Source organism: Hyalangium gracile (assembly GCF_020103725.1).
In the GTDB taxonomy this organism is placed as follows: domain Bacteria; phylum Myxococcota; class Myxococcia; order Myxococcales; family Myxococcaceae; genus Hyalangium; species Hyalangium gracile.
Window position 1 is genome coordinate 55,370 of record NZ_JAHXBG010000022.1, and the last position, 115,343, is coordinate 170,712.

Here is a 115,343-nt window from a genome sequence, read left to right on the forward strand (position 1 = left end):
GCTACCCGGACGAGCCTCGCGAGGGCTGAAGGCCTTCACGACCCAGGGGGACGCTCGGCCGCCCGGATGCTCTTCAGCCACGGGAGCCGGGCGTCCTGCATCCTGCTCGTGGAATGCCGACTCTGGCGGGTAACGCTCGCGAGGGAGGCAAGACGTGGACGTCAAGCTGCTGGGCATCTACCTGAATGATCATCTGTCTGGCGCACGCGCGGGCATCGACCTCGCCCGCCGGGCCGCGCGGGAGAACCAGGGCAACCCGCTGGGCGACTTCCTCGCCACGCTGAGCGCCGAGCTGGAGCAGGATCGCGCGCTCGTCGAGCAGGTGCTGCGCACGCTGAAGGTGCCGCGCGACACGCTCAAGCAGAGCGTGGCCTGGGTGGGGGAGAAGGTGGCGCGGCTGAAGCTCAACGGCCGTCTGGTGCGCTACTCCCCGCTGAGCCGCTTCGAGGAGTTGGAGGCGCTGTTCCTGGGCACCCAGGGCCGGCGCGCGATGTGGCGCATGCTCAGGCGGCTGGCGCGCACGGAGCGGCAGCTGGCGGGCTTCGACTTCGAGGTCCTCGTCGCCCGCACGGAGATGCAGCTGAGGAACCTGGAGCGCTGGCGCCTGCAGGCGGCGGACACCGCCTTCACCCACGCTCCGTTCATCTCCACCTCGCTGTTCCCCGCGGAGAACGCAGGGCAGTGAAAAGACAGAGCTGTCTTTCACTTATGAACGTTCATAAGTAAAAGACAGCGTCATCTTTCAGCAGCCCTGGAAGAGAGCCTCAGTGGCTCTCGGGCTCTCAGGTTCCGGTCGGCGGAGGGGTGGTGCGCGGGGCTCCCGCGTCATGCGGGGCCACCAGGCGCAGCTGGCCGTGGCTGGCCGCGGCGAACTTCGCGTCCACGTCCCGCTCCAGGTACGTGTAGCCGCCCAGGCCCTCCTCGTACATCCGCAGCAGCGAGCGTGACTCGTCCAGGGTGATGCGCCCCTGCCGCAGCGCCACCTCGGTGAACTTGCGCAGCCGCGCCACCAGATCGTCCTTGTTGTAGCTCACGTAGTGGAGCACCTCATTGACGGTGTCTCCCTCCACCACGTGATCGATCAGGTAGCCCCCGTTGGGCGCCAGCGACACCTGCACCGCGTGCGTGTCCCCGAACAGGTTGTGCAAGTCTCCCAGGATCTCCTGGTACGCGCCGACCAGGAAGATGCCCAGGTAGTAGTCGTCATCGTTGAGCGAGTGCAGCTCCAGCGAGTCCTTCACCTCGCGCTTGTCGATGAAGTGCTCGATCTTCCCGTCCGAGTCGCAGGTGATGTCGGCCAGCACCGCCTTGCGCGTGGGCTTCTCGTTGAGCCGGTGGATGGGCATCACCGGGAAGAGCTGGTCGATGGCCCACGAGTCCGGCAGCGACTGGAACACCGAGAAGTTGCAGAAGTAGGTGTCCGACAGCTGCTTCTCCAGCGTGTCCAGCTCCTCGGGGATCTCTCCCTGCTCCCGGGCAATGCGCATGATCTTGTGGCAGATGGCCCAGTAGACGTTCTCCGCGGCCACGCGCTGCTCCAGCGAGAGGTGGCCCAGCGAGAAGAGGGTGAGGCTCTCCTCCTTGGCGTCCTGCGCGTCGTGCCAGGACTCCAGCAGGTTCTTGTTCGTCACGTCCTTGAAGGTGCTCACCAGGTTGCGCACCACCGCCTGCGCTTTGTCGTCCACCTTCTCCGGCACCTGCGCCGGGTCGAACTCGCTGGTGCCCAGCACGTCCACTACCAGCACCGCGTGGTGCGCCACCACCGCTCGGCCGGACTCGGACACCAGCGTCGGGTGCGGCACCCCGGCCCGGTCGCACGCCTCCATCACCCCGAACACCACGTCGTTGGAGTACTCCTCCGTGGTGTAGTTCATGGACGAGGTGAAGTTCGTCTGCGAGCCGTCGTAGTCCACGCCCAGGCCGCCGCCCACGTCCAGGTACTGCAGCGGCGCGCCCTGGCGGGCCACCTCCACGTAGAAGCAGCCCACCTCGCGCAGCGCGTTCTTCACGTTGCGGATGTTGGAGATCTGGCTGCCCAGGTGGAAGTGCAAGAGCTCGAAGTGCTGCAGCAGGCCCGTCTCGCGCATGAAGGCGATGGAGCTCATCAGCTCCGAGGAGGTGAGGCCGAACTTGGAGCGGTCTCCGCCCGAGGCCTCCCACTTGCCCGCGCCGCGCGTGGACAGGCGCACGCGTACGCCCAGCCGCGGGGCGATGCCCGTGCGCCGGGCCACCTCGGCGATCAGCGGCAGCTCGCTGGGCTTCTCCACCACCAGGATGACCTTGCGGCCCAGGCGGGAGAAGAAGAGCGCCGTCTCCACGTACTCCTCGTCCTTGTAGCCGTTGCAGATGACCAGCCCGTCATCGTTGTCCAGCAGGGCCATCACCGCCAGCAGCTCCGGCTTGCTGCCCGCCTCGAGCCCGTAGCCGTACTGCTTGCCCTGCTCGACGATGGTCTCCACCACGTACCGGTGCTGGTTCACCTTGATGGGGTAGACGCCCTTGTACTGGCCCTTGTAGTTGTGCTCGGCGATGGCCTTGCGGAACGCCTCGTTGAGGTGGCGGACCCGGTGGCGCAGCACGTCCGTGAAGCGGATCAGCAGCGGCAGGCCGATGCCCCGGCGGCGCACTTCGTCCACCAGCTCCTTGAGGTCCATGCTGGCCGCTTGCGGCCCGTCCGGGTGGACGCACACGTGGCCCTTGTCGTTGATGCCAAAGTAGGGGTTGCCCCAGTTGCGGATTCCGTACGTCTCCAGGGCGTCGGCAAGGGTCCAACGGTGCTGCGGGGGCGAGGTGATGGCCATTGCGTCTCAGGGCCTCCGGGGAGGGGTGGGTGGCTGGAGTGCCAACAACCCGTGGAACGCGCGCAACTATAGGGAAAGCGTCCCGGCTTCAATAGCCGACTGATCGGAGAGCAGCCGAGCAGGCGGCGCTACAGGCCCGTGGGGCCGTTCAGGTGGGCCTGCTCGCGTTTCATTCCTACCCTTCTGTCGAACGCTGGGAGGACGCGTGGACCGAAGGGGAGGGTACATGGAGTCGTCCGTACGCAGGGAAGAAGAGCCGGTCCTCACACCCCGGCAGATCTTCGAGCGGTTGGATCGCTACGTGATCGGCCAGGAAGAGGCCAAGCGCGCGGTGGCCATCGCCGCGCACAACCACCTCAAGCGCATCCAGGCGCGCAGGATGCGCCGGGGGTCGCTGATCAAGAAGTCCAACATCCTGCTGATCGGGCCTACGGGGAGCGGCAAGACGCACATCGCCCGCAACCTGGCGGAGATCCTCTCCGTCCCGTTCACCACCGTGGACGCCACCGAGTACACGGAGGCCGGCTACTACGGCAAGGACGTGGAGGTGATGATCTCGGATCTGCTCTTCAAGGCGAACCACTCCGTCGAGGACACGCAGCGGGGCATCATCTTCGTGGACGAGGTGGACAAGATCGCCCGGCGCACCCAGGGGGCGCGCAATGGCGCGGGCAGCCGGGACATCGGCGGCGAGGGCGTGCAGCAGGCGCTGCTCAAGCTGCTCGAGGGGCGCGAGGTGTTCGTCCCCATGAACGTCACCCAGGCGTGGAACAAGAGCGACTTCGTCCAGATCGACACCAAGGACATCCTCTTCATCTGCGCCGGCACGTTCTCGGATCTCCACGACTACGGGGACGGGGGCTCGCGCCCGCTGGGCTTCGGGGCCGAGGAGGCCGTGCGGCGGGTGCAGAAGCGCATCAGCGTCAAGCAGCTCGTGGACTTCGGGATGCTCGCGGAGTTCCTGGGCCGCCTGCCGGTGATGGTGCAGCTCCACGCGCTGGGCGAGCAGGATCTGCTGCGCGTGCTCACCGAGCCGCCGGACTCCGTGCTGCGCGAGCTGCGGGAGCTGCTCTCGTATGACGAGATCGAGCTGGACTTCACCGAGGAGGCCCTGCGCGCGGTGGTGCGCTTCTCCGCGGAGAAGGGGCTGGGGGCGCGTGGCCTGCGCTCCATCCTGGAGCACGTCATGGCGGACGTGATGTTCGACGCGCCCGAGCTGCGGCGCCGCCGGCTGACGGTGGACGCGGACTTCGTGCGCGGTCGCCTGGCCGGCCTGGACACGGCCCAGCTCAGCGTCTGAGCCCTCGCCAGTCCTGCGAGAGGACTGGACCTGGAGGGGTGGGCTTCTGTAAGACCTCCGAACCTGGGAAGATCGCTTCCCAGCGTGGGCCTGCGGTGGGGCGGCTCGCGAGCGGAGGCGTTGTCATGAGCGGCCCGGAGCAAGAGCCCAAGGCGGGCCCACCCCCCATTCCTTCGCCGGAGTCCTCCGAGCCCGCCGCATTGCAGGCGGTGACGGTGCGGCGCGCCAGTGACTCTTCGGGGGAGTGGGAATCGCCCACCGTGGTGCGCCCGGGGCCTCCGGTGCCGAACGAGGCCGAGCAGGAGGCTCGGTTCGCGGAGGGCTCGGAGCTGGGAGACGTGCCCGGCTCGCTCATTCCCGGGCACACCCTGGCGGGCCGGTACACCGTGCTGGACAAGCTGGGGCAGGGGGGCATGGGCGTGGTGGTCGCCGCCTATGACTCGCGGCTGGACCGGCGCGTGGCGCTCAAGCTGCTGCGCCGCAGCCTGAAGGCGGAGGGCACCGAGGGCGAGGAGACGCGGCTGGTGCGCGAGGCCCAGGCCATGGCGCGCCTGAGCCACCCCCACGTGGTGGCCGTCTACGACGCGGGAGCGCTGGAGGACAGCTCGCTCTTCATCGCCATGGAGTACATCCAGGGGCAGACGCTGCGCCGCTGGAAGAACCAGGCGCCGCGTACCTGGCGCGAGGTGCTGGGGGCCTACATTGCCGCCGGGCGCGGGCTGGCGGCGGCGCACGCGGCGGGCCTCATCCACCGCGACTTCAAGGCCGACAACGTGCTGGTGGGCGAGGACGGGCGTGCGCGGGTGACGGACTTCGGCCTGGCGCGAGCCCAGAGCGCGCTGGACTCCTCGGACAAGGGCCCCGCCCCGGTGCAGCAGGAGCCCGTGAATGTGCCGGAGGCGGCGCTGCCCACGGACCTGACGGTGACGGCGCGTCCCTCGGGCTCGTGGTCCAGCGTGCTGACGCTTCCGGGCATGTTCATGGGCACGCCGGCCTACATGGCGCCGGAGCTCTTCCGGGGCCGTCCGGCGGACGTGCGCAGCGATCTGTTCGCCTTCTGCGCGTCGCTGTACGAGGCGCTCTTCGGGCAGCTGCCCTTCCGGGGCTCCTCGCCGACCGAGCTCACCCGCGCCCAGCTCGAGGGCAAGGTGGTGACGCCGCCGGACTCCTCCGAGGTGCCGGCGTGGGTGACACGCACGGTGCTGTGGGGGCTGCAGCCGGATCCCCAGAAGCGCCCTGCCTCCATGGAGCCGCTGCTGGCGGCGCTGGCGGATGACCCGGAGCTGCGGCGCAGGGCGCTGCTTCGCCGTGGAGGCGTGGCGGTGGCCATGGCGGGGCTGGCGGCGCTGGCGGTCTGGGGGTGGGTACGCCAGGAAGGGCCGGCGGGAGGGTGTACGCAGGTGGGGCGACAGCTCTCGGGCATCTGGGACGCGGACGTGCAGGCCCAGGTGCGTCAGGCGATGCTCGGTACGGAGCTGCCCTACGCGGCGGACACCTTCACGCGCGTGTCCTCGGTGCTGGAGGGCTACGCGGGGGCCTGGGTGAAGCAGCGCGCGGAGGTGTGCGAGCTCGTCCTGCAGGAGGGTGCCCAGCCCCGGAGCCTGGCGGTGCGTCGGGAGTACTGCCTGGAGCGGCGGCGCAGTCAGCTCCGCGCCCTCACGGGGCTGTTCGCGCGAGGGCCGGACAGGGAGCTGCTCCCCCGGGCCGTGCAGGTGGCGCAGTCGCTGCCGCCGCTGGAGTACTGCGCGGATGCCAAGGCGCTGTCGGCGGCGGTGCCTCCTCCGGAGGACCCCGCGCTCCGGGCGAAGGCGGATGCGCTTCAGCAGCAGCTCGACACGGTGGAGACGCTGCTGGATACGGGCAAGTACAAGGAGGGGATGACGCGCGCGGATGAGCTGCTGCGGCAGGCCGAGCAGGTGGGCCACCCGCCGCTCCACGCGCGAGCCCTGTTCCTGGGGGCGCTCTCGCGGGATGGCACCGGGGACTACAAGGCGGCTGGAGAGATGGCGCGCCAGGCCATCGCCCAGGCGGCTCGTGGCAAGGATCTGACGATCGGAGCTCGGGCGTCGGGCCTGCTGTACTTCCTCGTGGGGTATCGCGAGGCCCGACACCAGGATGCGGCGCTCCTGCAGCTGGGCATGGAGACGGCGGTGGAGCTGGCCGATGACGATCTCCTCCGAGCCAACGCCTGCAACAGCCAGGGGGTCATCCTCACGGACCTGGGGCGCTACGAGGAGGCCCGGCAGAAGTACGAGTGCGCGCTGTCGCAGCGGGAGAAGGTGTTCGGGCCCGAGCACCCGATGATGACGCCGCCACTCAACAACCTGGGCGGCGTGCTCGAGGAGCTGGGGCGCTACGAGGAGGCGGTGCGAATGCACGAGCGCGTCCTGGCCATTCGGGAGAAGGCGCTTGGCCCGCGGCACCCGGACCTGGCCAGCGCGCTCGGCAACCTGGGCAACGCGCTCACCTCGCTGGGGCGCTACGAGGAGGCGCTGAAGCGGCATGAGCGAGCGCTGGCCGTGCGTGAGCAGGCCCTGGGCCCCGAGCATCCCCTCGTCGCCAACTCGCTCATCAACCTGGGCAATACCTTGAGGACGCTGGGACGCCATGAGGAGGCGCTGAAGCAGGGCGAGCGCGCGCTGGCGCTCCAGATGAAGACCCTTGGCCCCGAGCATCCCCGGCAGGCCTCGACCCTCGCCAGCCTGGGCGTCATCCTCGAGGACCTGGGCCGGTACGACGAGGCCCGGCAGCGCTACGAGCGCGCGCTGGCGCTGGAGGAGAAGGCGCTGGGCAAGGAGCACTCCGATCTGGCGGACCCGATCAGCGGTCTTGGGCGGGTGGCCGAGGCCCTGGGGCGCTACGACGAGGCTCGGCGGCACCACGAGCGCGCGCTGGCCTTGCGAGAGAAGGCGCTGGGGGCGGACCATGCCATCGTCGCCACCTCGCTCCATGAGCTGGGCTCGGCGCTGACGGCCCTGGGGCGGTACGACGAGGCGGAGCGGCTGCTGGAGCGCGCTCGGAAGATCCAGGAGAAGGCGCTCGGTCCGCAGAACCCCGAGATCGCGGAGACGCTGCTGGTCTCGGGCAATCTCCTGTTGGCGCGGGGGCGGACCGTCGGGGCGGTTCCGTTGCTGGAGCAGGCCCTGAAGCTGGGGCAGCCCCGGCTGCGCGCCCGCATCCAGTTCCTGTTGGCCCGGGTGCTCTGGGAAGGTGGCCAGGAGCGTCCCCGCGCGGTGGAACTGGCCAACGCCGCCCGGGCCCAATGGGAAGGCATGCACCACCCGAGGCTGACCGAGGCATCGAAGTGGCTCGCCGCTCACAGCTCACCCTGAGCCCACCTGCGCTTGAGCCCCTGGCTTCCGGGAGAGAGGCGGACAAACCTGTCTGACAACCCTACCGGTTCGCCAGGACTGCGCCCCAAGCAGGTCCAAAAAGTCTTTCCGACTCCTGTCAGAGGCTGCTCCCCCTGAAATGGGCACACGGCCCGAGTCCGCCCCCGCATCCGGTCCGCCCTCGTGCCGGGCGCATCCGGTTCGAACTGGTCTGCTTGTCATACCAGTTCGGTGCCGGTTCGCAGACAGGGTGGTTCCATGGCTGGGCAGTCGCGTTGGCACAAGAGCCGCTCTCAGGGGGCAAGAATTTCTTCCGGTCTCCTTGGGGGTGAGCCAGGAGGAAACCTGGGCACGCTGGAGGCCGTGGTCCGAGGGAGAGCGGGACGCCGGGGCGGGCGGACCCGTTAGCGACGGGGGGACCCGCCCCGCAGCGAGGGACCCGCGACCTGTGTCCCTGGGATGTGGGCCCGTGCCCAGGCCGTGCCTTCAAGGACCTGCCTGAGGGGATTAACGCTCGGCCGCCTTCGACGCGGCGCCCAGCCGGGCCGCGAACTCCGGATCCTGGATGAGCTGGAGGATCAGGTTGTTGCTCAGCAGGGCCCGGGTGTCGCCCTCCTGGAGCGAGCGGCGCAGGGACTCGTCCTTGAGCGCCCGCTGGAAGCGCGGGTCCTGCCGCAGCGCCTTGTAGGCCGGGTCATTCGCCAGCTTCGCGGCCTGCTCCGGGTTCGTGCTGGCCTGCGCCACCTGGACGAAGTCCTTGAGCGACGAGAACTGCGTCATCTCGAAGAGGTTGTGGTTCCGCGCGAGGGAGAAGAAGCGCGAGTCCTTCGGCGACAGCCCCAGCTTCTTCCCCGCCACCGCCACGTGCTGGTCCACGAAGGTCAGCGCGCTGAGCAGCACGTACGAGATGACGGCCACCTTCGCCCCGCCGAGCACGAAGCCGATGACCCGGTCCGGTCCGCGGTTGTTGGGATCCTTGCCCGTCATCACCCGCTGGAGCAGCGCGCCCAGCGCGTAGCGCACCGACACCAGCACGACGAGGAAGATCAGCACCGTGCCCACCAGCACGCCCACGAGCTCGGACGCGCCGAGCGAGCCCGCCAGCTTCGGGCCCACCACCGTCCCGAGCTTCCGGGACACGTAGTAGGCCAGCGCCAGCCCCACCATGTGGGCGATCTGCTTCGCCGCACCGGTGAAGGCTCCGATGATCGCGAAGAACAGCACCAGGCCGAGGATGATCAGGTCGATGGTCATCGCGGATCCGCGCTACGGCCGGCTGCGCCTCACTTGATCTTGAAGGCCTCGCCCTTGGACTTGGACTCTTCGTTGATCTTCTTCTGCGCCTCGGCGAGCTTCTCCTTGTAGCGGGCGTTGGAGGGCTCGTAGGTGAGCGCCATCTTGAGGTTGCGCTCGGCGGAGGACCAACGGCCCGCCTCCAGGTCGGCCGCGCCGAGCTGGTAGAACTGGCGGCCCTTGGGGTGGGTGCCGATCTGCTCCTCCTGCTCCTTCTTCACCGCCGCCTTCGTCTCTGCCTCGGAGGCCTCCGTGAAGCGCAGCTTCTGGGCGCGCTCGGGGCCCGTCACGTCCGCCAGGTACTTGCGGCGCTTCGTGTCGTCCCGCAGCACGTAGTAGGCCTCGGTGACGCGCTTGTAGAGCTCGTTGACCTGGTCCTTCAGCGCCTTGGAGTCCAGCTGGTAGAAGCGATCCGGGTGGTAGGTGCGGCTCTCGCGGTAGAAGGCCTTCTTGATGTCCGCGGGAGTGGCCTCCCGGGGGATCTGCAGGACTTCGAAGTAGTCGAGCTGATCGAGCTGGGCGCAGCGAGCCTCGAGCTCGGCCATCAGCTTCGGATCCAACCCACCCGTAGCCGAGGCGGCCGCCGGCGGCGGAGGCGGAGTGGAGGGCCCGGGCGCTCGAGCCGCGGCCGGCGGAGGGGGCGGAGCCATCGGTGCCGCGCCCACCGTGGGTGGACGAGGCGCTGCCGGCGCCATAGGGGGCGCCACGGGAGGCACCGGCCGCGCAGCCGCACCTCCCGGCTGGACGGTGGGGATGCCCGAGCGGGACGGAGGCCGCTGGCCCGCGGCAGGAGGCTGCGCGGCTGCCGGCTGGACGGTGGGGATGCCCGAGCGGGACGGAGGCCGCTGGCCCGCGGCAGGAGGCTGCGCGGCTGCCGGCTGGACGGTGGGGATGCCCGAGCGGGACGGAGGCCGCTGCCCCGCGGCTGCTGGAGGCGCGGGAGGCGCAGGCGGCGCGGGAGGCACTCCAGGCCCGACGGGACGAGGCGCCGCGGCGGTGATGACCGGAATGCGAGGCGCGCCCCCGGACGAAGCGAGTGCCGGGAGCGACATGGTGGGCTTGTTGCCGGGCCGTACCGGCGGAGCCGTAGCCGCCGGGGGAGGCGGAGGAGGCTGGCCCGGGGCAATCACCGGAGGCGTGCGCGGAGCTCCCGCGGCGGCGGGAGGCGGCGGGGGCTGTGCCGGCCCGGGAGGACGCGGCGGCGTGCCCGGGCCCGCGGGTGCCGGCGTGGGCCTGGCCGCCTGCGGAATCGGCGCCGGAGTGGCGGGCGTCCGGGGGACGGAGATGGGAACGATGCCCGGGACGGTGGGCCGGTGGGCCGGAGCCGCGGGGGAGTGCGGCGTGGGCTCGTTGAGCGAGACGCCCGGGCTCGGCTGCGGGGTGACGGAGATGGGGGTGATGCCCTGGACCGTCGGACGGCTGGCCGCGGCCGGAGGAGGCCTCGGAGCCGCCACACCCGGCGAACCCGAGGCGGGCGCCGCGACACCCGGAGAGCCCGGAGGCGGAGCCGTCCCGGCCGGATACGCCGCCGGGGGTATGGGAGGCATGCCCGGCACGGTGGGACGATCACCCGGATTCACCGCGGCGACGGCCGGCACGGTGGGCCGGGTACCGACAGGCAGCGTCGCGGGGTTCACGGCCGCGGGAGGCGGCGGAGGACGAGTCCCTTGAGGAACGGGTGCTCCAGCAGCAGGCGCGCGGGGTGCGGCGACACCGGGCCCGGGCTGCGCGGGCGGGTTGGCCCCCGAGGACACGGTGCGCGGAGGCCCGCTCACCGCGGGGATGGGCTGCGCGACGGGGACAGGACCGCCGGGACGCGGAGCAGCCCCCGCGGGCGAGGCCGGAACAGCGCCCGAGGACATGGTGCGCGGAGGCGCGGCGGCGGGGCCCGCGGCGGGCGCACCCGGAGCGGGAGGCCGGGGCGCCGCCTGCGCGGGAGGCCGAGGCGCGGCGGGCGCGGCGGGCCGCGCGGGAGCGGTGCCTGCGGGAGGGCCGGGTGGCTTGCCGGCGTTGGAGTCGGGGGGCTGGGACATCGGCGGTTTCTGCCAGGCCTATCAGGCCACGGAGGGGAGGTCTGCGTTGTGGCCAGCGAGCTGGATCTGGCGAGTGGCTTCCATGGACCGCTGGATGTCGGCCTCGGTCATGCCCGAGGAGAGGGTGAGGGTGGTCGTCGTCTTCTGGCCCGTCTCCGTGTCGCACGCCGACACGTTCACCATGCCGTTGGTGTCGATCTCGAACGTCACCTCGATCTTCACCTCGCCGCGGTAGCCGATGCGGAAGCCGGAGAACTCGAACTCGCCCAGCAGCTCGCACTCGTCGGCCCGGTTGGACTCGCCCTGGTACACCCGGATCTTCACCTTCTCCTGCCCGTCTCGGCTGGTGGTGAACGTCTTCGAGCGGTCGATCGGCACCGGCGTGTTCTTGTCGATGATCTTCTCGGTGTAGCCGCCCACCGTGCCGATGCGCAGCGTCAGCGGCGTCACGTCCACCAGGAAGGTGGAGCCGCCGGCCTCCAGCAGCGCGCTCGCCTGCAGCGAGGCACCCATGGCCACCACCTGATCCGGGTTGATGCCCTCCATCGGCTCCTTCTGGAAGTAGTGCTTCACCGAGTTGCGGATGATGGGCAGCCGCGTGGGGCCACCCACCAGGATCACCGCGTCGATGTCCGACGCCGTCAGCCGCGCGCTCTGCAGCGCCTCGTCGCATACCTTGAACGTGCGCTGCACCAGGTCCATCACCATCCGGTTGAACTGGTCCTGGTTCAGCGTCTGCTTCAGGTCCATCACGTTGCCGTTGGCGTCCTGGCAGATGCCCTGGCAGAGGATGTCCGCCGTGCCGTACTGGCCCACGTCGATCTTCGCCCGCTCGGCCGCGTCCTTCAGCATCTGCAGGCAGTACTTGTTCTGCCGCAGATCCAGCCGCGTCTTGGCCAGGAAGTCCTCCGCCAGCCACGTCATGATGCGGTCGTCGAAGTCATCGCCGCCCAGGTACGTGTCACCCGCGGTGGACAGCACCTCGAACACGTCCTTGCCGATCTCCAGGATCGACACGTCGAAAGTACCGCCGCCCAGGTCGTACACGACGATGCGCTGGTTGACGTCCCGGCCGAACCCGTAGGCGAGCGCCGCCGCGGTGGGCTCGTTGAGGATGCGCAGCACCTCCAGCCCGGCGATGCGCCCCGCGTCCTTGGTGGCCTGGCGCTGGTTGTCGTTGAAGTACGCGGGCACGGTGATGACGGCCTTGTTCACGTCCCGGCCCAGGTACGTCTCGGCCACCGCCTTCATCTCCTTGAGCACCAGCGCGGAGATCTCCGGCAGCGAGTACGTGTGGCCGCGCGCCTCGATGCGCACCGAGTTGTTCTCGCCCTCCACGATGCGGTACGGCATCACCGCCTGGGCCTTCTTCACCTCGTCGGAGAAGAAGTACCGACCGATGAGGCGCTTGGCGGAGTACACCGTCGCCTCGGGTGCGGCGATGATGTTCTTCTTCGCCGCATTGCCCACCAGCACCGAGCCATCTTCCAGGAACGACACGCACGAGGCGTGGGTCGACTCACCCCACTCGTTGGGGATGACCACCGGCTGCCCGTCCTGGACCACTGAGACGCACGAGTACGACGTGCCCAGGTCGATGCCGATCGCGATCTCGTCCGACATTCCGTCTCCGGTGAAGTCCTGCACGAATGCGCAGGTCCTCTTCAATTCGCGTAAAGCGCGGGGATGTTAGGCACCGCGCAGCGGGCCTGTCAAACGTTCAGTCTGACTAAATCCGAGCCATTTCAAGGGCTTAGGCAACGCCGAGGGGCCTGGGAAGCGTGGGTTGAGGGGGGGGAGTGGCATCATTATCTATTCCTTGGACCACGGACTTCGTCGGGGGGTTTCGTTCCATGTCGGCGGTGCTGGCGGTGCTCACATCGGATCCAAACCTGCTGCGGTGCCAGCTGCACCGGCTGGAGGGGCAGGTGGCCATCCAGGCCGAGCCTCGCGCCAACACGGTGGGTGTGGGTGCCTACGCTGACGGCGAAGTCCTGCTGCGGCGGCTCTCCAGCGATGTGGGATTGACGATGGCGGCCCTGGCTCCGCCCCAAGAGTCCGGCGCCCTCCTCTTCCATGAGGGCAAGCTGCCGGTGGGGCAGTCGCTGGAGGAGAACACGCAGCCGTTCCGTTCTCGCAGCTGGCTGTTCGCCCACCAGGGCGTGCTGCAGGGGTTCGAGCGGCTGAGGGCCTTGCTGCTGGAGGAGCTGCCGGAGTTCCTGCGCTGGTCGGTGAAGGGCTCCACGGACAGCGAGGTGGCGTTCGCGCACTTCCTGAAGCGCCTGCGGGACAAGGGGCGCATCGAGGATCCGCGGCTGGAGCCGGAGCTCGCGGGCGCGCTGCTGGCGGAGACGTCGCGGGAGCTGGATCGGACGGCGGCGCAGGCCGGGGCGGCGCGCACCTCCACGCTGAACTTCGTGGCGACCAACGGCCGCATCCTCGTGGCCACGCGCTGGGGCGAGGCCCCGCTCTACTACACGCGGCTGGAGGGCTCGGACCGCTGCGAGGTGTGCGGCATCACCCCGACGACGCCGGAGACGCAGCCGGCGGTGATGGCGCACCGGCGCCAGCGCGCGGTGGTGGTGGCCAGCCACCTGAAGCGCACGCAGGGCTGGGTGGAGCTGGCGCAGGGCACGACGCTGGCGGTGAGCGAGGACCTGCAGGTCCGCCACCTCCCGGCGGCCTGAGCCTGGGCGCTACAGGTCCTCATCCAGCACGGACAGGCTCGCGGCCACCGTGCGCACCTCGTTCTTCAGCGCCACGATGATGGCGTCCAGCTCCGCGTGCAGCTCGCGGATGAGGCCCTGGGTCCGCTCCGGCTCCGGCGCCTGCTCCGCCACGAGCTCCCGGGCCCGCTGGATCACCGCCCACAGCGCGCGGGCCTGCATCAGATCCAGGGTCATCTTCATGCGGTGGACGTGGAACTCGAACTCCTCCGGATCGCCGTGCTCGAGCGCCTGCTGGAAGTCCAGCTTGCAGCGCTCGGCGTTGTGAATGGCCAGGGTGCTCAGCTCCAGCAGCGCGTGCGGATCTCCCTCGGCCATGGCCCGGAACTTCTCCAGGCTGAAGCGCGGTGGCGCCTCGGGCTCCTCCGGCGGAGCCGGCACCGGCGCCACGTGGATGGGCGGGGGGGCCTTGGGCGCGGCCGGCTGGGAGCGACCGCTGTACAGGGCGATCTTCGCGAAGAGATCCTCCGGCCGGAACGGCTTGCCAACGAAGTCCGTGAAGCCGGAGAAGTCGAGCCGCTCCTCGACACCCACCCGGGTGGAAGCCGTCAGGGCCAGGATGGGCAGCCGCCGGAAGCGCTCGTCGGGCAGGGCGCGGATCGCGCTCGTGGCCTCATAGCCATTCATCTCCGGCATCTGCAGATCCATCAGCACCAGCTCGTAGTGCTTCGCCTGGAGCTTCTCGAGCGCCAGCCGCCCGTTCTCCACCACCTCGAACTGCACGCCCCACTTGCGCAGGAACTGGGAGAGCACGAAGACGTTGACGGACTGATCCTCGGCCACCAGGAGCTTGACGCCCTGGAGCCGCTGCGCGTCGGGGCGGCTCGCCTCCACGCCCACGGCCGCTCCCTCGGGCTGGCCCAGCTTCAGCCGCAGGGGGAAGGAGAAGCAGGTGCCCTGGCCGAGCACGCTCTCCACCGTGAGCTTGCTGCCGTAGAACTCCAGCAGCCGCTGGCAGATGGTGAGCCCCAGGCCGGTGCCGCCATACTTCAGGTTGATGTCGTAGCTGGCCTGGGTGAACTCCTCGAACACCTTGCTCAGCCGATCCGGCGCGATGCCGATGCCCGTGTCTCGGACCTGGAGCTCCAGCGTGACGGCGTCCGCGTGCCGCTGCCGCGTCTTCACCTCCACGGTGACGGAGCCCTGCTCGGTGAACTTGATGGCGTTGCTCACCAGGTTGGTGAGCACCTGCCCGATCTTCACGGTGTCGCCCAGCAGCCACACCGGCACCCGCTCGTCCAGCTTCACCCGAAGCTCCAGCCCCTTCTCCTGGGCCTTGGCCTGGTGGGTGTGGAACAGGCCCTCGATCATCCGCAGCAGGTGGAAATTGCGCTCCTCGAGCGACACCTTGCCCGCCTCCAGCTTGCTGAAGTCCAGGATGTCGTTGAGCAGGTTCAGCAGGTTCTCGGAGGAGGCGTGGAGGATCTCCGCGTACTTCTCCTGCTGGGCCGAGAGCCGCGTCTGCCGCAGCAGGTGCGACAGGCCGATGATGGCGTTCATCGGCGTGCGGATCTCATGGCTCATCATGGACAGGAAGTCCGCCTTCGCCTTCGTGGCCTGCTCCGCCTTCTGGCGCGCGAGCAGCAGCTCCCGCTCGTAGTTCTTGCGGTCGGAGATGTTGAAGATCGTCGTGCGGTGGAAGATGAGCCTGCCGGATGCGTCCTTCTTCTGGACGGTGTTCACCAGCACCGGCAGCGTCCGGCCGCCCTTGCACACCAGATCGAAGTTGATCTCGTTGATGAACCCCTGCATTCGCAGCAGCGGGGCGTAGTGCGTCTCGTGGAAGATCTTCCCGCCGATGGCCAGCAGATCCTGGAAGCGCTTGCCGCTCAGCAGCTCCTCGCGGGAGTAGTCCGTCCAGCTCAGGAACGTGCCGTTGACCTTGGCGATGGTGCCGTCCGGCAGCGTGGAGATGTACCCGCAGGGAGCGTTCTCGTAGAGATCCTCGGCGCTCTCTTCGATCGCTCCCATCGCGTCACCGGGGGGCAGGGGGACGGTTCGGGTGGACACGACGGGCCTACCAGTCAGCACAGGTAACCGCGCATGGCGGAGATGGTCTCTTCCGGAGCACTCAGGTGCGGGCAGTGTCCGGTGGCGTTCAGCTTGTGCAGCTGACTGCCCGGCAGGTTCCGGTGCAGGTACTCGCCCACCACCTCCGGGGCAATGAGATCCTCCGAGCACTGGAGCAGCAGCGATGGCGTCTTCACCTTCGGCAGATCGGCCCGGTTGTCGGACAGGAAGGTGACGCGCGCGAAGTGCTTGGCGATCTCCGGGTTGGTGCGGCAGAAGCTGTTGGTGAGCTCCTGGCCCAGCTCCGGCCGGTCCGGGTTGCCCATGATGACGGGGGCCATGGTGCTGGACCAGCCCAGGTAGTTGCTGTCGAGCGACTCGAGCAGCCCGTCGATGTCTGCCCGGTGGAAGCCTCCCACGTAGTCGCCGTCGTTCACGTAGCAGGGCGAGGGGCCGATGAGGATGAGCTTGTCGAAGCGCTCCGGCTCGGCGATGGCCGCCAGCACGCCGATCATCGCGCTCACCGAGTGCCCGACGAAGATGGCGCGCGTCAGGGACAGCTCGCGGCAGATCTCCAGCACGTCGCTGGCATAGCCATGCAGCGAGCCGTACTTGCCTCGGTTGTACGCGGAGGCGTCCGACTGCCCGGCGCCCACGTGATCGAACAGGACGATGCGGTACTGGTCCTGGAAGGCGGGGGTGATGAACCGCCACATGTTCTGATCACACCCGTAGCCGTGGGCGAAGATCATGGCCTGGGGGCCGGTCCCCAGGACCCGGACGTTGTTTCTCTTGAGCGCGACCGCAGGCACGATGAATGACTCCCGATGATGTTTCACGCGGGTCGTCACATCGCCGCGAGTCACCGGAGCCTAGGCCTAAAAATCCGGATTTCAAGGGTTTGTTCACGGGGTGTGAACAAGGGGCTCCTCCTTGAGGACTCGCAGTGTCGGAAAGCGGATGCCGCTCAATGTTTGTCCAACATGAGGGTCCAGCATGAAACATCCCGCCTGAGACAGGGCCCGGGGCTCACCGGCTCACCGCTGGCGGTGGGCGGGCCCTGGCTCGGCGCGGATCACGGCTGCTGGATGAGCGAGGGCGGCTCGCCCTTGAGCACGCAGAGGTTGGTCGTCTCGTCGCAGGTGGTGGGGAAGGCCGGGTCGATGGAGAGGCCGGGCTGCGGCTGCTGGCAGATGGTGGGATCTCGCACCGGCTGGCCGTTCACGTTGCGCGTGCACTGGAGGGCCGGGAACATGCCGACGGCCACGTAGGTGGCCGTGCAGTCGTTCTCCGTGAAGGTGAGGTCCGCGATCCACTGGGTGCCGGGGATGGCGGCCGAGCCCTGCACGCGCACGTTGCTGAACTGGTAGCGCAGATCCCTCGTCGAGCCGTCCGCCTGGGCGATGCGCTGGCGGGCCTCGGACATGGAGGGCACCACGCAGAGCTCCTCCTCCTCGCTGGGGTACTCGGTGGTGAAGTCCCCCGAGGTGGTGGCGGAGTTGGCGGTGTCCTTGCCCTGGTTGGCGGCCAGCGGCGCCGGCTTGAAGGTCAGCGTGGGAGGCTGGCCCGAGCCCGGCGTGCGGAAGATCTGCGCGCCCACGCGCTCGGCCGTCTTGTTGGCGCACGGGCCGTTGCCGCTGACGAGCACGTAGCGCACGGCGTGCTCGCCGCGGCCGATGGTGCACTGGGGCAGGGGCTCGCTGGTGTCGCACGCGCTCAGCAGCGCCGCGCACCCCAGCGGGAGGATCCAGGTGAAGGCGGAAAGGGTCTTCATGAGAGGGGCTCCGCTTAGAACGCGAGGCGAGCGCCGAACCGGATGCTGCGAGGCGTCTGGTAGGCGGTGGGCTTGCCGAAGTTGGGGTTGACGATGACGTCGCGGGTGGTGCCGCGGACCTTCAGGTTGGCCAGATCCTCCCGCGTGCCGCCGACGAGGGCGTCCACCGTCTCGGCGGTGTAGCGCTGGTCCACGGCGGTGTACTGCTGGAAGTTGAAGAGGTTGAACACGTCCACGCTCAGGCTGGCCACCATGTCGCGGCTGAGCCGGTAGCTGGCCGTCAGGCGCGTGTCGAAGTTGTGCACGAAGGGCAGCCGGCCCCCCGCGCCGCGCGGGAGGATGAAGGTGAAGTCCGGACCATAGATGTAGTGGGCGCCCGTCACGTTGATGGGCGCGCCGGAGGTGCCCCGGTAGGACATGCCCAGGTTGAGGCTGAGCTGGCCGTTGATGGGGAACTCCTTGGCGCCGTACAGCTTCACCGAGTGGGTGCGGTCCAGCAGCAGCAGGCCCGTCTTGTTCTCCGTCAGCGAGATGAGATCGAAGTCGGAGGTGACGTTGGGCGCCAGCTGCAGGTTCTCCGGGCGGAAGAGGCCCGAGTAGTTGCCCCACAGGCGCGACCAGGTGTAGCTGGCCTGCACCAGCCAGAGGTCCGAGAAGGCCTTGTTGAGCTGCAGGGTGACGGCGTCGTAGTTGCGCACCGGCTTGGGGAACTCGGAGGCGATGCCGCGGCCCGGGTTGCCGATGAAGTAGTTGGTGGCCTCGTTGCGCGACATGTCCTCGATGACGGCGTTCATGTCGCGGTGGGTGTACTGGAGGCCCAGCGTGGCGCGGGCGAAGAGCTCGTAGTCGGCGCCCACCACGAACTCATCCGAGGACTGCGGCTCCAGGTCCGGATCCACCGGGCTGTTGATGGCGAACGTCTGGCTGTACTTGGGGCTGAGCAGGTTGGCGTTGCTGCTGGGCACCACGTTGGCGTCGCTGGCGCACTCGGAGTAGGGCGCCGCCTGGACGAGCGGATCGCACCCGGGCCCATCTCCCTGGGCCGCGCGGCGGCGCGTGGCCTGGATGCGGGTGATGTTGGAGAACTGCGAGTTCACCATGGCCAGCACCGCGTTCTGGTAGTAGCGCGCGAAGCTGGCGTAGAGCTTGGACCGGCCCTGATGGGTGGGATCGTAGATGACGCCGATGCGCGGCGACAGCTGGTTGCCCAGCCGGAAGGCCACGTCGCCGCCGGTGCCGTAGACGGTCTGCGTGTCGTAGCGCACGCCCGCGTTGAGCGTCACCTTGTCCATCACGCTCCACGAGTCCTGCAGGAAGCCGCCGATGGCCAGCGCGCGGGTGGACGGGTTGACGGAGGGCTGGATCACCACCTCGTCCGGCCCGGTGAGGTAGCCGAAGGCGCGGAAGTCCGAGAACGTCTGTCCGTTGACGGCCTCGCGGTAGAAGACCTTGCCCGAGTAGCCGCGCACGTCCTCGTTGGTCATCAGCTCCGTGTCGAAGCCGGCCTTGATGACGTGGTGGCCCAGGGCGGTGAGCAGCGCGGTGCCCACCACGTTGCCCTGGTAGCGGTGCACGGTGCGGTCCTGCAGGAAGCCGGGGCCGCCCAGGAAGTAGCCGTTCACCGGGCAGCGCACGGCGTTCACCGTGCCGGCCGGATCACACACGGAGGGGTCCGGCAGCTGCTCGAAGTCGTTGATGGAGTAGAAGTGCGGCAGGCTGCCGGAGGGGTTGTCCGGGTTGGGCCGCGAGGAGCGCAGCATCTCGAACTGGGGCACGCCGGCCAGGCCCTCCGTGCTGCCGATGCCGCTGCCGTCCGAGGGCAGGGTGGCGTCGCGCTGGTAGTGCCAGCCCACGGTGGCGTCCAGCAGCAGCTTCTTGTCCAGGAAGGAGGAGGCCAGCTTGAGGGAGAGGTCCCGCGAGTTCGTCTCCACCCGGTGCGCGAGCGCCGAGTAGCTGCCGGCCAGGTTGTCCACCTCGACGGCGTTGTCGTCCACGCGGAAGGCGTAGCGGCCGTTGCCGCCCGAGCCGCTGGGAGCGCCGTAGACGGACAGGGTGAGGGTGTGGTCCGCGGCGGCCTGCCAGGTGAGCTTGCCGATGTACTGCACCTGGCGCTGGTCCACGAAGGCGTTGGTGGTGGTGCCGGGGATGGGCTCGGTGCGCGTCAGGCCGTTCTCGTTCAAGACGGGCCGGTTGTTCTCGTCCAGCACGAAGGTGTTCAGGTTGCGCTGGAGCTGGCGCCGGGTGAAGGAGGGCGCCACGCCCACGTAGAACCAGAGCTTGTCCTTGAGGATGGGGCCGCCCAGGTCACCGCCGAAGTCACCCAGGTTCCACAGCTTCTGGGTGGTGGTGATGGTGCTGCCGGCGCGGATGACGGGGCGGGGCGTGCCCTCGAAGGCGCCGGGGGACAGGTTGCTGAAGAGCGTCCCGTGGAACTCGTTGGAGCCGGACTTGGTGACGGCCGTCACCACGCCGCCGGTGGAGCGGCCGAACTCGGGCATGAAGCCGCCGGTGATGACGTTCACCTCCTGGATGAACTCCACGGAGATGGGCGAGCCGAGCGTGCCGGTGGAGGGGTTGCCCGTGGACAGGCCGTCCACCAGGAAGCCGTTCTCCGGGGACGTGGTGCCGTTGAGCGAGATGCCGTACGCGTCCGCGTTGGCGCCGGGGGCCAGATCCGCCAGGCTCTCGAAGGAGCGCGCCGCGCTGCCCTTGGAGCCGGGGCGGGCCACGGCGATGTTGCGCACCACGTCCGTGTCCACGCTCAGGCCGGTGCGCGTGGAGCCCACGTCGATGGCCGGCGGCGTGCCGAGGAGCTCGATCGTCGTCTCGAACTGATCCGGGAGGAGCTGCGCGTTGAGGCGGATGGTGCGGTTGAGCCGCAGGGTGATCTCCGTGCGCGAGTAGGGCTGGTAGCTCTCCTTCTCGAAGCGCAGCGTGTAGACGCCGGGCGGCAGCTGCGGGATGCGGTAGGTGCCGCTGGCGTCCGTGACGGCGATCTCCTCGCCCTGCAGCGCGGTGGAGGTGGCGGTGACGACCACGTCGGCCACGGGCTTCTGGTCGCTCGCGTCCACCACGGTGCCGGTGATGACGGAGGCGCTCTGCTGGGCCAGGACGGTGGGGGCCCAGAGGGCCGTGCACACCGCGAGCGCCAAGGCCAGGGCCTGACTTCTCTGAAGACGATTCACTGGGAATGCCCTCTCGGATGGGTGCTCTTCCGCGCGTGTGCGGAGGCACCAGGGTCTCCCAGCTATACCCCAATTCCTTGAATACTTGTGAACACTTGATCGAATGTGATTGGACAGGGAGGCGGAGCGGAGAAGACCCGTCAGGTCGGCTCGAGCGTGCGAACTCCGTGGAGCAGCAACGAGCTGAGGGCTTCAGGCGCCGCCGAAGAAGGAGACCTCGAGGAAGCGCACGAAGAGGTTGCACGCGGCGTGGAAGAGGGCCGCGCCGACGACGGTGCCGGTGCGCTCGCGCATCCAGCCGAACAGCAGCGCGGGGAAGAAGACGGACAGGCGCCAGGCCTGGAAGATGGCCAGGTGGCCCAGGGCGAAGAGCACCTGCGTGAGCCAGAAGGCGGGCCCCAGCCGCACGCCGAACACCTTGCGTCCGTGCGGCCATGCGTCGCGCAGCCGCGTCTGCATGTAGCCCCGGTAGAAGAACTCCTCGGGCAGCGCCACGACGAAGAGCTGGTCGATGACCCACTCGGGGAAGCGCGGCGGGAGCCGGGGCGTGAAGTGCGCCACGCCGACGTGCGGCGACAGGAGCCGCGCCAGCCCCGAGGGCAGGTGGGGCAGCACCTCCACCCAGAGGTAGAAGCCGGCGAAGAACAGCGGACCGACGATGAGACTGAACGTGAGGAACAGCCGCACGTCCTGGCGCCAGGCACGCAGCGTCAGCCCGTAGTCGCGGTAGTCCTCGTCCCGCCAGCGCATGGGGATGAGCGGCAGGTAGAGGAAGCCCACCGTGGCCACCAGCTTGGGGATGCTGCTGCCGCCGAAGAGCACGAACGAGACGATGATGCCCAGGAAGCCCACGGCCCACAGGACGACCACCTCCTGCACCGCGGACAGGCGCGTGGGCGGGGCGAGGGCGGAGCTCATGGGCTCCCCGCCGCGGAGGCGAGCTGGAGCTTCACGGCGGACAGCGGCAGGGCCCGGCACCCGGTGGCCCGGCGCTGGACGACGACGGCCACCAGCCGGCCCTGCGTGTCGAACAGCGGGCTGCCCGGGGGAAACGGGAGATCCAGATCGACGAAGGGCTCCTCCTTCGCGCCCTTGGCCACGGCGGTGAACGGCTGCGCCGGCCGCTTGCCCTTGCCGCGCACCACGCCGATGAGCCACTGGCCGGCGAGCCCCTCGGCCTGCACCTTCACCGGCACGGAGGGGTAGGTGCCGCTGGGCGCGGCGATGACGGCCACCTTCAGGTACGCGTTGGCGAGCACCACCGAGGCCGGCAGCCGCTTCCCGCCGAACTCCACCTCGGTGGTCTCCAGGCTGACATGGTCCACGGCGGTGAGCACCTGGCCCCCGGAGCCGACGATGACGCCCGGGCCGGAGCGGCGCGGGGCGACCACGCGCACCACGGAGCGCTCATGCAGCTCGAGCGCCTTCTGCAGGTCCGCGCGCGTGGGCCGGTCGGGGCCGGAGGCGTGGGCCGCAAGTCCGACACAGAGGAGCAGGAGGGCAGGGAGGCGAGGCGTCAACGCGGCCGGCAGGTTACACCGAGCCGCGCGCGGCGTGGGGGCCTTCCGAGCGGCGAGCAGGCATCCGACTCGCACCTGGGGTGCGGGGGCCTCTCTGGACATCCCCAGGGCGTCCGTTGAGGATAGAGGGCAATGAGCGGGAAGCTTCCTGGAAGGTGGTGGGCCCTGGCGTCCCTGGCCCTGGTCGGGCTGGGCGCGTCGCCCGTGGGAGGCGCCGAGGCTCCCTCTGGCGCTCAGGCGGATGGGCTGGTGGGTGTGGTGGTGGCGACCCGCACGTTGGATTTGGGGCCCAAGGTGGCGGGCCGCCTGGAGGACCTGAAGGTCCGCCTGGGTGAGCGCGTGGCCGCCGGGCAGGTGGTGGCTCAGCTGGAGACGCAGACGCTCCAGCACGAGCACGCCGCGCGGCAGGCGGGCGTGAAGGCCGCCGAGGCGGACGTCAACCGCAACATCATCCTGCTCACCCAGGCCCAGCAGCGGCTGGAGCGCGAGAAGCGCATCAAGGACTACTCCGCCGCGGAGGCGGTGGAGACGGCCGAGAACCAGGTGGCGCTGGCCACCGCCGATGTGGAGCTCGCCAAGGCGCGCGCCTCCGAGGCCCAGGCCCGGGCGTCCGAGGCGGCCATCAGCCTGGAGAACGCGCGGGTCCGCGCGCCCTTCGCGGGGCTCGTCTCGGAGATCTACCTGTACCCGGGCACGCAGGTGACGCAGACGACGCCCGTCATCCGGCTGGTGAGCGAGGAGCTGCGGCTGCGCTTCGCCGTGCCCATCGCCCAGGCGGGGCTGCTCCGGGTGGGCTCGACGGTGTCGGCCCGGGTGGAGACGCTGGGCATCGTCCTCACGGGCGTGGTGGACAGCGTCTCTCCCGAGGTGGATCAGGCCTCGCGGCTGCTCAAGGCCGAGGCGCGCCTGGACATTCCGGCCTCGCACCGGGGCAAGGTGCCCAGCGGGCTGCTGGCCCTCGTGCAGCTGGGCGCCGCGCCCGCCACCGCGCAGAACAGCGGGCCCTGAGTCTCAGGGCGCGAGCACTCGCGCCAGCTCCACCCGTCCGCGCTCCATCCGGGCCACGTCTCCCGGGTTCCAGTCCAGCACCTGCGTCTTCAGGCCCCGGCGCCCGAGCTCCTCGCGCATGAGGGCGTTGCGGCTGGCCTCGGACGGCTCGCCCAGCCCCCAGCCGATGTCGGTAATGGGCTTGCCCACGCCCTCGAAGCCGTTGGCGTAGGGCAGGAAGAAGCGGGCCTGGCTGGCGGCACACAGCTCCACCGCCCCCGCGACTCCGGCGGTGGTGCACCGCAGCCGCTGGTGCTCGTAGTCCTCGTAGAGCGAGCGCAGGTGCTCCCAGGGCAGCGCCGCCCAGTAGTGGTGCAGCCCGCCGAAGAAGGGCGAGAGGAACTCACGCTGGCAGCACAGCAGCAGGTCCACCGGGCCCCGCCGCCGGCAGGACTCGGCCATCACCTCGAGCATGTTGCCCGCCGGATCCTCTCCCGTGTCCACCAGCAGCGCGCACGAGAAGTCCTCGGTGGTGAAGCGGTAGCAGTTGCCCCAGCTGCGCAGCCCCTCGCGCAGCGCCCGGCCCTCGCGGGTGGGCTGCTCGCCATAGAAGGGGAGGATGTCCACCTCGATGTCGCCGATGCGCAGCGTCTCGCCCCAGGCCGGGGCGCGGGCCGCCTGGCCACAGGTGCGCAGCTCCGCCTCGAAGTCCTGGAAGGTCAGCAGGTTGGGGCGCGTCACGCGCGGGACGATGACGGGCACGTCCGCCCGCGCCAGGTGGGCCATCAGCGACGGCATGTGCCAGTGGTCCACGTGGCTGTGGGTGATGGCGACGGCGTCCACCGCGTCCGGCCGCAGGTTGCCGGGGACCTGGCCGATGCTCTGCATCCGCCGCTGCAGGGTGATGGGATCCACCAGGATGCCCGCCGTCCGCGAGCGGATGAGCAGGCTGGCGTGCTCACGCCGGTAGAGGCCGGGGCCGCTCGGCTCGGGCCAGAGCAGCTCGGGCGGAGGAGCGCTCACCAGCCGCCGCACCCAGGCGTCCTCGTCGAAGGGCCAGGCCTCGCGCACCTGCTCGGGGTCCGTCGCGTGGGTGGCCGTGCGCAGGAAGTCCGCCACCACGGACACGGCGTCCACGTCCAGCGTGGAGGACAGCCGCTCCTCGGCGTCCTGGAAGAGGATCCACCAGTGGGAGGCCTTGGGAAAGAGCACGTCCTCGTGGACGAGGTAGCCGCCGTCGGCGACGCCCTCGGGGCGCAGCAGCGGCTCCTTCATCTTCCCGTTGAAGTGCTCCAGCAGCCGGCGGGACGCCCGAGGCTCGAAGCGCGCCTCGATGAGGCCCTTGATGAGGTCCGGGAAGGGCACATCGCTGCGCTCCGGGAGGGACGTCAGATCGATGATGACCTCGGGAGCGATACGCATATCTCACCCTGCCTTGCTGATGCGCTCTGGCGAGGAGCGCTCCTGCGCCGCGACGAGCTCGGCGTAGTGGCCGCCCAGGGCCATCAACTCCTCGTGGCGGCCCTTCTCCACCAGCTTGCCCTGGTTCATGACGAGGATGACGTCCGCCTCGCGGATGGTGCTCAGGCGGTGGGCAATCACCACGCGCGTGCACTTGAGCTTCGCCAGCGCGTCCTGCACCGCGCGCTCCGTCTTGGCGTCCAGCGCGTTGGTGGCCTCGTCGAGCAGGAGGATCGCCGGCTCGTGCACCAGCGCGCGGGCGATGGCCAGGCGCTGCCGCTGCCCGCCCGAGAGCGAGGCGCCCATCTCGCTGAGCACCGTCTCGTAGTTCATGGGCATGGCCATGATGTCCTCGTGCACCTGGGCGCGGGCGGCGGCCTCGGCCACCTTCTCCAGGGGCAGCGTCGGATCGGCGAAGGCGATGTTGCGGCGGATGTCCCCGCGGAACAGCGAGGGGCTCTGCAGCACCACGCCCATCTGCTGCCGCAGCTCCTGAAGATCCATGTCCTGCAGCGGCATGCCGTCGTAGCGGATGACGCCGCCGGTGGGCAGGTACAGGCCCAGCATCAGGTGCGCCAGGCTGGACTTGCCCGCGCCCGAGCGGCCGACGACGGCCACGAACTGGCCCGGCTCGATGCGCAGCGACACGTCCTGCACCACCATGGGCGAGTTGGCGCCGTAGCGGAAGGAGACGTTCTCCAGCTGGACGCTGCCCAGGAGCTTGGGGGTGTGGCGCCTGGCGGAGGGCTGCTGCTCGCGCGGGGCGCGCATCACGTCGTCCACGCGCTCCAGGTAGCTGCCCACCACCTGGAGCTGCAGGCCGATGCTCACCAGGTTGGAGATGGGGGTGAGGAAGCCCACCGCCAGGGCGTTGAGGGCCAGCATCTGGCCCAGGCTCATCTCCCCGTCGAGCACCTGCATGGCGCCCACGGTGAGGATGGCCAGCGGCGAGGCCATGCGCAGGGTGCTGGTGATGGAGTCGGTGATGGCCTGCAGGCGGCCTCGCTCCAGGGTGACGTTGAGCACGTCCACGTAGAGGTTGGACCAGTGCTGCACCGCCCGGTTCTCCAGGCCCATGGCCTTGAGCGTCTGGATGCCGGCGAACATCTCCACCTCGTAGTTCTGCGCCGAGGCGCTCACCTCGAGGTTCTTGGCCATCAAGTCGCGCTGCCGCCCCTTCGAGAAGGCGAAGACGAGCACCTGCAGCAGGCTGAGGCCCACCGCCAGCAGGGCGATCTGCCAGCTGCCGGCGAACAGCAGCGCCAGGTACACCAGCACCAGGCTGCCATCGAGCAGGCCGGACAGGGCGCCCGCCGTCACGAGCTCGCGCAGGGTGCTGTTGCTGTTGAGCCGGTTGATCAGGTCACCGGCCGAGCGCAGCTGGAAGAAGGAGAAGGGCAGGTGGACCAGGTGGTCCAGGAAGCCCAGCGTCAGCCGCGTGTCCAGCAGCGTGCGCACGTGCAGCAGCAGGTGGGCGCGCACCAGCGAGGAGAGGAACTGGAAGAGGGCCAGCGCGGCCATGCCGGCCGCCAGGATGTTCAGCAGCGTCTGGTCCCCGTTGGGCACCACCCGATCCACCACCGCTCCGGTGAGCGAGGGCAGGGCCAGCGAGAAGAGCTGGAGCAGCAGCGACATCACCGCCACGCGCACCAGCGTGGGGCGCTCCTGCAACAGCATTCGTACGTAGCGCCCCGAGCTCTTCGAGGAGTTGCCCGTCTTGAACTCGTCCGAGGGCTCGAAGAGCAGGGCGATGCCGGTGAAGGACTTGCCGAACTGCTCCATCGGCACCAGGCGGCGGCCGAAGGAGGGGTCCACCACCTCCACGCCCTTGCGCACCACGCGCTCGAAGACGACGAAGTGGCGGAACTCCCAGTGCAGCACGGTGCCGGCGGGCAGCAGGTGCAGCTCGTCCAGGTCCACCTTGGCCGCGCGCCCGATCAGCGCGAAGCGCTTGCCCGCCTCGAGCAGCGCGCGCGCGCTGATGCCGCGGATGGTGAGGCCGGCGGCCACGTGGATCTCGTCCAGGCTCACCGTGCGGCCGTAGTAGCCCAGCACCATGGCCAGGCACGCGGCGCCGCAGTCCACCTGGGCCACCTGTGGCACGAAGGGCACGCGCCGCCGGAACAGCGTCTCTCCCAGCCGGTGGAGCGCCGGGAAGCGGTCGGCGAAGGAGCGCGAGGAGGACTCCTCCTCGGACTGCTGCTCCTGCTGCTCCTGTTGCTCCTTCTGCGGCTGCTCCTCACTCATCGTCGTTCCTCAGGTACTCGAGGATGGGCAGCAGCGTGACCCAGCCATTGCGCGCGCGGACCTTGATGCGCGCCGTACCGGGCATGCCGGTGTAGTAGTTGTAGTCGCGCTTGTCGGTGCGGAAGGAGCTGGCCGGCAGGCGGGCCTCCACCACCATGACGGGGCCCTCGAGCTGCACGGCGTCTCCCAGGTCCGGCCCCAGGTAGCGGCGCACCTCGGCGGGGCCCACCAGCTCGTCGCTGAGCGAGTCCACGGTGAGCTCCTGGTACAGGTAGGGGAAGCCCTCCAGCTCCAGCCGGAAGCCCTGGCCGGGCTTGATCATCGGCCGGTAGCGGCCGGGCACCAGCGCCTGCACCCAGCACTCGGTGCCCTCGCGCATCACCGAGACGACCACCTCGCCGGTGCCGATGACCTGGCCCTCGCGCACGCGCACGTCGTGGATCCAGCCATCGAAGGGCGAGCGCAGGGAGCGCTCGGCCAGGCGGGCCTGGCTCAGATCGAGCGCGGAGCGCATGTTCGACAGCGCCTGCTGGGCCGCCGTGTTGTTCGGGTTGAGCAGCGTGGCGGCCAGCTGGGTGCGGAACTCCTGCTCCAGCCGCTCGCGCTCCACGGACTCGAGGCTGGCGTACAGCTCCACCAGCGGCTCGCCGGCCTTCACCTGCTGCCCGCGCTTGACGCGCACCCGGCTCACCTTGCCGCCGGCGTTGGAGATGACGTCCTCCACGCCCTTGACTTGAACGAAGGCGGGGCCCTGGGCGTAGTCGTGGATGTCCACCAGCGCCAGGCCCACGCCGCCCACCGTCACCAGCGCCACGACGATCCAGTACGCGGTGCGGGCCCAGATGGGCGCCAGCTGGAGCAGGGCGCCCTGGGCCTCGGGCCGGGCGTGGTGCTCCAGCGCCTGCTGGCGGAAGAGCTTCTGCGACGTCTCCTGGGTCATGGTCTCTTCTTCCCCGGCGGGCGGGAACCGGGCCCCCTGGCCCTGGCTGGCGAAGAATACCGGTGCCGCGAGGCCACGGCTACCTACGTACCCTTCTTCCGGCGGGCCAGGCGCGAGCGGTACAGCCGGACCAGGAAGTCGTGCAGGACGAGCTCATGGGCGCGCTGCTCCTCGGGCAGCAGCCGGTTGACGTGCATGTGGAGGTAGCTGCTCGCCAGCTCCCCCACGGACACCGAGAGCTTGCCCGCCTGCTCGGCCTTGCGCAGCAGCTCGGCCACGGGGCGGGTACGGGCCGCGCGGCGCTGGAAGGCCAGCAGCCCGTCCCGGAAGGGACCCTGGGCTTCAGCCGGCGCGCTCAGCAGGGCCTCGAGCTGCCGGCTCTCGCGGCGGTAGCGCGCGCCCAGCTGCACCTCCAGGGCCTTGTTCGCGTGGAACTCGGCGCCGTAGCCGGCCCGGTTCTGCTCCACCAGGTCCAGCTTCTGCTCCAGCGTCATCCCCAGCTCGTCCATCAGGGCGTCCATGCCCTTGAGGGCCAGGCGCCAGCGCAGCTCGGCCCCCGCGTCCGCCGGGCACGTCTGGAGGATCTCCAGCACGGCCAGGCTGTCGGCGCAGAAGAGCGCCTCGGAGAGCTCCGTGCCCACCGGGCCGCCGTAGCGCTCCAGCTCGCGCTCATAGGTGTCCAGCTGCACGCGCCAGCCGGTGCCCTCCTGGAGGAAGGCGGCGCACGCCTCGCGCAGCCTGGGCCACACCTCGGCCTGCAGGCGCTCGGGAGCGCCGTGGAAGCGCAGGCGCAGGTGGGGCTCCGGATCGTTGTAGCGGATGAAGAACCACCGGTCCGTCGCGCCCGAGGCCTGGGCCTGCCGCAGGGCCTCGCCCAGCGTGCTGGCCAGCAGCCGATCCAGGGTGATCGTCCCTCCGTAGAGCTTGAGGTAGAGCCACTCGGAGCCCGGCGGGAACTGGCGCGCCCGGGGGCGCTCCTCCACCGGAGGCGGCACGGGGCGGCTCGGCTTGACGGAGGCGGCCTGGCGGACGAAGGGGATGACCAGCTCGTGCACGTAGCGGCCATCGCCGCTCTCCGCGCACAGCCCGTCCGGGCCGGGGAACAGCTCCTCCAGGGTGAGGCGCGAGCGCGCCTTCACGAGCTGGACGAGCGTCTCCACGCACAGCACGTTGTCCAGATCGACCAGGAGCTGGTTGTCGTCGTCCTTCACGCACACCCAGCGGGGCATGCGCATCCGGGTCCGCACGCGCTGCACGGCCTCGAAGCGGGCCGCGCCCTGGGCCTCGCCCCAGGCGCGCAGGGTGTCGCCCTCCACGTTCCAGCGCGCCAGGCAGAACACGGTGCGGCCATGCACCACGCGCGGCAGGAAGGAGGCATTGGCCAGCGGACCCCACTGGAACTCGAGCCCCAGGCCATGCGGGCTCTGCATCAGGCCCAGGAACCGGTACACCCCCACGCCGTAGACGCCGTAGTTGTGGGCCGTCGTCATCCGGGGAATGACTTCGCGCCCCAGCCGCTTCGAGCGCAGCACCAGGCGGCCCCCCTCCTCGGAGAGCCACAGGTCCGTCAGGGGGAGCTGCTCGTCCAGGGCCGCGCCGGACTGTCCCAGGAAGGGCAGCTCGTGGCGGCGCAGCAGGGGGCGATAGGTGATGTTGCTCATCCGCCCCTGCGGCAGGTGGACGAGCTCCGCGAAGATGGCGTCCGGCCGGAGCGCTTCCTCGGCGCGCAGGTGCTCGCGGACCAGGCCCGCCAGCTCCGGATCCCCGTGGCAGAAGCGCCCCAGGTAGACGGCGCCCGAGGGCCCGTGGGCATTCTCCAGGTGGAAGCGGAACTCGCCCCGGTCCATCGCCTCCGGGGAGGCGGCGGACACCGTGCCCAGCACGCCGAAGGCATCCGGCAGCGGGTAGGGATCGGGCGCCTCCAGGGCGCGGAGATCCTCCGCGGTGAGCACCAGCTCTTGGGCGCCCTCGCGCCAGGTGGACTCGAGCAGGCGCAGCAGGTGGTGGTGGCGCGGCTCGAAGGAGCCCTTGTCCTGACGGCGGCCTCCAGGGAAGGCCAGCCCCGCCAGCAGCGGGCCGGTGGTGGTGCCCGGCGCGCGGCCGAAGGTGAAGCCCACGCCGTTCTCGTCGTCCAGCGCCTCCAGCAGCGGCACCGAGCGCCCCTCGTAGCGCTTGAGGAAGCGGGTACGGAAGAGCTCCAGCGGGTGCTCCGCGCGCTGGCTCGGGTTGGTGCGCCGCAGCGCCTCGAGGCTGTGCTCCAGCTCCTCGAGCACCGCCGGCGAGAGGGTGGCCTGGGTGACGGGGCGGAACGCCTCCACGTGGAAGAGGTGGCCCTGCTCCACGGAGACGGAGACGGGCAGTGCCTCCAGCTGCTGGGACAGCTCGCGATAGACGTGGGCCGGCTGGCCGGGCGGCGCCGCGTTCAGCTCCGTCAGCCGAGACTGCACGGCGCTCAGCTGCTGGCGGATCGGCTCCAGGGCCGGCACCTGCCGCGCGCTCTCCACGAGGGCGGGCAGGGGCTGGGGGCCGGTGAGGGGAGGGCCCCAGGTGGGCACGAGCAGCTGCTCGCCCACGAGCGTCTCCAGGTACGACAGGGCCTCGTCCAGCGCCACCTCGGGATCGCTCTCCACCAGCGCGGCGGCCAGCTCCTCCAGCGAGGCCCCCGCGCGGGCCCGCTCGAGCGTGGCCTCCAGGTAGGGCGAGGGCTCCACCGCCACCAGGTGATAGCTGTAGTCCCGCTCGCGCTGGCGCGTCTCCAGGTAGCGCAGCCGATCGGCCACGCGGTACAGGCTGGAGTTGGGCACGTAGCGCAGCGCGCGCAGCACCTCGGGCGCCTTGCGCACCTGGGCCACGAGCGCTTGCAGGTAGTCGAAGTCCAGCCGCACGTGCCGGCGCAGCGCGCCGCGCTCGGCCAGACGCAGGCGGGTGTGCTCACCGAGCCGGCCCACGGAGTGGCTGCCGAACAGGCCGAAGGGCGTGGCGCGGCTGGCCATCCGCGTGAAGTAGCGCACCAGCGTGCGCTCCACCTTCTGGCCTCGCTCGGACTCGGGGCTGGCCTCCCACTGCGGCAGGCTCTCCACCAGGCTGGGCGAGGCCAGGAAGAGCGCCTCCTGCACCAGCGGATCCGCCACGTGCCGCCGCAGCCGCTCGCGCAGCAGGGCCGCGTCGTGGGCCAGCGCATCGGCTCGGGCGCTCTCGGGCGCCTGGCTCGCGCTCAGCCCCTGGCTCCAGGCCAGCAGGATGTCGAGGGGAAGGACCGGGCTACGGACGGCGAAGAACCCTGACGCGGAAAAGCCCGTTCGCGGCGGGGACTCGTTCATGGGATCCGTCATCTTTCCGAGAGGATACTCCATGAACCTCGGGGGGGTGGGAAACGCCTGGGTTCAAGCGCTTCCCTTCTCCCCGATACGACAGGAGATGCGGCGTCAGCCCTTACTGGGCGTCGGCGGAGATGCTGATCTCGATCGTGACCCGGACGGTGCCACCGACAACGGAGTCGAGCAGGTTGACCTCGGACTCGTTGAGGGTGCGGATCTGCTCCTTCTTCAGGGAGAGCTTCTTGTTCTGCATGGTCCTACTCCTTTGCGGGGGTTGGTACTACCGGTGAGATGGAAGCTGGAGGTTGGCAGAAGCGCTCGGTCCCCTGCCCACTGGGAAGCGCCGCTGCTTACTCCGCGGAGACCTTGATCGTGACCGTGATGGTGCCGCCCACGACAGAGTCGAGCAGGTTGACCTCAGACTCGTTGAGGGTGCGGATCTGCTCCTTCTTCAGGGAGAGCTTCTTGTTCTGCATTTCTTGCTCCTTGCGTGGGTGAACACTTCCTGTGGACGGAAGGCGGAGGGCTGCTGAGGCGATTGAATCCTCGGCATCCCCCACGATCAGTAAAACTAAACTAAGACGTTAGGGGCGTCAAAGGAGATTTTCACCATTGCGCATTTTTCCTTTTTTGGGATCTCCCTGATCCAAAATGGATCACCCGACGCCTCTCTGAATCCTGCCGTCATGATCCGCCGGCGGCGCAAGGGGTGACGCCCTTTCGGGAAGGCATGCCATCGACTTCTGACACCTAAAGTGTAAAATAATGGTGAACCGCTAGTCCATGAATAACGGGGAATCCTCGATGCGCATCATTCTCGTCGCCATGCCGTGGCACTCGCTGGACACACCTTCGCTGGCAGTGGGCATCCTCCACGAGCGTGTGCAGCAGTGTCGGGACAAGCACGAGGTCATCGACGTCTACGCGCACCTGCTGTGGGCCGACTACATCCACCAGCGCTCGGGCGGGAAGCTGCGCTCCATCGATTACACGCAGGTGGCCGAGGGCGGCATCTTCCAGGGCCTGGGCGACTGGATCTTCACCCCGGCGCTGCACGGCACGTCCGAGTGGAAGGTGGACGAGTACACCGCGTTCCTGAAGCAGGCCAAGGGCGGCAAGTGGTCCGACTGGCTGCCGCAGATGCACCGCTGGAGCACGGACTTCATCCACAAGATGGCGGACCAGCTGCTGGCGCTCAAGCCGGACGTGGTGGGCTTCACCAGCACGTTCATGCAGAACGTGGCCTCGCTGGCGCTGGCCAAGCGCATCAAGGAACTGGCGCCCCACGTGAAGACGATGATGGGTGGCGCCAACTGCGACGGCCCGCAGGGCCTGGCGGTGCACCGCAACTACGACTTCCTGGACTTCGTCGTGCGCGGCGAGGGCGAGCAGACCTTCGTGGACACGCTGGACGCGCTCAACGGCCACGGTGAGTTGAAGGACGTGCAGGGCCTGTGCTGGCGCCAGGACGGCAAGCACGTGGCCAACCCGGAGCGCACGCACGCGTTCCCGGCCAACCAGATCCCGCTGCCCAACTACGACGCGTACTTCGAGGCGCTGGGGCGCTCGCAGCTGCGCGGCGAGCTGGAGCCCAAGCTCATCATGGAGGGCGCGCGCGGCTGCTGGTGGGGCGAGAAGCACCACTGCACCTTCTGCGGCCTCAACGGCTCGCTGATGTCGTTCCGCAGCAAGCCCCCGGAGCAGATGCGCGAGGAGATCCGCCGCCTGGTGGAGCGCCACCAGACGCTGGACATCCTCATGGTCGATAACATCATCGACCTGAAGTACTTCAAGAACCTGCTGCCGCACATCGTCCGCGAGGGGTTGAACCTGCGCGTGCACTACGAGGTGAAGTCCAACCTCACCGCGGATCAGATCCAGATGCTGAAGGACGCGGGCGTCGTCTTCGTGCAGCCGGGCATCGAGAACCTGAGCACCCACGTGCTCAAGCTGATGGCCAAGGGCATCAGCGGCTGCCACAACATGCACACCCTGCGCGACTGCGAGGAGCAGGGGCTCACCACCGCGTGGAACTACCTGTTCGGCTTCCCGGGGGAGACGGACGAGGACTACCTCAACATCATGGAGCAGATCCCGGCGATGGCGCACCTGCACCCGCCGTCGGGCGCGGTCCGCATCGCGCTCGAGCGCTTCAGCCCGAACTTCGAGAACAAGGACCTGGGCTTCGCCGAGCGCTGGCCGGCGCCGTTCTACCCCCTGGTGTACAACCTGCCTCACGAGGAGCTGATGGATCTGGCCTACCTCTTCGATGCGCCGCCGCGCGGCATCCAGGGCGAGCTGCCCAAGCGCCTGCGCGAGCTGGTGGACAAGTGGCAGGAGGTCTACCGCAAGAGCGACCTGAGCTTCCGGGATGACGGCCAGTACATCTACATCGAGGACCGGCGCGAGGGCTGGCCACGCGCGGACTACATCTACGACGACGCGTACCGGGTGGCGCTGTTCCGGCTGCTGCGGCGCCCGCAGTCGCCGGTGAGCGCGGCCGAGGCGCTGCACAAGGCCGGCATCGAGGCGACGTCGGAGCAGGTGGCGAAAGATCTGGCCGAGTGGCGCAAGCAGGGCCTGGTCTTCGAGGAGGCGGGCCGCTTCGTGTCGCTGGTGCTGAAGGCCGTGCCGCAGCGCATCCGCACGCTGAAGCTGGCGGCGGCGGAGCCGGAGACGGCCGTGGAGCGCTTCACGCGGGAGCTGCCGCTGGCGGCGCTCAAGGCGGGCGAGCGCGTGAAGGAGATGCAGGTGCGCATGCCCATCTCGTCCACGGACTGGGAGGAGCTGACCCAGCTGGTGGAGGCGCGCAAGGGCCTGCAGGCGGTGTCGGTGGTGCTCCAGGATCGCACCACGCGGGTGTGGCCCTCGGACGCGCAGATCGCCCAGCTGGCGGCGCGCGGCGTCGTCGAGGTGCAGGTGCCCTGGGAGATGGAGATCGGCGACCAGCGGCCGGAGGAGAGCGTCCACTTCCTGCGCTTCCTGCGTGACTGCACGGCGCGCCGGGTGAACGTGAAGTGGAAGGGCGCGATCAGCGAGCCGGTGCGCGCCCAGAGCTTCCACCACCTGCTGCCGCCCTCGGTCCAGGACGGCAAGCTGCCGGAGACCCTGCAGGACTGGGGCAACAAGCACTACTACGGCCAGTTCTACTGGCGCTCGGGCACCAACTTCCTGCTCATCAAGGACATGCGCGTGGGCCGCGAGGCCCGCTTCACGCTGGATGAGGGGCCGCTGCGCGAGGTGTTCAAGAAGCTCGCCATGCCGCAGCCCTGGGAGGCCCTGAAGGACGATCCGGTCAACCAGGAGGTGCTGGAGAGCCTCATGGGAGAGGACCTCGTCCTGCGGCTGGGCGACTGGTTCGTCGCGCTGCCGTACCAGATGCAGCACTGGCCCATCCCGGCCAGCTCCGTGTAGCGGCTCAGGCGCGCTGGCGGGCCGCCTTGAGCGCGGCGATGAAGCGGTCCGCCGGCAGCGTGTTGAGCACGTCGCCCCTGCGCGCCCAGCCCCGGCGCGCGGTGGCGACGGCGAAGGGCAGGTGGTGCAGGTCCTGGATCTTGTGCGCGTCGGCGCTCACCACCAGCTTCACCCCCCGCTGGACGGCCAGGCGCACGTGCTCGGCCTTGAGGTCCAGCCGCGCGGGCTTGCCGTTCACCTCCATCACCACGCCGCGCTCGGCGGCCCGGTCCAGCACGGCCTCCATGTGGAGCGGGTACGGATCGCGCTCGTGGATGAGGCGCCCGGTGGGGTGGCCGATGATGTTGAGGAACGGGTTGTCCATGGCGCTGAGCATGCGCCGGGTCATCTGCTCCTCGTTCATGCCGTGGCGGACGTGGACGGAGGCGATGACCACCTCGAGCTTCTCCAGCACGCTGTCGCGGTAGTCGAGCGCCCCGGACTCGAGGATGTCCACCTCGATGCCCTTGAGCAGGCGGAAGCCGGGGACCTTCTCGTTCACCCGGTCGATCTCCTCCCACTGGCGCTTGAGATCGTCCTCCTTGAGGCCGCCGGCGTAGATGGCCGCCTGGCTGTGCTCGGTGACGGTGAGGTACTGCAGGCCCATGGCCTGGGCGGCGCGGGCCATCTCCTCCAGGGAGTTCTTCCCGTCGGACCAGGTACTGTGCGAGTGCACCAGCCCGCGCACCTCCTCCAGGGTGATGAGGTCCTCCGGCAGCCGGCCCTCGAGCGCGGCTTCGATCTCTCCGGTGTCCTCGCGCAGCTCGGGCGGGACGTACTGCATGCCGAGCAGCTTGTAGATGTCCGCCTCGTCGTGGATGGGCAGCTTGGTGCCGTCGGCGCGGTGCACGCCCCACTCGGAGATCTTGTAGCCCTGGTCCTGGCCGATGCCGCGCAGCCGGACGTGGTGGGCCTTGGAGCCGGTGAAGTGGTGGAGCGCGGTGGCGAAGTCCTCGTCCGGGAGCACGCGCAGATCCACCTGGAGATCCTCGGCGTGCATGCGGACGGAGCACTTGGACTCGCCCTTGCCGATGAGCACCGCGACGCCGGGGGCATTGGCCAGCGCGGCGAGCGCGGGCTCGGCCTGGGGGGCGGAGGCGAGCAGATCCACGTCCGCGACCGTCTCGGCGCGGCGCCGCACGCTGCCGGCGGGGCAGACGCGGACCACGCCGGGGACGGCGCGCAGGAGCTCCAGGAGGCTCTCGACGGTGGGGAGCACGTCGCCCAGGAGCTTGCGCTTGCCGTGGACGCGCTGGTGGACGGCGATGCCCTCGAGGATCTTCGCCTCGCTCTTGGCGCCGAAGCCCTTGAGCTGGCGCACGCGGCCGTCGCGGCAGGCCTTCTCCAGGTCGGCGACGGTGCACACCTGGAGCTCCTTCCAGAGGGCCATGGCCTTCTTGGGGCCCATGTCGGGGAGCTGGAGGATGTCCAGGAGGCCAGCGGGCAGCTCGGCCTTGAGCTCCTCGTGGAAGGCGAGCTTCCCGGTGGTGACCAGCTCGGAGATCTTCTCGGCGAGCCCCTGGCCGATCCCTGGGAGCTCTTGCAGGCGACCTTCCCGAACGAGCAGGCCGAGATCCTGGGTCATCCCGAGCAGGCGGTCGGCGGCGGTGTCATAGGCGCGGACCTTGAAAGCGTTCTCGCCCTTGAGCTGAAGGAGGAGGGAGAGCTCCCGGAGAATCTTTGCGACGGCGGCTTTGTCGAGCGAGGGCGGGTTCACGTGAGAGAAGGTAATCCGAGTGGGGCGAGCGCGCAGGCATGCGTGGGTGAGATCGGCGCTCGCGGGGGCTGGCGGAGCAGGGTAGAAGGGGGCCTCCAGGGGGGCCACCTGTCGTTTTACTGAGGAAGAACGAGGCCGATGAAGATCAAGCTCGGACCGGCGGATTTCGCCGAGAAGGAGATGCGGGGCTACGAGGTAGGCAACCGCAACGTGTGCATCGCGAAGGTCAACGGGCGCTACAAGGGGCTTGACGACTGGTGCAACCACGCGGGCTGCCTGCTGTCGGGCGGGCGCATCGAGGACAACCTGGTCATCTGCCCCTGCCACGAGGTGGGGTTCGATCTGGACTCCGGGAAGAACGAGACCTCTCCCGGCATCGCGGATGACCAGACGGTGGTGAAGGTCGAGGTCGAGGGCGGGCAGATCGTCATCGACGATCCGGCGGCGAAGTAACCGGCAGGGCTTCGGGAGGGCAGCGATGGGACACGAGGGGCACGATCACGACGATGACCACGGCCATGGTCATCACAAGCACGAGCACCACCACCCGCACGGGGGGCATGGGCACCACCACGGGCACTCGCACGCGGCGGACGAGCACAAGTCTCACGCGCCGGCGCAGGTGAGCGTGTTCGTGGTGACGTGCTCGGACAGCCGGGACGCGTCGCGGGACGAGAGCGGGCAGGTGCTGCGGGGCGGGCTGGAGTCCGCCGGGCACACGCTGTGCGGCTACAAGGTGGTGAAGGACGAGCCGGAGGCGATCCGGGCGGTGCTGACCGAGGCGGCGGAGACCGGAGCGCGGGCGGTGCTCTTCAACGGAGGCACGGGGATCGGGCGGCGGGACTCGACGGTGGAGACGCTGCGCGCCCTGTTCGAGAAGGAGCTGCCGGGCTTCGGGGAGATCTTCCGGATGCTGTCCTACAAGGAGATCGGCAGCCCGGCGATGCTGTCTCGGGCGACGGCCGGGACGTACCGGGGGATGGTCCTCTTCGCGATGCCGGGCTCGCCGCAGGCGGTGAAGCTGGCGCTGGAGGCGCTGATCCTCCCGGAGCTGGGGCACCTGGTCCGCGAGCTGACTCGCTGAGCGTCAGCCTTTGGTAGGTGTGGAGGCCTGCTCCTGGCAGTCGAGGTCCTCGAGCTTGAGCAGGCCCGCCGTGGTCTTCTTGGGCCCCTTGAAGCGCGCGGGCACCAGGGCGGGCTCGGTGGCGGGGAGATAGACCTCGACGGTGTCTCCCTCCACGACGAAGGCCTTGCGCTGGGTGTTCGCCTCGTCGAGCGCGTGGAAGTAGGCGCGCTTCGCCTTGACCTTGCAGAGCTGGGGCGTCTTGGGGCTCTTCCTGGCGAAGGAGTCCGCTCCAGGCCAGCCGGCGCCGCAGCAGCCGGAGCCGTCACCCTGGAGCGTCAGCTTCTTGGACTCGATGCGCAGCGTCCAGTCGGCTGGGGAGTCCGTGCCACGCAGCTTCCACTCCGTGGGCGACTTCTTCTCCCGGAGCCCCAGGAGACACTCGCAGAGGCCTACGCTCTCCCCCTGCGGGAAGCTGGAGGAGTAGTACACGAAGGATTCGTTGGAGGCCTGGATGACGGCCAGCTCGCCGCCCTTCGTCTCGTAGACGCCGGTGAGCTCGGCTGTCGGCTGGGCTGAGGCTGGCGGCGACATGGCTCCGGCCAGCAGCGCCAGGCCGACTGTCAGCCCGCGCCGCAACGTGCTCGTACCCCTCATTCGTTCTCTCCCTGGAAGGCGACCGCTAGCGTCGGAGCATAGCGTCACCGATCGGCAGCGGGAGGTAGCCATGTGTGCCGCACCGCCTATAGCGTCTGGGAAGCGCGGCGGGGCTCGAGGCCTGGACCGCGAGGGCTCGGAGGAGTCGAGTGAGCGGGAAGCAATGGTTCAACGGATTCAGCGAGGATGACTGGGCGGGCCTCTACCAGGAGGCGATGGGGTTGGCTCAGCAAGGGAACCTCTCCGACGCCGCCGATGCGATGAAGAAGGTCGTCGAGTACGCGAAGCTCCCGGGCGGACAGGAGCAGCTGGTCGAGTCCTACGTAGGGCTCGGGAATCTCCAGATGGGGATGCACCGCTTCGAGCTGGCAGAGCAGACCTATACCCAGGCGGTGGACACGGCGCGCGCCGCGCGAGGCCCTCGGGATCGCCTGGTCGCCGGAGCCATGACGTACCTGGCCAACTGCTACGAGGAGCAGGGCCGCTACGATCGCTCGGCGGAGACCTACGGGCAGGCCATCTCCATCCTGGAGGCGCATCCTCCCGGCGAGGAGGGGCTGCTGCAGCTCCTCACGAACACGCGGTCGAACCTGGCTTCGGTGTTGAGCAACCTGGGGCGCGGCCAGGAGGCCCTGGCGCTGAACCAGCAGGTGGTGGAGGCCGAGCGCCGTGGGGACGGCGATCCTTCGGGCCTGGCGGTGGCGCTGTGGACGCGGTCGACGATCGCCAGCCGGCAGGGGCTGCACGAGGAGGCCGTCCAGGCGTCGCGAGAGGCGCTGGAATTGGCCGCGAAGTGGAACCCTCCGGACAGCCCGCCGGTGTTCCAGGCCGTGCATCAGTACTGCAACATCCTGGTGAAGGCGGGCCGAGTTCAGGAGGCCATCCCGGTTCTGGAGGAGGGTCTCGAGCGGCTCCGGACGGCGGGGTTCGAGGATCCGATCTTCGCGGCCACGTGGATGGAGTCGCTCGCGGACGCCCTGATGGAGGCGGGACGGTTCGAGGAGTCCGAGCGGTGGTACCAGCTGAGCCTGGAGGCCTTCACCCGGCTTCATGGACCGCTGCACCAGAACCTGGTCTCGGCCGTCGAGGGCTACCGCGAGCTGCTGCGGCGCCAGGGCCGGGACAGAGAGATGCGGGAGCAGGAGCGGCGGCTGGAGGAGATCCAGGCCGCCCTGCCCGCGGAGCTCGTCCGCCGTAACGCGCGGAAGTGAGAGGCGGGAGTGCTCGGGGCCCGTGCTGCTGTTGTCGAGCATGCCCGTCAGGCGGGCAGAGCGGGTCTGGAGGCTGAGGCGTGAGCAGACGTTCACAGAGCGGAGGGCTGTCGGTGAAGGCGGCGGAGCGCCTGCGCCCTCTCCTGGAGTCCTTCCTGGCGTCGACGGACACCCGCTCGCGCATCACCGCCGACCCCGTGGAGTTTCCGCACCGGTACACGGATCCTCGGGACATCGAGGTCAGCGCGCTGCTGGCGGCGGCGCTCGCGTACGGGCGGGCGGACCTGTTCCGGCCCAAGGTGGACGGGCTGCTGGGGCGCATGGGCGCAGCTCCGGCCGCCTTCGTGCGAGGGCTGGACGTGCTGGGAGCGCGCGAGCTGCTGCACGGGTTCGTCTATCGCTTCAACGTGGGCACGGACGTGGCGGTGCTGCTGCTGGGGATGGGCAAGGCGCTGCGTGAGCACGGGAGCCTGGAGGCGCTCTTTGTGCGGGGGTGGGAGGCGCGCGGCTCGATGCACGGGGCCTTGAGCGACTTCACGGCGGCGCTGCGGGATGTGCCGATGGCTGAGCTGCGGCGGGCGCTGGGCAAGGAGCGGGGGCTGCACCACCTGCTGCCGTCACCGCTGGGGCCTGGAGCGGCGAAGCGGCTCAACCTGTACCTGCGGTGGATGGTCCGAGGCGGGGATGGCGTGGACTTCGGTATCTGGAAGCGCGTGCCGGCTTCGGCGCTGGTGATTCCGCTGGATACGCACATCGGGCGCATCGCGAAGCACCTGGGGCTGACGCGGCGCAACGACTTGAGCTGGCGGACGGCGGAGGAGGTGACGGCCTCGCTGCGGCGGTTGGATGCCGCGGATCCGGTCCGGTATGACTTCGCGCTCTGCCACTACGGCATGAGCGGGGTGTGTCCCGCGAGGCCGGTGGCGGACAACTGCGCGAAGTGCCTGCTGCTGTCCTCCTGTGCCGTGGGCCCGCGCCTCACGCGATCCCGAGCTTCCGCATCCGGTCCTTGAGGGTGTTGAGCGCGATCCCGAGCTCCTGCGCCGCCCGTGTCTTGTTGCCCTGATGCTTCTCCAGAGCGGCCCGGATCTCCGCTTCCGTCAGGGCGCTGGGGCGTTTGTGGCCTGCGGGGATGGCGGGCATGGCTGTCGTGGCTCGTGACACCTGGGCGCTCGGAGGCGGGGGCTCGACCGAGGTGCCAAACCCCAGCTGCCGCTGGGACAGGTAGGCCTTCACCGACTCCAGGCTGATCATCATCCGCATCGCGCCCAGGCCGTCGATGGCGCTCGCCGCGACCTCGCGGGCCACCACCGCCTTCACCGTGGTCTCCAGCTCTCGAATCTGACCTGGCCAGTCCACCTGCTGCAGGTAGGCGAGGGCGTCGCTGGTGAACGAGGCGTCGTACTGCTGCTCTGTCTTCAGGCGGTGGAGGAACTCCTCCACGAGGTTCGGGATGTCTTCCCTGCGCTCCTCCAGCGTCGGCAGGACAATGACGTCTCCGGTGGCGAGCCGCTGCGCCAGGTCAGGCCGCAGCCCCGTCTGCTGCAGCGGCGTCTTCGAGGCCGAGATGAGCCGGAAGCGCGGCGGAGGCTCTCTCAGGTCCGCGGCCGCACCCAGCGGGGCCAGGCTGCCGGTGCCCTCCAGGATGTCGATGAGGAAGTCCTGGGCCGCGGGCGGCAGGAACTCCACCTCGTCCAGGAAGAGCGTGCCTCCGTTCGCCACGTAGAACTTGCCCACTCGCGCGAACGCGGCCCCCGTGAACGCTCCCTTCACGTGCCCGAGCAGCTCGCTGTGCAGCATGCTCGCGTCCTGCGGCAGCCGTCCGCAGTTGAGGACCACGAAGTTTCCGTCCAGCCGGCTCCGGCTGTGGATCTCCCGGGCGATGAACGTCTTGCCCGTGCCCGACTTGCCCAGGATGAAGACCGGGAGCTGGTGGCGCGCGCAGATGTTGATGGAGCGCTCCAACTGCGCCGCCGCCGCAGAGCCTCGCTGACGGGGGCGAGAGCCCGCCACCAGCCCATCGGGCACCTCGGCCAGCAGCGTGATGCGGCTCCGGCCGTTGCCCAGGAGGATGAGGTTGCCCGCCTCGACGACCCAGTCCTTCGAGGCGTCCATGTGCCGGCAGTACGCGCGCTCGTCTCCCTGGAACGGATACTCCGCCTCGCCCAGGAAGCTGTGGTTGCGCGAGTTCAAGTCCCGGTAGACCCACCGGTGGTCCTCGCGGAAGGACAGCCTCCCGTGCTGGCGCGACACGGCGTCATGGGCAAACACCACCGTGGACTCGGGGGCCCGGCCGAAGACGTACGAGCGATCTGGATACAGCGGGACGATCAGATCCGGCAGACCCTCGCGCTGGACCCGCAGCGCCTTGGGCTCGCGGTAGGCGGGGGGCGGCTCCGGTGTTCCTGGCGCTCGGGCGATCCGCTCCCGGCGCGTGATGACCTCGCTCGGGAGGGGCGGCGGAGGCACGCTCAAGTCGGGCAGGGGAATGAAGCTGGTCCGGTTGAGCGAAGGACCCGCCACGGCCTCGTCCGCCAGGGGCGGCGCTTCCGACTCCAGCTTCGCCTTCGGATCATCGCCGCTCGTCATCCGCTCCTCGAGTGGTAGGGCCTGCCCATCAATGCTGCCGTCAATCTTGACAGGTTGATGCCGCATCCGCCTGTCAGGCGGGAGCGAGTGGTTTCAACCTCCTGAAAGAACTGGGCTTTGGGGACGGGTGGGCGCTGGCATGCCGGGTGCTTTGTCAGGGCGCGGGGGGATGAGTCCTGCCTGTTCCCCCAGGCAGGAGAGCCTGGAGCCAACGTGTTCAACATCTCAGTGGTGATGAGTGTGACCGGCGTCACGACGAAGGGGACGCTGGCCAATCGAGAGATCTTCGTGGGGCGCTCGAAGAAGTGCCACCTCGTGCTGAAGGACGACACGGTGTCGGGTGTCCACTGCCGGCTGGTGGCCATCGAGGGGGCGGTCATCGTCCTGGATGAGGGCTCGACGAACGGGACGTGGCTCAACGAGGAGCTCGTCACCCAGCCCACGGTGATGACGGCGGATGACGAGCTGCGCGTCGGGCCGTATCTGTTGAGGGTGCAGTCGCTGCGCGGAGGCTCGAACGCGACGGCTCCGCGGGTGCGCATCGTCCGGCCGCGGCAGGTGGCGCCGTCGCCTCGGCCTGCCATCGAGTACCCCTGGCCCGAGGAGCGGCCGCAGGTGAACGAGCTGCCCACGGACGTCCAGCTCTCGCAGGCGCAGGTGTTCTGGAGGCTGCTCGGCTTCGAGCAGCCCGGAACGCTGGAGCAGGCCCGAGCCGCCTACCAGGCCCGGAGCGACGAGTGCCATCCGGACAAGGTGGCGCTCCTGAGCCCCGAGCTGCGCTCCCTGGCCGAGCAGAAGCACCGCGAGGTGACGTTCGCCTGGGAGTACATCCAGCGGCTGTTCCGGAAGTCCCGGCACGCCGCCTGAGTCCCTGGCTCAGAGGATGGCGCGCACCACGCCGCCGTCCACCCGCAGGGCCGCGCCGTTGGTGGCCGAGGACTTCGTGCCGCAGACGTAGACGATCAGGTTCGCCACCTCCTCCGAGCTGGCGAAGCGCTTGATGATCGAGGTGGGCCGGGCGTTGATGAAGAAGTCACGCTCCGCCGTCTTCGTGTCGATGCCCTGGGAGCGCGCCAGATCCGCCACGAACTGTCCCACGCCCTCGGAGAACGTCGGCCCCGGCAGCACCGTGTTCACCGTCACCCCCGTGCCCGTCGTCAGCTCCGCCAGCCCTCGCGCCACCGAGATCTGCGCCGTCTTCGTCATGCCGTAGTGGATCATCTCCGTGGGGATCTGCACCCCGGACTCGCTCGACACGAAGACGATGCGCCCCCATCCCTTCGCCCGCATCTTCGGCAGGTAGAAGCGGCTCAGCCGCACCCCGCTCATCACGTTCGTCTCGAAGAAGCGCAGCCAGTCCTCGTCCGGGATCTGCTCGAACGGCTTGGGCTCGAAGATGCCCACGTTGTTCACCAGCACATCCACGTCCGGGAAGGCCCGCGTCACCGCCTCGGCGCCCTTCGCGCCCGAGAAGTCCGCCGCCACGCCCGACACCTTCGCTCCCGGCACCGCCTGGAGCAATTGCTCCTTCGCGCGCTGGATGCGCTCCTCCTTGCGCCCGTTCAGGATGACATGCGCTCCCTCGCGTGCCAGGCCGATCGCCGCCGCCAGCCCGATGCCCGCCGTGGAGCCCGTCACCAGCGCCGTCTTCCCCGTGAGTCCCATATCCATGTGACTTCCTCCGTGTGTGCGTCAGGGATGCTCTATCCCTGGATGCGTTTCACCCGCTCGGCGCGCGCTCAGGGCACCGTGATGCGTTCGAGGGCCGTGCGCAGTCGCTCGGGCATCGACACGGCCTTGCGCGTACCCCGGTCCACGAAGACGTGCACGAAGTAGCCGTGCGCGGAGGTCTGGTTCTCACCCTCCTTGAAGATTCCGATGCCGTACGTCACCGAGCGGTTCCCCAGCTTGTTCACCCGCAGCCCCGCCCGCAGGCGGTCGGGGTACGAGAGCGGAGCCCGGTAGGAGCAGCGCGACTCCACCACCAGCGCGATGATCGGACTGGCGTGGATGTCCAGGCCTCCTTCGTGGATCAGGTAGTGGTTCGCCACCGTGTCGAAGTAGCTGTAGTACGTGACGTTGTTGATGTGGCCGTAGACGTCGTTGTCCATCCAGCGCGTGGTGATGGGCAGGAAGTAGCGATAGCGGTCTGCGGTCTCGGCGTCGGACACGAGGGTTGCTCCGGCTGGGGTTACCAGTAGCTCAGGGCCTGGCGGAACAGCTGCGTCAGCACCGGCCGCGTCATCTCTCGCGGCGCGTTCTGCAGCAGTCTCTGCTGCGGGAAGGCGCCCTCCGTCAGGGGCTCCAGATCGCTCTCGCAGTAGCCCACGCCTCGCAGGCCGTTGGGCATGCTCACCGCGCGCATGATCTGGATCAGCTTGCCGGCCAGCACCTCACCCGCATCCCCCGGCGTGGCGCCGCGCACGTCCGCGCCCAGCCACTCCGCGGCCTCCAGGTGGCGCTCGGGGCTCGACTCCGCGGTGTAACGGAACACCGCCGGCGCATTCAGGATGACGGACATGCCGTGCGGCACCAGCGGCTCGCCCTGGGGATAGCCCGAGGGACGGAAGTCCCGCACCAGCCCGGCCACCGCGTAGGCCATACCGTGCGGCGCGTGCACCCCCGCGTTTCCAAAGGCGATGCCCGCCAGCGTGGCGGCCCACATCAGTTGCTCGCGGGCCTCGGTGTCCCGCGCGTCCTTCACTCCGCGCTCCAGGTACTGCCCCATCAGCCGCAGCGCCTCGCGGCAGCCGAGATCGCTCCAGGGGTTGGCTCCCTGGCTCATGGGCCGCAGGCTCGGCCGGGCCGGGGCAGGGCGGCGCACGTACGGCCGCGCCGTATAGGACTCCAGCGCGTGGGACAGCACATCCAGCCCGCTGGCGGCGACCACCTCGCCCGGCAGGCTCGCGGTGCAGTCCGGATCGATGAGCGCCTCGGTGGGCCGCAGCATCGGCGAGGCGATGCCCGTCTTCGCCTCCATCGCCAGCAGATCGAAGATGGTGATGCCCGTGACTTCGCTGCCTGTCCCCGAGGTGGTGGGGCAGGCGATGTGCGGCTTGAGCGGACCGGGCACCGGCCGCCCCGCGCCCACCGGAGCATTCACGTAGGCCAGGAAGTCCGCCGGGTACGTGGCGTAGAGGTTGGCTCCCTTGCACGTGTCGATCACCGAGCCCCCCCCCAGGGACACATAGCCATCCGGTCGGGCGTCCGCGGCGAACCGCGCGGCCTCCAGGAAGGACTGGTCCGTGGGCTCGATGTGCACGTCCGTGTAGACGACCACATCCAGCCCCGCCGCGCTCAAGGACTGGTGCACCTTCTGGAAGTGCGGCAGCCGCGCCAGGTGCGCATCCGAGAACAGCGCCACCCGCTTCATCCCCAGCGCTCGGGCCCGGTCTCCCACCTCCGCCAGACACCCGCGACCGAAGGTGATCCGCGACGTGTCCACCGTGAACGCACTGTCACAACCCTCGCCCACGTGGTCGTAATGGCAGCAGCGCATGGCACCCCTCGGGAACGGTCCGGCGGCACTGTACTGTAGAGGGGCCGCTGGGGAATGACTTGCTCCAGGCGCTCCCGGGCTCCATCCACCGGAGGACAGGTGGGATTCCGGGCGGAGCGGCGCGGGCCATGGCTCGTGTCCCGCCTTCGCAGAGCATCCCGCCCGGGTGCCGGTTATGGTGGGGAGCACATGGACGACAAGCTGAAGGAACGGCTGAGCTGGTTCGGTCACGGCGGCTATGACCGCTCGCTGGTCGGGATGGAGGTCCTGGAGGTAGAGGGCGGAAAGGCCCGTGTCCGCCTGCCTGTGGGGGAGGCGGTGCAGAACATGGGCGGCGCCCTGCACGGCGGCGCGGTGGCCACCCTGGTGGACGTGGTGGGCACGCTGGCCATCATGAGCGCGGACCGGGACATGCGGCCGGGCGTCTCCACGGATCTCAACGTGTCCTGGTTCTCTCCCGCCCCCGGTGGCTCCAACGTGATCGTGGAGGCCGCCGTGCTCAAGTCCGGGCGCACCCTGGCCTTCGTCCAGGTGGACCTCCGTCGCGAGAACGATGGCGTCCTCGTGGCGCAGGGCCGGATGACCAAGTTCCTCACCTGAGCGCGCGTCATGCTTATTGGCCGACTCCTCTTCCTCGCGCTGTTGAACCTGGCCGCCTACGCCATCCTCAAGCGGCTGTGGCCCGAGGCTGGCGGTGGCTGGCGCCGGCGGGCCTTCATCGCCGTGGCGGCGGTGTCGCTCCTGGCCTGGCTCCTGCCGGTCATGCTCGGGTTCGGCGCCCATGGGCAGGTCCCGGTCGTCGGCGTGCCGCTGAAGGTCTTCTCCGCCGGGTGGTCCGTCGCGGTGCTGATCATCGCGCTGCTCGGAGCCCCCTTCATGCTCGCGCGCTGGTGGCGGATGCGCCGCGCCGCCGCGGCTCCCGTGGGCGGGCCGACAGGGGAGGTGGACCTGGAGCGCCGCAGCCTGCTCCTGAACGCGGGCAAGGCCGTGCCGTTCGTGGCCATGGGCACGGCCTCCGCTGGCGTGGTGAGCGGCGTCTCCCTCTTCCAGGTTCGCGAGCTGGAGGTGCGGGTGCGCAACCTGCCCGCCGCGTTCGAGGGCTTCCGGATCGGCCAGATCACCGACGTCCATGTCGGCCCCTTCATCAGCGCCGCCTATCTGCGCAATGCCGTCGAGGCGATGAACGAGGCCGGCGTGCACCTGCAGGTGATGACGGGCGACCTCATCGATGACCTGGAGCAGCTCGACGAGACGATGGAGGCGCTCGGGGCGTGCCGGTCGCAGCATGGGATGATGGCCATCCTCGGCAACCACGAGCACTGGCGCGGCCTGGGGCCCATCCTCGAGGGCTACGAGGGCCTCTCGAAGCGCGGGGCTCCCGTGCGCCTGCTCAGGGATTCGTCGCACGTGATCGAGCACGCCGGCGAGCGCCTGCGCGTGGTGGGCGTCGACTACCCCATGGGAAGCCGCAACCCGCTGCTGCAGGGCAGGAGCATGCGCCGCTCCGCCGAGGTCGCGTTCAAGGAGCGCTCGCCCGACGAGGTGGTGCTGTGTCTGACCCACCATCCGTCCTTCTTCCCGCACGCGGCCGAGCGCGGGGCCCACCTCACGCTCGCCGGCCACACGCATGGCGGTCAGGTCTCCCTGCTGGGCATTCCCCTGTTCGGCTTCGTCTACGAGTTCATGCTCGGCCTCTACAAGCTGAAGGACAGTCACCTCTATGTCTCGGGCGGCACGGGGCACTGGCTTCCGTTCCGCATCGGCATCCCCGCCGAGGTGACCGTCTTCACGCTCCGCAGGGCGTAGGCGGCACGCCATCCCAGGGCCCATGTCCGAGTCCTCGTACGACGCGGTGGTGGTGGGCGCGGGCTTCGGTGGGCTCGCCACGGCGCTCGAACTGGCCCAGCGCGGCGCCCGCGTGGCGCTGTGCGAGTCGCTCAACTACCCCGGCGGCTGCGCCAGCACCTTCCATCGGGACGGCTATGCCTTCGAGGCCGGCGCCACCCTGTTCTCCGGGCTCGCCGAGCAGCAGCTCTTCGGCCAGTGGGTGCGGCGCCACGGGCTCGATGTGGAGGTGGACTGGATCGATCCGCTCGTGGAGCTGCGCACGCCCTCGCTGCGGCTGAGCGTCCACCGGGATCGCCAGCGCTTCCTGGAGCAGCTCTTCAGCCTGCCGGAGGCGCCCGTCCGCGGGCTGCGCGACTTCTTCGCCCTGCAGCGCCACGTGGCCGACGCCCTGTGGGCCCTCTTCGATGAGCCCACGCTGCTGCCTCCGCTGGACGCCCGGGCCCTGCTGCGCCACGCCACCCGCGTGCCTCGGTACGTGCCCCTGCTGCGCTGGGTGGGGCGTCCGCTGGGCGCGGTGCTCGAGCGCTTCGGGTTGCTGCGCTTCACCCCGCTGAGGACGTTCCTGGATGCGCTGTGTCAGATCACCGTCCAGTGCAGCGCCGCCGAGGCCGAGGCTCCCTTCGCCCTGGCGGCCATGGACTACTACTGGCGCGGCACGGGGCACGTGCGCGGCGGCATCGGTCAGCTCGCCAAGGCGCTCGTGGAGGCCATCTCCCGCTGCGGCGGCCAGGTGCTGCTCGCCAACCGCGTGAAGTCCCTCGCGCCCGAGCCGGGCGGCTGGCGGGTGGTGACGCGCCGGGGAGAGCTGCGCGCCCGACACGTGGTGGCCAATGTGCTGCCGCGAGGCATGCTGCGCCTGCTGGGGCTGCCTCCGGAGCGGCTGCCTCGGCTGGCCGAGCTCGCCGAGCGCGTGGAGGAAGGGTGGGGCGCCGCCATGCTCTACCGCGTGGCGCGAGCCCCCGAGGGCGCTCCCGCCAAGGCCTGCCACCTGGAGCTCATCCAGGACGAGTCCGCCCCGCTCGTGGAGGGCAACCACCTCTTCGTCTCCATCAGCGGCGAGGCGGACACCGGCCGCGCGCCTCCGGGCTACCGCACGCTCACGCTCTCCACCCATGTGCCGCTGCGCCGCATGGCGGAGCTGTCCGGCGAGGCCCAGGCCCGCTACATCGCCGACATCCAGTCCCGCATGCGCGAGGGCCTGGCGCGGCTCGCCCCCGAGTGGGAGGAGGTGCGGCACGAGCTGACGGCCTCGCCCCGCACCTTCGAGCGCTTCACCCGGCGCGAGGGCGGCGCCGTGGGAGGCGTGCCGCGCCGCGCCGGCCTCCACCAGTACCGCGAGCTGGGCCCGCGGCCGGTGCTCGAGGGCCTGTGGCTGGTGGGCGACTCCGTCTTCCCGGGCCAGAGCACCCTGGCCACCGCGCTCGGGGGCGTCCGCACCGCCTCGCGCATTGCCGCCAGCCGCTGACACCGCCGGGAGCGGGCAAGACTGGCAAAACAAGCGAAGCTTGTGAGAGCCTCAAAATTTATTCACGGCGTAAAAAACGCAGTGTTGCTGTTTAAGGCCCGCCGCAAACAGAACTACGCATTGCGTTGTCCCTGCATCGGAGGTGCGGCCTCTTTAGATGGGGAGGCGCTCCGTTGGGGGAGGAGAGACATGCCGAAGGCGAAGGGAACGGTCCTCGTGACAGGAGGCAACCGAGGCATCGGATTGGAGGTATGCCGGCAGCTGGGCCTTGCGGGGATGCGGGTGCTGCTGACGGCCCGGGACGCCGACGGCGGCGAGATGGCCGCCAGCGCGCTGCGTGCCGAGGCGCTGGATGTGACGTTCGAGCCGCTGGACGTGGCCGCGCGGGAGAGCATCGACGCGCTGGCCGCGAAGCTCCAGAGCCAGGGGCAGCGGCTGGCGGCGCTGGTGAACAACGCCGCCATCACCATGGACGGCTTCGACGCGAGCGTCGCCGAGCAGACCCAGGCGGTGAACTTCTTCGGCGCGTGGAACGTCACGGAGCGCCTGGCGCCCCTGCTCGAGGAGCACGGCCGGCTCGTCATGGTGTCGAGCGGGGCGGGGGAGCTGGGGAACCTGCCTCCGGAGATCCGCCGCCGGTTCGATCCTCCGCCGCCGAAGGAGACGCTGGCCGCGCTGGTGCGCGAGTTCATCGAGGACGTGCGCAGCGGGCAGTTCGCGCGCAAGGGCTGGCCGCGCTCGGCCTACCGCGTCTCGAAGGCGGCGCTCAACGCGCTCACCCGCCGGCTGGCCGAGGAGCTCAAGGGCCGGCACCTGCTGGTGAACGCCGTGTGCCCGGGCTGGGTGCGCACGCGCATGGGCGGCGCCAGCGCTCCGCGCGGAGTGGAGGAGGGCGCCGACACCATCGTCTGGGCGGCCCTGCTGCCTCCCGGAGGCCCCACGGGCGGCTTCTTCCGGGACCGCAAGCCCATCTCCTGGTAGCGCGAGGGCGCGGGGCGCTCACACCAGCGCGGACAGCTCGCCCACCTCGCGCTGGAGCAGCTCCGCGGCCCGGGCGTCGCGCGGCGTGCCGAAGCGCTGGCGCGAGCAGGCCAGCAGCTGCCCCGCGTACACGCTGTCGTCCAGCCCCTGGGTGAGCTGGCCGTGCTTCACCAGCAGCCGGGCCCGCTCGTCCACCAGGCGGGCGAGGACACGCGCCTGCTCCGGGGCGGCGAACAGGCCGACGACCGACTTGGCGTCGAAGCGCGTCAGCGTGTCGAACTCCATGCCCAGCGAGGCCATGCACGCCTCGCGGATGCGCTCGAGGCCCACTTCCAGGGGGGAGCTCTCCCGCGCGCGGCTGAAGGCCGAGGTGAATCGGCCGAGCTCGCGGACGGCGTACAGAGCAAAGGCGTGGCGCAGGACCGTCATGTGCAGGGAGGAAAACTGCCTCAGCGCCGCGAAATCATCCAGCCCCACCCGCCAGAAACGACGAGGGCCGGCGCCCCCAGGCTTCAGGGGACCGGCCCTCGGCCTCCGCTCACGCGGGGGACGCTCAGGAGATGCCCTTGCGCAGGCGGCTCCAGTCGAAGTTGGACGCCGGGTCGCTCTTGCGGCCCTTGGGCACCGCCACGTCCTTGTGGCCGACGATGTTGTTCATCGGCACGTTGTACTCCTGCTTCAGGAAGCCGACGAGCTGGGTGAGCGCCTTGTACTGGGCCTCGGTGAAGGCCGTCTTGCCGCTGCCGTCGTTGACGATCTCGATGCCGATGGAGCGGCCGTTCACGTCGGTGGGCTTGCCGTGCAGCTGGCTGGCGCCGGCGTGCCAGGCGCGCTTCTTGTCATCCACCAGCTGGTAGATCTTCCCGTCGCGGTCCAGCATGTAGTGCGCGGACACCTCGGCCTTGGGGTTGCGCATGTGGGCCAGGTCCGCCGCGCCGTTGTTCGAGGCGGTGTGGTGCAGGACGATCGTGTCGATGTCCATGCCGTTGCGCTCATTGAAGTTGGGCGAGGGCGCCTTGATGACGGGCGGCTTCTTGAACACGCCCGGGGTGGAGGGCGGCGTCGTCGGAGTGGGCCCGTTCAGCCTGGCCAGCTCCTTCTTCAGCGCCGCGTGCGTCTGCTCGCCGTAGTAGCCGGTGGTGGGCAGCTTGTGGTCCGCCTGGAACTTCTTGACCGCCGCCTCCGTCTTGTTGCCGAAGATGCCGGGGCCCGTGGCCACCTGGGCCGCCGTCATGTACTTGAGCTTCACCAGCGCGTCCTGGAGCTGCTTGACCTTGGGGCCCTTGTCTCCCTCGCGGATGCCCGGGGGCGGCGCGGTGACGGTGGCGCGGGGGGCCGCGGCGGCGGTGCGCGGCGCGGCAGCGGCGGTGGTGCGGGTCGTCGTCGTCATGGATTTCTCGAAAGGTGAGGCTGTGGGAAGGCTGTGACGCGATTGTCGAGAATGGCCCTGTCCCAGTTGCGTCACAGGGCGCTTCTTTTCGGCAAAGGCAGATTATTCCAGGGACTTTGTGCGAGGTAAACGGGGCTTCCCGAATTCACTCCCAGGGTGGGCTCAGCGGCTCTTGCCACGGGTAGGGGGCGCGGTTACACATGAGGCATGCGTCTCTGGGTGTGCGCTCGTCGATTTAGCAGCCCCCCGGCCCCGTTCGGGTGTCGGGAGGCCGTGCTGCCGTAGCGCGCACTCCTCTCGGTAGCGGATCGCCACCTCGGCGTGATGCTCCACCCGGACTCGCCGGGGGGGCATCCGAGCCTGTGTTCGTTCCCGTTCCCTTCCGAGCCGAGAGGTTTCCCATGTCTGTCTCCATCCTGAGCGCCGCGGAGCTGCGGCGCGCGCTGTCCGTTCGCGATCTCACCGACCCCACCACTGGCCCCCATGCGATGCAGCAGCTCGTCGAGTCCGCGCTGGAGGCCCTGCGCCGAGCGTGGGGCTGCGAAGTCCGGCTCCACCGGCAGAGCCCCATCGTCTCCGTGGCCGACAACTACGATCACCTGCACTACCCACCCGAGGGCGCCGCGCGGGACGCTCGCTATACGCGCTACGTCTGTGACACCGCGCTGCTGCGCACGCAGACCTCGGCGATGATCCCGGGCCAGTTGCGCCGGCTGAGCGCGGCCCCGGCCGAGGACGTGCTGCTGGCCTGTCCCGGGCTCGTCTACCGGCGGGACTGCATCGATCGCTTGCACACCGGCGAGCCCCACCAGATGGACCTGTGGCGCATCCGGCGCGGCGCACCGCTGGGCGTGGCCGCCCTGCGCGAGATGATCGAGACGGTGGTTCGAGCCCTGCTGCCAGGACGGGAGCTGCGCGTGGAGCCGGCGCGGCACCCGTACACCACCGATGGCCTGCAGATCGACGTCCGCGAGGGCGAGCAGTGGGTGGAGATCGGCGAGTGCGGGCTGGCGCTGCCGGCGCTGCTCGAGGAGTGCGGGCTGGAGCCGGGGAGCACCACGGGCCTGGCGATGGGCGTGGGGCTCGACCGCATCCTGATGTTGCGCAAGGGGCTGGATGACATCCGGCTGCTGCGCTCCACGGAGCCGCGCATCGCCTCGCAGCTGCTGGATCTGGAGCCGTACCACCCGGTGTCGTCGATGCCGGCGGTGCGCCGGGACTTGTCGCTGGTGCTCGAGGAGGAGGACACCCCCGAGGAGCTGGGCGACGCGGTGCGCGCCGCGCTGGGCCAGCGGGCGGAGCTGGTGGAGAGCGTGGAGGTGCTCTCCGAGACGCCGTACCGCGCGCTGCCCGCGTCGGCCGTGGCGAGGATGGGCGTGTCGCCCGGACAGAAGAACGTGCTGCTGCGCGTGGTGCTGCGAGCGCTGGACCGCACGCTGACGCACGAGGAGTGCAACACGCTGCGGGACGACATCTATGCCGCGCTGCATCGGGGCTCGGCGTGGGAGTGGGCGGCGCGCGCCTCGGAGCGACCGGGGAGCGCTCGGTCGCGCGTTGAAAAATAACGCCCGCGTGGCAACTCGTACCCCGTCTTCGCGGGCGGGGTACGATGGGGCGCCATGCTCTTCGGAAGCAAAGCGCCCCAGTCGCGTTCGGAGATCATCGCCGCGGCCGACAAGGCCCGGTCCAAGGGCAAGCTGACCAAGGCCATCTCCGGTTACCGGAAGGCCCTGGAGCTCGAGCCGAAGGATCCCGTCGTGCACGGGAAGCTGGCGCCGCTGCTGGCGCGAGCGAAGCAGACCGAGGCGGCGCTGCAGAGCTTCCAGGCGGCGGCGCAGGGGCACCTGGACAAGGGGTTCGCGGACAAGGCGCTGGCGGTTTACTCGCAGGCGGCGGACACGTTCCCCCATCAGGTGCGGCTGTGGCAGCAGCTGTCGCAGCTCAACCTGTCCAAGGGCCACCGGGTGGACGCGCTGAAGGCGCTGCTGCGAGGCCGGCTCCACTTCCGCCGCAAGGACGAGCGCCGAGGCGCCATCACCCTGCTGCAGGATGCGCTGGCGCTCGATCCCTCGCTGTTCGGCGTGAAGCTGGATCTGGCGCTGCAGCTGGCTCGCGAGAAGCACCAGGCGGAGGCGATGGCGCTGCTCAACCCGCTGCTGCGCGAGGCGAAGAGCCGTCGCCAGCTGCGCCAGCTGCGCTGGACGCTGGTGTGCGTGGAGCCGAGCACGGGCGCCTGGGGACGGTGGCTGCGCTCCGTCCTGCTGGGGCGCTGACGGCGGAGGCGGTGCCCCGGAGCCTCACTTCCGGGAGGACACGCGCGCGGTGGGGGCCTCCGGGCGCCACTCGGGCAGCATCACCCGGAAGGTGGTGCCGGCGCCTTCCTGGGTGAGGAAGTCCAGCGTGCCGCCCATCCGCTCCACGAGCGTCCGCGAGATGGACAGCCCCAGGCCCGTGCCGCCCTTGCTGCGGGTGTCGGAGCCGTCCGCCTGGGCGAACTTCTGGAAGACGCGCTCGCGGAAGGACTCGGGGATGCCCGGGCCGCAATCCTCCACGAGGATGTACACGCGCCCCTCGAGTCGCTCCAGCCGGATGCGGACCCGCTCGCCGGGAGGGGAGAACTTGATCGCGTTGGACAGCAGGTTGGTCAGCACCTGGATCAACCGGTCCGCATCCACCACCGCCCGGGCGTCCGGAGCCTCCAGCACCGCCTCCACCCGCACGTCGTGCTGCGTCGCATCGCCCCGCTGGGAGGTGATCGCCTGGGAGACCAGCTCCGCCAGCTCCTCGGGCCGCAGCCGGAGATCGAGCTGACCGGACTCCATCTTCTCCAGGTCCAGGATGTCGTTGATGAGGCGCAGGAGGCGCTGGCTGTTGCTCTGGGCGATCCGGATCATCTCCGCCATCTCGGGCGACAGGGGGCCGGCGATGCCGCCCTCGATCAGCCCGAGCGCCCCGCGGATGGAGGTGAGCGGCGTGCGCAGCTCGTGGCTCACCGTGGAGATGAACTCGTTCTTCAGCTGCTCCACCCGCCGCCGCTCATCCTCCAGGCGCTTCTGCTCGGTGATGTCGCGCCCCACCGAGTAGAGCGTCTTCTCGGAGGCGTTGAAGGTGGAGCTCACCTGGATCCAGCGCCAGCTGCCGTCGCGCGCGAGGAAGCGGAGCTCCAACCGGCGCGCGGGCTCGCCCCGGACGATGCGCTGAACGACCTCCTCCACCGCGGGCAGATCCTCCGGGTGGACGCCATCCATCAGCCTCATCCCCTGCAGCTCCTCGGCGGAGTAGCCGAGCGTGTGCGTCCAGGACTGGCTGAAGCGGAGCAGGCGCGTGTCCTTGTCGACGACGCTGAGCAGGTCGGAGGACAGCTCGAAGAGGCGTGCCTGTTGGCTGATCGCCTCGCGGGCCTCCTGCAGGGTGAGGGCGGACAGCTCCGTCTCCGTCCAGGCGGCCAGGTCCGTCAGGGTGCGCCGGTCCTCCTCGGAGAAGTGGCGCACCTGGAAGTCGACGAGGCACAGCGTCCCGACGCGCCTGCCGTTTGGAGCGCGCAGCGGGTGTCCGGCGTAGAAGCGGATGTGCGGCTCACCGGCGACGTAGGGGTTGTCGGCGAAGCGGGCGTCCAGGGTGGCGTCCGGCACCACCTGGAGGTCGGGCTGGAGGATGACGTGGGCGCAGAAGGACACGTCGCGCGGGGTGGAGGTGGCGTCCAGGCCATGCCGGGCCTTGAACCACTGGCGGTCCGCGTCCACCAGCGACACCAGCGCGATGGGAACCTGGAAGAGGCGCGCGGCGGTGCGGACGATCCGGTCGAAGCGCTCCTCGGCCGGGGTGTCCAGCAAGCACAGGTCATAGAGGGCCTGGAGTCGCTGGAGCTCGTCGGCGGGGAGGGGAGGCGCGGGCATACGGAGCCTTCCTTCAAAGCATGCCCGCCTTCTTCACGGGTAGTGTCTCCCGGGGAAGGAGGCCGCTGCCGTCCAGGGAGGCCCTCAGCGCTCGTCGGTCCAGGTGTTTGCGTGGGGGCCGAGCCGACCCTCTCGCTGTGGGCGCACGACGCAGAAGCGCTGCCCGGTGGGTGCTTCCATGACCCACCACCGCTTGACGAACTCGATCCGCTTCGCTCCCAGCGCTTCCAGCCGCTTCACCTCGGCCTCGATGTCGTCCGTCTCGATGTCGAGGTGGAGCCGGCTCGGGTGGTCCACCTTCTGGACGAGGAGGTACATCTCGTCGTCTCCCGTCTTCAGCTCCCGGTAGTTGGCGTCGTTGTCATCCAGGGTGCGGGCCTCCTTGCCCAGCGCCTGGCTCCAGAAGCGGGCCGCCGCGTCGATATCGTCCGTCTTGCAATCGATGACCACGGTGCACAGCCGGCTGCGATGCATGTGTCCTCCCAGGAAGGGTTCCAGCAAGCGGCATCCGTAGCACCGGCGCTCGCGAGAGGGGCGGGCCGTGAGGACGGCTGCCGCCTACTTCACAGAAGCGTCGGCGCCGGCCTTCGCGCGGGGCAGGCCCAGCACGTACGTCACGGGCGGCTTGCCGGGCATTCGCGCCTCGCCGACCTCCCAGGTGTAGCCCTCCGTCGCGAGGGACTCCGTCATGCGCCGCAGTTCCTCGGGACGGTGAGCGCGCAGCGCGGAGACCAGCCCATCCCAGGAGATGGCCAGCGGGAGCAGGGGCACGACATAGGTGAGCAGGAGCCGCGGCAGCGTGAGGGGGCGGACCCACGGGGTGAAGAGCAGGACGAGCAGGGGGACGAACAGGACGCTGAGCAGGCCACGTGGCGAGCGCTCCACCACCTCGAACACGCCGATGGGCACGCCCCGAGCCTGGGCATCCACGAGCACCGCGCGCGCGGCCTCCGGGCGGAAGTGGTGCAGGGCATTGAACAGGGTCCTCATGCCGCGCAGCTCCGGGGGCACGCGCAGGGCATCCACCGGCTGATCCAGGTACTCCACCCCCGAGGCCCGCGCCCGCTCCCGAGCCCGGACGTTCGGGAACAGATCGCTCTGCACCACGCGCACCTGTCGGCCCTGCTCCCTGGCCAGCAGCGCCTTCAGCCGAGGCAGCGGGCCACCTCCGCCCGAGCCCAGATCGAGCACCGTGTCGGTGCCTCCCGCCTCCAGGCCCCGGACGAGCAGGGGAGCCGCCGCGTCGAAGAGGCCCATGCGCTCGCTGATGGCGGCCAGGTAGTTGGTGCCGTGGTCGCGCAGGGCGGTGGGGTACCAGTCCTGGTCGAGCAGCTCGAAGAGGTGAAGCCGGGGCCACAGGGTTCGAGGAGGCGTCATGGCATTGTCCATGGCTTCAAGGTGCCGCCATTCGCGCCGCGCCGCACTGACTCCGGGCGCCAGAACGGATTGCCGCGCGCGCCAGGGTCCCGCTACACCTGCGGGGCATGAGCTCTCCGGCCATCGCAGCGCTCTCCACCCGACAGGTCCGCCATGCCCTGCAGGCGCTGGATGGGCTGCGCCTGCCCACCGTGGACTCGGAGCGGCTGTGCCGGGAGTTCGGCCTGTCCCGCGCCGAGCTGGAGGATCCCGAGGTCCGCATCCCGTACGCCACCCTGGACACGATGCTGGAGCGGGCCGTCGAGCTCAGCGGGGATGACAACCTGGGCCTGCACATGGCCAGCCTGCCCGTGGTGGATCCGGACGACGTGGGCTCGGCGGTGATCGCCACCAGCCCCAACCTGGCCGAGTCCCTGGAGCGAGGCGCGCGTTACCAGCGCATCTGGGGCGACGGCGAGCGGCTGCGCTACGAGGAGACGCCGCGCGGGGTGCGGATGCGCTTCACGCCCCCGGGCCCGTGGCGGTTGGCCCACCGGCACCAGGCGGAGCTGGCCATGGCGCAGTTCGTCCACGGGGCCCGCCTCCTGACGGAGCACGCCATCACTCCGCTCTGCGTGCGCTTCGTACACCCGGAGCCCGCGGACACGCGCGAGCACCGGGAGCGCTATGGTTGTCCCATCATCTTCGAGGCCCCCGCCAACGACATCGAGTTCTCCCGCGAGGATGGGGCCCGGCCGCTCGTCCACGCCGATGCGCTCGTCCACGAGATCTTCGAGCGCCAGGTCCAGAAGCTCCTGAGCACCCTGCCGGAGGAGCCGGGTGTCGCGGCGAAGGTGAGGGCATACCTGCAGCGCTCGTTGGCGGGAGGGGACGCCTCCTTCGCGGCGGTGGCTCGGGCGCTGCGCATGCCGGCGCGGACGCTCCAGCGGCGCCTGTCCGCGGAGGGGTACAGCTACGCCAGCATTCTCGACGAGCTGCGCCGGCAGCGCGCGGCGGACTTCCTGCAGCGCCGGGTGTCCATTGCGGAGGTCTCCTTCCTGCTGGGCTATAGCGATCCCAGTGTCTTCCACCGGGCCTTCAAGCGCTGGTGGGGCATGAGCCCCGAGTCCTTCCGCCAGCGCCACGGCGGTTGACTCGGACTGACACATGCATTGTCAGACGCCTCTGCTTGGATGGAGGAGGCGTGCAACGAGGAGGGCGGCGAGGATGGAACACAAGGGGCTGGTGTCGAGAGTGGCGGAGCAGTTGGAGCAAACGATTGCCCTGGGGCAGTGGCCCAAGGGCCGGCTGCCTTCCGAGCGGCAGATGGCCCAGCGCTATGGGGTGTCGCGCACCACCATCCGAGGAGCCCTCCAGGGGCTGGCCGCCAGAGGACTCATCCGTCAACACCCCGGGAGACAGAGCCGCACGGTGCCCCTCGGTGAAGCGCTGTCGCTGGAGAGCCTGAAGCTGCTGCTGCCCGAGGGCCGCCAAGACATGGACCGCCGGCCGCTGCTCGAGGGGTACTTCGCCCTCAAGCGGGAGGTGACGGTGGAGCTACTGGCCGCCTGCTGCGAGCACGCCAGCCAGCAAGACGTGGAGCTGCTGCTCAATGCCAGCTTCGCGTTGAGAGATGAGGCCCGCTGGCAGGAGAAGCGCATCCGGTGGGTGGAGCGAGAGTTCGACCTGCTGAGGCTGGCGGCCCAAGCAGCGGACCGTCCCGGCCACCTGCTGCTCCTGATGTCGTTGGAGAAGGCCTTCCGAGGGCTGGCAGACGCGCTGCTCCCCGCGCTGCAACCGGAGGCCCTCCAGCAGTGGGCCCAGTTCGTGTTCAACGCCCTGGCCGACCGTGACGCTCAGGCCCTTCGCCAACAGCTGCCGGCGCTGCTGAAGGCCGCTGACGAGCCGCTGCTCGACCGGCTGGCCCCGGTGCGTGATGCGCACACCGCGCCTGTGCCCCCACCGCCTGCCGGGGAGGTGCCCGTGTCGGGCGAGAACGCCAGCAACTGGTCTGCTTGTCATACCAGTTCGCAACAAGTCGAGCCGACAGGCAGGCCCCCGGTCCACGAGGAGGGGGGCACCCTCGCGTGTGCCACTTCGAGTCGTACTGCTCCCTCAGCTCCACCCGCCCCGCTCGCCGTTGGCGAGGTGCAGGAGAATTCCTGCGGCTGCGAACCCATGGCGGCTCCACCCTCCCTGCGCTCTGCTGCCGGGGTTGTTCCTGGCAGTTTCTGTTCTGCGCCCACCCTGCTTCTTGCCTTGGCGCCTCCTTCCTCCTCGATAGTCCCGGCGGGAGACGCGGCAGGCCCACTTCCCCCGGCTCTGGAAGCTTCAAGCGCCATGGAAAGGGAGTCTGTCCCCAGTGAGAACCAGGCTGCTTTGCCGGTGGCCCCGGAGTCGTCGTGAGTGGCTGGTGCCTGCGACGCGCCAGGAGCTTCCCTGAAGGGGGTTGGGGCATACTCCGCGCCGCATGCGCTATTTCGAGGACTTCCAGCCCGGCGAGGTGATCGAGACGGGCTCCTACGTGGTGCCGCGCGAGGAGATCATCGCGTTCGCCCACCAGTTCGATCCGCAGCCCTTCCACGTGGATGAAGAGGCGGCCCGTCGCTCCATGTTCGGAGGCATCATTGCCAGCGGATGGCACACCGCCTCCATCTCGCATCGCCTGTTCGTGGAGGGCCTGCTGAGGACCTCTTCCAGCATGGGCTCGCCGGGGCTGGACGAGCTGCGCTGGTTGCTTCCAGTGCGGCCCGGGGATGCACTCTCCGTCCGCGTCGAGGTGCTCTCCGTCACGCCCTCGCGCAGCAAGCCGGACCGGGGCGCCGTCAAGTTCCGGATGGAGGTGCGCAACCAGAAGGGCGAGGTGGTCATGACCGAGGTGGCCACCGGCCTGTTCGCGCGGCGCCAGCCCGCCGCCTCGTAGCGCGCGGGGCTTCCTCTCGAGGCGTACGGGCTCGCGTGACCCGACGTGAGCAGAAGGCGTGCGGGCCGGGTAGACTCCCGCCCCGCATGAGACGCATCGTCTTTTTCCTGCTGGCACTCGGGCTCGCGGGCTGCAGCGCCCCCGGCCCCAAAGAGGCCGCCGTCCGGGTCGAGGCCACCTATGACTTCATGGCGGGCTGCATCACCGTGGAGGCCCATGACAAGGACGCTCCCGCGAAGTCGGAGACCCTCAATGTCGTGGTCTCCGGGCGGGCTCCACCGGATAAGGTGACGCTGGCCGTGTACCGGGCCGCGGACTGGGGACGCACGCTCGTCATCACCGTCATCGCCCATGAGCGCACCTGCGACGGGGCGGAGGTGGCTCGGACGGAGCGGGAATTCACCCTGAACGAGGCGGGGGTGAAGGAGCTGAACGTCACCCTGTCCGCGCCGGATGCGGATGGCGATACCTACGTGTCCACCACCCAGGGCGGCACGGACTGCGACGACAGCGACAAGAACATCCACCCCGGGGTGACCTCGGAGCTGTGCGATGGCCGTGACAACGACTGTCGCAACGGCATCGACGACGGGCTGTCCGTCTCGAACTTCTTCCTCGATGAGGATGGCGACGGCGTCGGTGGGGGAGACCCCGTGCGCGCCTGCGTGGCGCCTCCTCGCCACATCCTCGCCGGAGGGGACTGCGACGACGGCGATCCCATGCGCACGCCCGGCAAGAGCGAGCTGTGCGACGACATCGACAACGACTGCGACAACGAGAAGGATGAGGGGCTGCCAACGAGCCCGTTCCACAGGGACGCGGATGGAGATCAGTTCGGCGTCCAGGCGGACATGGTGCGCAAGTGCCGGGCTCCGGCGGGCTACACGGCGGCGACGCCCACCTTCGACTGCAATGACGGCAACGCCAACATCAAGCCGGGCGCCACCGAGCTGTGCAACGGGGAGGACGACAACTGCTCGGGAGCCCCCGACGAGACCTTCACGCAGAAGGGACAGGCCTGCGCCACCAGCGGCTGCCCGGGCACGTTCATCTGCAATGAAGCCAAGGATGGCACACGCTGCGACGCGCTGCCTCCCGTCAGCTACTACCCGGACCTGGACGGAGACCTGCAGGGCTCGGCCACCGCGGGCGCGGAGAACGTCTGTCCCCCGGCGGGGGCTCCGATGGGGAAGGTCGCCAACCGCACCGACTGCGACGACCTGGACCCCTACAACAAGCTGGAGGGACAGGAGATCTGCGACGACCGGGACAACAACTGCACCGACGGGAAGACGGACGAGGCCCTGGTCTGCAACGGCAAGGGCTGGAAGGTGCTGGGCCGCCCCGTCGTGCCGCACGTTCGGGATTGGAACACCGTCGCGCTGGGCGCGGGCGGCTCCCCTGTCTGGATCGCCGGGGGGGCCGGGGCACTGGCCTACCGTGCCAGCTCCAACACGGGGAACTTCACCGAGTTCCACCAGACGTGCGGCAACATCACCTGGTTCGCGGCCTGGGTGCGACCGTCGGATGGGAGCGTGTTCCTGGCGGGGGACGGGGGCTACCTGGCGACGTACACGGCCAACGCGGCTTCCTGCACCACCGCGAACACCAGCAACGCGACCGGGGGAACGACGTCGAGCCATCCTCTCAGGGGCATCACGGGCGTCGAAGTGGGAGGCGTGACGACGGTCTACGTCGTCAATGCCCAGGGCTACGTCTTCTCCTGGACGGGGGACAACAGCCCGCCGGCCTTCAAGCTTCGCCGGACCGGGACGGACCCCTTCTGGGACATCCACGGCGCCTCGTCCTCCAAGCTCCTCATCGCCGGGGAGACCACCGTCGTCGTCCCGGACCTTCCACAGGTCGACAGCTACGACACGACCACGAACACCCGGACCACCCACAACCTGAGCGGGATTCCCGCGGCCAACCTCTACGGCCTGCACGGCATCTGGGCGTGGGACAGCACCCACGCCTATGCCGTGGGCAGGAGGGGAAACTTCCTGGCCTGGGATGGAGGCACCACCTGGCGCTTCATCAGCCCCAACCCCAACATGCAGGTGGATCTGAACAGCATCTCCGCGCCGGATGCCGCCTCGGCGTACATCGCCAGCCAGGATGGCAAGATCCGCCGACCGTCCGTCGCGGGCTGGGTGGAGCACTTCACCGCCAACGGCGCCCTCAAGGACATCGCGGCCACCTCGCGCGAGGACGTCTGGGCGGTGGGCAACGGCATCGTCGTGCACTTCGAGTGACACAAAGGGCCCTCCGAAGCGCCTCATTCCATTGAGCCGGGCCGCGCCCTTCCTCTAGAGTCCGCTCGGGCGCCACGGGGGAGCGGCCCGCTCCAGGTTCGCCACACCCGCGTGGACTCGTCCCCAACCAAGGAGTGACGCGGATGCGGAACCTCAAGCCGTTGGCCGTAGGTGTGGTGATTGCTGCCGCCGGACATGCCCTGGCGGCTCCTCCCAAGGAGCTCGGCAAGCCCGAGGGCAAGCTGAACATCATCGCCTGGCCGGGCTACATCGAGCGCGGTGAGACGGACAAGAAGTACGACTGGGTCACCCAGTTCGAGAAGGACACCGGCTGCAAGGTCAACGTGAAGACGGCCGCCACCTCGGACGAGATGGTCAGCCTGATGAACCAGGGCGGGTATGACCTGGTGACCGCCTCCGGTGACGCCAGCCTGCGCCTCGTCCACGGCAAGAAGGTGCAGGAGGTGAACCTGGACCTCATCCCCTCGTGGAAGACGGTGGACGAGCGCCTGAAGAACTCGCCCTGGCACACCGTGGACGGCAAGCACTACGGCGTGCCCTACCAGTGGGGCCCCAACGTGCTGATGTACAACACCAACGTCTTCAAGACGCCGCCCACCTCGTGGTCCGTCGTCTTCGAGCCGCAGAACCTGCCGGACGGCAAGCCCAACAAGGGCCGCGTTCAGGCCTATGACGGCCCCATCTACGTGGCCGACGCCGCGCTCTACCTGATGAAGAAGCAGCCGGAGCTGGGCATCAAGGACCCCTACGAGCTCAACGAGAAGCAGTACGCGGAGGCGCTCAAGCTGCTGCGCCAGCAGAAGCAGCTCACCCACCGCTACTGGCACGACGTCACCGTGCAGATGAACGACTTCAAGAACGAGGGCGTCGCCGCCTCGAGCGCGTGGCCCTACCAGGTCAACGCCCTGAAGAACGAGAAGCAGCCCATCGCCTCCACCATCCCCACCGAGGGCTCCACCGGCTGGGCGGACACCACCATGCTGCACTCGGCCGCGAAGAACCCGGTGTGCGCGTACAAGTGGATGGAGTGGTCGCTCAACAAGAACCTCCAGTCCGCGCTGGCCGAGTGGTTCGGCTCCAACCCCGTGGTGCCCGACGCCTGCAAGACCCCGGCGCCGGGGGGGACCGACGTCTGCAAGACAAATGGCTTCGAGCGCTTCACCGAGGTCCGGTTCTGGAAGACGCCCATCGCCAAATGCGCTAGCCAGGGAACATGCGTGCCTTACAGCAAGTGGACGCAGGACTACATCGCCGTGATGGGCGGGCGCTGAGCGACGTGACGGCCGCCGTCGAGCTCAAGCAGATCAGCCGGCACTACGGCGCCGTCCGGGCCGTGGCGGAGGTCTCCCTGTCCATCCAGGACGGGGAGTTCTTCTCCCTGCTCGGGCCCTCGGGCTCGGGCAAGACGACGTGCCTGCGCCTCATCGCCGGCTTCGAGCAGCCCACCTCCGGCAGCCTCCTGCTCCACGGCAAGGAGGCCGCCGGCGTGCCGCCCTACGAGCGGGACGTCAACACCGTCTTCCAGGACTACGCGCTGTTCCCGCACATGAGCGTGCGCGACAACGTGGCCTATGGGCTGATGGTGAAGGGGGTGGACAAGAAGAAGCGCCATGAGGAGGCCGAGGCCGCGTTGGAGCTCGTGGCGCTCAAGGGCTACGGGCAGCGCCGCCCCGGCGAGCTGTCCGGAGGCCAGCGCCAGCGCGTGGCCCTGGCTCGGGCCATCATCAACAAGCCGCGGGTGCTGCTGCTGGACGAGCCGCTGGGCGCGCTGGACCTGCGGCTGCGCGAGCAGATGCAGACGGAGCTCAAGTCCCTGCAGCGCCGGCTGGGCATCACCTTCATCTACGTCACCCACGATCAGGGAGAGGCGCTCTCCATGTCGGACCGGGTGGCCGTCTTCAACCAGGGGAAGATCGAGCAGGTGGACACGCCGAAGGGGCTCTACACGAAGCCCCGTACGGTGTTCGTCGCCCGCTTCGTGGGCACCTCGAACGTGGTGGAGGGCGAACTGGCGCGCCGGCTCATCGGCTCGGAGCGGCCGTTCTCCGTGAGGCCGGAGCACATCCGCTTCATCGACGCCGCGAGCCCCGCGGAGGCCGACCGCCTGAGCGTGGAGGGCAGGCTGGTGGACGTGCAGTACCACGGGGCCACCAGCCGCTACGCGGTGGAGGTGCCCGGGGGCCCGATGATCAGCGTCAACGTGCCCAACGGCGAGGACGAGGCGGTGCGGCCCGCGCCCGGCGAGGCGGTGCGGCTGGCCTGGTCCCGCCAGGCCATGGTCGAGCTGGAGCCGGGGGCATGAGCATGGCGACGGCGAGCGCAGGAGTAGGGCGGTTGATCTCCAATCTGCTCTACCGCCGGAGCACGCTGCGGCTGCTCCTGCTGCTCACGCCGCCGCTGCTGTGGTTCGGGGTGGTGTACCTGGGCTCGCTGCTGGCGCTGCTGGCCCAGAGCTTCTACACCTTCGATGACTTCACCATGGAGGTCACCCCGGAGCTGACGTGGATCAACTACACGGCGCTCCTGGACGATGCGAACGCGGACATCGTCCTGCGCACGGTGGGCATGGCCGCCGCGGTGACGGTGGCCTCGGCGGTGGTGGCCTTCCCCATCGCCTACTACGTGGCGCGCTACACGGAGGGGCTGCGCAAGGGCCTGTTCTACGTGGCCATCATGCTGCCCATGTGGGCCAGCTACATCGTCAAGGCGTACGCCTGGACGGTGATCCTCACCAAGGGCGGCATCCTCTACTGGTTCATCGGCAAGCTGGGGCTGACGGGGGCGCTGGAGTGGGTGCTGGAGCTGCCCTACGTGGGCGGCACCTCGCTCTCCACGTCGAACATCGGGCGCTTCCTGGTGTTCACCTACGTGTGGCTGCCGTTCATGATCCTGCCCATCCAGGCCTCCATCGAGCGGGTGCCGCCGCAGCTCCTCCAGGCCTCCGCGGACCTGGGCGCCCGGCCGGCGCAGACGTTCCGCACCGTCATCCTCCCGCTGTCCTTCCCGGGCGTGGTGGCGGGCTCCATCTTCACCTTCTCGCTGACGCTGGGCGACTACATCATCCCGCAGCTGGTGGGGCCGCCGGGGCTCTTCATCGGCACCATGGTGTACACACAGCAGGGCTCCATCGGGAACCTGCCCATGGCGGCGGCCTTCACGGTGGTGCCCATCCTCATCGTGGGCGCATACCTGGCCATCGCCCGGAGACTGGGGGCCTTCGATGCGCTCTGACGGTCCGCGCGCGCCCTGGTGGCTGAAGCTGCTGGCCTGGGGCGGGCTGGTGTTCCTGCACTTCCCCATCGTGGTGGTGTGCGTCTACGCCTTCAACACGGAGGAGAGCGCGTTCACCTTCCCGCTCAAGGGCTTCACCCTGCGCTGGTTCCAGGTGGCCTCCGAGCGCGAGGACGTGCTCGAGGCGCTGGGCCTGTCCCTGAAGGTGGCGGTGGCGGCCACGGCGCTGGCCCTGGTGCTGGGCACGCTGGCGGCGCTGGTGCTCGCCCGGCGGCAGTTCCTGGGCCGCGAGGCGCTCACGCTCATGTTCGCGCTGCCCATCGCGCTGCCGGGCATCATCACCGGCATCTCGCTCTTGTCCGCCTTCAAGCTGGCGGACGTGCCGCTGAGCTTCTGGACGATCGCCGCCGGCCACGCCACGTTCTGCCTGGTGGTCGTCTACAACAACGTCGTCGCCCGCCTGCGCCGCATGCCGTACTCGCTGGTGGAGGCCTCCATGGACCTGGGGGCGGACGGGCTGAGGACGTTCCGCCACGTGCTGCTGCCGCAGATGGCCACGGCCCTGCTGGCGGGCGGCATCCTGGCCTTCGCGCTCAGCTTCGACGAGATCATCGTCACCACCTTCACCGCCGGCCACGAGCGGACGCTGCCCATCTGGATGCTCAACCAATTGGGCCGGCCGCGAGACGTGCCGGTGACGAACGTGGTGGCCCTGGTGGTGATGGTCATCACCGCCGTTCCGCTCTTGCTGGCCTGGCGCCTCACCCGAGGCACCGAGCAGGTGGCCGGCAGCAGTAAGTGACGCAACCGAGGTGGCCCTCGCGCCCCTCCACAGGACAAGGAGACGACCCCCATGGATGGCAAGCAGTTCATCGACGGGCAGTTCGTGGCAGGCGAGGGCGCGGTGGAGAACGTGCTGGATCCGGCCACCGGCGAGGTGCTGGCCAAGGTCCCCGAGGCCTCGCCAGCGCAGATCCAGGCGGCGGTGAAGGCGGCGGAGAAGGCCTTCCCGGGCTGGTCGCGCACCCCGCCGAAGGATCGCGCCACGGCGCTGCTCAAGCTGGCGGACGCCATCGAGGCGAAGGGGGCGGAGCTGGCGCGGCTGGAGTCCCGCAACACGGGCAAGCCGTACGCCCTGGCGCTCAATGACGAGATCCCCGCCATCGCGGACGTGTTCCGCTTCTTCGCGGGCGCGGCGCGGTGCATGACGGGCACGGCCACCGGCGAGTACGCCGCGGGCTACACCAGCATGATCCGCAGGGATCCGCTGGGCGTGGTGGCCTCCATCGCGCCGTGGAACTACCCGCTGATGATGGCGGCGTGGAAGCTGGGGCCGGCGGTGGCGGCGGGCAACACGGTGGTGCTCAAGCCCTCCGAGCAGACGCCGCTCACCACGCTGAAGCTGGCCGAGCTCATTGCCGGCATCTTCCCGCCCGGAGTCATCAACATCGTGACGGGGCGGGGCGAGACGGTGGGCGCGCCGCTCATCAACCAGCCGCAGGTGCGGATGATCTCGCTCACGGGCGACGTGGGCACGGGCTCCAAGGTGCTCCAGGCGGCCTCGCAGAGCGTGAAGCGGACGCACCTGGAGCTGGGCGGCAAGGCGCCGGTCATCGTCTTCGACGACGCGGACCTGCAGAGCGTGGTGTCTGGCATCCGGACGTTCGGCTTCTACAACGCGGGGCAGGACTGCACGGCGGCGTGCCGCATCTACGCGGGGGCCAAGGTGTATGACAGGCTGGTGGCGGACCTGAGCAGCGCGGTGTCGTCCATCAAGGTGGGCACGCAGCAGGAGGAGGGGGTGGAGATGGGGCCGCTCATCTCCGAGAAGCAGCTGCAGCGGGTGGCGGGCTTCGTGCAGCGGGCCTCGGAGCAGAAGCACATCGAGATCACCACGGGCGGCAAGCAGCCGGGGGGCAAGGGCTTCTTCTTCACGCCCACGGTGGTGGCGGGGGCCCGGCAGGACGACGAGATCGTCCGGCGCGAGGTGTTCGGCCCGGTGGTGTCGGTGACGCGCTTCGAGGATCCGGAGCTGGCGATCGCGTGGGCGAACGACTCGGACTACGGCCTGGCCAGCTCGGTGTGGACCCAGGACATCGGCAAGGCGATGAAGGTGGCGGCGGAGCTCCAGTACGGGTGCACGTGGATCAACTCGCACTTCATGCTGGTGAGCGAGATGCCGCACGGCGGCATGAAGCGCTCGGGCTACGGGAAGGATCTGTCCATGTACGCGCTCGAGGACTACACGGCGGTGCGCCACGTGATGGTGAAGTACTAGCGAGCCGGCCCCAGGGAACCTGCGAAGGAGCGAGAGATGAAGGACAACGCCAGCCTGCAGCGACGCAAGGAGGCCGCCACGCCGAGAGGGGTGGGGGTGATGGCGCCATTCTTCGTGGCGCGAGCGGAGAACAGCGAGTTGTGGGACGTGGAGGGCCGGCGCTACATCGACTTCGCGGGAGGCATCGCGGTGCTGAACACGGGGCACCGGCACCCGAGGGTGATCGACGCGGTGAAGGCGCAGCTGGAGGCCTTCACGCACAGCGCCTACCAGGTGGTGCCCTACGAGGGGTACGTGGCGCTGGCCGAGCGGCTGAACAAGCTGGCGCCGGGGGCGTTCCCGAAGAAGACGACGTTCTTCTCGACGGGGGCCGAGGCGATCGAGAACGCGGTGAAGATCGCGCGAGCCGCCACGGGCCGCACCGGGGTGATCGCCTTCAGCGGGGCGTTCCACGGGCGGACGATGATGGGCATGGCGCTGACGGGGAAGGTGGTGCCGTACAAGACGGGCTTCGGGCCGTTCCCGGCGGAGGTGTACCACGTGCCCTTCCCGACGGCGCTGCACGGGGTGAGCGTGGAGGACTCGCTCAAGGCGCTGCAGCTGCTCTTCAAGGCGGACGTGGATCCGAAGCGGGTGGCGGCCATCCTCATCGAGCCGGTGCAAGGGGAGGGTGGCTTCTACGTGGCGCCTCCGGAGCTGATGCGGGGGCTCAGGAGGGTGTGCGACGAGCACGGCATCCTGCTGATCGCCGATGAGATCCAGACGGGCTTCGCGCGGACGGGGAAGTGGTTCGCGATGGAGCACTACGACGTGGCGCCGGACCTGATGACCACGGCGAAGTCGCTGGCGGGAGGCTTCCCGCTGTCGGCGGTGACGGGCCGGGCGGAGGTGATGGACGCGCCGGCGCCGGGAGGGCTGGGAGGCACGTACGCGGGCAACCCGCTGTCGATCGCGGCGGCCCACGCGGTGCTGGATGTGATTGAAGAGGAGGGCCTGGTGAAGCGGGCCCACCAGCTGGGCGAGGTGATGCGCGGACGGCTGGAGGGGCTACGGGCCCGGGTGCCCAGGATGGCTGAGGTGCGCGGGCTGGGGGCGATGCTGGCGGTGGAGTTCTGCCAGCCGGGAGGCCACACGCCGGATCCGGACTTCGCGCGCGCGGTGCAGGCAAAGGCGCTGGAGAAGGGGCTGATGCTGCTGACGTGCGGCGTCTACGCCAACGTGATCCGCTTCCTGTTCCCGCTCACGATCCCCGAGGCGCTGTTCAACGAAGGGCTCGGTGTTCTCGAGGCGGTGCTGACGGCGTAGGGGAGGGAGTCGGTCCAGCCTAGAGGGTTAATCAGAACAATGATGAGTGCCACGGGAGGACAACCGAGGCAGCAGGCAGCGTAAGGAAGTTATGGGGACTTGATGTGCCAACTAGTTCTGCTTGCTCTTATCGCTGCCAAAGTAGCGAGGACCTGTTGGGGAGTCAAAGCCTGGCCTCCAGACTGCATCTCCATGATCCAGCTTGACAGGAAGATCAGAAACAGAAAGCACAACTTGAGCTCGCCCATCGCTTTGAAGAGAAAGCTTCTTGAGCGCTTTTAGGTACGCCGCAAGGTGCTTTCCGTCCAACTCATGCTGACGAGGCGCATCAAAGATCAGGATTCCCGGATGGTTTCCCCCTTCTTGAATCGATGTTTCAAGCAGGGCGGCATGAAACGCGAGAACGATCCTTGTGCGAGTGCTGCCACTTTGGAACGACGTTTCTGTAAACCTGTCCTTATCGAAGAAGAGGCGAAATTCTTCATCGAGAATGATAGGCTCTGCCAGATTCTGTGTGCCCAGTGTTGAGAGCCAACGATGGAGGTTCTCCCGTAGTTTGCCTCGGATGTCAGCGGTTGAGTCTGCGCGTGCACGGCGTCCAGGCTTGAGTTCATCGACACGCACTCTGATTTGCTCTCGCTGCTCAATCATTCGGTCAAGCGTTCGTTCCTCGGCATCCAGCGCCTTTCTCTTCTCCAGGCGGAGGGAGACCTCAGCAAGCTCTTTTGTAAGTATCTCGATGGATCTTAGTACGGCATCAACTCCAGACGCTTTGGCAGCAGCTTCCTTTGCATTGCTTAGTTCCTTTAGCTTGGCTTCTGCTTCGGTCAGGCGCGCCTTGTGGTTCTGGATCTCGATCTCTATGCTGGCTGAAGAACTCTCGATATCCTTAATTTGATCCCGGAGATACAAGAGACGGTTCCCAAAGGATTCTTCGGACCCCTTAAAAAGCCCGCAGTGTTCTTTCCCGCAGAAAGCGCGAAAAGCGTCGGCAGCAACAGCGTTAAGCCATACTAGTTGTGTCTCTGAGGCAATTTCATTTGATGCTACTGCAAGCCGCTTCCGCTTGCCCTCAAGCGCCGACAGTTCAAACCGTAGGCGCTCACAGAGTCTGCTCTGTTCTTCGATAGGAGCATCGAGATTGCCAGTCTTTTGGCGAACTACTTCTACTCCAGACTTATAACCCTGGAGTTCGGTCGTTAGTTGGGTTTTTCTGGACTCAAGCGAAGCAGCATCAGGCAATCCGCCGCCCAAATCGGCTCTCTGTTTTTCAAGAAGGCGTTGCTGCGAAGAGATGCGTTCGGATGTCAGGTCAAACGAGCTCTTGGCCTCGGCGAAGTCTTGGACGTTTCTGTAGGGGTTCTTCGCGGGCACGCCCAGCAGGATTCGGAGAACCTCTTGCTCTTGATCCTTTATGAAGTTCTTTGTCTTGGCAGGTGCATACAGGCTGCGCCAGCCTAAGTCCTGATCAACGTATAGACCTGGAATTAGGACGCTTACATAAGGAATGGTCTCGTTGCCTCCTCTGTCAGTAAGTTTCGTCAAAGGAATGGCAAGCAGCTCAAGAAACCACTTAGTGAAGTCACGTTCTTTTTCAAATCGAATCGATTTCGACCCAGCCTTCGAGACTACGATTTCGAATTCTGAATCAACAATCCTTTTTATTGAGTAGTCTTCTGCATCCCGGGAAACAACAACCTCGATGCTTTCGAAACTGGCTCGAACCTCGGGGGTCAATTCAATCGGGTATCCTAGCGCGTAGACAATGCCCTTGATGACAGGTGTCTTGCCCGAACCATTAGGGCCATGAAGGACGGTGAGGTTCGTCCCAAAGCGGAAGTCGGTCGAAATCCACTGTGCCCCTCGTCGAGCCTGGAAGCGAAGGGACTTTAGGAGAGGATTCATAGCAGGGAGAGTCCTCTGGCACGAACGAAGGAGTGTGCTCTAAGTAGATCGCGCAATAATTGCCCAAAAGCATTTGCTCCTTTTGTGCCATTCCGCACAAAAGCTCTCCCAACCGGTGTGGCAACGATTTCTCTCTTAGTGTCGCCGGTCACTACTACGAAGCCTACGCTCTCAAGAAAGACGAGAGCCTCGGCGCACCTGGCATGCAACAGTAGAGACCACTCAAGATTGTGAGCAGGTTTAGTTGAGCCGTAACAAAGTTGAGCAAGCATATTTCCTGCCCACCGGCTCAGTTCACCTGTGTAAAATCTCTCTTCGGAGAAGGCGACCGCTAGAAGAGTGAGGGCGATAATGGGAGTATGAAAAACGATTTCAGCAGGAGAAAGGGCTCTCTTCGTCTGACGCCGCTCGCTTGAGAAGGTTAACTGCACATTTGCGCTTGCTGCTTCAGCGATGAGTTCGTCGAATGGATTCATAGCTTTGATCCTGTTTCTGCGGCAAGCGCAAGTATGTACCCTAGGACGAGAGCGTTAGAGAGTGGCACTGATGTCGAAAGCCTGGAGCTAAACTGGTTTGCAAGCTCTGTTGCTGACTTGCCAAGATCGGTAAAGTCAATCTGGCGAGCAACATGTGCTTCCAGTAAGCGCTGGCATTCGGCCCTCAGGCTCAAGAATTCAACGGGATCTCCCTCGTGCTGTGCGCTCCGGAACCATATGTCCCAGTCGGACTTTAGCTGGCAGAACCTCATTATCAAGGTTTCGGATACACCGCTGCGCCTGCATAATCGATGCAGCCTGGATAGTGTTAGAAGCGCTTTGTCTCCGCCATTCTTTTTAAGTTCTCGATATGCGTCTGGAGACAAAGTCAAGACTTCCAGAACATCATCTTCTGTAACCCCTTTAGTAGCGCGAAGAAGGTCCTCTGCAACCGGTATGGAGTTGATCGTCATGTGAGACTTGCGTCTGACGACGTCAACCAATTCTTGTCCGATACTGATTGCCTCTGAAATCTTAAGGTCGATCTCGCTGAGGTTGAGAATTCTCTTGGCTATTTTGAAGTAGTTCAGATCGAGTTCTGCGGTGCTGCCTACTTCCGATTCGATGTGCAAAATTTTTAGGAATTCAAAAATTCGATCGGGAGTTATGTTCGAAAAAGTCTGCGCAAAGGCTTTGGTTATCTCGTCGAACCACTTCAGAGACTCACCGGTAAGGCCACTGCGGTGGGCTGTTTTGTGGATACTCTCAGTGAAGTCTTTGACTTCCTGATCAACTCCTGCGTTTGTTACAAAGACAGCCTTGCGGCATGATGCGCTGAAGTTTTCTTGGTGCACAAGGAGCTTCGCAATGATGCTGTCGCTGTGGGCCGGAGGAATTGTTTTGGTCTTTCCGCCCTTTGGACTGCCGAGCCCAAACAGTTGACGCATTTTCCACGGCCCTTGTGATGCCGCGCGGGTTTTTACTTGATGAAATGCGTAGAGATCGCAAGCCGTTGTTTTTCGTTCTACGACGTAGTCGTCATGCCATTCGCAAAAGACGCAATGTGTGTCTGCGTCTTCCAGAATGGTCAAGCAGGCTCCTGCGGCTTGTTGGTACTGGAACTCGTAAAGGCTCCCAGTGACGGCGCCCACCTGCTCTCGTGGAGGTATCTCGCCAATTTTCTTTGGGGGAGGAGGACCCATTGGTTCACTGTGTGCTTCTGGCGATCGCCTCTGGAGACTGGGGGACTGAGCGGAGATGCACTCCACTGAAATTCAACGCACGCTCATGATTGCCTGGGAGCAAGGGTCCGTGCAAGACGTGTCGCTACCCAACAGGGGATCTCGCGAGGCGGCGTGATGCATCGGAGGTGCGGGGAGCCTGTTGAGTGCGAGGAAGGGGCTTGGATCGGAGTTCCTCCAAGTAGGGCAGAAACGAAGCTGGAAGAGGCGAGCGAGCCAGCGAGGACAGCAGCGAGGAGGAGTCGACGAACTCCCCGGCAACGATCAGAAAAGGAGCCGACGCCGTGAGTGCTCTAGGCCAGGCTGCTGCATAGGACGTTCGGGTTGGACGTGTCGGTCTGAGTCCAGTGTGGAGGCCGATGCCGGGGCTAGCATACCTGATGGCATCCGATGGATGTGATCTGCTCAAGCTGAAAGCCACCAGGAGACCCATGAGGTAGGGTAGGGGAGCGAGTGGTGGTATCCGCTCCGCACTGGAGAAGGCGCATGGGGACGAAGCGAGCCTTGCTGGAGGTGGATCCGCTCTGCCTGCCTGTGGGGATGAGAGTGGGGACGTGGCGGGTGGTGGCCTGGAGAGGGCGAGGGGCCTCAGGGACGCTGTACCGGGTGGAGCGTGCGAGGGGTGAGACGGGCAGGGCCTATGCGCTCAAGCTGGCCATCCATGCCGGGGACAAGCGGTTCGGGAGGGAGGCGTGGCTGCTGAGGCGCATCCACAGCCGGCACGTGCCTCGGTTGGAGGAGCAAGGCGTGTGGGAGCACCCGCAGGGAGCCTTTCCCTACCTCGTGATGGAGTGGGTGGAAGGAGAGCCGCTGTACGAGTGGGCGCGGGAGCGCAACCCGACTTCCCGCCAGTGCCTGGGAGTGCTTTCGCAGGTGGCCCGAGCGTTGGAGGCCACGCATGGGGTGGGAGGGGTGCACCGAGACGTGAAGGGGGAGAACGTGCTGGTGAGGCCGGGGGACGGGAGAGTGTTCCTCACGGACTTCGGAGCGGGGCACTACCGAGGGGCCGAGACGCTGACCACGAAGCTGCTGCCGCCGGGGACGCGAGGCTACCGCAGCCCCGAGGCGTGGGCCTTCCTGAGAGCGTTTTTGCGTCACCCGACGGCGCACTACCCGGCCAGCGCGTGTGATGACCTGTTCGCGCTGGGAGTGACGGCGTACCGGTTGGTGACGGACGAGTACCCGGCGGGGACGGACTCCGAGCCGGAAAGCACGGAGCCCTGGCGGGAGGGAGGGCCTGGGCCACGGCCTGCGAGAGAGCTCAACCCCCAGGTGAGCGTGGAGCTGGAGGCGCTCATCCAGAGACTGATGGCGGTGGCGCCCGAGGAGAGATTCGAGGGCCAGGCGGGAGCAGTGGCCGAGGCGCTGGAGCAGGCGGAGCGAAGCCTGGGGGCGGAGGCGGATGAGCCGCTGTTCCGCTGGGGGCCCGAGCAACGCCCGCGGTGGCGCTCTCCAGGGGCCGTGCATCGGGCCGAGGTGCGGGACGCCGCCGCTCGCGAGCAGCTGGAGCGGCCGCGAAGCGAGGCCCCCCGAGAGAAGCCTTGGGCTGAGCGCAGCGTCCAGGTGTGGGGAGCGGAAGCGGCGGTGGGGATGCTGGGGTTGGTGCTCGCGGTGCTCACCGTGGCCGGCCTGTATCGAGCCCCCGCGCTGATGCCAGACGGCTCGAGGAGAGCTTCCCAGCAGGGGAATTCGGTCGCAGTGGGCGACGCTGCGAGCTCCCTCTCCGCGACGACGCTGGCTCCCATGGTTGTGGAGGAGAGGAGAGCGGGGATCGGGCTGTCGATGCCGGAGAAACCGTTCCCCGGTCAGCGCACGCCCCCCTGTGACAGGAATGGCGAGGAGGTGGTTCGCGGCGGGTGCTGGTACCGCCTGGCAGCTGCCAAACTGCCATGCCGCGATGATGCGTATGAATGGAAGGGAGCTTGCTACCTGCCCTCGTATCCCCCGCGGCGCCCGTCGACGTCCCACCCACAGTAAGGCGTTGCCGCTCCAGGAGGCTCACGTGCGGGGCAGGAGACACTGGGGGGCGATGGCGGAGCTGGACTCGGAGGCGAGCTTCGATAGGCAGTCCCAGCGACGTCGGAGCCAGCAACTCCGCTCCTTCGATTCTGCCTGGCTGTCGAGGCATGATGACGGTTCATGAAGAGCGCCACTCGCTTTCTGCGCCTGCTGCTCATCTTGCCGCTGGCGCTTCCCGCCTCGTGTGCCACGGCCCAGAGCGCCATGGCCGAGAGAGGACAGCACGACTCGGGGATGGCGAAGGTCGTCCCGACCTGGCTGTCCGAGGACCAGCTCCAGCTTGACTTCGAGCCTCTACCTCCGCGGTTCTACCCGGAGATGATGAGCGCGGAAGAGGCCCAGGCCGTGCTCGCTGCCTTCGCGCGTTCCTTCCCGGAGTCCGAAGCGCTTCAAGTGCTCCCAGCCAGAGCCTCATCTACCGGCGCCCCTGCTCCTTGGGAGGCGAGGCTGCGCGCCGAGTTCCTCAAGCACTACGGCACCTCTCGGCTGCCCCTGCCGGGCTCCATTCAGCACAGCCCCTTGTTCATGGCCCTCAGGCTCTCTCCTCGCTACATGGGGCCGGGCATTCGTGAGGCGGCTCAGCAGATGTTCCGCTCACCCGTGTTCCTGGCCAGCGTCGCCCTCTCGGTGCTGGTGTACTTCGCCGCCTGGACTCTGCCCGAGCCCCTGTTCTCCAAGGCCTTCGCCGCCACGCTGACAGCGCGGCTGGCGCTGCTCGTGGGACTGGTGGAGTTACGCAACGTGGCGCTGGCCTGCCTGCAACTGTACCGAGATGCCCAGGCCGCCAGGACGCGGAGGGAACTGGAGGCCATTGCCGAGCGGTTTGGCCGAGCGCTGGGGGGTACGGCACTGCGTGTGGTGGTCGCCGTGGCCAGCTTTGGTGTCGCCAAGGGGTTGCCCAACGTGCCCTCCGGGGGGCTGGGGGCGCTCTTGGGCCCGCCGCGTTACGCCATGGCAGGGGGAGGCTCTTTCCACTCGGCGTCCGCGGCTCACATCGTCGCGGATGGCACCATCGTCCTCGCGGGTGCGGTTCTGGGCACTGTGGGTTCTTCCATGAGCAGCGCCTGCACCGACGGCTCTCAGAAGAGGGAGGGCTATCAGTGGCACCACCTGGCCACCAACAAGAACGAGCTCTCCGCGACGCGAGGCGGTCCCTGGACTCCCTTGTTCCAGCAGATCTTCGCCAAGGCCGGCATGGGGCTGGATGATCCTGCGAACCGTGTCTATCTCGCGAGCCATCGAGGTCCCCACCCCGAGGAGTATCACGCGGAGGTCTACGACCGACTGCTGGATGCAGTGCGTGACTGCAAGGGCGTTTCGCACTGCAGGCTCAGGCTGACAGAAGCTCTCGCTGAGCTCGCGAGCAAGACCTGCACTACCGGCTCATACCTCCATCGACTTCTGACGCAGAAGGCCTCTCGCTGACGCCTGGAAACTTGATTCATGCCCAGATACTTCAGGCTCCGTGACGACATGAGCATCCCAGGGCGCTGGGTCCTGGGGGCACCGCTCGACGAGCGAGGCAAGGACATCGACCCATGGCAGTTTGAAAAAGGTCGTGTCGTGGAACCTGGCTCTCCACCCAGGTTTCCTCTCCTCGTACGAGGACAGCCTCTCGACTTCAGTGGAGCGGCCTTCGGAATCCTGGTGGTCCACGAGCGGCTCGTCCGACTCTTCGAGCAGCAGGGATGGCAGCAGGAAGTGCAGTTCATCCCGGCGCGAGTGGACGAGCAACCGGAGCCTTACTTCGTCCTCAACACCCTGCGCACCATCCGATGCATCGACGAGGCCCGCTCTGGAGAGATCGACTTCTGGCGGCCTGAGCATGGAGAGCCCGAACGCGTCGGCGCATACCGCGCTGTGCATGGGCTGAAGGTGGATCCGACGAAGATAGAGGGAGCCCACATCTTCCGGACGTGGGGTTGGAGTGTGGCACTCATCGTTTCGGAGCACCTCAAGGACATCCTCGAGAGAGAACACATCACCGGCGTGAAGTTCGTCGAGGTGTGACGTTCCGCGCGCTGCCCTGTAGGGTAGGTGGAGCGAGCGGCGGCATCCGCTGCGCACGGGAGGTACTCATCACGGTCGCCAGTTTTGGAGTGGCCAAGGCCCTTCCCAAAATCCCCTCCGGCGGCCTGGGCGCTCTGGTGAACCCTCCTCGGTATGCCCTGGCGGGAGGACGCACCCTCCAGTCCGCGAGATCGGCGCACATCGTCGCGGATGGCACCATCGTCCTCGCGGGTGCCGTCCTGGGCACGGTGGGCTCTGCCACCCACAGCGCCTGCACTGGAGCGAAGTGTGTACCCCGGGTCCCGGCTGCATCGGCTCCTCATGAAGTCTGGATGATGAACGCGAGAGGCGAGCGCATGCCCAGGTACTATGAGCTGTTGGACGACACCCGCATTCCGGGGCGCTGGCAGCTCGCAAGCCCCTTGGATGAGCAGGGGAACGAGATCGATCCATGGCAGTTCAAGAAGGGCCAGGTCCTCGAGTTGGGGTGCGAGCCCCGCTTCCCGCTGGACCTCTCTGGAAGCCCGCTGGACTTCTCCTGGGCTGCGTTCAGCATCCCGGTCGTCCATGCTCGCTTTGTCGAACTCTTCGAGCGAATGCGCGTCGACGGGGCCCAGTTCATTCCTGCCCAGGTCGAAGGCCATCCGGCGCCTTGGTTCATCCTCAACGCGCTCCAGATCATTCGCTGCATCGACGACGCTCGCAGTGAGGAGGTGCAGTACTGGAAGCCCGAGGACAACCGGCCCGACAAGCTCGGGCAATATCGTGCCGTCCACGGACTGCGCATCGACCCGACGAAGGTGGGGGACGCCCGCATCTTTCGTACCTGGGGCTGGCGAGTCGCGCTCATCATCTCCGAGGATCTCAAGGTGGCCATGGAGACAGAGGGGCTTTCCGGAACTCGTTTCATCGAGGTCTGACCCAAACTGGAGTGGGAGCAGGCGCATGGGCCGGCGTGCATCATGGCCTGGAGTGGGGGAAACAGGCCGGAAGCCACCAGGAGACCCATGAGGTAGGGTAGAGGGAGCCAGCGGCATCCGCTCGGCGCGGGAGAAGGCGCATGGGGACGAAGCGAGCCTTGCTGGAGGTGGATCCGCTCTGCCTGCCCGTGGGGACGAGAGTGGGGGCGTGGCGGGTGGTGGCCTGGAGAGGTCGAGGGGCCTCGGGGACGCTGTACCGGGTGGAGCGTGCGAGGGGTGAGACGGGCCGGGCCTATGCGCTCAAATTGGCCATTCATCCCGGGGACAAGCGCTTCGGGAGGGAGGCGTGGCTGCTGAGGCACATCCACAGCCGGCACGTGCCGCGGCTGGAGGAGCAAGGCGTCTGGGAGCACCCACAGGGAGCCTTTCCCTACCTCGTCATGCAGTGGGTGGAAGGGGAGCCGCTGTACGAGTGGGCGCGCGAGCGCAACCCGACGTCCCGCCAGTGCCTGGGAGTGCTCTCGCAGGTGGCCCGAGCGTTGGAAGCCACGCACGCGGCCGGAGGGGTGCACCGGGATGTGAAGGGGGAGAACGTGCTGGTGAGGGCGGGGGACGGGAGAGTGTTCCTCACGGACTTCGGAGCGGGGCACTACCGAGGAGCCGAGACGCTGACGACGAAGCTGCTGCCGCCTGGGACGCGAGGCTACCGCAGCCCCGAGGCGTGGGCCTTCCTGAGAGCGTTCCTGCGGCACCCGACGGCGCATTACCCGGCCAGCGCGTGTGACGACTTGTTCGCGCTGGGAGTGACGGGGTACCGGTTGGTGACGGACGAGTACCCGGCGGGGACGGACACCGAGCCGGAAAGCACGGAGCAGTGGAGAGAGGGAGGGCCGGGGCCGCGGCCTGCGAGAGAGCTCAACCCCCAGGTGAGCGCGGAGCTGGAGGCGATCATCCATCGACTGATGGCAGTGGCGCCCGAAGAGAGATTCGAGGGCCAGGCGGGAGCAGTGGCCGAGGCGCTGGAGCAGGCGGAGCGAAGGCTGGGGGCGGAGGCGGAGGAGCCACTGTTCCGCTGGGGGCCCGAGCAACGCCCGCGGTGGCGCTCTGCAGGGGCGGTGCATCGGGCCGAGGAGCGGGACGCCGCCGCCCGGGAGCGGCTGGAGCGGCCGCGAAGCGAGGTCCCCCGAGAGAAGGCTCGGCCTGAGCGCAGCGTCCAGGTGTGGGGAGCGGAGGCGGCTGTGGGGATGCTGGGGTTGGTGCTTGCGGTGCTCACCGTGGCGGGCCTGTACCGAGCCCCCGCGCTGATGCCAGAAGGCTCGAGGAGAGCTTCCCAGCAGGGGAACCCGGTCGCAGTGGGCGACGCAGCGAGCCCCCTGGCCGCGACGACGCTGGCGCCCGTACTCGCGGAGGAGAGGAGAGCGGGGATCGGGCTGTCGATGCCGGAGAAACCGTTCCCCGATCAGCGCACGCCTCCCTGTGACAGGAATGGCGAGGTGGTGATTCGCGGCGGGTGCTGGTACCGCCTGGGGGATGCGCAGCTGCCATGCCGCGATGACGCGTATGAATGGAAGGGAGCCTGCTACCTGCCCTCCTATCCCCCGCGGCGCCCGTCGACGTCCTACCCACAGTGAGGCATTGCCGCTCCAGGAGGCACACGTGCGGGTCCATGCCCGGAGACTTCAGGCTCCGTGACGACATGGACCTCCCAGGGCGCGGAGCCTGGGCGCACCGCTCGGGAAGTGCATGAAGTGCGGCGAGGTGTGACTCGAGGGCTGTCACAAAGCAGCTCAGCCCTGGGAGGATTCGCTTGCCCAGGGCAGGGGTGGAGGTGCTCCAGCCTGAGCAAGTCTGGGTGGGTGGCCGACACCACCCGCCGTCTGGGCCTCTGCCCTGATGCCCGGACGTCCGGTCATCTGCCCTCCCATGCCCGAACGTTCGGTCATCCCCCATGTCCGGACGTTTGGACATCTGCCCCATGCCCGAACGTCCGGTCATCGCCTCATGCCCGAACGTTCGGTCATCTGCCCCATCGTCTCCGAGCTGGCTGAGGGGAACTCGCCCACAGAGTGTGCAGAGGGAACCCGTGTGCCAGGAGGCCAATCCTGGAGGTCTTGCTTCGTTGTCCGAACCTTCTGCCGGACTGGGTGCGGAGCGGAGGGAAGTGCTGGACACAGCCTACGGCCGCGCAGGTACGTGCTGGAAGTGTCGACAACCTTGAGTGGGAAAATGTCCGAGAAAGCGCTGCTTGCTGCGATTGAGACAGGGGACGAGGCTGAGGTCGAGAAACTCCTGGCGCAAGGAGTCGATCCGAATTGCCAGACGGAAGATGGCTGGCCCGCCTTGTTTCTGGCCATAGAAGAGGGAAGGCCCAGGGCGGTTCGTGCGCTGCTGGACCGTGGGGCCGACGCGAACTCCCGGATGCAGGGAGATCCTGCTCTCCTGGTCGCCGCGTTTCGCGGCAACGGGGCTATCGCGCAGCTCTTGGTGGAGCATGGGGCTCAGGTGAATGTCCGCGGCAGTGAAGGGGAGATGCCGCTCAAGGTGGCCGCGGAGCAGGGGAATCGAGAGATGGTTCGACTCTTGCTGGAGGCAGGGGCTGATCCAAGGAGCGTGGGTGGGGTCGGCGGTATGACGGCATTGGGTGCCGCGGCAGAGTCAGGGCATGCCGAGGTAGTGCAGCTCCTGCTCGAAAAGGGGGGTGATGTTCACCAGCGGGATGCGTATTACGAGACCGCTCTCCAAGGCGTTCTGCTCAAGAACGCGCGCGCTCCCGACGAACGGCTGGAGAAGGTCATCCGGATTCTGCGCCAGGCTGGAGCCAGGTGATGGCATGAGGTCATCCCCTCGTGCTCGAACGTCCGGTCATCTGCCCCAGCGTCCCCCAGATGGCTGGCGGAGGGCGGCCCGCACCGTCCCTCCCGCCGGAACGAAGCGTGAGGGTGGGCGAGGCGCCGCGCGCGCTGACGGATTACTGGCAGAGCCTGCGCATCCAGCGGCGTAACGGTTCTTTGTCGAAAGAGAACCAGCCGGTGCGCTCCTCCAAGAAGAAGGGCTCGAGCAGCAGCGCCAGCTCGCGGTATTGGGACGGGGAGAACTTCTTCTCGGTGTCGAGGGTCTCTGGCCACTCGGTGAGGGTGAGCAGCAGGCGTTCACCGTCGAGGGGCTGGAAGGAGACCTCCGGGAAGGGGAGCTTCTGGTGAAGGGCCTCGGGACCACCGAGCTGGCCGAGCAGGGGCTGGCCCAGGAAGGTGAGCCAGTAGGCGCCTCGAGCGCGGGTGCCGATGACACGGCTCGTGTCTTCGAGGTGGTAGAGATCCAGGCCCCGGTAGCGAGCGAGGAGTGGGAGGAGCTCCCTGCGGGCGGCGTACCACATGCCATGGGGAGAGATGACGGCGAGGCTGGCGTAGCCGAAGCTGAAGGGCAGCTCGCGAGCGAGCTCCAGGGCCAGGGTGCGCAGATGACCTGGGCCGCGCTCCAAGAGGTACTCGGTGGGAAAGGTAAAGGACACCCCGCTGGTCCAGTCCTCGTCGCCAGAGAAGTTCGGGTCCTCGAGCTGCCGGCCCCGGTACTCGAAGTGGTAACCGCCCACTTCGCTCGCATCCTCCTCGAGATCGACGTAGCAGGCGGCAGCCCACTGGCGTTCAAGGATTTGCCAGCGGATGTGCTCCCAGCCCTTGTCATCGAGCGGGAGGGTGTCGCCATCGTCCGAGCCGTACCAGGCCAGCGACTGTGGGGGAGTGGCACGGCGGTAGGCTTGCAAGGCCCGCCACACGGAGGGGGCTACCTCGTGGTGTGAGCTGCGCATGAAGAAGCAGAGCACGATGCCATCGCGGGCCACCACGTCGCCGAGGTCTGTCCGCAAGCGGATGACGGGAATGTTCTCTCTCATTGGCTGATTCCCCTGCGCGGCGAGATGATCCTTGCCTCCCCCCCCAGCGCTTCCTTGTAGATTTCACCTTGGGTGCGGCCGGCATAGGGGCTGTCCTCTCCATAACGTGTCCATCGCGCCTCATTGGTCTGAGGACAGGGAAACTTGAAGTCCAGGGTGAGTACGGACTGCAGCAAGCTGCTGCGGCCGGCATGAAGGACGATGTCGGGTTCGATGGTGCGCCACAGCTCACGGGTGCAGCCTTGAGCGATCAGGCGCGCCACCTCTTGCTTGCTGACGGGCTCGAGGAACTTCGCGTTGGGGTAGTAGCGGTAGCGCTGCTGGATGCTGAAGGGGGCAGGCCAAAGCTGCTCGAGCACCTGCTGAGCGCACTGGAATGCAACGGTATGTTTCAGCTCTCCCAGGTGCATGGCGCGAGAAATGGGGGCAGCACAGCCGTCCACGAACACCTCCTCGCCGCACTCCTGGCGGGTGGGGGAGCGGTTGCCGAAGAACTGGGAGTTGACCTGGCGCTCGGCCAGCCTGGCGCACTCAACGAGCTGTTCCTCGAACTCGCCTATCGCGTTGTCGTTCTCGAGCAAGGCGAGCAGTGCGGGGACAGACCGGCCGAGGATGGAGGCGACGGCCGCAGTGGTGGTGGAAGCCGCGGAACTCCCCCCCTCGATGACGGCGGAGGCATGGGTCATCCTAGCGGCCGTCTCCGAGTCGAGGCGCAAGTCCCTGTGCGAGGAGCGTTGGGGGGTGGCACAGGCTGCGAGGACGGTACAGGCCAGCCACAGGTGTGTGAGCGTCCAGCGCATGGTTCGGCGGGAGCGGAGCATGGGTGGAAATCAAAGAGGACCCTGGCGCTCACGTCAACCGCTCGCCCACGCGTGGGCTGAAGCCACGTTTGGACATCCCCTCGTGCCCGAACGTCAGGTCATCTACCCCAGTGTCCCCCAGATGGCTGAGCGGAACGCCCACAACGCGTGCAGAGAGCAGCGGGTGCCGCCCTTCTGAAACCGGACTAATACTGCTTGGTCACCTAAAGCAACAGTGGAGAGATTTGGACCTCCTGTAGATCCCGTGGGCTGCCGTGTACACCGCAACCCTGATGGCGGCTCACGGGTTTGATGCAGCCCGGTGAGCGGATGGATCCGGGACGCGGGAGTTCCAGTTCGATCCTCAGACGCACGGACGCAGGGACACAAGGTCGCGGGTCCCTCGCTGCGGGGCGGGTCCCCCCGTTCTGACGGGTCCGCCCGCCCCGGCGTCCCGCTCTCCCAAGGCTTGCAGCTGCCAGCTGTTCAAGAGCCTCCCGGCGGCGCTCTTGCCGAAGTGGCCAGGTTGTCCGACAAGTTGGGCCGGCTCCTCGGCCACGGCACGCTCTGCTCTCAGGCGGCCAGCGCGCGTCGGGAGCTTCGGGTGCTCTGCATGGGCCTGTCAGTTCGATGGCGACAGCGGATCAGTTCGGCACTGGCAGCGGAGGCGTCAGCGACAGACCGCCGCAGCACAGGTGAATCATGGCCGTGAGCGCCTCGGCGCTGTGAAAGCCAAAGGCCCTGCGGGTGATGAGGCGAATCTTGTTATTGAGGCCTTCCACCAAGCCGTTGCTCAACCCAGTGGAGATATAGGCGAGGATGCCCTGCTTGAAGCGCCGAATCGTCCTGCTGAGCTTGACGAAGGGCTTGAGCTTGGAATGAGAGGCCCACTGCGCCCAACCGTCCAGGTGCTGCTCGGCGCGCCCTGGCTGACGATAGTCCAGTCCCTTGGCCAGGCTCTCCTTGAGAAGGTAGGCGCGGTACAGACGCTTGTTGGTGCGCGCCACCTCGGACAGCTTCTGCCCCTGGCGCTGGGTGAGGTTCCACGGATTCTTCAGCAGCGCCCAGCGGCTCTTCTTGAGCGCACGGCCCTCGGCAGCGCCGCCCAGCAGGCCCACCTCCTGCCTACGCACGGTGTCCACCGCCTCGCTGGCCAGCTTCTGCACGTGGAACCTGTCGAACACCTTCTGCGCCTGAGGCGCTCGGGCCTCCACTGCCGCCTGGTAGGCAGCGCCCAGGTCCATGCTGACGTGCGTGAGCGCCTGCGAACGCTCCGGCCCCAACTCGTCGAAGAACTTCTGCAGCGTCTTCTCCCCCTTGCCCTCTGCCACCCACACCACTCGTTTCTTCAGGTGGTCCACCACCACGGTGACGTACTCATGGTGGCGGCGGAAGGACAGCTCATCCACTCCGATGATGTACAACTCCTCAAGCCGGGAGGAATCCAACCTGGCCTGCACCACGCGCTGGACCACCGTGCCCACCGTGCGCCAGTTGATGCCCATCAACCGGCAGGTGGCCGTCTTGTCCATGCGCTGCGCCAGCCACGCCGTCAGCTCGTCGAACTCATAGGTGAAGTGCGAGCCGTGGGCCGCCCAGGGCACGCGCTCCACTTTCACCCCGTGCTCGCGGCAGAGCACCCGCCGCGGCGCATAGCGCAGCCAGAACGCCGTACGCCCCAGCGAAAGGTGCCTCCACAACCGCGAGGCAGACGTGTCGTAGCCAGGGCTGGGACGCCCGCACTCTCCGCACCGGGCGCGACGTTGGCGGGGGCGCACCTGCACTTCCACTCCGTGCGGCTCGAACTGCGCCCCTCTCACCACGAGCGCTTTGACTCCCAGCAACCGCCGCAGCACCTCCTCCACCCCCACCCGCGCCACCGCCCGTCTCCGGCCAGCCTTGCTCAGCCACCTCCGCCAACATCGCGTCGGGGCCCACTGCAAAGCGCCTGCCAGCCTCACCCTCTGGCGCTACGCTCGGGCCGTCTCCTCGGACCGGCTCCCGCTACGGACTCCGCCGTCCACAGAGCGAGACCCACGGAGCCTGCAAGAGAGCCGAAAAACCCATGGCCATAACGATTCACGGTGTGAAGTGCTAAGAGCACCGGTTGCGCCGCTGGTGGCGCAGCATATAGGAGGTACTTGTGCGTTACCGTCGTGCAATCACTGTCGTTGCGACGCTCTCCCTGCTCGCGGCCTGCCAGGGCGACTATTCCTCTTCACCCGCTGAGCCCTCTGGACAGTCGGGAATCTGGGCGAAGGTTCCCCCTACTCCCGGGCCTGTTGGCGGTGGCTGGGTCCCTGTGCGAGGTGGTGAGCCTGTGCAGGTCGCGTTTTCGGTGATCAGCGGTCACGCCATCTTCGAGGGAGATATCGATCTGGGGCCGGTCGAGGAAATTCCCACCACCCACGCGCAGGCGCTGCAGCGAGCCCACACCGACGGCGTGCGGAGCATGGGCATTGTCATCGACGGGTATGACAAGCGCTGGCCCTTGGGCAGGGTGCCCTATGTCATCGATCAGGCTCTTCCCATGCAGTACCGGGTGAACGACGCTATCGCTCACATCGAGGCCAACAACCCTGGCGTCGACTTTGTTCCGCGTGCTCCTTCTGACGCGGACTATATCTACATTACTCCTTCCACGGTGTGTAACTCTTATGTCGGGCGTAGGGGCGGCATGCAGGTCATCAATCTCGCGGACGGTTGCGGCACGGGGAGCACTATTCACGAACTGCTCCATGCCCTGGGGATGTGGCACGAGCAGAGTCGCTGTGACCGGGATGGCTATGTGCAGATCTATCTTGAGAACGTCCAGCCTGGATATGAGTATGCTTTTGATCGCTATTGCTCGAATGCCTCGGACATGTGGAGCTATGATGAGAGGTCCATCATGCATTATCATCCGTATGCTTTTTCCAGGAACGGGCTGCCCACTCTTCGCTCCCTCCGTGGGTTGGATTCCCTCATGGGACAGACCTCTGGGATGAGCGCGCTGGACGCATACACAGTGCGCATGATGTACAGAGACCCGATTGTTTGTGGCAACGGCCAGTGTCAGACGGGCGAGACCTTCACCACCTGTCCCGTGGATTGCCAGTCATCCTGTGGCAACCTGGTTTGCGAGAGCGGCGAGGCTGGCACGTGTCTGCTTGACTGCACGGTCTGTGGTGATGGCACCTGTGACCTGTCGGAGTGGGTGTACTCAAGCTGCTATTGGGACTGTGGGGTTGTCGTGATCCCGACGCCTTGAGTTGTTGGAGCGGCATAGGGGAGGAGGCCTCGGCACGTACACTGCAACAGGAGGCGAGGTCCACTTTCTTCCCTTGCGACCCTCCCTACGTCTCAAGGATGCCGCGCTCCACGTTCCTCGTGCTCGGGGACTGAGCGTCGTGGAAGAGCGGGACGCCGGGGCGGGAGGACCCGTCAGCGACGGGGGACCCGCCCCGCAGCGAGGGACCCGCGACCTGTGTCTCTGCGGCCGTGCTCCTCGGGGGCCTGCTGCGGGTAGCGGGACTCACGGCCCGTCGTACACCTCGACCTCGTGGATGGAGTACCCGTACGATGCCTCGAACTGTGCGCGCTTCTTCTTCGGCAGCCTAGCATCCACTTCGCTCCACCTGCCCGGCTTGCGCTGAGCGTTATGTCGCGTAGGCGTAGCGCGTGAGGCACTTGCCGGGCGAGTTCGTGCAGGCGGGAATCCGGTGATTGCACGCATGGGTGGCCTCGACGGGCGTGTGGCCACTCAAGATGCTCACGTAACCCACGTAGGCATTGTCGCTCATGCGATAGCAATGCCACACGCTCGTGGGGCCTTCCGCCGGGAGGAGTGCATATTGAGAGGCCAGCTGCCGAGAGGTCCGCGGCATCGGTTGATCCTTCACGGGGGCATCCGCGCAGGCGGTGAGCGTGCCCGCCACGATGAACATCGACGAGAGGGTCACCATCTTGTTCTTCATGATTGGCTCCTGACTGTTCGTTGTGGCTGTCGCACCCGGCTGAGTCCGCGCTTCCCCTCATCCTGGGGCCCAGGGGGGATGGCCACCCTGGGTAGGCAAGACCCTATTCCTCGGGCGGTCGTGTCGCTGTGAAGCGCGTCACAGGCTCCCTGTGACTTGCGTCACACCCGTGAGGACCGTCGCAAGGTTCGGTTCCGGGCAAGTCTGCGTGGGCGATGCCCGGCTTGTTCACAGAGATGCCATATTCTCTCCCCGGGGCTGTCACGAAGAGGGGAGAGACTCAGCGTACCGAGTGCCTGGGGGTGAACGCATGTGGATGGCACAACTGGCTGTGGTGCTGGCGATACCCCTCTCCCTGGTGGGGGCCGTCTGGGGCGCGATCCGCATCGTCCGGTGGGCCAGGGCGAATCGCGCGCGGGTCGCAATGGGTGGAGTGGGGGGCTATCTCGACGAGAAGTTCGAGAGCTTACGAGGCTGGCTGGGAGACTGGGTCGATGGGGTCGCCGAGTCAGGAGGGGCACATGTGTCCGATTCCTGCGATGCGTCCGAGGCCAGCTCGGGGAGTGAACGCGGCACTGGAGACGGTGGGAACTGACACTCAGTCCATCAGCTGTTGTGACAGGTAGACGTAGTGCAGCGCCCAGCGGCGGGCGTTCAGCATCGGGTCGGCATCGTTGCTGTGACCGCCGTCGGTGTTCTCGTAATAGAGGTACGGCAGCCCCATCGCCTCGAGCCTCGCCGCGAACTTGCGCGCATGGCCCGGGTGGACGCGGTCATCCTTCGTGTTGGTGGTGATGTACGGCTTCGGGTAGCGGACGCCCGGCTTCAGGTTCTGGTACGCGGAGTACTTCGCGATGAACGCGGCGTCCTCGGGCACCTCGGGGTTGCCATACTCGCCCACCCACGACGCCCCCGCCGGCAGCTTGTGGTAGCGCAGCATGTCGATGAGCGGGCTCTCGATGACCGCCGCGTTGAAGAGCTCGGGACGCTGGGTCATCGCCACGCTGGTGAGCACTCCTCCGTTGGAGCGCCCGTAGATGCCCAGGCGGCGCGGCGAGCTGATCTTCCGCCGGACGAGATCCTCGAGCACGGCGGCGAAGTCGTCGAAGGCCTTCTGCCGGTTCTCGCGCAGCACCGTCTGGTGCCACCGGGGGCCGAACTCGCCGCCTCCGCGGATGTTGGCGATGACATACACACCGCCTCGCTCGAGCCACAGCTTGCCCACCTCCGGCAGGTAGGCGGGAGGCTTGGCCACCTGGAAGCCGCCATACCCATAGACGATGGTCGGAGCCTGTCCCGTGGGCTTCAGCGCCTTGGGCCGGACGACGAAGTAGGGGATGGCGGTTCCATCCTTGGACTTCGCCCAGAACTGCTCCACCTGGTGGGTGGAGGCCTTGAAGCGCGCGGGCAGCGCCTTGCCCTCCTTCACCGTGGTGGCGGCCGCATCCGCGAGCCACAGCCGGGTCGGCTCGAGGAACCCCTGGGACTCCACGAACACCCGCTCATGCGCCACAGAGGCCGCGACGATGCCGACCGAGGCGTTCTTCGGCAGGGGGAGGCGCTTGCGGCTCCAGCGCCCCTTCGCCCATGAGTACACGTCGACCGCGCCCTTCACGTCCTCGTACACGTTGACGACGAGCTTGCCGCGGGTGGCCGCCACGTCCTCGATGGCCTGGCGAGGCCCGGGCTGGAGCACCAGGGCCGGCTGCGCCTTCTCGGGGGCTGACTGAAGCTCGGTGAGCTGCAAGGAGATCAGCGCTCCCTGCTTGAAGCGGCCCCAGTCCTCCTCGAGGGTGAAGACAAGCTGCCCCGCGACGAAGGTCTGGAAGGAGGCCTTCCTCGGCAGCGGCAGCAGGACCGGCTTGCCGTCCGTGAGCAGATGGAACTCGGACTCGAAGAAGGTGACGGCGCGCTTGATGAGCATCGCCCGGAGCTGGCCGTCGGCGTCTCTCAAGGCGAAGGAGCTGGCGTTCACATCGCTCCTCTGGCCGCGGAACACCTCGGTCGCCTGCTCGAGAGGCTCGCCCCGCTTCCAGCGCTTGAGCACGTAGGGGTAGCCGGAGTCGGTGAGGGTGTCTGCGCCCCAGTCCCGACCGAGCAGCAGGGTGTCCTCGTCCATCCACGCGGCGGTCTGCTTGCCCTCCGGCAGCCGGAAGCCGACCTGCACGAAGGCGTTCGAGGTGGTGTCGAACTCCCGGACCTCGATCGCATCCTTGCCGCCGTTGGAGAGGGCCACCAGGCACAGCCGATCCTCGGGAGGCAGGCAGTACTCCCCCTTGAAGATCCAGTTGGCGCTCTCGGCCCTGGCCAGCGCGTCCACGTCGAGCACCGTCCGCCACTCCGGGCTCGGGCTCAGGTAGCTGTCGAGCGAGGTGTGCCTCCAGAGGCCTCGCGGGTGGGTCCGGTCCTGCCAGAAGTTGTCCACGCCGCCCGCCCGGAAGTGGGGCTTGGGGATGCGGTCGGTGGCGGTGAGCAGCTCGAGCGCCTGGGCGTGGAAGGACTCGAAGCGCGGGTCCTTCTCCAGCACGGCCAGGGTCCGCGCGTTCTGTCCTCGGACCCACTCCAGGGCGCGCTGTCCCTGCACCTCCTCGAGCCAGAGGAAGGGATCCTCCGGAACGGAGGGGGCGGGGGTTGCCGACAGCACGGCGAGCAACGAGGTGGCGAGCAGGGAAGACATGCTCCCTTCCTCACCTCAGGCGGCACCCAAGGTCAAGGCAGCAAGCCTCGCGGCAGGGGGCGCCCCTGGGACTGCTGCTTGCAATGCGCAAGTAGCAGGGGTATGGCTCGGACTGCTTGCACATCACAAGTAGTCTGAACCAGGGGGTTCCACATGTCGCTCGTGCTCTACGGTCATCCGTTCTCGTCGTACACGCAGAAGGTGCTCATCGTGCTGTACGAGAACGGCACGCCGTTCGAGTTCCGCTCCATCGGGCCGGAGACGCCGCGGCACACGGCCGAGTGGCTGCGGCGCTGGCCGCTGCGCAAGTTCCCGCTGCTGGTGGACGGCGAGCGCAACGTCGTCGAGACCAGCATCATCATCGAGTACCTGCAGTTGGTGCATCCCGGGCCCGTGCGCATGCTGCCCGCGGAGCCGATGGCCGCGCTGGACGTGCGCTTCCTCGACCGCTTCTTCGACCTGCACGTGATGAACGTGGTGCAGCATGCGGTCGCCGGAGCGCTGACGGGTGATCCGGTGAAGCGCCGCGACGGCCTGGCGTTTGCCGTGGAGAAGCTGGAGCTCGCCTATGCGTGGCTCGAAGGGCACCTCGCCGGCAGGACCTGGGCCGCGGGGGAGGACTTCACGCTGGCCGACTGCGCGGCCGCGCCCTCACTGTTCTACGCGGACTGGACGCACCGCATCTCCGAGTCCTACCCCGTGCTGCGTGCCTACCGCGCGCGGCTGCTGGCCCGCCCCTCCTTCGCGCGGGCGGTGGACGAGGCGCGGTACTTCCGGCCGAACTTCCCCCTGGGAGCGCCGGACCGGGATTGAAGCTCGCCCCCGCAAAGCGAACTCCGCCTGGAGAGCTCACCCGGTCGAGTGAGCTACCCAAGCGGAGCCGGGTGCTTCAGGGGAGACTCAGTTGCCAGCGCGCATCAGGTCGGCAATCTTGAAGGCCGCGAACTGACCCACGTTGTAGCGGTCGCCCTGCGCGGCAGGCGTCTGGTCGCCCTTGCGGGAGCTCATCACGCCCTTGACCAGGTCCAGCACGCCGCCCGAGTTGTTGAGCTGCGAGCCCAGGCCGATCACGGAGCCGAGGCCCGTCTTGCTCAGCAGCGAGCCGGCCTTGCCCAGCAGGCCGCCACCGAGGTTGCCCACGAGGCCGCCGATGATGCCCTTGATGCCGCCACCGTTGAGGACGCCGTTCGCCATGCCGACGACCTTCGCGGCGCCAGCGATGAAGGGGCCGACGCCCGGGATGAACGACGCGATCTTCCCGAGGGGACCATTGAGGAGCTTGTTCGCGAAACCGACCGCCTTCTTCGCGAAGTCCCCGACCTTCTTGAACGCCTTGCCAATGCTCTTGACGACCTTGCCCATGGCTAACTCTCTTTTGAAAGGATGAGGTACTGCGTTGAAGGAGTTATCGGCAGGAGCCGGGAAAAGGTGCGTGGAATCGTGCGAATCAGAGATTCCACTTGGAAGATCAGGGCTTTAGCGGGTTTCGCCCCTGCTTCACCGCATCCTCGAGCCCCTGATCCGGGTTGGCCTGCACGGCCTTGCCCGTCGGAGAGAGCTCCACGGCCTTCTTGCGCTGATCGTCAAAGCCGCTGGGAGCCTGGCCGGCCTTGATGGCCTCGACGCTGGCGCGCACGTTGGCCTCGATGGCCTCGGCGGTCGGCGGCTCGACGCCCATCTTCCTCAGGTTCTCGTCGCTGACGACGAGGAAGGCGGGCTCCACGCCCGGGTTGTTCAGGTAGTAGCCGACGGTGTTCACGAACTCGTCGAGGCTCATCTCGAGCTCCGCGGCGATCTTCGCCACGTTCGGGTCCGAGAGGATCTTCGCGCGCAGCTCGGCGGAGATCGGCGGGGGGCCGTCGAGATGCTCCACATCCACATCCGGTCTATCCGGTCCATCGCTCATGCAAAACCTCGGGGGCACAATTGGGGGCGATGATTATGGTGGCGGCGACCCGGCCTTGTCGATGGAAGTCACGGCTCGGATCAATCCGTGAAGAGCAATTGCTCTGTTGAGAAGACGGCAATAGCCTGGGCCTCTTTTGCGTTGGGGGACTCCATGGCCAGGCAGGTGTCGTTCTTTCTCAATGGCAGGTCCGTTACGATTGAGGATCCGTCTCCGGATCTGCTGTTGATTGACTATCTGCGCTCGCCAGAAGTGGCGCTGGCCGGGCCGAAGAAGCCATGCGGGCAGGGCGGCTGCGGCGGCTGTACCGTCATCCTCTCGAGCTGGAACGAGAAGAAGCGGCGCGCCGAGCACCGCGCCATCAACTCCTGTCTGAGGCCGGTGCTGGCGCTGGAAGGCCTGGTGGTGACGACGGTGGAGGGCACTGGCGCCGCGCGGCGTCCGAACCCCAAGCACCTGAGCCACTCCGCCACCTACTTCCGCGAGGGCGCGCTGCCGGAGCTGAAGAACCCGCCCCGGCCGGTGGTGGTGCAGGCCCAGGAGGCGGCCAACCGCAAGCGCCTGGAGGTGATCGCCCGCGTCAACAAGGCCAAGGCGCCCCGGGTGCTGGCCGCCAAGCTCCGGGAGGAGGTGCCGCACCACCCCATCGAGTTCTCCCATGAGGGCATGAACCCGGTGGCCCACCGGCTGGCCATGAACAACGGCACGCAGTGCGGCTACTGCACCGTGGGCTTCGTGATGAACATGTCCGAGTTCATCACCAACAACCCCAAGGCCACCAAGCGCGAGATCGAAGAGGCCTTCGACGGCAACCTCTGCCGGTGCACGGGCTACCGCTCCATCCTCACCGGCATGAAGACCTTCGCCTCCGACTGGACCCAGGAGGATGCGGACAACCGGATGCGGTGCCTGCCGGATGACTACGCCGCGCAGCAGCTCCCCGCATCGAGCGTCGTGATTCCGTTCCCGGAGGAGGCGCAGGTGCCCGCCCGGGGCGTCTCGCTGGAGGACGACTCGAAGGTGTGGCGCACGCCCACCAGCCTGGCGGAGCTGGCCGGGCTCATGCGCGAGCACCGGGGCCGCAAGGTGCGCCTGGTCCACTCCAACACCGCCTACGGCATCTACAAGGAGGAGTACCTGGAGGCGGAGATCTACCTGGACATCCGCTTCATCCCCGAGCTGAACGCGCCGCCCAGGGAGACGAAGGACGGGCTGCGGGTGGGGGCGGGGATGAACTACAGCGAGTTCATCCGGGTGCTGGAGGGCACGATGCTCTCGGTGGGCCAGGCCAAGGTCCGGAAGAACGAGGAGACGGACTACCCGGAGACGACGCGGCTGGGGGCCACGCGCTTCATGGCGAGGCGGACGGCCGGGCGCATCGTGCGCAACGCCGCGACGCTGGGCGGCAACACGATGCTGGTGCTCCAGCACATCGCCCAGGGCGAGCCGTTCCCGTCGGACGTGTTCACGGTGCTGGCGGCCATCGACGCGCGGATCGAGTACCTGGACACGCAGGAGGGCGAGAGCGCCCAGCTTCGGAGCAGCACGGCCCAGGAACTGGTGGAGCAGGTCATCGCCCGGCCGGAGCTGGCCGACAGCATCGTCCTGGTGGCCTACCTGGTGCCGTTCGGCAGGCGGAACGAGGTGGTGCTGGCGCAGAAGGTGGCGCTGCGAGACGTCAACGCGCACAGCATCCTCAACGGGACCAGCCGCCTGCAGCTGTCGAAGTCGCTGGAGGTGGAAGACGCTGTGCTGGTCTTCGGAGGCCTGGCGCCCTACCCGTGGCGCGCTCGGAAGACGGAGAAGGCGCTGCTGGGCAAGCCGCTGTCGCTGGCGGGCGTTCCGGCGCTGGCCAGGGGGCTGGCGGCGGAGGTCGGCGTGGAGCTGGCGCGCTGGTCCAAGCGCATGCAGGGGCTGCCGTCCGAGGGCTTCACCAACGAGTACCGGATGCAGCTGGCCACGGGGTTCCTCTACAAGGCGCTGGTGAACGCGCTGCTGGAGAGCGGCGGCGACGTGCCCCAGGAGCTCCAGTCGGCGGGAGAGATCCAGTGGGGCCACTGGCAGGTCAGCGACGGCACCCAGGACTACGAGCCCCAGCCGTACAAGGCGCCCGTGGCGCTGCCCTACATCAAGGACACGGCGATGCAGCAGGCCTCCGGGCAGCTGCGCTACACCCATGAGCTGCCGGTCCCGCCGCGGACGCTCAATGCCTCCTTCGTCCAGAGCCGGCGGGCGCTGGGCACCTTCGAGTTCATCATCCCTGGCGAGAGCAAGGCGGTGGAGGTGAGCGAGCTGCGCCAGCACCTCTCGAGCCGCTACGGCGGTTTCGTCGATCTCGTCACCGCCGAGGTCTTCAAGGACGGCGGGATCAACAAGCAAGGCATGGGCTCGGACCAGCCGATCCTCGCCGAGGGCGAGGTGAACTACGTGGGCCAGTCCATCGCGCTGGTGCTCGCGGAGACGGAGCAGGAGGCCGAGCGCATCGCCGGGTACGTCACCGAGCGGTGCGTCGCCTACGGCCCGTACAAGCCCAAGAAGAACACCCCGTCGACGAAGATCCAGTCCTGGTGGTCGGAGCCCGTGCTGACCCTGGACGATGCCATCCGCCTGGGGAGCATCTACCCGGACTACCCCACCCAGGCCTCGTTCGTCTCCCACATCTGGAAGGTGACGCGCAACGGCAGCCGCTTCGACTGGGTCACCAAGAAGGACAGCCCGGAGGCGCGGATCGACCGGACGATCGTCAACCGGGAGGGGGCGCTGGACGGCATCCCCTGCCAGATCGTCGAGAGCACGCAGACGTGCGGCGGGCAGGCGCACTTCTACATGGAGCCGCAGGCCGCGATCGCCGAGCCCCTGGACGGCCAGCGCATGCTGATCCGTCCCTCCTCGCAGAGCCCCCAGGAGATGCACCAGACCACCGCCATGGCGCTGGGCACGAACTACAACAACGTCGAGGTGCAGGTGCCGCCGGTGGGCGGCGGCTTCGGCGGCAAGACGGAGCAGACCCGCTTCGTGGTGGGAGCGGCGGCCATCGCCGCGCACGCGACCAAGCGGCCGGTGCGCCTGGTGCTCTCGCGCGACCAGGACACGGCGATGATCGGCAAGCGCCACGCCTACTTCGGCCAGTACCAGATCGCCATCGATCGGGGCGAGGCGGACCCGAGGGACAGGGGCATCATCCGCGGCCTGCTCTACAAGATGTGGGGCGATGGTGGCGCCTTCTACGACTGCTCGTACATCGTCTCGAACTGCATCCAGGCGCGCTCGGACAACGCCTACCGGATCGCCAACTTCGAGAGCCAGATCGACGTGTGCCGCACCAACACGGCGCCGAGCACCGCGTTCCGAGCCTTCGGAGACGTGCAGGGCAAGCTGATGCTGGAGAACGCGGTGGACGACGCGGCCTTCTCCATCGGCATGCTGCCGGAGGACGTGCGCGAGAAGAACCTCTACGAACGCGGGGACGTGACGCCGTTCGGCCAGGCGCTGACGTACTGCTACATGCGCGAGGTGTGGGACTACCTGAAGGACAAGTGCGACTACGCCACGAAGCGCCAGCAGGTGGATGAGTTCAACGCGACCAACCGGTGGCGCAAGCGCGGGCTGGCGATGATGCCGGTGAAGTACGGCTCGGGCTACAACCTGGTGATGCTGGAGCAGGCGGCCGCGGTCGTCTCGGTGTTCCAGGCCGACGGCAGCATCGTCATCCACCAGGGCGGCGTGGAGATGGGGCAGGGGCTGCTGACGCAGGTGCGGCAGATCGCCGCCTACGTGCTCAACGTCCCCATGGACATCATCCGCGTGGAGGCCCCCAGGACGCTGGTGACGCCCAACCCCTCCAGCACCGGAGCGTCGACGGGAACGGCCTACAACGGCGAGGCCGTCAAGCGCACGTGCCAGGATCTGGCCTCGCGGCTGATGGCCTTCGGCTACGAATTGCTGAAGGAGAAGGGGAACGAGTGGTGCCAGAGCCAGGGCATCGACTTCTGGAACCACGGCCAGGCGGGCTGGAACACCCAGGTGCAGCTGTTCCCCAACACGCCGCCGAAGCTCATCTGGCAGAACCTGGTGGCCCTGGCCTACCAGTACCGCGTGAGCCTGGTGGCCACCTTCACCGCGCCCATCCGGGGAGGGGAGACGCCCGTCCCGGTGCTCACCTACAAGCCGCTCGAGGAGCAGCCGGAGATCCCCGGCTACGTCTCGGATCCGAAGGGCCAGCCCGGTGGGTTCGACTCGTTCGTCGGCTTCACCTACTCGGCGGCGTGCTCGGTGGTGGAGGTGGACATCCTCACCGGCGAGTCGAAGGTGATCAGCTCGGACATCGTCTACGACATGGGCCGCAGCCTGAACCCGGCCATCGACGTGGGCCAGGTGGAGGGCGCCTTCGTCCAGGGCATCGGCTACGTGCTGTCCGAGAAGCTGGAGTTCGAGCCCGAGGGGCCGGAGGCGGGCCGCCTCAACTCGGTGAACACCTGGCGCTACAAGCCACCGGCCGTCACCAGCATCCCGCTGGAGATGAACGTGTCCTTGTTCCCGCGCAGCCTGGCCAAGGACGTCCCGGAGAGCCCCACCGACGGCATCTTCTCCTCGAAGGAGATCGGCGAGCCGCCGCTGGTGCTGGCCACCAGCGTCTTCCTGGCGGTGAAGGCGGCCATCCGCGCCTCGCGCCTGGAGCGCAAGCTGGACGGCCTGTTCCGCTTCGACGCTCCGGCCACCGTGCAGGAGGTGCGCAGGGCCTGCGAGGTGAGTGAGAAGGATCTCAAGGCGTAGTCACTCGTGCGGTTTCAACAGGAGAGAGCCATGTCGAGAATGAAGTGGATGTTCGCTCTGGGGGGCGTCGTGGCATCGGCCGCGCTGTGGGCCTGCGCGACCATGGGCCAGGGGGGAGCCGAAGGCGGAGGGCAGCAGGGTGGGGGTGACCCCCTGACCCAGGCGGGGACGTGCGCGGGGCCGTACCCCAGCTACTGGCAGGATCCGAAGTTCACCAGCACGGGGATGTGGCAGGGCCAGCAGATCTCCAACCAGCCGCCCGCGGACTGGAAGGGGCCCATCTTCCGGCTGAGCCAGAAGTACCCCGAGGCGCTGCCGCCCGAGGAGAACGTGCCCTGGAAGGCGTTCAACCCCTTCAAGGCCGGGCTGAGCCAGGAGGACAAGCGCAAGCAGGCCTATGAGTACTCGTGGGCCGTGCTGCGCTACATCCAGGAGGGCAACGTCGATCAGGGCGCCTCGGGTGGCGACATCGAGAAGGACTGGACGCTGTGCAACAACCCGGTGCGCTCCTGGGTCCACATCCCCTTCCAGACGTACGAGCCGCTGGGCGGGCGGGAGTTCATCCACGGGCTCACGCGTGAGGCGCCCGTCACCTTCACCATGAAGAATGGCACGCAGCTGAAGAGCACCGTCTGGGCGGTGGGCTTCTACAACCCCCGCGCCGCGTACACGCTGGGGCAGACGTGGAGGCCCGACGGCAAGGCGGTGTTCCCCACGAGCAACGTGGCCTTCCCGGAGGGGGCGGTGATCGGCAAGCTGCTGTTCACCACGGCGACGGACAAGGACATCCCCATCCTGTCCAACATGCCGGTGTGGAAGGCCAACATCAGCGATCCGGCGTTCTGTGGCTGCTCGCTCCCGAAGGGGCAGGCGTGCTCGTTCCAGCAGCTCAGCCAGATGTGCCCGCGCTCCGAGGGCCAGGTGACGCTGATGCAGCTCGACATCGCGGTGCGCGACGCCCGCTCTCCCTCGGGCTGGGCGTATGGCACCTTCGTCGCGGATGGGCAGGTGAAGGCGGGCGAGAAGAACCCCTGGAACCGGCTCTCCACCCTGGGGCTCATGTGGGGCAATGACGTGCCGCCCGCGGGACAGCTCGCCATCGCCTACCCGGCGGATCCCCGCAAGAACGGCTTCGCGCAGGAGGTCGTCGAGTGGGAGGTGGCCGATCGCTGGAACGCGACCACGGACGGTGGCCACCTGGGGTGCAACAGCCGGCTGGACGGCCCCGCCGACAGCACGCGCAGCTCCTGCCTGTCCTGCCACATGACGGGCTCCGTCCCGGACAAGAACCGCAAAGTGCCCGCCTTCATCGTCACCCCCACGGACTCGAGCGGAAAGCCGATCGCCACCGAGGGCCAGTGCGCCCAGGCGCCAGGCCAGCCCGACCTGGATGCCACGTACTTCGCGGAGCTGCCGTGCAGCACCCCGTTCTCGGGCACGGGCGTGGCGAAGCCGCAGTACCCCAATGGCTCCACGCAGTGGGTCTCCACGGACTTCTCGCTGCAGCTGTCCATCAGCATGGTCCAGTGGATGGAGTGGCAGGCGGATCAGGTGGAAGAGGCCAACGGGCCGCGCATCATGCAGGGCGTCCTGCCGGGACGCTGACACGAACGCGGGCCGGCTCCTCCAGGAGAGGCGGGAGGAGCCGGCCGTGCTTCGGGATGACTACTTGCAGATGAGCGAGGCCTTCGGTGTGAAGTTGGCCTGCTGCGCCGCCAGCCGCTCGGACTCGATGCGGTTGATGTACTGCTCGCGCTGCAGGATCTCGTTGCGGATATAGGCGGTGACGTTGGCCGGCGATTGCAGGAGCCGTCCGAAGCCGCCGCTCACCGCGGACACGGTGGCCGCGCCCAGCGGCGGGTTGTGCATGGCGAAGTCGGCTGCCTTGGCCACGCTCTGGATGAAGGTGCCGGGGTCGAACTTCACGGACACCAGCGGCATCTTCGCTTCGATGCCCTTGATGCCCATGCCGAACCCGAACTCGAACTTCCAGCCCACCTCCACCCCAAGACCGGCCGCCTCGGCGCTCACCGACGCGAGGTTCAAGCCGATGGCCGCCTTGACCTCCGTGAGGGAGATCTTCGCTCCGGCGGAGAACCCGACCATCTGGGCCGCGACCTTGGCCTGGATGCCAGCGATCTCTGCTTCGCTGCCGTAGTAGAGCGCCGAGGCCTTCACCTGGACATCCATCTGGGGGCCGCCCTTCGAGGCCTGGCTCCCCGCGGCGGTGACGCTGTAACGGAGGACCTGGATCCCGCTCGGGAGGGTCTCCACCTGGCCCGTGTAGCTGATCAGCTTCAGCTCGGTGCCCGTCTTCACCGGATCTCCCAGGCCCTCCTTGCCGGTCGGGTCGAGGAAGTCGAGCGGCTGGTTGCGGACGTAGCCGTACAGGTTACACTCCACCGGGCTGCCCAGGCACTTGTCGGGGGACTCGAGGAAGAGCGGGTCCGGGGTGATGAAGCGGTTGAGCGTGGCGTCGTAGTCACGCACGCCCATGCGGATGAAGCCCAGGTCCGCGTCATAGGCCTTCTGGACATAGTCCAGGGCCGCGGCGGAGGAGGGGTGGGTGGAGCGGTTGCCGAAGGGCGAGGCCAGGCGAGGCGTGCCGTTGGCGTCGGCCAGGACGGTGCCTCGGTGGTCCGCGGCCAGGGGCTGGAAGGTGCCGTTCTTGAGCAGGCCCACCAGCTGGCCCTCCACGCGCACCGGCAGGGACAGGCCGGACGCGTCCAGGTAGCTGCCGCCAGGGAGGTAGGCGGCCACCGGGCCGAGGGTGGTGCCATTGAGCTTCAGGATGCGCTCGCCGGCCTCATCGTAGAGGAACTTCCAGACGGTGGCGCCCCGCTGGGCCTGGGCCACCTGGCCGTTGGGGCCGTAGGTGAGGAGCAGGTCGTCCTTGGCGACGGTGCGGCCCAGGGCATCGAAGGTGTAGACGGCGCTGCCCGCCGTGAGGGTGTTGCCGTTGCGGGTGAGCGGGCGGTGGTTGGCGCCCTCCGTGATGGAGGTGGGCAGGCCCACGCTGTCGAAGCCGTAGCCGTAGGTGCTCTGCGCATCGGTGGAGCTGGTGAGGAAGCCCTGCGAGGAGTAGCCGTACTGGCGGCTGACGCTCGAGGCGCCCACCTGCAGCACCTCGCTCCCGGTGAGTCCCCGGGCATTCAGCTTCCAGCCGGCGGAGGATGTCCACGCGGGCGTCTGCTGGCTCACGAAGGTGCGGCGGCGGGTGAGGCCGTCATAGCCGAAGCCCACCGAGGTCCCCTGGCCGAAGTTCACGAGCGCGAGCTGGCCGTGGGGGTTGTATTGGAGGCTGGCCCAGGGCTGACCGTTCAGCGAGATGGCGCTGACGCGGCCGTAGGCATCCCACGCATAGGTCTTCGTGGTGGTGCCCAGCGCCTGTCCGTTGCCGTCCTTGAGGGTGGCGCTCTCCTGCAGGACGCTGCTTCCCTCCGCGTAGGTGGACTGGGTCTCCACGGTGCGCCAGCCATCCAGGGTGAAGGTCGTCTTGAGGAGGGTGCCATCCATCCGGTACTGGAGCAGCTTGGTGTAGCCCTCGCCGGTGATGGCGGTGAGGAAGCCCGGCCAGCTGGTGTTGGTGGGCTGCGCGGGGGTGGCTCCGTCGAAGTAGAAGCGGTAGGTCTGCGTGGCGCCGGAGGCCGTGTCCGTGTGGACCGTATGGGTGCGGCGGCCGATGGCGTCGTACTGGTAGCTCTCGGTGCGCGCCAGGCTGGCCTGGGGCGTGAGGAAGCGCTTGGTGCTCAGCAGTCCCGTGGTGGGGGCGTACTGGTACTCCACGGTGGCGATGCCATCGCGCTCCACGCGCGCCACCCGGCCATAGCCGTCATACGTCACCCGGTGGCCCTGGTTGCCTGGCAGCAGCACGCTGCGCAGTCGGCCCAGGGCGTCATAGCCATAGTGGTAGGTGGTGGAGGCCTCGTCCTCGTACCGCACGAGGCGCTTGCCGGCATCCAGGTAGCTGCGGCGGGTGTGCGTGTCGTTGTCCTTCGTCTCCTGGCGCAGCAGGTCTCCCTCCAGGACCCACGACATGGCCGTCTTCTTCTGCACGTCCGAGTGCAGGCGGGTGAGCGCCTCCAGCTCGTAGCCGAAGCCGGCGGCGCGGGCGCTGCTCGTCCACTCGATGCCGCTCAGCAGGGTGGCGTAGTCCAGCGAGGCCATGTCCGTCTGGGCGGGCAGGTTGGGGCGCGTGTGGCCCAGGGTCTTCAGCTGCTGGCGGCTGCGGGTGGTGACGCCGTCGAACACCCAGCCCTCCGGGATGCGGGTAGCCGTGGCCACCTTCTCGCCGGCCGCCGTGGCGTACTCCTGGGTGGTGCTCTTGGCGCCGGAGGCGGCATGCACCAGGGAGGTGGACGCGATGCTGCCCGGACGGGTGGCGGTGGCGTAGTGGTAGGCCAGCAGCACGTTGGGGTTGGCCTCGGTGGCCGCGCCCAGGTTGTCCCACTGCTTGAGCAGCCGCTCCTGCCCGTCATAGCGGAAGCGCTGCGCCAGGGTGTTGAGGCCGCGCCGGGTGGTCAGCGTCAGCAGGCCGTCCTGCGTGGGGCTCCGCTCGGAGGCCTCCACCACCACGCCCCCCGGCTGCGTCACCTTCTTCAGCAGGAGCGTCCCGGCCTCGTACTCGAAGGAGGTGGTGCCCTGGCCCGGAGCGGACACGCTCTTCACGGTGGAGTCCGGGTTGTAGACGACAGACTGCAGCACCAGCGGCCCCTGGGGCCCCAGCGCGTCCACCCGCTCCACCAGGCCCACCGCGTTGCGGACGATGGTGCCCTGGTACTGGAAGTCCAGGGCCGCCTGGGGGTGGGTGCCCGTCAGCGTCAGTGAGGCGGGCAGGCAGTGCAGGTGCTGGGAGAGGGCGGGGAGGTTGGCGCGCTGGCTGGTGGTGGTGAGGCTGCCCCAGGCGGTGGTGTGGACCGACTGGGTGGGGCACAGCCCGTCGAAGGCCAGGGTCTGGCTCTTCTCCCCCAGAGCGAGGGCCGGGTTGGAGGCGTCCCGGAAGCCACGGCCCTCCTCCTTCAGGCGCTTGAAGCCGACGCCCTGGTACGTCGCGTCCTCGTACTGGTGATACTCGTACTCCCGCACCAGCGGCGTGCGCGCGTCGGTGCGGGTGGCGGACGTCATCAACCCCGCGAAGGTGTCGCCGTTGAGGAAGTTCACCGCATGGGTGATGGAGGCGTCCTGGCGCACCACGCTGTCGAAGCCCACCAGGTACTTGCCCTCGCCGTGGTAGCTGGGGCCGAAGTACTGGTACGTGTACGTCGCCTTGTCGTAGCCGGAGGACTCCACCTCCAGCATCTCGAGCACCGGCTGACGGAAGCGCGCCCCGGGCGTGGCGGGCGTGCGCCCGTAGGTGAAGCGCAGCACCGTGCCCTTGCCGTCATCCGCGGTGGCCAGCAGGCCCGTCTCGGGCCGGTCCAGCGAGGCGGTGAAGGCCTGGCCGAACTTCGTCACCGTGAGGCTGATGTTGCCGCTGCCGGCGAAGTCGCCGTTCGCCAGCGGGCTCGTCAGCCCGTCATAGAAGCCGAGCGCCGGGACGGAGAACTCCGCGAAGTGGGTGCCCGTGTTGATGAAGAGCGAGGCGATGTCCGCTCGGGAGAGCAGCACGTCCGTCAGCCCGTCCCGGTTGACGTCCATGAAGGTGGTCGAATAGCTGGACAGCTCCGTCAGGTCCTCCCCGGTCGTGACGCGCACGGGGAGTGTCTGCCCGTCCGTCTCGAAGTCGAGGTGGCCCTTGCCTGGCCACACCACGTAGCCGCCATCGAAGCGGGACACGATGTCCGGCAGGCTGTCGCCGTTCATGTCGTGGACCCAGGAGACCTGGGGGTTGAAGGCGGGCATCAGCATGCCTCCGCTCACGCTCCCGAACGTGACTTCGTGAGGGCCCGTGCTGGTGTTGGGCAGCACCTCGAAGCCTCCCTCGTAGACGCGCAGCAGGTCCGGCTGGAAGTCGCGGTTGACGTCCACCAGGCGGGTGTTGGCGCTCAGCTCCCAGGAGCCCGGCAGCGTCCGGGAGACCATCAGCGCGCCATCACGGCCGCATACCTTCACGTCCGTGTGCGTGAAGGCCGCGTTGTTGCGGACGGACACCACCTGGTAGGTGTCCAGCTGGGGCCACATCTGCGTCAACAGGCGCGGCTCGTTCGAGTCGCTCTCCTGGGGGCGGCAGTCCGCCTCCGTCCCCACGGACGGGGTGGGGAGCTCCTCGGCCCGGAACCCGTTCTCCTCCTGCACGAAGAGGGTGTGGCGCTGGCTGTGCTCGAAGTCGAGCCGCCCATCCCGGTCCGCGTCCAGCAGCGCGGCGCGCGAGGGCTGGATGGAGTCCTCTCCCCAGGCCAGCAGCGCCGAGAACAGCTTGGGCACCGGCTGGAACTGGGCGGTGGAGAGCGCCGCGGCGGGCGAGTGGTAGGTGTAGCGCACGGGGGGCGCCGCCTCGCCAGAGCTGAAGAGCTGCTGCACCTGGGAGAGGTAGAAGGCGGTGCCGACGCCAGCCTCCTGGTACCCGAGCTCATAGCGCCAGCGCTCCTGGAATGTCCCCAGGGTGGCGTGGCGGGCCTTCACCCGCACCTGGGAGACGCGCCGGTCCAGCTGGAGCGCCTGCCCGGAGCGGTAGTCCGAGAAGGTGCGTGCCGTGGAGGCGTAGCTCAGCTCGATGCGGTACTGGAAGCTGCTGCCGGTGCCGCCATAGGAGACAGCGGTGACGAAGAGGCGCCCCGAGGCGTTGGCCTCGTAGTCGAAGTGCGTCTGTCGCCCGGTGGCCGACACCACGTCCCGGAGGTACCAGGCATAGGTGCCCTGGGCCGTGTCGATGCGAGCCTGGCCACCGAAGGTCCACGTGCTGCCGTCCGAGAGGTAGGCGGTGAGCGTCGTGCCCGAGCGGTGCACGCGCACCGGCCCGCTCAGCCCCGCCGGGTACCAGTACCCGTCACTGCCGGCGACCAGGCGGCCCCAGGGGCTGGAGAGCTCGTCGGTGGCGTAGTCCAGATCCCCACGCACCCGCCAGCGGGTGATGGCCAGCGAGGCCTGCCAGCCGTGGCCCCACTCGGACAGGCCCGCGTCGGCGGAGTAGGACGGGAACGGGCTCGCCAGCGGCGCGCCGCGCTCGGTGGGAAGGGAGAAGGACGACGCGAGGGAGAAGCCACCGCGCGCGACATCGGCCGGACCGAAGGCCGTCTGCGCGTAGGTGCCCACGAGCGAGCCGCGCTGGGGCGCGCCGAGCTGGGGCGGTTGGATCTTCGAGTCGCTGAAGGGCAGCGTCTGGGCGGACGCGCCGAGGGAAAGCAAGGTCACGGCGCTGCACAGCAGCCGCCGCAAGGGCAGGAAGGGTTTCATGAGGGGTTTCCGTGAGAGAGAGTCGCGTGGCAGGAGAAGGCGGGCGCCCGGAGCTCGGACGCCCGCCTCACTCCTGGGCCACACGGGGGTTCAGCCTACTGGCACACCTGCGGCTGCGAGACGTCCAGCACCGCGCGCTTGTCCACCTTCAACATCACGACCAGCTCGGTGGCGGCATCCAGCGGGTTGGGGGCCTGCTGGAAGAAGTCCGACATGTCGACCTGCATGGCTCCGAAGGGAGACAGGCCGTCGCCGGTGATGTTCTGGTTCGCCTCGGGCTTGCTCGTCTCGTGCAGCTCGAACCGCTCGAGCGCCTGGGCGCCGTTGCCGAAGAGGATGCGCGGCGAGCCCGTGAGCCAGAGCGGGTCGATCATGGTGTACGTCTTCGTCACCGTCTCGCCGGTGAAGGCGAAGCTGTCGGACCAGGCCACGCTGGCCCGCTTCATCTGGCTGTTGAGCGAGTCATTCGAGGGCTGATTGGGCCGGACCAGGAAGAAGGCCATCGTCTTCAGCAGGGGCGTGCCCTCGTTGCACTGCATGAGGCCGGAGGCGCCGCCCACGGCGGTGTACAGGTCCTCCGGGGTCAGCTTCAGGGTGAACTTCCCCTGGCTGGCCAGGGCGGCCCACAGCGCCTCGGAGCGCTCACTGTCCGCCTTGCGCCACGGCGAGACGTTGCTGTTGTTGATGTTGGGACGGGGGAAGCTGAGCGCCACGAGCGTGTGGCTCTCCGTCGGATCATTGAGGCGCGCGTCGGCGAGCTTCGTCTCGATGGTCGACACCGCGTTGATGGCCAGGGTGGTCAGGGTGGGGAAGTCCGCCGACCAGTTGGCCCGCACCAGCGTATCGAGCGCGGGCGCGGTCTTCAGGCTGGCGATCGCCGTCGGGTAGCGCAGGTCCATCACCGGGTACAGGTAGTCGGTGACCAGGGTGGTGAGCGAGCGCAGGCCCTCGCGCATCATCAGGCCATCCAGGTTGCGCAGGTTCCACAGCGGCAGCAGCCGCAGCAGGCGTGCCTTCTCCTCGCCCGCGGCGAGGTCGTCCCGGAGGAACTGGAAGTCGAGCATCATCGTCCGCAGGGCCCGCTCCACGGCGTGGATCTGCAGCAGCCGCTCCAGGCGGGCCAGCTCCTTGCTGACGTGCGCGTTGAAGAGCGCGGTGAAGACCGGGGGCATGTCCGAGACCTGGCAGCCCGGGCACTCCTGGCTGAAGGCGGTGAGCAGCCGGGCCGACGCGGCGTCGCGCAGGGCGCTCAGCTCGCTGGAGGTGACGCGGCCCTGGGAGACCGCCGCCGAAGTGGCGGCCCGCAGGTCCGTCATCGACTGCGCCATGGCCTTGCCCAGCGCCTTGGCCGCCTGGCCCGCCGGGACCAGCTGGGTGAACTCCACGGTGAGGGCGTGCTGGGTGTCCGCCACGCACCCGCCCTTGTCGTTCACCACGAGGTAGTAGTCCTGGTCCGCCTCGACCACGACCGAGGTGTTCGGCTCCTGGAGGATGCGCACGTCGCGAATCTGCCCGGGAGCAGAGCCGTCCTTCTCCATCGCCACCAGCAGCAGGCTGCCCGCGGGCGCTCCGGGGAAGGGGGTGTTCGAGACGCGAAGACCCGTGGCGAAGGATGCGGAGGTGCGCGAGTCCACACCCTCATTGAGGTTGACCGATGTCTCCATCCCCAGGGAGGCCGCCATGCAGGCCTCCGCCGAGGCGTAGGCCGTCCCGCCGTTACCCAGGAACTTGAACCCCGCCTCGACCTTGACGCCCATGCAGAGCTTGGTGTCCAGCGAGGAGCGCGCATACGCGTTCAGCGACGTGGACCCGGTGGCGAACTGCCCGTCCTGGAAGGTGACGATGTAGCCACCCGGCCCGGTGAGGGCGCCACCCTGAGGGGCCACCACGGGGAGCTGGACGTTCGGATCCTCCGGGTTCGCCAGGGTGGTATTCAGCAGCGCGCAGCTCGGCGCATAGAGGCCGGTGGTGCGGAAGTTCAGCAGGTGGCCTGCCTGGGCCTGCACCTTCCAGACCTGTCCCCCGTTCTCGAAGGCCACCGTCTGGATCTGCTCCCAGGGGTCGCCGAAGTGGGCGTCCGCCGCATCGACGTTCAGGGTCTGCGTCGGCGTGCGCTGGATCTGCATCAGCGCGAGCTGCGCCTCCTCCTGCTCCAGCACGGTGTTGAAGGCGCCCGCGAAGTCACCGAACTGGGCCTCGTCGAGGGCCAGGTTGTCCTGCAGGCCGATCAGGTCCTCGTTGAGCGCGTAGAACTCCTCGACCTTCTTGTCGAGCTGGTTGGCGAGCGAGGCCTGGTTGCTCGCGTTGCCCATCTCGGCCAGCAGGTTGCTCACGTAGTTGGCCTGGTTGGCCACGTACTGATCGCGCGCCGAGGTGAGGTCCTGCTTGCGGCTCTGGATGTGGCTGTTGAGGAGGACCTGCTTCGACTCCTGGATGCCGATGCGCAGCGTGTTGCGGGCGGTGCTCTGGAAGACGCCCGCCTTGGCGTAGCTCTGGGTGAAGGCGTGGGCCTGCTGGACCATCTTCGCCCAGGCGACGAGCGGCACGCTCGGAGCGCCCTGCGGCTCGCGGAGCAGCTCGGGCGTGTACGACGGCGCGCCGGAGCTGGCGGTGACCGCGGCGGCGAAGGTGCCGTGCCGCAGCGCGAGCTGGTTGAAGATGTTCTTCCACTCCGCGTGCCCGGGGTACGCGGAGGCGGCCAGCACCGTGGAGGCATTCACCGCGTTCTGGAGCGCGGCCGCGTCCGGCACCGAGGCGAAGAGCGCCCACAGCTCGCTCATCTCCGTCTTCACCTGGCCCGACTCACAGCCCTTGAAGCGGCAGCCCAGGTCATGCAGCTGGCTGAAGTCCTCCATCCGCTCGAAGAGGCCCCGGAAGCCATCACTCAAGAGGAGCAGCAGCGCGCCGCCCTTGAGCGGGGGCTGGGCCTGGGACAGCGCGGCACGCAGCACGACCTGGTCCGTCTTGAGCCCGACGTTGAGCGGATCCGCCACCATCCCGGTGCCGTTCGCGTTGACGAGGGTGTGCGCGTAGGCCGCCTTCCAGAAGACGCCCAGCGTGTCGCTCACGTCCTGCCAGAGCTCCGCGCTGTCGGGATCCGCCGCGTGGACGTTATTGCGCTGCACCTCGAACCAGCGGTTGAGCTGGACCAGGCGCACCGTCACATCCGCCTGGTCCGGGAGCTGATCCTGTCCGCTCCGCTTCAGGTCGGCGAGGCTGTGCTCGAACAGCTTCAGCCAGATCTGGTGGTAGGCGTCGCGGTATTCCTGGGCCTTGCACGCCTCGGAGATCGCGGAGACCTGGATCCCCAGATCCATGCAGCTGTTGAGCGCCGCCGCGGCGGACTGGGACGGCACGTGCGCGGAGGAGAGCTGCTGGCACATCTGCAGCGAGCCGTTCAGGCTCGCCTGGCTGGGGCAGGAGGGGTCCACACCGGTGGGCGGGGTGAAGGCGGTGCCGCAGGTGCCATGCAGCGCCGGCCTGGTGACATAGAGGTTGCGCACGTAGGCCTGCTGCGTCTCCGTGAGCTGGTGGCCGCGCAGCTCGAACAGCAGCTTCAGGCGGCTGACGAGCTCGCTCTCCAGCGTCGCGCCACCGGCGGCCGGGGGGAGCGTCGGGTAGGCCTGGAGGCTGCTCTTGAGGCACTCGAACTTCGCGCTGACCTGCGTCACCTGCACGGCGGGATCGACGGCGTCGAGCGGCAGCGAGTCACAGGTCCGGCAGGAGAGCGCGGTGGAGTAGGTGATGTTGCCTTCGTTCTTCAGGGCGGGCTCATTCCACCTGGCGGTCGCCTGGGTCTTCGCCTGCGCCAGCGTCGCGGGGGACGTGGTGAAGAGCGTCCCCGTGCCACAGCTGTTCGTCGAGTCCACGCCGTGGGCCGAGTGCCGGCAGGAGGCATAGATGGGCTGGGTGAGATCATCGCACTGCACCGTGCCGATCTGCGGGCACGGCGGTGCGGCCTGCTGGTTGTAGATGGGGAAGTTCTGGAGCTCGAACTTGCAGGTGCTCGTGGGGACGTTGGGCGTGTAGCTGAGCACGTGGGCCACCACGGCGGTGCGGAAGCGCGAGTCGACCGTGTTCTTCTCCGCATTGGCCCGGGCCTGGCAGGCCGCCTGGCACGCGTAGCCCACGGTCACCGTCTCGCACTCCACCTTGCCGATGTCAGGGGAGTACTGGCAGTCCTCCTCCTCGATCGGCGCGCAGGTCACGGTCTTCGTGTACTGGGGAGAGGGGCTCGCGTAATGAGACTTGCCGAAGTCCGGATGGCGGCAGGCTTGATAGACGGGGCACTGCTTCTGCACGTACCCGGTCCGGTCGCAGTTCGCGGAGACCTGCTGCTTGTAGCAGGTCAGGCCGTAGTTCCACGGCACCTCGCACGTCTTCTGCGAGTCACCGCTTCCCGTCGGCCAGGCCAGCGCGCTCTCATTGCACGCCGTGCTCAGCTCCTGCTCCTGGGTAACAGCGAGAGCTTCGGGGGGCGGGGAGTCTTCTTCCAGGGGGGCACCGCAGGCCGCCAGAAGGCAGAGGGCCCCGAGACACAACACGTTCAACGGACGCAAGGCAAACTCCTCTCGCGAGGCTCGGCACGCACGAAAAGCGTCCGGTCGAGCCCGGCTGAGAGAGCGCGTGAAGGGCGCTCGAATGGGGTGGTTGCCGTGTCGAACGAGGTGTCCGGGAAATCTTCCCGAACCGGATTTTCCGGAGATTTTCCTCAGCGGCGGCGCGCGACGAAGAGCGTGTGGCGTGTGCCACGGCCCTTGCCCGCGGGCACGGCGTGCGTCTGGACGTCGAAGCCTGCCTTGCCCAGGCGTGTGGTGAAGCGTGTGTCCGGGCCCGCGCTCCACACCACCAGCGTGCCACCGGGCACCAGCGCCTCATGCGCGGCGGTGAGCCCCTGGCCGTCATAGAGGCCCGCGTTGGAGGACCGCGTGAGGGCCGCCGGCCCGTTGTCCACATCCAGGAGGATGGCGTGCCAGGGCCCGGCGCCGCGCATCACGCGCTTCACGTCGGCGGTCTCCACTCGCACCCGTGAGTCCTCCAGCGGCCGGCCCGCCAGTGGCGCCAGCGGCCCCCGGTTCCACTCGACGATGGCCGAGGCCAGCTCGGCGACCACCACCTGGGCCTCGGCTCCCAGGGCCTCCAGCGTCGCGCGCAGCGTGTAGCCGAGCCCCAGCCCTCCGACGAGCACCCGAGCGCCTCGGACGTGGCGCAGGCCCTCGCACCCCAGCCGCGCCATGGCCTCCTCGGAGCCGTGCACCCGCGAGGACATGAGCTCCTGCCCGTGGACGCGGATGACGAACTCGCCGTCGCGGTGGTGGAGCACGAACTCTCCACCGTCCGGGGCAGGGGCTCGCGCGAGGACTTCCCAAGGCTTCATGCGCGGCAGACTAGTCCAAAGCCGGGCGGTCGGTGCCGACCGCTCCTTCTGGAATCGGAAGTCGCCGCTGCAACAAGTGGTGGATGGCCTTGTCCTTGATCTGGGGACGGCTCCGCGCCGCTCGCTCCTCGGTGGTCGAGGAGTGCTCTTCCCATGAAGGAGAAGTCATGAACCGCCGTTGGCTTTCACTTGCAGTGCTCGTCAGTGCCGTCCTGGTGGGGTGTGGGGGCGTCGAGCCCGAGCCCGTGTCCGAGAGCCTGAAGAGTACCTCTCAGGAGCTGGTCACCTGTTCGACGTACTGCGAGTGGGAGGGCGTCACCAAGTCCTGTACGGGGAACACGTGCTCCGCCAGGCAGAACGACTGGGTGGGGTGTGATGGCCAGTACCAGTACTGCGCCTGGGAGCCGCTCTGCGAAGGGGACATCTGCGACGCCATGCATGGGACGGCGTGCTCCCCGGATCGGGCTCGGGCTCCCTGCTGCTACGCCAACTTTGGGGGCCAGGGAGGGTGCTTCTGCAGCGGCGGCACCTGGACCTGCACTCTCTGAAGCCCTTTGGCCATTGAACCGGGTTCCCGACGGGGACCTCGGCTTGCGCGGAGAGCCCTTTCTGTCTCAGCGGCTGGCTGAGGGCTCTCGCACCATCACCACCTTGGGGTAGGCGATGAAGAACCCCATGCGCTCCAGGTTGCGTTGGGAGGAGGTGCCCGGCAGGGTGCTGCTGGACGCCAGCGTGCAGCCGTGACGGACGGCCCAGTCCAGTCGCGCGGCGATCAGCGCCTGTTGGAGGCCCCGACCGCGGAAGCGCTCTCGCACCCCCGCCCCCGAGAGCGTCGCGACGCCCTCGTGGAGGGCCACCGTACCTCCCCCGGCGGGCTCTCCGTCCGCGAGCGCGATGAAGCAGGTCGTGCCGGGCATCGACGTCATGGGCAACATGAGCGTGGCCTCTTCCTCCGACAGCTCCTCGCGTCCCAGGAAGGCGCTGGCCACCGTGCGCGCGAGCGCCCTGGCCTCATGAGGGTGGATGGGGCGTGCCTCGACCTGAGGAGACTCGGGCCAGCGGTGGGTCAGCTCGCGCACGAGGACCTGCTGGAACTCGCTCACGCGGTAGCCGCGCCGTGCCAGCTCCTGGGCGAGGGAAGGGTGGGCGAAGGGGAGCAGCTCGATGGGAATGGCACCGCCACCGCGGCCCAGGTGGGCCTCCACCCGGTCCAGGTCCGCGGGGCTGACCGGACCGTCCAGTCCCAGCGCGATGGCCTGGGTGAGGGGGGAGCCCGGCCCGTGGAACAAGGCGAACCCTCCCGCCACTTCGAGGATGCCCTCGGGTGGAGTGGCGGTGCGGTTCTGGGCGGCCTGGGCGAGCTCCACGCGCCGGGCGAGACCGAGGTCCACAGCGGGTCGGGTGAGCGGAGGTGACGGCTGCATGCCACGCACGCTCGCCCAGGACTGGTGGCCATGTCCATCCCCGCTGTGGCCTCGGGAGCGCGGGTCATGTTGACGTGTCGCCGCGGCGGTGTACCGCTACGCCGGAGCGACGGGGGCCGGCTCTACCGGGGCCGCGCTGCCCGCCGACGCGGCCGCGTGCCGGAGCGGCCTTCGATTCGACAGGTGCGACGCAACGGCGATGAGCGGCACCACGGCGGCGCCCACGAAGGGCAGCACCTGCAACAGCGAGAATGCCAGCAGCAAGCCGACGCGAACGGCGCGAGCCACCAGCCGGTGCTTCCATCGCCCGTGAGCAGCCACCGCGTTGGCGCTGGAGAGCCGCAGCACGCAGAGCCCTGCCACCAGCCCGATGAGAGGCACCGCTCCGATGAGCGCGAGCAGGGGCAGGATCCGCATCAGCGCGCGATCCGCCCCCCGGAGGAACACGCGGATGTCGTCCGGAGTCGGGAAGGCCTCGGCGCCGCACCTCGCGCAGCGCGCATGAGGCCCGCCCGCATCGAGTGGCTCGGCGCATGAGCGGCAGCGACAACGGGCGAGCAGCGCGAAGACGTGGGCCTGCGTGTCCGCGGCGGGTGTGCGCCGGGTGCGGCCAATCACATCCAGCGCGGTCGGCTCGCGCTGCGCGCCACAGCCTGGACAGCGCAGCGCCGCGCGATGCGTGGACGTGGCACAGGCGGGGCACGGGAGGCGCTCGGACTCCTCCCTCGCACGGAGGATGGACCAGGCGCAGGTGACCATCCCGGTGATGGGCAGTACGGCGATGGTCGCGGCCGTCGGAGCGAAGGCGCACAGCGCAACTCCACCGATGACCCAGAGTGTCTCGCCCACATCCAGCACCAGGAGGACGCCCAGCTCATCCGCGCCAGGAATGGCTTCCAGCCCCTGACGGATCCGCGTGTGCGCCCGCGCGAACACGAGCGTCAGCGCGCCCATCGCGCCCACCACCACGCCGCCGAGGAGGAGCTCCGAGGTGGGACGTTCGACCGAGGAGGCGAACGCCCCCACCCGGTAGCCCGCCAGAACCATTCCGGATACCGTGGCCGTCGCGACGGCTGCGTGCCAGCGCCAAGGGCTCAAGCGTGGCCACACCGCTTCGATGTGGCTCCACACGAAACGCTGTGCCAACCAGACGGCCAGGAGGGCTCCAATCACCACCGCGGCCAGGAGCCTGGAGAGGGGAGGGGCGCCCTGACCACCCGCGCCCGCTTCGAATGCGCCCAATGCCACGAGCACGATGGCGGCGAGGGAGGCCACCAGGGGACGGCTCCCGAAGTACGGCACTGCGGCGAGGATCGCCAGGTAGCTTCCCATGCGCCCTCCTCTCGCTGGGCCACCGGTCGGCGGTGCGGCGCCCACTCTACGAGCGCCGCGCCCCCTGGGGTCAAGGCCCAGATGGAGAGCCGCACCTCCTCCTCTTCCCCTGTCGTCACGCAATACATCTACGGTGCCGATGGTCGGCTCGAGCGCGTCGAGTCTCCGTTCCAGGTCCTCTTCTATTTCTATGATGCGCAGGGCCGGGTCTCCCTCATCGATGACCCTGACAACAAGCTCTGCTCGAATCCAACGACGCCTACGGATTCTACTGGGGTGCTCAAGGAGCTTCCTCGTGTCGGCGGCCCTGAGCGCACTGCTCTACTTCCTCTTCATGCGCTGAGCTCGGAACGTTTCAGGGGCTTGCTAATTAGAAGGCGGGCCGCTCCGTTCGGTCCAGATGGAGGTCCACATTCCATCTATGCTCGATGTCTAGCGTCACGGTGGAGGAAGGACCGCGATGAGCGAGCGCGACATCCAGGAGGCAGAGCCCACGCTGCGCACGAGGCTCGAGGAGATCGGCGCGAAGCGCTGGGCGGAGCTGGCCGGAGTTCTGCTGGCGTGGGTCCGCTGGGAGGTGTGGTTGGCGCTCGGGGAGAGGTTCGTGCCTGCGCCGCGCTCCATCGATGAGCTGAACGAAGCCCTGCGAGAATCGCGGGCGGAGCTGGAGTCGGAGGCGAGCTTCCAGGAGGTGATGGAGCTGGTGGAGCTGGTGACAGGGGCGAAGGTGACTCGCACGGAGGAGGACCTGCACTACCTCACGCTGGATCAGCCGGGGCCGGAGGTGATCCGCAGTGGCACCATCGGGACGCGTGGGCTGGCGGCCTGGGAGGCACCGCGACGGGAGCCGCGGGGGATGGTGTTCTACGCCAACCTGCCACGAGAGAGCGGCGCGGATTTCGTGCGCTTCCAGGTGGACCGCGCCACGCGATCGATCTCGGTCGAGGTGATCGACGACGGATGGTTCGAGGTCGCGGCGTGCCTGGGCTGAAGGATGGCCATCCGGGTAGTCCCCCTGGCCATCCGGGTACTTGCGATCTCCCGTGTGGCGCCGCGGGTCGGTGATACCCTTCGCGCGTGTCCACCCTCCTCATCGGGATTGTCGCTGCAGTGGCCACACTGGTGGCGTTGATCGCCTTCGCGGCCGGCATGCTCACGGCGAGCCGGATGGGCCGCCTGGTCCTGCTCGGGGGGCTGGTCCTCCTGCCGCTCACCGTTACCAGCGCCGGGGTCGCCGTGGGCGTGCGCCAGTCGAGCCAGACAGAGTTCTGCATGGGCTGTCACGAGATGTCGCCGTATGGGAAGAGCCTCTTCGTCGACAACCCCTCCTCCCTGGCTGCGGTCCACTACCAGAAGCGGCTCATCAGCCGGGACTCCACCTGCTACTCCTGCCACACGGACTATGCGCTCTTCGGAGATGCCAAGGCCAAGCTCAACGGCCTGCGGCACGTCTGGGTGCACTACTTCGGGACCATCCCCCAGCAGCCCCGGCTCTATCAGCCGTACCCCAACTACAACTGCCTCCACTGTCACAGCGACGCGCGTGGCTACCTCGAGGCGGAGCCTCACCGGGAGATTCGCGCGGAGCTGCGGAGCGGAACCCGCTCGTGCCTGAGCTGCCATGAGATCGCGCATGATCTGGAGGGCGTGAAGGCGCGGAACTTCTGGGTGCCGGAGCAGCCATGAGCCACGAGAAGCGCATCCGGGTGGCCGCACTCTTCGTCCTGGCGGGGCTGCTGGTCCAGCTGGGCACCTCCCTGTTCTGGTCCCCCCTGAGCTTCGTGGTGTTTGCCGGGTTGGGGGTGCCCCTGGTCCTGCTGGGCGTCTCTCTCTTCGTGGCCACCGTCTGGAGAATCCTGAAGGAGCGCAAGGCCCTATGAGCACCGGCTCTTCCTCCGGCCCCACGCGTCCTGCCGCGCGCGCCATCCCGCGCGGGGGGCGATGGCTGTTGGGGCTCTCCGTCCTGCTCCTGTTCGCGACACCCATCTTCGCCGTGAACGCGCCCCAGGATGTCCGCCTCCCTCCGCTGAAGGAGCGGGCCGCTCCGGCCCCCGCGCTGTTCTCGCACTGGGGGCACGGCTCGCTGCACTGCTACAGCTGCCATCCCGGCACGTTCCCTCAGAGCCCGCTGGGCTTCACCCATCAAGACATGCGAGAGGGCCGCTACTGTGGAAGTTGTCACGACGGACGGGCCGCCAGGTCCTTCCAGGCCATGCGCTGCGAGGCGTGCCATGCGCCTCGCTGACGCGCGTGCGTGGACGCTCTGGCTCTGCGCGCTGCTGCTGGCCATCCCTGGCCCCACGCGAGCGCAGTCCGAGGAGGAGCGGCGGCGGCAGCTCCAGGAGCGGCTGGGCATCGAGAAGCCCCCGGCGCCACCCGGTCCGGCGCAGACAGCGCCCGATGCTGGAGGCGTCGAGCAGGGGGCGGCGACGCCCGCTCCGGCGGAGGCTCCCCGGAGTCCCACGGCGCCCCCGGCCCGGCCCCGGCCCGGCTCCGCCAGGCCCCGCGTGTTGACCTTCGTCGAGGACGCTCGGCCCATCCTGGTGAAGCAGTGCGAGTCCTGTCACCGCCCCGAGGGCTCGGCGGGCAGGTCCAGGTGGGTGCTGCGAGGCGAGCCGGGCGACTATGAGGCCACGGTCCGCTTCGTGAAGCCCGCCACCGCGGCCGAGAGCCCCCTGCTCAAGAAGGGCACCGGAGCGACCCTTCACGGGGGCAGGAAGGTCTTCCCGGCGGAGTCCTCCGAGTACGCGACGCTGTTGCAGTGGATCGAGCAAGGGACTGTTCAGGGCAGCGCGCCGGCTGTCTCCGTGTCGCCCCCCAGTGTCGTGTCCGCTCCCGCCGCTCCCCCCAGCACGCCCCGGCCCGCTGCGCCTCCCCCAGGTGCCAGCACGCCAACGCCTGGCAGTCCCTCGAGCCCGGAGCCCGTGGCCCCTTCCGCCACCGCGAGCGCCGAAGCATCGCCACCGGCGTCTCCCGCGCCCACGGTGGCGGCGGACGTGCCGCGCTTCGCGCCCGAGCTTCACCAACAGCTGCTGGCGGCCTGTTCGAGCTGCCATTCCACTGGCGGGCTCGCCTCCACCTCCCGGTACCTGACGAGTGAGGATTCCGAGCAGCACCTGCGCTCCGTGGTGCCGCTGGTGGCGCCTGGCTCCGCTGCCACCAGCGTCCTGTACCAGCGTGCGCGGGGCGAGGCGCATGCGGTGGGCGCGGTGTGGGAGCAGGGGAGCGCGGAGCTGGCGCTGCTGGCCCGGTGGATCGACGCCGGGGCACTGGGCGCCTCGCCCGCGGCCCCCGCGCCCGCGAACACCGCCGCACCCGTGGCCTCCGCGGCTCCCGCGCCCACCCAGGCCGCACCTCCAGCCACGCCACATGCTTCCGCGGGCGGCCCGCCCTCCGGTGTGGCCCTGGGGACGTTCCCAGGGCTCGGCTCGCTGAGCCTGAACGGACGCTTCGATCTCAATTATGAGCGCGTCCACTACAACGACAACCCCTTCCAGGAGGGGAGCGGGAATGCGCTGCGCAGCTACCACCACTTCCTCTTCCTGACGCGGCAGTCCACCGAAGACCCGGTGACGCTCACCCTGGAGATGCTGTCGCTGCAGTTCTGGGAGGTGGGGTACCGGCCCCGGGGGGAGACGTGGCCGGTGAAGGTCTTCGCCAAGGTGGGCAAGGTGCTGGTGCCCTTCGGCGGCGATCCCCTGTTCCACCACAGCTACGGTGGGCATGCGGGCTTCGACCAGCGGGTGCTCCCGGTGGTGTTCGCCCGGGAGGGGGCGACGGTGAACGTGCAGCGCCGTCAGGGATCGTTCCTGCTCTCCGCTGATGCCTACGTCCTCGCCGGCTATCAGCTGAGGCGCGCCGATGCCGTGCTCAACCTCCAGTCCGACTTCGCGCCCCTGGAGGAGACGCGCCTGGGCGTCGGGGCGAGGCTCGGCGGTTCCTGGGGGCCCATCAACGTGTGGTACTCGGCCTTCTACAACCCGCTGGGGTTCGGACGCCGGCTCTTGCTCCAGGCGCTGGATGTGGCCGCGTGGCGTCCGCGCGGGCTTCCGGTGCTGGAGCGGTTCTCCCTGGGCGCCGGGCTGCTGCGCGCGGACGTCTCCGGAGGAGAGCAGGAGGGCCATGGCGGCCCGGGCGCGGACTACTACCACTTCGCCAGCTACCTCCAGCTCCGCTTCCACCCCAGCGAGTGGCTCTACCTCCAGTACCGGCAGGGGCTGCGGACCTTCGGGAACCAGCGGGGGCGGATCCTGGACTCGACGGCGCTCACCCGGGATGACGGCTCCACGCACAACGTGGGGGTCGTCGCCCGGTGGCGAGGGCTGAGCGCCGGGCTCTTCCAGTACTGGAACCTGGAGAAGGTCGACGAGGTGCCGGACGACTTCACCCGATTGATGGTGGCGTATGAGTTCTGATCTCCGGCTTCAGCGCCTGGCCGCGGCGCTCGCGGTGGGAGCCTGCCTGCTCCTGGGCTGCGCGGACTTCCAGCGCGGCGACCCGTCCACCGATGCGGGAGTCCCGTCGGGAGACGGCGGTGGCGGTGGCGGGGATGGCGGAGACGCGCGCTCCTTCGCGAGCGATGTTCATCCGCTGCTGATCGCGGGCTGTCAGTCCTGCCACCGCGGCGGAGGCTCCGCCGGCAACACCGGCTTCATCCTGACGGGCGAGGCCGAGGCGGACTACGCGGAGGCGAGCGCCTTGACGGACACCGCCAATCCCGGCGCGAGCCGGCTGCTGCGCAAGGCCGCTGGCGCGGGCCACGGCGGCGGGGCGATCTACGGAGAGGGCACGCCCGAGTACCAGACCTTGCTGGCGTGGGTCGCCGGAGGCGCTCAGCCATGATGCACTTCACCCCGGGGAGAAACCTCATGAGACGAACCACCCCGCTCCTGCTCGGAGGGATGTTCTGGGCGCTGACGCTGGTCGCCTGCGCCAGGCTGGAGACATCCAACCCGGCCATCGTCACAGAAGGCGCCCACTCGGTGCTCCTGGGCCAGACGCTGCAGCTCACCGCCACCACCCGCGAGGCCAGCGACGAGGGCTATCTCTGGGAGAGCGAGGATCCGCAGCGGGTGACGGTGGATGGCAACGGCCTGGTGACGGGCGTCGGGGTGGGGGAGACGGCCGTGAAGGTCACCGGCGCGCAGTCGAAGCTGCAGGCGCGCCACGTGGTGGTGGTGGTGGCTCCCTCCGCGGGTGACGGGGGCGTGGATCCCAGCCAGGTGCCCTACTACCTGGCCTG

At 68.4% G+C, this 115,343-nt stretch carries 88 protein-coding genes (2 of these 88 running past the window's edge); 46 read left to right on the top strand and 42 right to left on the bottom strand.

The annotated features are described in order from the left end of the window. Together KY572_RS34515 and KY572_RS34520 are read left to right on the top strand one after the other, a co-directional pair. Positions 1-29, top strand: the 3' end of a protein-coding gene (locus KY572_RS34515; RefSeq protein WP_224247935.1) for an OsmC family protein. The gene continues 418 nt to the left of window position 1, outside the view; 29 of the gene's 447 nt are visible here — the last part of the coding sequence; its start codon lies off the left edge, out of view; it ends in the stop codon at positions 27-29. Positions 30-154: 125 nt separating this feature from the next. Beyond that, a complete protein-coding gene (locus KY572_RS34520) occupies positions 155-685 on the top strand; it encodes a hypothetical protein (protein ID WP_224247936.1) in 531 nt (176 codons plus the stop codon). A 97-nt stretch (positions 686-782) separates the two neighbouring features. On the opposite strand, the gene speA is transcribed toward KY572_RS34520, so the two are convergent. Continuing rightward, positions 783-2,801, bottom strand: coding sequence for a biosynthetic arginine decarboxylase (gene speA, locus KY572_RS34525; protein WP_224247937.1), 2,019 nt, complete (start codon positions 2,799-2,801; stop codon positions 783-785). Between the two features lie 226 nt (positions 2,802-3,027). Between speA and clpX the strand changes: the two genes are divergently transcribed. Continuing rightward, complete coding sequence (clpX, locus tag KY572_RS34530) at positions 3,028-4,101, top strand: ATP-dependent Clp protease ATP-binding subunit ClpX (RefSeq protein ID WP_224247938.1); 1,074 nt, start codon at positions 3,028-3,030, stop codon at positions 4,099-4,101. 125 nt (positions 4,102-4,226) lie between these two features. Beyond that, positions 4,227-7,433, top strand: coding sequence for a serine/threonine-protein kinase (locus tag KY572_RS47475; protein ID WP_263452239.1), 3,207 nt, complete (start codon positions 4,227-4,229; stop codon positions 7,431-7,433). A gap of 507 nt (positions 7,434-7,940) precedes the next feature. Here the strand turns inward: KY572_RS47475 and KY572_RS34550 are convergent. From KY572_RS34550 to dnaK, 3 genes are read right to left on the bottom strand one after another with little or no spacing between them, the layout of a single operon-like run. Beyond that, positions 7,941-8,687 carry a CvpA family protein gene (locus KY572_RS34550; RefSeq protein WP_224247939.1) on the bottom strand — a complete coding sequence of 249 codons (747 nt, stop codon included), beginning with the start codon at positions 8,685-8,687 and terminating at the stop codon, positions 7,941-7,943. A gap of 29 nt (positions 8,688-8,716) precedes the next feature. After that, entirely contained in the window at positions 8,717-10,759 is a 2,043-nt protein-coding gene (locus tag KY572_RS47480) for a DnaJ domain-containing protein (RefSeq protein WP_263452240.1), read from the bottom strand. A gap of 21 nt (positions 10,760-10,780) precedes the next feature. After that, positions 10,781-12,382: a molecular chaperone DnaK gene (gene dnaK / locus KY572_RS34560; protein WP_224247940.1), complete on the bottom strand. Its 1,602-nt coding sequence runs from the start codon at positions 12,380-12,382 to the stop codon at positions 10,781-10,783. 230 nt (positions 12,383-12,612) lie between these two features. Here dnaK and KY572_RS34565 point away from each other — a divergent pair, with 230 nt between their 5' ends. Further along, the gene (locus KY572_RS34565) at positions 12,613-13,446 is read left to right on the top strand and encodes a class II glutamine amidotransferase (protein WP_224247941.1); all 834 of its coding nucleotides are present in this window, start codon (positions 12,613-12,615) and stop codon (positions 13,444-13,446) included. Positions 13,447-13,455: 9 nt separating this feature from the next. Here the strand turns inward: KY572_RS34565 and KY572_RS34570 are convergent, their stop codons facing one another. The 6 genes from KY572_RS34570 to KY572_RS34595 form a co-directional block, all read right to left on the bottom strand. Beyond that, positions 13,456-15,495 carry an ATP-binding protein gene (locus tag KY572_RS34570; RefSeq protein WP_224247942.1) on the bottom strand — a complete coding sequence of 680 codons (2,040 nt, stop codon included), beginning with the start codon at positions 15,493-15,495 and terminating at the stop codon, positions 13,456-13,458. Positions 15,496-15,509: 14 nt separating this feature from the next. Further along, complete coding sequence (locus KY572_RS34575) at positions 15,510-16,307, bottom strand: alpha/beta fold hydrolase (protein WP_317987939.1); 798 nt, start codon at positions 16,305-16,307, stop codon at positions 15,510-15,512. Between the two features lie 263 nt (positions 16,308-16,570). After that, complete coding sequence (locus tag KY572_RS34580) at positions 16,571-17,269, bottom strand: hypothetical protein (RefSeq protein WP_224247943.1); 699 nt, start codon at positions 17,267-17,269, stop codon at positions 16,571-16,573. Positions 17,270-17,283: 14 nt separating this feature from the next. Continuing rightward, entirely contained in the window at positions 17,284-20,421 is a 3,138-nt protein-coding gene (locus KY572_RS34585; RefSeq protein WP_224247944.1) for a TonB-dependent receptor, read from the bottom strand. A gap of 225 nt (positions 20,422-20,646) precedes the next feature. Beyond that, positions 20,647-21,372 (bottom strand): myxosortase MrtX, encoded by a 726-nt coding sequence (mrtX, locus tag KY572_RS34590; protein WP_224247945.1) that lies wholly within the window; start codon positions 21,370-21,372, stop codon positions 20,647-20,649. Continuing rightward, on the bottom strand, positions 21,369-21,974 hold the full coding sequence (locus KY572_RS34595; RefSeq protein ID WP_224247946.1) for an MXAN_2756 family trypsin-like serine endoprotease: 606 nt from the start codon (positions 21,972-21,974) through the stop codon (positions 21,369-21,371). Before KY572_RS34595 ends, mrtX begins: the two co-directional genes overlap by 4 nt. A gap of 132 nt (positions 21,975-22,106) precedes the next feature. On the opposite strand from KY572_RS34595, the gene KY572_RS34600 reads away from it, so the two are divergent. Beyond that, positions 22,107-22,982: an efflux RND transporter periplasmic adaptor subunit gene (locus KY572_RS34600; RefSeq protein ID WP_224247947.1), complete on the top strand. Its 876-nt coding sequence runs from the start codon at positions 22,107-22,109 to the stop codon at positions 22,980-22,982. Between the two features lie 3 nt (positions 22,983-22,985). Here KY572_RS34600 and KY572_RS34605 read toward each other — a convergent pair whose 3' ends face one another. The 6 genes from KY572_RS34605 to KY572_RS47485 all read right to left on the bottom strand — a co-directional run bounded on the left by KY572_RS34605 (position 22,986) and on the right by KY572_RS47485 (position 31,402). Further along, a complete protein-coding gene (locus KY572_RS34605) occupies positions 22,986-24,383 on the bottom strand; it encodes an MBL fold metallo-hydrolase (protein WP_224247948.1) in 1,398 nt (465 codons plus the stop codon). A 3-nt stretch (positions 24,384-24,386) separates the two neighbouring features. Beyond that, the gene (locus tag KY572_RS34610) at positions 24,387-26,669 is read right to left on the bottom strand and encodes a peptidase domain-containing ABC transporter (protein ID WP_224247949.1); all 2,283 of its coding nucleotides are present in this window, start codon (positions 26,667-26,669) and stop codon (positions 24,387-24,389) included. After that, complete coding sequence (locus KY572_RS34615; protein ID WP_224247950.1) at positions 26,662-27,609, bottom strand: efflux RND transporter periplasmic adaptor subunit; 948 nt, start codon at positions 27,607-27,609, stop codon at positions 26,662-26,664. The genes KY572_RS34610 and KY572_RS34615 overlap by 8 nt, the downstream gene beginning before the upstream one ends. 83 nt (positions 27,610-27,692) lie before the next feature. Further along, positions 27,693-30,941, bottom strand: a complete 3,249-nt coding sequence (locus tag KY572_RS34620) for a lantibiotic dehydratase (protein WP_224247951.1) — start codon at positions 30,939-30,941, stop codon at positions 27,693-27,695. A gap of 100 nt (positions 30,942-31,041) precedes the next feature. After that, positions 31,042-31,179, bottom strand: a complete 138-nt coding sequence (locus tag KY572_RS34625; protein ID WP_224247952.1) for a hypothetical protein — start codon at positions 31,177-31,179, stop codon at positions 31,042-31,044. Between the two features lie 97 nt (positions 31,180-31,276). Then, entirely contained in the window at positions 31,277-31,402 is a 126-nt protein-coding gene (locus tag KY572_RS47485) for a hypothetical protein (protein ID WP_263452241.1), read from the bottom strand. A gap of 328 nt (positions 31,403-31,730) precedes the next feature. Here KY572_RS47485 and KY572_RS34630 point away from each other — a divergent pair, with 328 nt between their 5' ends. Further along, a complete protein-coding gene (locus tag KY572_RS34630; protein WP_224247953.1) occupies positions 31,731-34,340 on the top strand; it encodes a RiPP maturation radical SAM C-methyltransferase in 2,610 nt (869 codons plus the stop codon). A gap of 4 nt (positions 34,341-34,344) precedes the next feature. On the opposite strand, the gene polX is transcribed toward KY572_RS34630, so the two are convergent. Then, positions 34,345-36,096, bottom strand: coding sequence for a DNA polymerase/3'-5' exonuclease PolX (gene polX, locus KY572_RS34635; protein WP_224247954.1), 1,752 nt, complete (start codon positions 36,094-36,096; stop codon positions 34,345-34,347). A gap of 138 nt (positions 36,097-36,234) precedes the next feature. Between polX and KY572_RS34640 the strand changes: the two genes are divergently transcribed. Beyond that, positions 36,235-36,549 (top strand): Rieske (2Fe-2S) protein, encoded by a 315-nt coding sequence (locus KY572_RS34640; RefSeq protein ID WP_224247955.1) that lies wholly within the window; start codon positions 36,235-36,237, stop codon positions 36,547-36,549. A 181-nt stretch (positions 36,550-36,730) separates the two neighbouring features. Beyond that, positions 36,731-37,180 (top strand): MogA/MoaB family molybdenum cofactor biosynthesis protein, encoded by a 450-nt coding sequence (locus KY572_RS34645; protein ID WP_224248023.1) that lies wholly within the window; start codon positions 36,731-36,733, stop codon positions 37,178-37,180. Positions 37,181-37,183: 3 nt separating this feature from the next. Here KY572_RS34645 and KY572_RS34650 read toward each other — a convergent pair whose 3' ends face one another. Beyond that, positions 37,184-37,816, bottom strand: a complete 633-nt coding sequence (locus tag KY572_RS34650) for a hypothetical protein (RefSeq protein ID WP_224247956.1) — start codon at positions 37,814-37,816, stop codon at positions 37,184-37,186. A 149-nt stretch (positions 37,817-37,965) separates the two neighbouring features. On the opposite strand from KY572_RS34650, the gene KY572_RS47490 reads away from it, so the two are divergent. Next, complete coding sequence (locus KY572_RS47490; RefSeq protein ID WP_317987941.1) at positions 37,966-39,027, top strand: tetratricopeptide repeat protein; 1,062 nt, start codon at positions 37,966-37,968, stop codon at positions 39,025-39,027. Positions 39,028-39,107: 80 nt separating this feature from the next. Further along, the gene (locus KY572_RS34670) at positions 39,108-40,040 is read left to right on the top strand and encodes a TIGR02757 family protein (protein WP_224247957.1); all 933 of its coding nucleotides are present in this window, start codon (positions 39,108-39,110) and stop codon (positions 40,038-40,040) included. On the opposite strand, the gene KY572_RS34675 is transcribed toward KY572_RS34670, so the two are convergent. Then, complete coding sequence (locus tag KY572_RS34675) at positions 40,006-41,616, bottom strand: sigma 54-dependent Fis family transcriptional regulator (RefSeq protein ID WP_224247958.1); 1,611 nt, start codon at positions 41,614-41,616, stop codon at positions 40,006-40,008. The genes KY572_RS34670 and KY572_RS34675 overlap by 35 nt on opposite strands. 213 nt (positions 41,617-41,829) lie before the next feature. Here KY572_RS34675 and KY572_RS34680 point away from each other — a divergent pair, with 213 nt between their 5' ends. Then, complete coding sequence (locus KY572_RS34680; RefSeq protein WP_224247959.1) at positions 41,830-42,483, top strand: FHA domain-containing protein; 654 nt, start codon at positions 41,830-41,832, stop codon at positions 42,481-42,483. A gap of 9 nt (positions 42,484-42,492) precedes the next feature. Here KY572_RS34680 and KY572_RS34685 read toward each other — a convergent pair whose 3' ends face one another. The 3 genes from KY572_RS34685 to KY572_RS34695 form a co-directional block, all read right to left on the bottom strand. Next, on the bottom strand, positions 42,493-43,287 hold the full coding sequence (locus tag KY572_RS34685; RefSeq protein ID WP_224247960.1) for an SDR family NAD(P)-dependent oxidoreductase: 795 nt from the start codon (positions 43,285-43,287) through the stop codon (positions 42,493-42,495). Between the two features lie 68 nt (positions 43,288-43,355). Further along, positions 43,356-43,787, bottom strand: coding sequence for an acyl-CoA thioesterase (locus KY572_RS34690; protein ID WP_224247961.1), 432 nt, complete (start codon positions 43,785-43,787; stop codon positions 43,356-43,358). A gap of 20 nt (positions 43,788-43,807) precedes the next feature. Next, complete coding sequence (locus tag KY572_RS34695; RefSeq protein WP_224247962.1) at positions 43,808-45,115, bottom strand: hydroxyacid-oxoacid transhydrogenase; 1,308 nt, start codon at positions 45,113-45,115, stop codon at positions 43,808-43,810. A gap of 189 nt (positions 45,116-45,304) precedes the next feature. Between KY572_RS34695 and KY572_RS34700 the strand changes: the two genes are divergently transcribed. The 4 genes from KY572_RS34700 (at position 45,305) to KY572_RS34715 (ending at position 49,409) form a co-directional block, all read left to right on the top strand. Then, the gene (locus tag KY572_RS34700; protein ID WP_224247963.1) at positions 45,305-45,715 is read left to right on the top strand and encodes a PaaI family thioesterase; all 411 of its coding nucleotides are present in this window, start codon (positions 45,305-45,307) and stop codon (positions 45,713-45,715) included. Positions 45,716-45,724: 9 nt separating this feature from the next. Beyond that, positions 45,725-46,921 carry a metallophosphoesterase gene (locus KY572_RS34705; RefSeq protein ID WP_224247964.1) on the top strand — a complete coding sequence of 399 codons (1,197 nt, stop codon included), beginning with the start codon at positions 45,725-45,727 and terminating at the stop codon, positions 46,919-46,921. Between the two features lie 22 nt (positions 46,922-46,943). Continuing rightward, positions 46,944-48,428: a phytoene desaturase family protein gene (locus KY572_RS34710; protein ID WP_224247965.1), complete on the top strand. Its 1,485-nt coding sequence runs from the start codon at positions 46,944-46,946 to the stop codon at positions 48,426-48,428. 189 nt (positions 48,429-48,617) lie between these two features. After that, on the top strand, positions 48,618-49,409 hold the full coding sequence (locus KY572_RS34715) for an SDR family NAD(P)-dependent oxidoreductase (RefSeq protein ID WP_224247966.1): 792 nt from the start codon (positions 48,618-48,620) through the stop codon (positions 49,407-49,409). A gap of 18 nt (positions 49,410-49,427) precedes the next feature. Here the strand turns inward: KY572_RS34715 and KY572_RS34720 are convergent, their stop codons facing one another. Both KY572_RS34720 and KY572_RS34725 read right to left on the bottom strand, forming a co-directional pair. Further along, entirely contained in the window at positions 49,428-49,838 is a 411-nt protein-coding gene (locus tag KY572_RS34720; RefSeq protein WP_224247967.1) for a hypothetical protein, read from the bottom strand. 124 nt (positions 49,839-49,962) lie between these two features. Beyond that, a complete protein-coding gene (locus tag KY572_RS34725) occupies positions 49,963-50,799 on the bottom strand; it encodes a peptidoglycan recognition protein family protein (protein WP_224247968.1) in 837 nt (278 codons plus the stop codon). 401 nt (positions 50,800-51,200) lie between these two features. On the opposite strand from KY572_RS34725, the gene srmL reads away from it, so the two are divergent. After that, entirely contained in the window at positions 51,201-52,364 is a 1,164-nt protein-coding gene (srmL, locus tag KY572_RS34730) for a PheS-related mystery ligase SrmL (RefSeq protein ID WP_224247969.1), read from the top strand. A gap of 54 nt (positions 52,365-52,418) precedes the next feature. Beyond that, on the top strand, positions 52,419-53,072 hold the full coding sequence (locus KY572_RS34735; protein ID WP_224247970.1) for a tetratricopeptide repeat protein: 654 nt from the start codon (positions 52,419-52,421) through the stop codon (positions 53,070-53,072). A 24-nt stretch (positions 53,073-53,096) separates the two neighbouring features. Here KY572_RS34735 and KY572_RS34740 read toward each other — a convergent pair whose 3' ends face one another. The 3 genes from KY572_RS34740 to KY572_RS34750 form a co-directional block, all read right to left on the bottom strand. Then, positions 53,097-54,695, bottom strand: coding sequence for a GAF domain-containing sensor histidine kinase (locus KY572_RS34740; protein ID WP_224247971.1), 1,599 nt, complete (start codon positions 54,693-54,695; stop codon positions 53,097-53,099). Positions 54,696-54,779: 84 nt separating this feature from the next. Then, positions 54,780-55,169: a VOC family protein gene (locus KY572_RS34745; protein ID WP_224247972.1), complete on the bottom strand. Its 390-nt coding sequence runs from the start codon at positions 55,167-55,169 to the stop codon at positions 54,780-54,782. Positions 55,170-55,253: 84 nt separating this feature from the next. Then, entirely contained in the window at positions 55,254-56,072 is an 819-nt protein-coding gene (locus KY572_RS34750; protein WP_224247973.1) for a class I SAM-dependent methyltransferase, read from the bottom strand. 107 nt (positions 56,073-56,179) lie between these two features. On the opposite strand from KY572_RS34750, the gene KY572_RS34755 reads away from it, so the two are divergent. From KY572_RS34755 to gabT, 10 genes are all read left to right on the top strand, one after another. Next, complete coding sequence (locus tag KY572_RS34755) at positions 56,180-57,205, top strand: AraC family transcriptional regulator (protein WP_224247974.1); 1,026 nt, start codon at positions 56,180-56,182, stop codon at positions 57,203-57,205. 73 nt (positions 57,206-57,278) lie between these two features. Beyond that, the gene (locus tag KY572_RS34760) at positions 57,279-58,457 is read left to right on the top strand and encodes a FadR/GntR family transcriptional regulator (protein ID WP_224247975.1); all 1,179 of its coding nucleotides are present in this window, start codon (positions 57,279-57,281) and stop codon (positions 58,455-58,457) included. A 64-nt stretch (positions 58,458-58,521) separates the two neighbouring features. Beyond that, positions 58,522-58,974, top strand: a complete 453-nt coding sequence (locus KY572_RS34765; protein WP_224248025.1) for a MaoC family dehydratase — start codon at positions 58,522-58,524, stop codon at positions 58,972-58,974. Positions 58,975-59,060: 86 nt separating this feature from the next. Beyond that, positions 59,061-61,229, top strand: a complete 2,169-nt coding sequence (locus KY572_RS34770) for a putative metal-binding motif-containing protein (protein WP_224247976.1) — start codon at positions 59,061-59,063, stop codon at positions 61,227-61,229. A 143-nt stretch (positions 61,230-61,372) separates the two neighbouring features. After that, complete coding sequence (locus KY572_RS34775) at positions 61,373-62,521, top strand: ABC transporter substrate-binding protein (protein WP_224247977.1); 1,149 nt, start codon at positions 61,373-61,375, stop codon at positions 62,519-62,521. 5 nt (positions 62,522-62,526) lie between these two features. After that, a complete protein-coding gene (locus tag KY572_RS34780; protein WP_224247978.1) occupies positions 62,527-63,552 on the top strand; it encodes an ABC transporter ATP-binding protein in 1,026 nt (341 codons plus the stop codon). A gap of 32 nt (positions 63,553-63,584) precedes the next feature. Continuing rightward, on the top strand, positions 63,585-64,481 hold the full coding sequence (locus tag KY572_RS34785) for an ABC transporter permease (RefSeq protein ID WP_224247979.1): 897 nt from the start codon (positions 63,585-63,587) through the stop codon (positions 64,479-64,481). After that, the gene (locus tag KY572_RS34790) at positions 64,471-65,283 is read left to right on the top strand and encodes an ABC transporter permease (protein ID WP_224247980.1); all 813 of its coding nucleotides are present in this window, start codon (positions 64,471-64,473) and stop codon (positions 65,281-65,283) included. Before KY572_RS34785 ends, KY572_RS34790 begins: the two co-directional genes overlap by 11 nt. Before the next feature lie 51 nt (positions 65,284-65,334). Further along, positions 65,335-66,759, top strand: a complete 1,425-nt coding sequence (locus tag KY572_RS34795; RefSeq protein ID WP_224247981.1) for a gamma-aminobutyraldehyde dehydrogenase — start codon at positions 65,335-65,337, stop codon at positions 66,757-66,759. Positions 66,760-66,795: 36 nt separating this feature from the next. Further along, positions 66,796-68,064: a 4-aminobutyrate--2-oxoglutarate transaminase gene (gene gabT, locus KY572_RS34800; protein ID WP_224247982.1), complete on the top strand. Its 1,269-nt coding sequence runs from the start codon at positions 66,796-66,798 to the stop codon at positions 68,062-68,064. 111 nt (positions 68,065-68,175) lie between these two features. On the opposite strand, the gene KY572_RS34805 is transcribed toward gabT, so the two are convergent. Genes KY572_RS34805 through KY572_RS34815 form a run of 3 tightly spaced genes read right to left on the bottom strand, consistent with a single transcriptional unit; the run spans position 68,176 to position 71,647 of the window. Beyond that, a complete protein-coding gene (locus KY572_RS34805) occupies positions 68,176-69,969 on the bottom strand; it encodes a hypothetical protein (RefSeq protein ID WP_224247983.1) in 1,794 nt (597 codons plus the stop codon). After that, positions 69,966-70,445, bottom strand: a complete 480-nt coding sequence (locus tag KY572_RS34810; protein ID WP_224247984.1) for a hypothetical protein — start codon at positions 70,443-70,445, stop codon at positions 69,966-69,968. Before KY572_RS34810 ends, KY572_RS34805 begins: the two co-directional genes overlap by 4 nt. After that, the gene (locus tag KY572_RS34815) at positions 70,442-71,647 is read right to left on the bottom strand and encodes a dsDNA nuclease domain-containing protein (protein ID WP_224247985.1); all 1,206 of its coding nucleotides are present in this window, start codon (positions 71,645-71,647) and stop codon (positions 70,442-70,444) included. Before KY572_RS34815 ends, KY572_RS34810 begins: the two co-directional genes overlap by 4 nt. 525 nt (positions 71,648-72,172) lie before the next feature. Here KY572_RS34815 and KY572_RS34820 point away from each other — a divergent pair. The 6 genes from KY572_RS34820 (at position 72,173) to KY572_RS34845 (ending at position 79,461) form a co-directional block, all read left to right on the top strand. Next, positions 72,173-73,663 (top strand): serine/threonine protein kinase, encoded by a 1,491-nt coding sequence (locus tag KY572_RS34820; RefSeq protein WP_224247986.1) that lies wholly within the window; start codon positions 72,173-72,175, stop codon positions 73,661-73,663. 162 nt (positions 73,664-73,825) lie between these two features. Next, on the top strand, positions 73,826-75,130 hold the full coding sequence (locus tag KY572_RS34825; RefSeq protein ID WP_224247987.1) for an AHH domain-containing protein: 1,305 nt from the start codon (positions 73,826-73,828) through the stop codon (positions 75,128-75,130). Between the two features lie 18 nt (positions 75,131-75,148). Next, positions 75,149-75,715 carry an imm11 family protein gene (locus tag KY572_RS34830; RefSeq protein ID WP_224247988.1) on the top strand — a complete coding sequence of 189 codons (567 nt, stop codon included), beginning with the start codon at positions 75,149-75,151 and terminating at the stop codon, positions 75,713-75,715. A 377-nt stretch (positions 75,716-76,092) separates the two neighbouring features. After that, complete coding sequence (locus tag KY572_RS34835; RefSeq protein WP_224247989.1) at positions 76,093-76,635, top strand: imm11 family protein; 543 nt, start codon at positions 76,093-76,095, stop codon at positions 76,633-76,635. A gap of 140 nt (positions 76,636-76,775) precedes the next feature. After that, positions 76,776-78,266, top strand: a complete 1,491-nt coding sequence (locus tag KY572_RS34840; protein WP_224247990.1) for a serine/threonine protein kinase — start codon at positions 76,776-76,778, stop codon at positions 78,264-78,266. Positions 78,267-78,861: 595 nt separating this feature from the next. Further along, positions 78,862-79,461, top strand: coding sequence for an ankyrin repeat domain-containing protein (locus KY572_RS34845; protein ID WP_224247991.1), 600 nt, complete (start codon positions 78,862-78,864; stop codon positions 79,459-79,461). A 142-nt stretch (positions 79,462-79,603) separates the two neighbouring features. On the opposite strand, the gene KY572_RS34850 is transcribed toward KY572_RS34845, so the two are convergent. The 3 genes from KY572_RS34850 to KY572_RS34860 all read right to left on the bottom strand — a co-directional run bounded on the left by KY572_RS34850 (position 79,604) and on the right by KY572_RS34860 (position 83,204). Then, entirely contained in the window at positions 79,604-80,524 is a 921-nt protein-coding gene (locus KY572_RS34850; RefSeq protein WP_224247992.1) for a type VI immunity family protein, read from the bottom strand. Further along, a complete protein-coding gene (locus KY572_RS34855) occupies positions 80,521-81,210 on the bottom strand; it encodes a hypothetical protein (RefSeq protein WP_224247993.1) in 690 nt (229 codons plus the stop codon). Before KY572_RS34855 ends, KY572_RS34850 begins: the two co-directional genes overlap by 4 nt. A gap of 758 nt (positions 81,211-81,968) precedes the next feature. Beyond that, entirely contained in the window at positions 81,969-83,204 is a 1,236-nt protein-coding gene (locus tag KY572_RS34860; RefSeq protein WP_407660056.1) for an ISL3 family transposase, read from the bottom strand. Between the two features lie 440 nt (positions 83,205-83,644). Between KY572_RS34860 and KY572_RS34865 the strand changes: the two genes are divergently transcribed. Next, positions 83,645-84,574, top strand: coding sequence for a M12 family metallopeptidase (locus tag KY572_RS34865; protein ID WP_224247994.1), 930 nt, complete (start codon positions 83,645-83,647; stop codon positions 84,572-84,574). A gap of 388 nt (positions 84,575-84,962) precedes the next feature. Here KY572_RS34865 and KY572_RS34870 read toward each other — a convergent pair whose 3' ends face one another. Both KY572_RS34870 and KY572_RS34875 read right to left on the bottom strand, forming a co-directional pair. Next, positions 84,963-85,280 (bottom strand): hypothetical protein, encoded by a 318-nt coding sequence (locus tag KY572_RS34870; RefSeq protein WP_224247995.1) that lies wholly within the window; start codon positions 85,278-85,280, stop codon positions 84,963-84,965. A 598-nt stretch (positions 85,281-85,878) separates the two neighbouring features. After that, a complete protein-coding gene (locus KY572_RS34875; RefSeq protein WP_224247996.1) occupies positions 85,879-87,957 on the bottom strand; it encodes a prolyl oligopeptidase family serine peptidase in 2,079 nt (692 codons plus the stop codon). Positions 87,958-88,110: 153 nt separating this feature from the next. Here KY572_RS34875 and KY572_RS34880 point away from each other — a divergent pair, with 153 nt between their 5' ends. Continuing rightward, positions 88,111-88,770 (top strand): glutathione S-transferase family protein, encoded by a 660-nt coding sequence (locus tag KY572_RS34880; protein ID WP_224247997.1) that lies wholly within the window; start codon positions 88,111-88,113, stop codon positions 88,768-88,770. 87 nt (positions 88,771-88,857) lie between these two features. Here the strand turns inward: KY572_RS34880 and KY572_RS34885 are convergent, their stop codons facing one another. Together KY572_RS34885 and KY572_RS34890 are read right to left on the bottom strand one after the other, a co-directional pair. Beyond that, complete coding sequence (locus tag KY572_RS34885; RefSeq protein WP_224247998.1) at positions 88,858-89,319, bottom strand: hypothetical protein; 462 nt, start codon at positions 89,317-89,319, stop codon at positions 88,858-88,860. 106 nt (positions 89,320-89,425) lie between these two features. Continuing rightward, on the bottom strand, positions 89,426-89,863 hold the full coding sequence (locus KY572_RS34890; protein WP_224247999.1) for a hypothetical protein: 438 nt from the start codon (positions 89,861-89,863) through the stop codon (positions 89,426-89,428). Between the two features lie 153 nt (positions 89,864-90,016). On the opposite strand from KY572_RS34890, the gene KY572_RS34900 reads away from it, so the two are divergent. Both KY572_RS34900 and KY572_RS34905 read left to right on the top strand, forming a co-directional pair. Then, on the top strand, positions 90,017-94,636 hold the full coding sequence (locus KY572_RS34900) for a molybdopterin cofactor-binding domain-containing protein (RefSeq protein ID WP_263452243.1): 4,620 nt from the start codon (positions 90,017-90,019) through the stop codon (positions 94,634-94,636). A gap of 30 nt (positions 94,637-94,666) precedes the next feature. Further along, positions 94,667-96,241, top strand: a complete 1,575-nt coding sequence (locus KY572_RS34905; protein WP_224248000.1) for a hypothetical protein — start codon at positions 94,667-94,669, stop codon at positions 96,239-96,241. A gap of 60 nt (positions 96,242-96,301) precedes the next feature. Here the strand turns inward: KY572_RS34905 and KY572_RS34910 are convergent, their stop codons facing one another. The 3 genes from KY572_RS34910 to KY572_RS34920 form a co-directional block, all read right to left on the bottom strand. Then, positions 96,302-101,968 (bottom strand): RHS repeat-associated core domain-containing protein, encoded by a 5,667-nt coding sequence (locus tag KY572_RS34910; protein WP_224248001.1) that lies wholly within the window; start codon positions 101,966-101,968, stop codon positions 96,302-96,304. 95 nt (positions 101,969-102,063) lie between these two features. After that, positions 102,064-106,527 (bottom strand): hypothetical protein, encoded by a 4,464-nt coding sequence (locus KY572_RS34915; RefSeq protein WP_224248002.1) that lies wholly within the window; start codon positions 106,525-106,527, stop codon positions 102,064-102,066. A 152-nt stretch (positions 106,528-106,679) separates the two neighbouring features. Next, positions 106,680-107,345, bottom strand: coding sequence for a polyamine aminopropyltransferase (locus KY572_RS34920; RefSeq protein WP_224248003.1), 666 nt, complete (start codon positions 107,343-107,345; stop codon positions 106,680-106,682). 167 nt (positions 107,346-107,512) lie between these two features. On the opposite strand from KY572_RS34920, the gene KY572_RS34925 reads away from it, so the two are divergent. Next, positions 107,513-107,893 carry a hypothetical protein gene (locus tag KY572_RS34925; protein ID WP_224248004.1) on the top strand — a complete coding sequence of 127 codons (381 nt, stop codon included), beginning with the start codon at positions 107,513-107,515 and terminating at the stop codon, positions 107,891-107,893. 66 nt (positions 107,894-107,959) lie between these two features. Here KY572_RS34925 and KY572_RS34930 read toward each other — a convergent pair whose 3' ends face one another. Beyond that, entirely contained in the window at positions 107,960-108,769 is an 810-nt protein-coding gene (locus tag KY572_RS34930) for a GNAT family N-acetyltransferase (protein WP_224248005.1), read from the bottom strand. 96 nt (positions 108,770-108,865) lie between these two features. Further along, positions 108,866-110,101, bottom strand: coding sequence for a hypothetical protein (locus KY572_RS34935; protein ID WP_224248006.1), 1,236 nt, complete (start codon positions 110,099-110,101; stop codon positions 108,866-108,868). A gap of 460 nt (positions 110,102-110,561) precedes the next feature. Here KY572_RS34935 and KY572_RS34940 point away from each other — a divergent pair, with 460 nt between their 5' ends. The 7 genes from KY572_RS34940 to KY572_RS34970 all read left to right on the top strand — a co-directional run. Beyond that, entirely contained in the window at positions 110,562-111,092 is a 531-nt protein-coding gene (locus KY572_RS34940) for a hypothetical protein (protein WP_224248007.1), read from the top strand. Positions 111,093-111,211: 119 nt separating this feature from the next. Then, positions 111,212-111,787, top strand: coding sequence for a NapC/NirT family cytochrome c (locus tag KY572_RS34945; RefSeq protein WP_224248008.1), 576 nt, complete (start codon positions 111,212-111,214; stop codon positions 111,785-111,787). After that, positions 111,784-111,981 carry a hypothetical protein gene (locus tag KY572_RS34950; protein WP_224248009.1) on the top strand — a complete coding sequence of 66 codons (198 nt, stop codon included), beginning with the start codon at positions 111,784-111,786 and terminating at the stop codon, positions 111,979-111,981. The genes KY572_RS34945 and KY572_RS34950 overlap by 4 nt, the downstream gene beginning before the upstream one ends. Further along, positions 111,978-112,346 (top strand): c(7)-type cytochrome triheme domain-containing protein, encoded by a 369-nt coding sequence (locus tag KY572_RS34955; RefSeq protein ID WP_224248010.1) that lies wholly within the window; start codon positions 111,978-111,980, stop codon positions 112,344-112,346. Before KY572_RS34950 ends, KY572_RS34955 begins: the two co-directional genes overlap by 4 nt. Continuing rightward, positions 112,333-114,516, top strand: coding sequence for a hypothetical protein (locus tag KY572_RS34960; RefSeq protein ID WP_224248011.1), 2,184 nt, complete (start codon positions 112,333-112,335; stop codon positions 114,514-114,516). The genes KY572_RS34955 and KY572_RS34960 overlap by 14 nt, the downstream gene beginning before the upstream one ends. Then, positions 114,506-114,943: a hypothetical protein gene (locus tag KY572_RS34965; protein ID WP_224248012.1), complete on the top strand. Its 438-nt coding sequence runs from the start codon at positions 114,506-114,508 to the stop codon at positions 114,941-114,943. The genes KY572_RS34960 and KY572_RS34965 overlap by 11 nt, the downstream gene beginning before the upstream one ends. Positions 114,944-114,969: 26 nt before the next feature. Beyond that, positions 114,970-115,343, top strand: the start of a protein-coding gene (locus tag KY572_RS34970) for an Ig-like domain-containing protein (RefSeq protein ID WP_224248013.1). Its footprint extends 1,957 nt past the window's final position; 374 of the gene's 2,331 nt are visible here — the first part of the coding sequence; its start codon is at positions 114,970-114,972; its stop codon lies beyond the right edge, outside the window.

What these genes read in the sequence shown, in the direction of transcription:
- speA (WP_224247937.1), bottom strand. Translation starts at nt 2,801, where the DNA reads ATGGCCATCACCTCGCCCCCGCAGCACCGTTGGACCCTTGCCGACGCC.
- clpX (WP_224247938.1), top strand. Translation starts at nt 3,028, where the DNA reads ATGGAGTCGTCCGTACGCAGGGAAGAAGAGCCGGTCCTCACACCCCGG.
- KY572_RS47475 (WP_263452239.1), top strand. Translation starts at nt 4,227, where the DNA reads ATGAGCGGCCCGGAGCAAGAGCCCAAGGCGGGCCCACCCCCCATTCCT.
- KY572_RS34550 (WP_224247939.1), bottom strand. Translation starts at nt 8,687, where the DNA reads ATGACCATCGACCTGATCATCCTCGGCCTGGTGCTGTTCTTCGCGATC.
- KY572_RS47480 (WP_263452240.1), bottom strand. Translation starts at nt 10,759, where the DNA reads ATGTCCCAGCCCCCCGACTCCAACGCCGGCAAGCCACCCGGCCCTCCC.
- dnaK (WP_224247940.1), bottom strand. Translation starts at nt 12,382, where the DNA reads ATGTCGGACGAGATCGCGATCGGCATCGACCTGGGCACGTCGTACTCG.
- KY572_RS34565 (WP_224247941.1), top strand. Translation starts at nt 12,613, where the DNA reads ATGTCGGCGGTGCTGGCGGTGCTCACATCGGATCCAAACCTGCTGCGG.
- KY572_RS34580 (WP_224247943.1), bottom strand. Translation starts at nt 17,269, where the DNA reads ATGAAGACCCTTTCCGCCTTCACCTGGATCCTCCCGCTGGGGTGCGCG.
- mrtX (WP_224247945.1), bottom strand. Translation starts at nt 21,372, where the DNA reads ATGAGCTCCGCCCTCGCCCCGCCCACGCGCCTGTCCGCGGTGCAGGAG.
- KY572_RS34600 (WP_224247947.1), top strand. Translation starts at nt 22,107, where the DNA reads ATGAGCGGGAAGCTTCCTGGAAGGTGGTGGGCCCTGGCGTCCCTGGCC.
- KY572_RS34605 (WP_224247948.1), bottom strand. Translation starts at nt 24,383, where the DNA reads ATGCGTATCGCTCCCGAGGTCATCATCGATCTGACGTCCCTCCCGGAG.
- KY572_RS34610 (WP_224247949.1), bottom strand. Translation starts at nt 26,669, where the DNA reads ATGAGTGAGGAGCAGCCGCAGAAGGAGCAACAGGAGCAGCAGGAGCAG.
- KY572_RS34615 (WP_224247950.1), bottom strand. Translation starts at nt 27,609, where the DNA reads ATGACCCAGGAGACGTCGCAGAAGCTCTTCCGCCAGCAGGCGCTGGAG.
- KY572_RS34620 (WP_224247951.1), bottom strand. Translation starts at nt 30,941, where the DNA reads ATGACGGATCCCATGAACGAGTCCCCGCCGCGAACGGGCTTTTCCGCG.
- KY572_RS34625 (WP_224247952.1), bottom strand. Translation starts at nt 31,179, where the DNA reads ATGCAGAACAAGAAGCTCTCCCTGAAGAAGGAGCAGATCCGCACCCTC.
- KY572_RS47485 (WP_263452241.1), bottom strand. Translation starts at nt 31,402, where the DNA reads ATGCAGAACAAGAAGCTCTCCCTGAAGAAGGAGCAGATCCGCACCCTC.
- KY572_RS34630 (WP_224247953.1), top strand. Translation starts at nt 31,731, where the DNA reads ATGCGCATCATTCTCGTCGCCATGCCGTGGCACTCGCTGGACACACCT.
- KY572_RS34640 (WP_224247955.1), top strand. Translation starts at nt 36,235, where the DNA reads ATGAAGATCAAGCTCGGACCGGCGGATTTCGCCGAGAAGGAGATGCGG.
- KY572_RS34650 (WP_224247956.1), bottom strand. Translation starts at nt 37,816, where the DNA reads ATGAGGGGTACGAGCACGTTGCGGCGCGGGCTGACAGTCGGCCTGGCG.
- KY572_RS34675 (WP_224247958.1), bottom strand. Translation starts at nt 41,616, where the DNA reads ATGACGAGCGGCGATGATCCGAAGGCGAAGCTGGAGTCGGAAGCGCCG.
- KY572_RS34685 (WP_224247960.1), bottom strand. Translation starts at nt 43,287, where the DNA reads ATGGATATGGGACTCACGGGGAAGACGGCGCTGGTGACGGGCTCCACG.
- KY572_RS34695 (WP_224247962.1), bottom strand. Translation starts at nt 45,115, where the DNA reads ATGCGCTGCTGCCATTACGACCACGTGGGCGAGGGTTGTGACAGTGCG.
- KY572_RS34700 (WP_224247963.1), top strand. Translation starts at nt 45,305, where the DNA reads ATGGACGACAAGCTGAAGGAACGGCTGAGCTGGTTCGGTCACGGCGGC.
- KY572_RS34705 (WP_224247964.1), top strand. Translation starts at nt 45,725, where the DNA reads ATGCTTATTGGCCGACTCCTCTTCCTCGCGCTGTTGAACCTGGCCGCC.
- KY572_RS34710 (WP_224247965.1), top strand. Translation starts at nt 46,944, where the DNA reads ATGTCCGAGTCCTCGTACGACGCGGTGGTGGTGGGCGCGGGCTTCGGT.
- KY572_RS34715 (WP_224247966.1), top strand. Translation starts at nt 48,618, where the DNA reads ATGCCGAAGGCGAAGGGAACGGTCCTCGTGACAGGAGGCAACCGAGGC.
- KY572_RS34720 (WP_224247967.1), bottom strand. Translation starts at nt 49,838, where the DNA reads ATGACGGTCCTGCGCCACGCCTTTGCTCTGTACGCCGTCCGCGAGCTC.
- KY572_RS34725 (WP_224247968.1), bottom strand. Translation starts at nt 50,799, where the DNA reads ATGACGACGACGACCCGCACCACCGCCGCTGCCGCGCCGCGCACCGCC.
- srmL (WP_224247969.1), top strand. Translation starts at nt 51,201, where the DNA reads ATGTCTGTCTCCATCCTGAGCGCCGCGGAGCTGCGGCGCGCGCTGTCC.
- KY572_RS34735 (WP_224247970.1), top strand. Translation starts at nt 52,419, where the DNA reads ATGCTCTTCGGAAGCAAAGCGCCCCAGTCGCGTTCGGAGATCATCGCC.
- KY572_RS34740 (WP_224247971.1), bottom strand. Translation starts at nt 54,695, where the DNA reads ATGCCCGCGCCTCCCCTCCCCGCCGACGAGCTCCAGCGACTCCAGGCC.
- KY572_RS34745 (WP_224247972.1), bottom strand. Translation starts at nt 55,169, where the DNA reads ATGCATCGCAGCCGGCTGTGCACCGTGGTCATCGATTGCAAGACGGAC.
- KY572_RS34750 (WP_224247973.1), bottom strand. Translation starts at nt 56,072, where the DNA reads ATGACGCCTCCTCGAACCCTGTGGCCCCGGCTTCACCTCTTCGAGCTG.
- KY572_RS34755 (WP_224247974.1), top strand. Translation starts at nt 56,180, where the DNA reads ATGAGCTCTCCGGCCATCGCAGCGCTCTCCACCCGACAGGTCCGCCAT.
- KY572_RS34760 (WP_224247975.1), top strand. Translation starts at nt 57,279, where the DNA reads ATGGAACACAAGGGGCTGGTGTCGAGAGTGGCGGAGCAGTTGGAGCAA.
- KY572_RS34765 (WP_224248025.1), top strand. Translation starts at nt 58,522, where the DNA reads ATGCGCTATTTCGAGGACTTCCAGCCCGGCGAGGTGATCGAGACGGGC.
- KY572_RS34770 (WP_224247976.1), top strand. Translation starts at nt 59,061, where the DNA reads ATGAGACGCATCGTCTTTTTCCTGCTGGCACTCGGGCTCGCGGGCTGC.
- KY572_RS34775 (WP_224247977.1), top strand. Translation starts at nt 61,373, where the DNA reads ATGCGGAACCTCAAGCCGTTGGCCGTAGGTGTGGTGATTGCTGCCGCC.
- KY572_RS34790 (WP_224247980.1), top strand. Translation starts at nt 64,471, where the DNA reads ATGCGCTCTGACGGTCCGCGCGCGCCCTGGTGGCTGAAGCTGCTGGCC.
- KY572_RS34795 (WP_224247981.1), top strand. Translation starts at nt 65,335, where the DNA reads ATGGATGGCAAGCAGTTCATCGACGGGCAGTTCGTGGCAGGCGAGGGC.
- gabT (WP_224247982.1), top strand. Translation starts at nt 66,796, where the DNA reads ATGAAGGACAACGCCAGCCTGCAGCGACGCAAGGAGGCCGCCACGCCG.
- KY572_RS34805 (WP_224247983.1), bottom strand. Translation starts at nt 69,969, where the DNA reads ATGAATCCTCTCCTAAAGTCCCTTCGCTTCCAGGCTCGACGAGGGGCA.
- KY572_RS34810 (WP_224247984.1), bottom strand. Translation starts at nt 70,445, where the DNA reads ATGAATCCATTCGACGAACTCATCGCTGAAGCAGCAAGCGCAAATGTG.
- KY572_RS34815 (WP_224247985.1), bottom strand. Translation starts at nt 71,647, where the DNA reads ATGGGTCCTCCTCCCCCAAAGAAAATTGGCGAGATACCTCCACGAGAG.
- KY572_RS34820 (WP_224247986.1), top strand. Translation starts at nt 72,173, where the DNA reads ATGGGGACGAAGCGAGCCTTGCTGGAGGTGGATCCGCTCTGCCTGCCT.
- KY572_RS34825 (WP_224247987.1), top strand. Translation starts at nt 73,826, where the DNA reads ATGAAGAGCGCCACTCGCTTTCTGCGCCTGCTGCTCATCTTGCCGCTG.
- KY572_RS34830 (WP_224247988.1), top strand. Translation starts at nt 75,149, where the DNA reads ATGCCCAGATACTTCAGGCTCCGTGACGACATGAGCATCCCAGGGCGC.
- KY572_RS34840 (WP_224247990.1), top strand. Translation starts at nt 76,776, where the DNA reads ATGGGGACGAAGCGAGCCTTGCTGGAGGTGGATCCGCTCTGCCTGCCC.
- KY572_RS34845 (WP_224247991.1), top strand. Translation starts at nt 78,862, where the DNA reads ATGTCCGAGAAAGCGCTGCTTGCTGCGATTGAGACAGGGGACGAGGCT.
- KY572_RS34850 (WP_224247992.1), bottom strand. Translation starts at nt 80,524, where the DNA reads ATGAGAGAGAACATTCCCGTCATCCGCTTGCGGACAGACCTCGGCGAC.
- KY572_RS34855 (WP_224247993.1), bottom strand. Translation starts at nt 81,210, where the DNA reads ATGACCCATGCCTCCGCCGTCATCGAGGGGGGGAGTTCCGCGGCTTCC.
- KY572_RS34870 (WP_224247995.1), bottom strand. Translation starts at nt 85,280, where the DNA reads ATGAAGAACAAGATGGTGACCCTCTCGTCGATGTTCATCGTGGCGGGC.
- KY572_RS34875 (WP_224247996.1), bottom strand. Translation starts at nt 87,957, where the DNA reads ATGTCTTCCCTGCTCGCCACCTCGTTGCTCGCCGTGCTGTCGGCAACC.
- KY572_RS34880 (WP_224247997.1), top strand. Translation starts at nt 88,111, where the DNA reads ATGTCGCTCGTGCTCTACGGTCATCCGTTCTCGTCGTACACGCAGAAG.
- KY572_RS34885 (WP_224247998.1), bottom strand. Translation starts at nt 89,319, where the DNA reads ATGGGCAAGGTCGTCAAGAGCATTGGCAAGGCGTTCAAGAAGGTCGGG.
- KY572_RS34890 (WP_224247999.1), bottom strand. Translation starts at nt 89,863, where the DNA reads ATGAGCGATGGACCGGATAGACCGGATGTGGATGTGGAGCATCTCGAC.
- KY572_RS34900 (WP_263452243.1), top strand. Translation starts at nt 90,017, where the DNA reads ATGGCCAGGCAGGTGTCGTTCTTTCTCAATGGCAGGTCCGTTACGATT.
- KY572_RS34905 (WP_224248000.1), top strand. Translation starts at nt 94,667, where the DNA reads ATGTCGAGAATGAAGTGGATGTTCGCTCTGGGGGGCGTCGTGGCATCG.
- KY572_RS34910 (WP_224248001.1), bottom strand. Translation starts at nt 101,968, where the DNA reads ATGAAACCCTTCCTGCCCTTGCGGCGGCTGCTGTGCAGCGCCGTGACC.
- KY572_RS34920 (WP_224248003.1), bottom strand. Translation starts at nt 107,345, where the DNA reads ATGAAGCCTTGGGAAGTCCTCGCGCGAGCCCCTGCCCCGGACGGTGGA.
- KY572_RS34925 (WP_224248004.1), top strand. Translation starts at nt 107,513, where the DNA reads ATGAACCGCCGTTGGCTTTCACTTGCAGTGCTCGTCAGTGCCGTCCTG.
- KY572_RS34930 (WP_224248005.1), bottom strand. Translation starts at nt 108,769, where the DNA reads ATGCAGCCGTCACCTCCGCTCACCCGACCCGCTGTGGACCTCGGTCTC.
- KY572_RS34935 (WP_224248006.1), bottom strand. Translation starts at nt 110,101, where the DNA reads ATGGGAAGCTACCTGGCGATCCTCGCCGCAGTGCCGTACTTCGGGAGC.
- KY572_RS34940 (WP_224248007.1), top strand. Translation starts at nt 110,562, where the DNA reads ATGAGCGAGCGCGACATCCAGGAGGCAGAGCCCACGCTGCGCACGAGG.
- KY572_RS34950 (WP_224248009.1), top strand. Translation starts at nt 111,784, where the DNA reads ATGAGCCACGAGAAGCGCATCCGGGTGGCCGCACTCTTCGTCCTGGCG.
- KY572_RS34955 (WP_224248010.1), top strand. Translation starts at nt 111,978, where the DNA reads ATGAGCACCGGCTCTTCCTCCGGCCCCACGCGTCCTGCCGCGCGCGCC.
- KY572_RS34960 (WP_224248011.1), top strand. Translation starts at nt 112,333, where the DNA reads ATGCGCCTCGCTGACGCGCGTGCGTGGACGCTCTGGCTCTGCGCGCTG.
- KY572_RS34965 (WP_224248012.1), top strand. Translation starts at nt 114,506, where the DNA reads ATGAGTTCTGATCTCCGGCTTCAGCGCCTGGCCGCGGCGCTCGCGGTG.